Origin of the sequence: Vulcaniibacterium gelatinicum (assembly GCF_008033445.1) — a bacterium.
GTDB lineage: Bacteria > Pseudomonadota > Gammaproteobacteria > Xanthomonadales > Xanthomonadaceae > Vulcaniibacterium_B > Vulcaniibacterium_B gelatinicum.
In genome coordinates this window covers 1-111200 of the sequence record NZ_VNKO01000009.1, presented here as the reverse complement: position 1 = coordinate 111200, position 111200 = coordinate 1, and the positions used below count along the sequence as shown (strand labels likewise).

At 72.1% G+C, this 111200-nt stretch carries 102 protein-coding genes, 1 tRNA gene and 2 riboswitches (1 of these 105 running past the window's edge); of the genes, 50 read left to right on the top strand and 53 right to left on the bottom strand.

The features are described from left to right. Both thiE and hemL read left to right on the top strand, forming a co-directional pair. Positions 1-280, top strand: partial view of a thiamine phosphate synthase gene (thiE, locus tag FPV26_RS07350; protein ID WP_147653203.1) — the 3' end only. It extends 464 nt beyond the left edge of the window; only the last 280 of its 744 coding nucleotides appear in the window; its start codon lies beyond the left edge, outside the window; its stop codon occupies positions 278-280. After that, positions 277-1560 (top strand): glutamate-1-semialdehyde 2,1-aminomutase, encoded by a 1284-nt coding sequence (hemL, locus tag FPV26_RS07345; protein ID WP_147653202.1) that lies wholly within the window; start codon positions 277-279, stop codon positions 1558-1560. The genes thiE and hemL overlap by 4 nt, the downstream gene beginning before the upstream one ends. A gap of 31 nt (positions 1561-1591) precedes the next feature. Here hemL and FPV26_RS07340 read toward each other — a convergent pair whose 3' ends face one another. Genes FPV26_RS07340 through FPV26_RS07330 form a run of 3 tightly spaced genes read right to left on the bottom strand, consistent with a single transcriptional unit; the run spans position 1592 to position 3522 of the window. Further along, complete coding sequence (locus tag FPV26_RS07340; RefSeq protein ID WP_147653201.1) at positions 1592-2011, bottom strand: VOC family protein; 420 nt, start codon at positions 2009-2011, stop codon at positions 1592-1594. Next, positions 2008-2841: an SDR family oxidoreductase gene (locus tag FPV26_RS07335; protein ID WP_147653200.1), complete on the bottom strand. Its 834-nt coding sequence runs from the start codon at positions 2839-2841 to the stop codon at positions 2008-2010. The genes FPV26_RS07340 and FPV26_RS07335 overlap by 4 nt, the downstream gene beginning before the upstream one ends. A 21-nt stretch (positions 2842-2862) precedes the next feature. After that, the gene (locus tag FPV26_RS07330; RefSeq protein WP_147653199.1) at positions 2863-3522 is read right to left on the bottom strand and encodes a protein kinase family protein; all 660 of its coding nucleotides are present in this window, start codon (positions 3520-3522) and stop codon (positions 2863-2865) included. Positions 3523-3575: 53 nt separating this feature from the next. Between FPV26_RS07330 and FPV26_RS07325 the strand changes: the two genes are divergently transcribed. Continuing rightward, on the top strand, positions 3576-5573 hold the full coding sequence (locus tag FPV26_RS07325; RefSeq protein ID WP_147653198.1) for a bifunctional DedA family/phosphatase PAP2 family protein: 1998 nt from the start codon (positions 3576-3578) through the stop codon (positions 5571-5573). Here the strand turns inward: FPV26_RS07325 and FPV26_RS07320 are convergent. Genes FPV26_RS07320 through FPV26_RS07310 form a run of 3 tightly spaced genes read right to left on the bottom strand, consistent with a single transcriptional unit; the run spans position 5570 to position 8213 of the window. Then, positions 5570-6157 (bottom strand): LON peptidase substrate-binding domain-containing protein, encoded by a 588-nt coding sequence (locus FPV26_RS07320; protein ID WP_147653197.1) that lies wholly within the window; start codon positions 6155-6157, stop codon positions 5570-5572. The genes FPV26_RS07325 and FPV26_RS07320 overlap by 4 nt on opposite strands. Positions 6158-6166: 9 nt before the next feature. Then, complete coding sequence (locus FPV26_RS07315; RefSeq protein ID WP_147653213.1) at positions 6167-7591, bottom strand: Mur ligase family protein; 1425 nt, start codon at positions 7589-7591, stop codon at positions 6167-6169. A 43-nt stretch (positions 7592-7634) separates the two neighbouring features. After that, positions 7635-8213, bottom strand: coding sequence for an adenylate kinase (locus FPV26_RS07310; protein WP_147653196.1), 579 nt, complete (start codon positions 8211-8213; stop codon positions 7635-7637). A gap of 115 nt (positions 8214-8328) precedes the next feature. Between FPV26_RS07310 and FPV26_RS07305 the strand changes: the two genes are divergently transcribed. Both FPV26_RS07305 and FPV26_RS07300 read left to right on the top strand, forming a co-directional pair. Next, positions 8329-9585: a 6-phosphofructokinase gene (locus tag FPV26_RS07305; RefSeq protein ID WP_147653195.1), complete on the top strand. Its 1257-nt coding sequence runs from the start codon at positions 8329-8331 to the stop codon at positions 9583-9585. Between the two features lie 123 nt (positions 9586-9708). After that, complete coding sequence (locus tag FPV26_RS07300; protein WP_181952586.1) at positions 9709-10518, top strand: CsgG/HfaB family protein; 810 nt, start codon at positions 9709-9711, stop codon at positions 10516-10518. Positions 10519-10584: 66 nt separating this feature from the next. On the opposite strand, the gene FPV26_RS07295 is transcribed toward FPV26_RS07300, so the two are convergent. After that, entirely contained in the window at positions 10585-11109 is a 525-nt protein-coding gene (locus tag FPV26_RS07295) for a hypothetical protein (RefSeq protein ID WP_425473068.1), read from the bottom strand. 209 nt (positions 11110-11318) lie between these two features. Here FPV26_RS07295 and FPV26_RS07290 point away from each other — a divergent pair, with 209 nt between their 5' ends. Next, positions 11319-13367 carry a sodium-translocating pyrophosphatase gene (locus FPV26_RS07290; RefSeq protein ID WP_147653191.1) on the top strand — a complete coding sequence of 683 codons (2049 nt, stop codon included), beginning with the start codon at positions 11319-11321 and terminating at the stop codon, positions 13365-13367. 135 nt (positions 13368-13502) lie between these two features. Beyond that, complete coding sequence (gene ppa, locus FPV26_RS07285; protein ID WP_147653190.1) at positions 13503-14057, top strand: inorganic diphosphatase; 555 nt, start codon at positions 13503-13505, stop codon at positions 14055-14057. 54 nt (positions 14058-14111) lie between these two features. Here the strand turns inward: ppa and FPV26_RS07280 are convergent, their stop codons facing one another. The 4 genes from FPV26_RS07280 to thiC are packed head-to-tail and all read right to left on the bottom strand — an operon-like array spanning position 14112 to position 17920. Further along, positions 14112-15140 carry a CPBP family intramembrane glutamic endopeptidase gene (locus tag FPV26_RS07280; RefSeq protein WP_147653188.1) on the bottom strand — a complete coding sequence of 343 codons (1029 nt, stop codon included), beginning with the start codon at positions 15138-15140 and terminating at the stop codon, positions 14112-14114. A gap of 38 nt (positions 15141-15178) precedes the next feature. Beyond that, positions 15179-15859, bottom strand: coding sequence for an ion channel (locus FPV26_RS07275; RefSeq protein WP_147653186.1), 681 nt, complete (start codon positions 15857-15859; stop codon positions 15179-15181). Further along, on the bottom strand, positions 15859-16032 hold the full coding sequence (locus tag FPV26_RS12635) for a hypothetical protein (protein ID WP_181952585.1): 174 nt from the start codon (positions 16030-16032) through the stop codon (positions 15859-15861). Before FPV26_RS12635 ends, FPV26_RS07275 begins: the two co-directional genes overlap by 1 nt. Positions 16033-16042: 10 nt before the next feature. Continuing rightward, entirely contained in the window at positions 16043-17920 is a 1878-nt protein-coding gene (gene thiC / locus FPV26_RS07270) for a phosphomethylpyrimidine synthase ThiC (RefSeq protein ID WP_147653184.1), read from the bottom strand. 141 nt (positions 17921-18061) lie between these two features. Continuing rightward, a riboswitch (TPP riboswitch) is annotated at positions 18062-18164 on the bottom strand. 89 nt (positions 18165-18253) lie between these two features. Here thiC and FPV26_RS12915 point away from each other — a divergent pair. The 4 genes from FPV26_RS12915 to thrC all read left to right on the top strand — a co-directional run bounded on the left by FPV26_RS12915 (position 18254) and on the right by thrC (position 23200). After that, positions 18254-18379 (top strand): hypothetical protein, encoded by a 126-nt coding sequence (locus FPV26_RS12915; RefSeq protein ID WP_281282840.1) that lies wholly within the window; start codon positions 18254-18256, stop codon positions 18377-18379. Positions 18380-18459: 80 nt separating this feature from the next. Continuing rightward, on the top strand, positions 18460-20976 hold the full coding sequence (gene thrA, locus FPV26_RS07265) for a bifunctional aspartate kinase/homoserine dehydrogenase I (protein WP_147653182.1): 2517 nt from the start codon (positions 18460-18462) through the stop codon (positions 20974-20976). Continuing rightward, a complete protein-coding gene (locus FPV26_RS07260) occupies positions 20973-21920 on the top strand; it encodes a homoserine kinase (RefSeq protein ID WP_147653180.1) in 948 nt (315 codons plus the stop codon). The genes thrA and FPV26_RS07260 overlap by 4 nt, the downstream gene beginning before the upstream one ends. Further along, positions 21908-23200, top strand: a complete 1293-nt coding sequence (gene thrC, locus FPV26_RS07255; protein ID WP_147653178.1) for a threonine synthase — start codon at positions 21908-21910, stop codon at positions 23198-23200. The genes FPV26_RS07260 and thrC overlap by 13 nt, the downstream gene beginning before the upstream one ends. Before the next feature lie 69 nt (positions 23201-23269). On the opposite strand, the gene FPV26_RS07250 is transcribed toward thrC, so the two are convergent. Continuing rightward, the gene (locus FPV26_RS07250; RefSeq protein WP_147653176.1) at positions 23270-26446 is read right to left on the bottom strand and encodes an efflux RND transporter permease subunit; all 3177 of its coding nucleotides are present in this window, start codon (positions 26444-26446) and stop codon (positions 23270-23272) included. Positions 26447-26449: 3 nt separating this feature from the next. After that, positions 26450-27571 carry an efflux RND transporter periplasmic adaptor subunit gene (locus FPV26_RS07245; protein WP_147653174.1) on the bottom strand — a complete coding sequence of 374 codons (1122 nt, stop codon included), beginning with the start codon at positions 27569-27571 and terminating at the stop codon, positions 26450-26452. Positions 27572-27649: 78 nt separating this feature from the next. On the opposite strand from FPV26_RS07245, the gene FPV26_RS07240 reads away from it, so the two are divergent. The 3 genes from FPV26_RS07240 to FPV26_RS07230 all read left to right on the top strand — a co-directional run bounded on the left by FPV26_RS07240 (position 27650) and on the right by FPV26_RS07230 (position 30511). Beyond that, complete coding sequence (locus FPV26_RS07240; RefSeq protein WP_147653172.1) at positions 27650-28315, top strand: TetR/AcrR family transcriptional regulator; 666 nt, start codon at positions 27650-27652, stop codon at positions 28313-28315. A gap of 133 nt (positions 28316-28448) precedes the next feature. After that, complete coding sequence (locus FPV26_RS07235; protein WP_147653170.1) at positions 28449-29108, top strand: protein-L-isoaspartate O-methyltransferase family protein; 660 nt, start codon at positions 28449-28451, stop codon at positions 29106-29108. Between the two features lie 20 nt (positions 29109-29128). Beyond that, positions 29129-30511, top strand: coding sequence for a TolC family outer membrane protein (locus tag FPV26_RS07230; protein WP_147653168.1), 1383 nt, complete (start codon positions 29129-29131; stop codon positions 30509-30511). Positions 30512-30569: 58 nt separating this feature from the next. Here the strand turns inward: FPV26_RS07230 and waaA are convergent, their stop codons facing one another. Then, on the bottom strand, positions 30570-31877 hold the full coding sequence (waaA, locus tag FPV26_RS07225; protein WP_147653166.1) for a lipid IV(A) 3-deoxy-D-manno-octulosonic acid transferase: 1308 nt from the start codon (positions 31875-31877) through the stop codon (positions 30570-30572). Between the two features lie 67 nt (positions 31878-31944). Here waaA and lpxL point away from each other — a divergent pair, with 67 nt between their 5' ends. Further along, positions 31945-32859 carry an LpxL/LpxP family Kdo(2)-lipid IV(A) lauroyl/palmitoleoyl acyltransferase gene (gene lpxL, locus FPV26_RS07220; protein ID WP_147653164.1) on the top strand — a complete coding sequence of 305 codons (915 nt, stop codon included), beginning with the start codon at positions 31945-31947 and terminating at the stop codon, positions 32857-32859. A gap of 67 nt (positions 32860-32926) precedes the next feature. Here the strand turns inward: lpxL and FPV26_RS07215 are convergent, their stop codons facing one another. The 6 genes from FPV26_RS07215 to FPV26_RS07190 all read right to left on the bottom strand — a co-directional run bounded on the left by FPV26_RS07215 (position 32927) and on the right by FPV26_RS07190 (position 37575). Then, complete coding sequence (locus FPV26_RS07215) at positions 32927-34252, bottom strand: O-antigen ligase family protein (RefSeq protein ID WP_147653162.1); 1326 nt, start codon at positions 34250-34252, stop codon at positions 32927-32929. After that, a complete protein-coding gene (locus FPV26_RS07210) occupies positions 34227-35342 on the bottom strand; it encodes a glycosyltransferase (protein ID WP_147653159.1) in 1116 nt (371 codons plus the stop codon). Before FPV26_RS07210 ends, FPV26_RS07215 begins: the two co-directional genes overlap by 26 nt. Before the next feature lie 22 nt (positions 35343-35364). Beyond that, a complete protein-coding gene (locus tag FPV26_RS07205; RefSeq protein ID WP_147653157.1) occupies positions 35365-35568 on the bottom strand; it encodes a zinc-finger domain-containing protein in 204 nt (67 codons plus the stop codon). Between the two features lie 64 nt (positions 35569-35632). Then, on the bottom strand, positions 35633-36346 hold the full coding sequence (locus FPV26_RS07200) for a pirin family protein (RefSeq protein WP_147653155.1): 714 nt from the start codon (positions 36344-36346) through the stop codon (positions 35633-35635). Next, positions 36343-36936 (bottom strand): YceI family protein, encoded by a 594-nt coding sequence (locus tag FPV26_RS07195; protein WP_147653153.1) that lies wholly within the window; start codon positions 36934-36936, stop codon positions 36343-36345. The genes FPV26_RS07200 and FPV26_RS07195 overlap by 4 nt, the downstream gene beginning before the upstream one ends. A 48-nt stretch (positions 36937-36984) precedes the next feature. Beyond that, on the bottom strand, positions 36985-37575 hold the full coding sequence (locus FPV26_RS07190; protein WP_147653151.1) for a malonic semialdehyde reductase: 591 nt from the start codon (positions 37573-37575) through the stop codon (positions 36985-36987). A gap of 90 nt (positions 37576-37665) precedes the next feature. On the opposite strand from FPV26_RS07190, the gene FPV26_RS07185 reads away from it, so the two are divergent. Then, positions 37666-38634, top strand: coding sequence for a mitochondrial fission ELM1 family protein (locus tag FPV26_RS07185; protein ID WP_147653149.1), 969 nt, complete (start codon positions 37666-37668; stop codon positions 38632-38634). Here the strand turns inward: FPV26_RS07185 and glnE are convergent. From glnE to groES, 3 genes are all read right to left on the bottom strand, one after another. Further along, a complete protein-coding gene (gene glnE, locus FPV26_RS07180) occupies positions 38631-41402 on the bottom strand; it encodes a bifunctional [glutamate--ammonia ligase]-adenylyl-L-tyrosine phosphorylase/[glutamate--ammonia-ligase] adenylyltransferase (RefSeq protein ID WP_147653147.1) in 2772 nt (923 codons plus the stop codon). The genes FPV26_RS07185 and glnE overlap by 4 nt on opposite strands. A 356-nt stretch (positions 41403-41758) precedes the next feature. Beyond that, positions 41759-43393 (bottom strand): chaperonin GroEL, encoded by a 1635-nt coding sequence (groL, locus tag FPV26_RS07175; RefSeq protein WP_147653144.1) that lies wholly within the window; start codon positions 43391-43393, stop codon positions 41759-41761. A gap of 39 nt (positions 43394-43432) precedes the next feature. Continuing rightward, positions 43433-43720, bottom strand: coding sequence for a co-chaperone GroES (gene groES, locus FPV26_RS07170; RefSeq protein ID WP_147653142.1), 288 nt, complete (start codon positions 43718-43720; stop codon positions 43433-43435). Positions 43721-44235: 515 nt separating this feature from the next. Here groES and FPV26_RS12630 point away from each other — a divergent pair. Genes FPV26_RS12630 through FPV26_RS07150 form a run of 4 tightly spaced genes read left to right on the top strand, consistent with a single transcriptional unit; the run spans position 44236 to position 47922 of the window. Beyond that, positions 44236-44673: a helix-turn-helix transcriptional regulator gene (locus FPV26_RS12630; protein WP_181952584.1), complete on the top strand. Its 438-nt coding sequence runs from the start codon at positions 44236-44238 to the stop codon at positions 44671-44673. 2 nt (positions 44674-44675) lie between these two features. Then, on the top strand, positions 44676-44999 hold the full coding sequence (gene cutA / locus FPV26_RS07160) for a divalent-cation tolerance protein CutA (RefSeq protein WP_147653138.1): 324 nt from the start codon (positions 44676-44678) through the stop codon (positions 44997-44999). Positions 45000-45010: 11 nt separating this feature from the next. Further along, a complete protein-coding gene (locus FPV26_RS07155) occupies positions 45011-47308 on the top strand; it encodes a protein-disulfide reductase DsbD family protein (protein ID WP_147653136.1) in 2298 nt (765 codons plus the stop codon). Further along, positions 47305-47922 (top strand): TlpA family protein disulfide reductase, encoded by a 618-nt coding sequence (locus tag FPV26_RS07150; RefSeq protein WP_147653134.1) that lies wholly within the window; start codon positions 47305-47307, stop codon positions 47920-47922. Before FPV26_RS07155 ends, FPV26_RS07150 begins: the two co-directional genes overlap by 4 nt. Before the next feature lie 69 nt (positions 47923-47991). Here FPV26_RS07150 and FPV26_RS07145 read toward each other — a convergent pair whose 3' ends face one another. Both FPV26_RS07145 and FPV26_RS07140 read right to left on the bottom strand, forming a co-directional pair. After that, a complete protein-coding gene (locus FPV26_RS07145) occupies positions 47992-50022 on the bottom strand; it encodes an alpha/beta hydrolase family protein (protein WP_246109234.1) in 2031 nt (676 codons plus the stop codon). Between the two features lie 145 nt (positions 50023-50167). Then, positions 50168-52999, bottom strand: coding sequence for a TonB-dependent receptor domain-containing protein (locus tag FPV26_RS07140; RefSeq protein WP_246109233.1), 2832 nt, complete (start codon positions 52997-52999; stop codon positions 50168-50170). Between the two features lie 425 nt (positions 53000-53424). Between FPV26_RS07140 and aroQ the strand changes: the two genes are divergently transcribed. From aroQ to purH, 9 genes are all read left to right on the top strand, one after another. Then, positions 53425-53871 carry a type II 3-dehydroquinate dehydratase gene (gene aroQ, locus FPV26_RS07135; RefSeq protein ID WP_147653130.1) on the top strand — a complete coding sequence of 149 codons (447 nt, stop codon included), beginning with the start codon at positions 53425-53427 and terminating at the stop codon, positions 53869-53871. Positions 53872-53926: 55 nt separating this feature from the next. Beyond that, entirely contained in the window at positions 53927-54409 is a 483-nt protein-coding gene (accB, locus tag FPV26_RS07130) for an acetyl-CoA carboxylase biotin carboxyl carrier protein (RefSeq protein ID WP_147653128.1), read from the top strand. Between the two features lie 5 nt (positions 54410-54414). After that, on the top strand, positions 54415-55782 hold the full coding sequence (accC, locus tag FPV26_RS07125) for an acetyl-CoA carboxylase biotin carboxylase subunit (RefSeq protein WP_147653126.1): 1368 nt from the start codon (positions 54415-54417) through the stop codon (positions 55780-55782). Positions 55783-55900: 118 nt separating this feature from the next. Further along, positions 55901-57145: a hypothetical protein gene (locus FPV26_RS07120; RefSeq protein ID WP_147653124.1), complete on the top strand. Its 1245-nt coding sequence runs from the start codon at positions 55901-55903 to the stop codon at positions 57143-57145. A 22-nt stretch (positions 57146-57167) separates the two neighbouring features. Continuing rightward, positions 57168-57866 carry a hypothetical protein gene (locus tag FPV26_RS07115; protein ID WP_147653122.1) on the top strand — a complete coding sequence of 233 codons (699 nt, stop codon included), beginning with the start codon at positions 57168-57170 and terminating at the stop codon, positions 57864-57866. Between the two features lie 66 nt (positions 57867-57932). Beyond that, positions 57933-58853 (top strand): 50S ribosomal protein L11 methyltransferase, encoded by a 921-nt coding sequence (gene prmA, locus FPV26_RS07110; RefSeq protein ID WP_147653120.1) that lies wholly within the window; start codon positions 57933-57935, stop codon positions 58851-58853. A gap of 26 nt (positions 58854-58879) precedes the next feature. Next, the gene (locus FPV26_RS12835; RefSeq protein WP_147653118.1) at positions 58880-59872 is read left to right on the top strand and encodes a DUF3426 domain-containing protein; all 993 of its coding nucleotides are present in this window, start codon (positions 58880-58882) and stop codon (positions 59870-59872) included. Between the two features lie 105 nt (positions 59873-59977). Continuing rightward, entirely contained in the window at positions 59978-60250 is a 273-nt protein-coding gene (gene fis, locus FPV26_RS07100) for a DNA-binding transcriptional regulator Fis (RefSeq protein ID WP_147653116.1), read from the top strand. A 67-nt stretch (positions 60251-60317) separates the two neighbouring features. Beyond that, complete coding sequence (gene purH / locus FPV26_RS07095) at positions 60318-61931, top strand: bifunctional phosphoribosylaminoimidazolecarboxamide formyltransferase/IMP cyclohydrolase (RefSeq protein WP_147653114.1); 1614 nt, start codon at positions 60318-60320, stop codon at positions 61929-61931. An 89-nt stretch (positions 61932-62020) separates the two neighbouring features. On the opposite strand, the gene FPV26_RS07090 is transcribed toward purH, so the two are convergent. Continuing rightward, positions 62021-63469: an alanine/glycine:cation symporter family protein gene (locus FPV26_RS07090; RefSeq protein ID WP_220429077.1), complete on the bottom strand. Its 1449-nt coding sequence runs from the start codon at positions 63467-63469 to the stop codon at positions 62021-62023. Between the two features lie 119 nt (positions 63470-63588). On the opposite strand from FPV26_RS07090, the gene purD reads away from it, so the two are divergent. From purD to FPV26_RS07070, 4 genes are all read left to right on the top strand, one after another. After that, the gene (purD, locus tag FPV26_RS07085; RefSeq protein WP_147653112.1) at positions 63589-64884 is read left to right on the top strand and encodes a phosphoribosylamine--glycine ligase; all 1296 of its coding nucleotides are present in this window, start codon (positions 63589-63591) and stop codon (positions 64882-64884) included. An 83-nt stretch (positions 64885-64967) separates the two neighbouring features. Continuing rightward, the gene (locus FPV26_RS07080; protein WP_147653110.1) at positions 64968-65192 is read left to right on the top strand and encodes an AbrB/MazE/SpoVT family DNA-binding domain-containing protein; all 225 of its coding nucleotides are present in this window, start codon (positions 64968-64970) and stop codon (positions 65190-65192) included. Further along, positions 65192-65620, top strand: a complete 429-nt coding sequence (locus FPV26_RS07075; RefSeq protein ID WP_147653108.1) for a type II toxin-antitoxin system death-on-curing family toxin — start codon at positions 65192-65194, stop codon at positions 65618-65620. The genes FPV26_RS07080 and FPV26_RS07075 overlap by 1 nt, the downstream gene beginning before the upstream one ends. Before the next feature lie 51 nt (positions 65621-65671). Beyond that, a complete protein-coding gene (locus tag FPV26_RS07070) occupies positions 65672-67555 on the top strand; it encodes an MFS transporter (protein WP_147653106.1) in 1884 nt (627 codons plus the stop codon). Between the two features lie 4 nt (positions 67556-67559). Here FPV26_RS07070 and FPV26_RS07065 read toward each other — a convergent pair whose 3' ends face one another. From FPV26_RS07065 to FPV26_RS07045, 5 genes are all read right to left on the bottom strand, one after another. Beyond that, on the bottom strand, positions 67560-68465 hold the full coding sequence (locus FPV26_RS07065; RefSeq protein ID WP_147653104.1) for a cobalamin biosynthesis protein: 906 nt from the start codon (positions 68463-68465) through the stop codon (positions 67560-67562). Positions 68466-68526: 61 nt separating this feature from the next. Then, the gene (nudC, locus tag FPV26_RS07060; RefSeq protein WP_147653102.1) at positions 68527-69423 is read right to left on the bottom strand and encodes an NAD(+) diphosphatase; all 897 of its coding nucleotides are present in this window, start codon (positions 69421-69423) and stop codon (positions 68527-68529) included. A gap of 55 nt (positions 69424-69478) precedes the next feature. Next, positions 69479-69835 carry an iron-sulfur cluster insertion protein ErpA gene (gene erpA / locus FPV26_RS07055; RefSeq protein ID WP_246109232.1) on the bottom strand — a complete coding sequence of 119 codons (357 nt, stop codon included), beginning with the start codon at positions 69833-69835 and terminating at the stop codon, positions 69479-69481. Between the two features lie 32 nt (positions 69836-69867). Next, positions 69868-70296 carry a bactofilin family protein gene (locus FPV26_RS07050; protein ID WP_147653098.1) on the bottom strand — a complete coding sequence of 143 codons (429 nt, stop codon included), beginning with the start codon at positions 70294-70296 and terminating at the stop codon, positions 69868-69870. Positions 70297-70298: 2 nt separating this feature from the next. After that, a complete protein-coding gene (locus tag FPV26_RS07045; protein WP_147653096.1) occupies positions 70299-71030 on the bottom strand; it encodes a DUF6776 family protein in 732 nt (243 codons plus the stop codon). Between the two features lie 71 nt (positions 71031-71101). On the opposite strand from FPV26_RS07045, the gene FPV26_RS07040 reads away from it, so the two are divergent. The 3 genes from FPV26_RS07040 to FPV26_RS07030 all read left to right on the top strand — a co-directional run bounded on the left by FPV26_RS07040 (position 71102) and on the right by FPV26_RS07030 (position 76352). Then, the gene (locus FPV26_RS07040) at positions 71102-71683 is read left to right on the top strand and encodes a DUF4126 domain-containing protein (protein ID WP_147653094.1); all 582 of its coding nucleotides are present in this window, start codon (positions 71102-71104) and stop codon (positions 71681-71683) included. 382 nt (positions 71684-72065) lie between these two features. Next, complete coding sequence (locus FPV26_RS07035; protein WP_425473070.1) at positions 72066-73922, top strand: EAL domain-containing protein; 1857 nt, start codon at positions 72066-72068, stop codon at positions 73920-73922. 3 nt (positions 73923-73925) lie between these two features. Further along, positions 73926-76352, top strand: coding sequence for a hybrid sensor histidine kinase/response regulator (locus tag FPV26_RS07030; RefSeq protein ID WP_246109231.1), 2427 nt, complete (start codon positions 73926-73928; stop codon positions 76350-76352). Positions 76353-76354: 2 nt separating this feature from the next. On the opposite strand, the gene bfr is transcribed toward FPV26_RS07030, so the two are convergent. From bfr to FPV26_RS07015, 3 genes are all read right to left on the bottom strand, one after another. Continuing rightward, positions 76355-76825 carry a bacterioferritin gene (gene bfr, locus FPV26_RS07025; RefSeq protein ID WP_147653092.1) on the bottom strand — a complete coding sequence of 157 codons (471 nt, stop codon included), beginning with the start codon at positions 76823-76825 and terminating at the stop codon, positions 76355-76357. Positions 76826-76953: 128 nt separating this feature from the next. After that, positions 76954-77151 (bottom strand): (2Fe-2S)-binding protein, encoded by a 198-nt coding sequence (locus FPV26_RS07020; protein ID WP_147653090.1) that lies wholly within the window; start codon positions 77149-77151, stop codon positions 76954-76956. A 52-nt stretch (positions 77152-77203) separates the two neighbouring features. Further along, on the bottom strand, positions 77204-77791 hold the full coding sequence (locus tag FPV26_RS07015) for an RNA pyrophosphohydrolase (protein ID WP_147653088.1): 588 nt from the start codon (positions 77789-77791) through the stop codon (positions 77204-77206). A gap of 118 nt (positions 77792-77909) precedes the next feature. On the opposite strand from FPV26_RS07015, the gene FPV26_RS07010 reads away from it, so the two are divergent. The 3 genes from FPV26_RS07010 to FPV26_RS07000 all read left to right on the top strand — a co-directional run bounded on the left by FPV26_RS07010 (position 77910) and on the right by FPV26_RS07000 (position 79017). Further along, positions 77910-77986 (top strand) — tRNA-Met (locus tag FPV26_RS07010). 97 nt (positions 77987-78083) lie between these two features. Beyond that, positions 78084-78449, top strand: a complete 366-nt coding sequence (gene queD, locus FPV26_RS07005) for a 6-carboxytetrahydropterin synthase QueD (RefSeq protein ID WP_147653086.1) — start codon at positions 78084-78086, stop codon at positions 78447-78449. Positions 78450-78624: 175 nt separating this feature from the next. Further along, on the top strand, positions 78625-79017 hold the full coding sequence (locus FPV26_RS07000) for a phasin family protein (protein WP_147653084.1): 393 nt from the start codon (positions 78625-78627) through the stop codon (positions 79015-79017). A 94-nt stretch (positions 79018-79111) separates the two neighbouring features. Here the strand turns inward: FPV26_RS07000 and FPV26_RS06995 are convergent, their stop codons facing one another. The 4 genes from FPV26_RS06995 to FPV26_RS06980 all read right to left on the bottom strand — a co-directional run bounded on the left by FPV26_RS06995 (position 79112) and on the right by FPV26_RS06980 (position 84917). Continuing rightward, positions 79112-82210 (bottom strand): efflux RND transporter permease subunit, encoded by a 3099-nt coding sequence (locus FPV26_RS06995; protein ID WP_147653082.1) that lies wholly within the window; start codon positions 82208-82210, stop codon positions 79112-79114. A gap of 54 nt (positions 82211-82264) precedes the next feature. Further along, positions 82265-83410 (bottom strand): efflux RND transporter periplasmic adaptor subunit, encoded by a 1146-nt coding sequence (locus FPV26_RS06990; protein ID WP_147653080.1) that lies wholly within the window; start codon positions 83408-83410, stop codon positions 82265-82267. An 83-nt stretch (positions 83411-83493) separates the two neighbouring features. After that, entirely contained in the window at positions 83494-84174 is a 681-nt protein-coding gene (gene bioD, locus FPV26_RS06985) for a dethiobiotin synthase (RefSeq protein ID WP_147653078.1), read from the bottom strand. Further along, positions 84171-84917 carry a TMEM175 family protein gene (locus FPV26_RS06980; protein ID WP_181952583.1) on the bottom strand — a complete coding sequence of 249 codons (747 nt, stop codon included), beginning with the start codon at positions 84915-84917 and terminating at the stop codon, positions 84171-84173. The genes bioD and FPV26_RS06980 overlap by 4 nt, the downstream gene beginning before the upstream one ends. A 66-nt stretch (positions 84918-84983) precedes the next feature. On the opposite strand from FPV26_RS06980, the gene FPV26_RS06975 reads away from it, so the two are divergent. From FPV26_RS06975 to btuB, 3 genes are all read left to right on the top strand, one after another. Beyond that, positions 84984-85466 carry a GAF domain-containing protein gene (locus FPV26_RS06975; RefSeq protein WP_147653074.1) on the top strand — a complete coding sequence of 161 codons (483 nt, stop codon included), beginning with the start codon at positions 84984-84986 and terminating at the stop codon, positions 85464-85466. Next, positions 85463-85849 (top strand): TfoX/Sxy family protein, encoded by a 387-nt coding sequence (locus FPV26_RS06970; protein ID WP_147653072.1) that lies wholly within the window; start codon positions 85463-85465, stop codon positions 85847-85849. Before FPV26_RS06975 ends, FPV26_RS06970 begins: the two co-directional genes overlap by 4 nt. 30 nt (positions 85850-85879) lie before the next feature. Then, positions 85880-86097, top strand: a riboswitch (cobalamin riboswitch). A gap of 117 nt (positions 86098-86214) precedes the next feature. Further along, the gene (gene btuB, locus FPV26_RS06965) at positions 86215-88092 is read left to right on the top strand and encodes a TonB-dependent vitamin B12 receptor (protein WP_425473069.1); all 1878 of its coding nucleotides are present in this window, start codon (positions 86215-86217) and stop codon (positions 88090-88092) included. 22 nt (positions 88093-88114) lie between these two features. Here the strand turns inward: btuB and FPV26_RS06960 are convergent, their stop codons facing one another. From FPV26_RS06960 to glmS, 3 genes are all read right to left on the bottom strand, one after another. Then, entirely contained in the window at positions 88115-88591 is a 477-nt protein-coding gene (locus FPV26_RS06960; protein WP_147653068.1) for a hypothetical protein, read from the bottom strand. 110 nt (positions 88592-88701) lie between these two features. Next, the gene (locus tag FPV26_RS06955; protein ID WP_220429076.1) at positions 88702-89277 is read right to left on the bottom strand and encodes a YbhB/YbcL family Raf kinase inhibitor-like protein; all 576 of its coding nucleotides are present in this window, start codon (positions 89275-89277) and stop codon (positions 88702-88704) included. A gap of 67 nt (positions 89278-89344) precedes the next feature. After that, on the bottom strand, positions 89345-91174 hold the full coding sequence (gene glmS, locus FPV26_RS06950; protein ID WP_147653066.1) for a glutamine--fructose-6-phosphate transaminase (isomerizing): 1830 nt from the start codon (positions 91172-91174) through the stop codon (positions 89345-89347). A gap of 176 nt (positions 91175-91350) precedes the next feature. Here glmS and FPV26_RS06945 point away from each other — a divergent pair, with 176 nt between their 5' ends. From FPV26_RS06945 to FPV26_RS06915, 7 genes are read left to right on the top strand one after another with little or no spacing between them, the layout of a single operon-like run. Continuing rightward, on the top strand, positions 91351-92631 hold the full coding sequence (locus FPV26_RS06945; RefSeq protein ID WP_181952582.1) for an efflux RND transporter periplasmic adaptor subunit: 1281 nt from the start codon (positions 91351-91353) through the stop codon (positions 92629-92631). A 2-nt stretch (positions 92632-92633) separates the two neighbouring features. Further along, positions 92634-92852, top strand: coding sequence for a hypothetical protein (locus tag FPV26_RS06940; RefSeq protein WP_147653062.1), 219 nt, complete (start codon positions 92634-92636; stop codon positions 92850-92852). Between the two features lie 21 nt (positions 92853-92873). After that, positions 92874-93584, top strand: a complete 711-nt coding sequence (locus tag FPV26_RS06935; RefSeq protein WP_147653060.1) for an ABC transporter ATP-binding protein — start codon at positions 92874-92876, stop codon at positions 93582-93584. Between the two features lie 4 nt (positions 93585-93588). Beyond that, positions 93589-94902: an ABC transporter permease gene (locus tag FPV26_RS06930; RefSeq protein ID WP_147653058.1), complete on the top strand. Its 1314-nt coding sequence runs from the start codon at positions 93589-93591 to the stop codon at positions 94900-94902. A gap of 20 nt (positions 94903-94922) precedes the next feature. Next, complete coding sequence (locus FPV26_RS06925; protein ID WP_147653056.1) at positions 94923-96146, top strand: ABC transporter permease; 1224 nt, start codon at positions 94923-94925, stop codon at positions 96144-96146. A gap of 29 nt (positions 96147-96175) precedes the next feature. Next, positions 96176-97519: a sigma-54-dependent transcriptional regulator gene (locus tag FPV26_RS06920; protein ID WP_147653054.1), complete on the top strand. Its 1344-nt coding sequence runs from the start codon at positions 96176-96178 to the stop codon at positions 97517-97519. Between the two features lie 3 nt (positions 97520-97522). After that, complete coding sequence (locus tag FPV26_RS06915) at positions 97523-98836, top strand: ATP-binding protein (protein WP_147653052.1); 1314 nt, start codon at positions 97523-97525, stop codon at positions 98834-98836. 4 nt (positions 98837-98840) lie between these two features. On the opposite strand, the gene glmU is transcribed toward FPV26_RS06915, so the two are convergent. After that, positions 98841-100214, bottom strand: a complete 1374-nt coding sequence (gene glmU / locus FPV26_RS06910; RefSeq protein ID WP_147653050.1) for a bifunctional UDP-N-acetylglucosamine diphosphorylase/glucosamine-1-phosphate N-acetyltransferase GlmU — start codon at positions 100212-100214, stop codon at positions 98841-98843. A gap of 115 nt (positions 100215-100329) precedes the next feature. On the opposite strand from glmU, the gene FPV26_RS06905 reads away from it, so the two are divergent. Further along, a complete protein-coding gene (locus tag FPV26_RS06905; RefSeq protein WP_147653048.1) occupies positions 100330-100713 on the top strand; it encodes a GtrA family protein in 384 nt (127 codons plus the stop codon). A gap of 78 nt (positions 100714-100791) precedes the next feature. On the opposite strand, the gene FPV26_RS06900 is transcribed toward FPV26_RS06905, so the two are convergent. The 11 genes from FPV26_RS06900 to aceF all read right to left on the bottom strand — a co-directional run. After that, positions 100792-101217, bottom strand: a complete 426-nt coding sequence (locus FPV26_RS06900) for a F0F1 ATP synthase subunit epsilon (protein ID WP_147653047.1) — start codon at positions 101215-101217, stop codon at positions 100792-100794. A 54-nt stretch (positions 101218-101271) separates the two neighbouring features. Next, complete coding sequence (gene atpD, locus FPV26_RS06895; RefSeq protein WP_147653045.1) at positions 101272-102699, bottom strand: F0F1 ATP synthase subunit beta; 1428 nt, start codon at positions 102697-102699, stop codon at positions 101272-101274. Positions 102700-102798: 99 nt separating this feature from the next. Next, complete coding sequence (gene atpG / locus FPV26_RS06890; RefSeq protein ID WP_147653043.1) at positions 102799-103662, bottom strand: F0F1 ATP synthase subunit gamma; 864 nt, start codon at positions 103660-103662, stop codon at positions 102799-102801. A gap of 82 nt (positions 103663-103744) precedes the next feature. Then, entirely contained in the window at positions 103745-105295 is a 1551-nt protein-coding gene (gene atpA / locus FPV26_RS06885) for a F0F1 ATP synthase subunit alpha (RefSeq protein WP_147653042.1), read from the bottom strand. Positions 105296-105374: 79 nt separating this feature from the next. Next, complete coding sequence (locus tag FPV26_RS06880) at positions 105375-105902, bottom strand: F0F1 ATP synthase subunit delta (RefSeq protein ID WP_147653040.1); 528 nt, start codon at positions 105900-105902, stop codon at positions 105375-105377. A 10-nt stretch (positions 105903-105912) separates the two neighbouring features. Next, positions 105913-106383 (bottom strand): F0F1 ATP synthase subunit B, encoded by a 471-nt coding sequence (locus FPV26_RS06875; protein WP_147653038.1) that lies wholly within the window; start codon positions 106381-106383, stop codon positions 105913-105915. Between the two features lie 94 nt (positions 106384-106477). Beyond that, positions 106478-106744, bottom strand: coding sequence for a F0F1 ATP synthase subunit C (gene atpE, locus FPV26_RS06865; protein WP_147653036.1), 267 nt, complete (start codon positions 106742-106744; stop codon positions 106478-106480). A gap of 53 nt (positions 106745-106797) precedes the next feature. Next, positions 106798-107625, bottom strand: a complete 828-nt coding sequence (gene atpB, locus FPV26_RS06860; protein ID WP_147653034.1) for a F0F1 ATP synthase subunit A — start codon at positions 107623-107625, stop codon at positions 106798-106800. A 16-nt stretch (positions 107626-107641) separates the two neighbouring features. Continuing rightward, a complete protein-coding gene (locus FPV26_RS06855; RefSeq protein ID WP_181952581.1) occupies positions 107642-108007 on the bottom strand; it encodes an ATP synthase subunit I in 366 nt (121 codons plus the stop codon). A gap of 347 nt (positions 108008-108354) precedes the next feature. Then, positions 108355-110139 carry a dihydrolipoyl dehydrogenase gene (gene lpdA, locus FPV26_RS06850; RefSeq protein WP_147653030.1) on the bottom strand — a complete coding sequence of 595 codons (1785 nt, stop codon included), beginning with the start codon at positions 110137-110139 and terminating at the stop codon, positions 108355-108357. Between the two features lie 13 nt (positions 110140-110152). Further along, a partial coding sequence (gene aceF, locus FPV26_RS06845; protein ID WP_147653028.1) for a dihydrolipoyllysine-residue acetyltransferase occupies positions 110153-111200 on the bottom strand: 1048 nt, incomplete at its 5' end.

Sequence of the window (111200 nt, the reverse complement as noted above, 5' to 3'; positions counted from 1 at the left end):
CCGCGCCACCCCGGCGCTGCTGCACGCGGCGGCGCGGCTGGGGCTGCCGCGGGTGGCGATCGGCGGCATTACCCCGGACAATGCGCGCGCGCTGGTCGCGGCCGGCGCCGATCTGGTCGCGGTGATCAGTGGCGTGTTCGAGGCGGCCGATCCGGTCGCCGCGGCGCGCGCGTACCGGGACTGCTTCACCCCCACCCCAACCCTCCCCCGCGAGCGGGGGAGGGAAGACAGGCATGTCCTCCCCCCGCAGGCGGGGGAGGCAGACGAGCACACGCCATGAACACCGCACGCTCCCAAGCCCTGTTCGCCCGCGCCAGCGAGCTGATGCCCGGCGGAGTGAACTCGCCGGTGCGCGCGTTCAAGTCGGTCGGCGGCGAACCGTTCTTCGTCCAGCGCGCGGAAGGGCCGTACCTGTTCGACGTGGACGGCAACCGCTACATCGACTACGTGGGCTCGTGGGGGCCGATGATCGTCGGCCACAACCATCCGCACGTGCTGGAGGCAGTGATCCGCACCGCGCGCGACGGCCTGAGCTTCGGCACGCCCAACCCGCTCGAGGTGACGATGGCCGAGACCATCTCGCGCCTGGTGCCCTCGTGCGAGATGGTGCGGATGGTGAACTCGGGCACCGAGGCGACGCTGTCGGCGATCCGGCTCGCGCGCGGCGCGACCGGGCGCGCCCGGATCGTGAAGTTCGAGGGCTGCTACCACGGCCACGGCGATTCGTTCCTGGTCAAGGCCGGCAGTGGCGCGCTGACCTTCGGCGTGCCGACCTCGCCGGGCGTGCCGAAGGCGCTGGCCGACCTGACCCTCACCCTGCCTTACAACGATTTCGATGCCGCCACGGCGCTGTTCGACGAGTGCGGCGAGGACATCGCCGGGGTGATCGTCGAGCCGGTGGTCGGCAACGCCAACTGCCTGCCGCCGCGCGAGGGCTACCTGCAGCACCTGCGCACGCTGTGCACGCGGCACGGCGCGCTGCTGATCTTCGACGAGGTGATGACCGGGTTCCGGGTCGCGCTCGGCGGCGCGCAGGCGCGCTATGGCGTCACGCCCGACCTGACCACCTTCGGCAAGATCATCGGCGGCGGCATGCCGGTGGGCGCCTACGGCGGCCGCCGCGAGCTGATGCGGCAGGTGGCGCCGAGCGGGCCGATCTACCAGGCCGGCACGCTCAGCGGCAATCCGGTGGCGATGGCGGCAGGACTGGCGATGCTCGAGCTGGTGCAGGCGCCCGGCTTCCACGAGGCGCTGGAGCGCCGCACGCACGCGCTGTGCGACGGCTTCGAGGCCGCCGCGCGCGCGGCCGGCGTGGCGCTGACCACCAACCGCGTCGGCGGCATGTTCGGGCTGTTCTTCACCGCGGAGAAGGTCGAGACCTACGCCCAGGCGGTGGCCTGCGACACGGCCGCGTTCAACCGCTTCTTCCACGCGATGCGCGAGCGCGGCGTGTACCTGGCGCCGTCGGCGTTCGAGGCCGGCTTCGTCTCCAGCGCCCACGACGATGCGGTGATCGCGGCCACGCTCGAGGCCGCGCGCGCGGCCTTCGCCGCGCTGTAGCGCGACGGCCGCCGGACGGCGGCCGCGCCGGTCACCAGCTGCCGGTGCTGGGCATCGAGGCCCACGGCTCGCGCGGCGGCAGCGCCGCGCCCTTCTGCAGCAGCTCGATCGAGATCAGGTCGGGCGAGCGCACGAAGGCCATGCGCCCGTCGCGCGGCGGGCGCAGGATGGTCACGCCGTGCGCCTGCAGGCGTTCGCACACCGCGTAGATGTCGTCCACGGCGAAGGCGAGGTGGCCGAAGTTGCGCGCGCTGCCGTAGTCCTCGTCGTCGTAGTTGTAGGTCAGTTCGACCTCGACTTCGGGGTTCTCCGGCGCGGCCAGGTACACGAGGGTGAAGCGGCCCTCGGGGTAGTCGCGCCGGCGGGTCTCGACCAGGCCGAGCGCGTCGCGGTAGAAGCGCAGCGAGGCCTCCAGGTCGCGCACCCGCACCATCGCGTGCAGGTATCTCATGCGTGCATGCCGCCTTCGAGGAACAGGTCGGGCAGCAGGCGCTGGCCCGGCTGCACCGCGTACTGGTCGAAGTCGGTGACCCCGGCGGCCAGCAGCACGTCGTCGTCGATCAGGAAGTGGCCGTAGTAGTCCACCGCGCGGCGGACCAGGATCGCGTGCGCGGCGTCGGCCACGATCTCCGGCTTGCGGCACTGGGCCGGATCCACGCCGGGGATCATGTTGATCGCGTCGGTGGCGATCACGGTGCGCGGCCACAGCGCGTTCACCGCCACGCCCTGCGGGCCGAACTCCTCGGCCAGGCCGAGCGTGACCAGGCTCATGCCCATCTTGGCCAGGGTGTAGCCCAGGTGCGGGGCCCACCACTTGGGATCCAGCGACAGCGGCGGGGCCAGGGTCAGGATGTGCGGGTTGTCGGCCTTGAGCAGGTGCGGCAGGCACAGTTGCGAGCACAGGAAGGTGCCGCGGGCGTTGACCTGGTGCATCAGGTCGAAGCGCTTGATCGGCGTGTCCAGGGTGCCGCGCAGCCAGATCGCGCTGGCGTTGTTGACCAGGATGTCAATGCCGCCGAAGCGCTCGACCGTGGCCGCGACCGCGGCCTCGACCTGGGTTTCTTCGCGGATGTCGCACTGGATCGGCAGCGCGCGGCCGCCGGCGGCCTCGACCTCGGCGGCGACGGTGTGGATGGTCCCGGGCAGCTTCGGGTTCGGCACCCCCGACTTGGCGACGATGGCGACGTTGGCGCCGTCGCGCGCGGCGCGCAGGGCGATGGCGCGGCCGATGCCGCGCGAGGCGCCGGTGATGAAGAGGGTCTTGCCTTCGAGGGTGGTCATGGCGGGCTCCTTGGCGTGGCCTCAGGGTTTCGGCCCCTGGCCTTCATTGTCCTCCCATTTGAGCATGCGGCGCGTCACGAACCGATACACCGGCTTGCCGGTGCGGAACCACGCTTCGCGCAGCCACGAGCGTCGCTGCAGCAGCCGGCGCTCGACCGGGGTCAGGGCCTGCGGGCAATACGTGCGCTTGTGCTTGAGCAGGTGGCGCAGGTCCTCGCGCGCGAGCAGGCGCAGCCAGCGCGAACGCGGGTCGCCGACGCTGGCGAGCTGGAAATCCACGATCGCGGGGCTGCCGTCGGCGAGCACCAGCCAGTTGGCTTCCTTGGCCAGGTCGTTGTGGGCCAGCCCGCGCCGGTGCAGCGTGTGGAGCAGGCGGCGGGCGGCGTGGAACCAGGCGGCATCGCCGCGCGGCGGCCGCCGGTACAGCACCTCGCCGTCGAGATAGCTGCGGTCGAGCACGCGCCCATCCCAGCGCAGCAGGCGCGGGGTGGCCGGCAGGCCACCGAGACGACGCAACGCGCGCGCCTCGCGCCGCGCCAGCCACCAGGCGGGCAGGCGCAGCCACCACGGCACGTGGCGCAGGTCGCGGCGCACGAACGGACCGCCAGGGCCCTGCATCAGGGCGATGCGGCCGAAGCTGTCGGCCTTGAGGGCGGCGATCTCGCGTACGGGTTCGGTCATCACGCGAGTGTAGTGGCTGCGGTCGGCACGGTCCGGCTCCCTATAATCGCGCGATGCCCAGCGCCTGGTTCGACAGCACCCTCGCCTGGATCGGCGCGCATCCGCACGCGGCGGGGCTGCTGATCTTCCTGATCGCGTTCTGCGATGCGCTGGCGGTGGTCGGGATCGTGGTGCCGGCGCTGCCGCTGCTGTTCGCGGTCGGCGCGCTGGTCGGGCTCGGCCACGTGGACGGCGGCTACGCCCTGGCCTGCGCCGCGCTGGGGGCGTTCGCGGGCGACGCGCTGAGCTACTGGATCGGCCACCGCTGGGGGCCGCAGCTGCGCGGACACTGGCCCTTCTCCCACTATCCGCAGCTGCTCGACCGCGGCGAGGCGCTGTTCCGCCGCCACGGCAGCAAGGGCATCGTGATCGCACGCTTCGTCGGCGCGGTGCGGCCGTTCGTGCCGGCGATCGCCGGCATGCTGCGCATGCCGCTGGGGCGCTACGTGCCGGTGAGCCTGTTCGCGGCGGCGAGCTGGGCCGCGGCCTTCCTCGCCCCGGGCTGGGTGCTGGGCGCGTCCTACGACGCGGTGGCGGCGGTGGCCGACCGGCTGGCGCTGGTGCTCGGCACGCTGCTGGCCGCGCTGGCCCTGGTCTGGGCGATCGTGCTCTACACCTGGCGCTGGTTCGCCGGCCACGCCAACACCCTGCTCGCGCGCGCGCTGCGCTGGACCCATGCGCATCCGCGCCTGGGGCGCTACGCGGCAGCGCTGATCGATCCCAACCGGCCGGAGTCGGCCTCGCTCGCGATCCTGGCGGCGTGCCTGTTCGGGATCATCTGGGCCTGGTTCGCGCAGGTGGCGGCGGTGCTGGCGCAGGGCGGGCCGCTGTTGTTCGACCACAGCGTGCACGCGGCAATGCTGGCCCTGCGCAATCCGCTCGCCGACCGGCTGATGGGCGCGCTCGCGACCCTGGGCGATGTCGAGGTGCTGGGGCCGGCGGCGCTGGTGGTGCTGGGCTGGCTGTTGTGGCGGCGGCGCTGGATCGCGGCCGCGCACTGGCTGGCGGCGCTGGCCTTCGGCCTGGCCCTGACCGCCGGGCTGGAAGCGCTGGTGGACATGCCGCGGCCCTCGCTCGCCGCGGCCGGCTTCGGCTTCCCCTCGATCCAGGTGACGATGGCGACGATCACCTTCGGCTTCTTCGCGGTGCTGATCGCGCGCGAACTGCCGGGGCGGGAACGGGTCTGGCCGTACCTGGTCGCCGGCGTGGCGGTGACCCTGCTCGGTTTCGCGCGCCTGTACCTCGGCGCGCACTGGCTCAGCGACGTGGTCGGCGGCGTGCTCTCGGGCGTGGTCTGGCTGCTGGTGCTGGGCCTGGCCTACCGCCGGCACGTGGCGCGCTCGTTCTGGATGCGGCCGCTGGCGATCGCGTTCTACGGCGTGTTCCTGGCCGCGGCGGCGCTGCACCTGCCGCAGGCCTCGCAACGGATCCTGGCCCGGTTCGCGCCGCCGCCGCCGGCCCTGGTGCTGGACGCCGGACGCTGGTGGCAGGCCGACTGGGCGCGGCTGCCGGCGCACCGCACCGAGCGCGATCCGCAGCGGCGCTGGCCGCTCGACGTGCAGGTGGCCGGTCCGCTCGAACCGTTGCGGGCGCGGCTGCAGGCGCGCGGCTGGCGGGTGCAGCCGCAGGCCGACTGGGTGGCCACGCTCGGCCTGCTCGACGCCGACCGCACGCCGGCCGAACAGCCGGTGCTGCCGGCCACGCTCGATGCCCACCCGGAAGCGCTGCTGTTGCTGCGTCCCGGTCCCGACCCGCGCCAGCTGCACGCGCTGCGCCTGTGGCCGGCCCCGGCGCGGCTCGGCGACGGCACCCCGCTGTGGGCCGGCACCACCCAGACCCTGCGCTTCGACCGCCCGCTCGGCGCGTTCGGCCTGTGGCGCCCGCAGGCGCACGCCGGCGACGCGCAGGCGCAGCTGCGCGCCGACCTCGCCGGCTTCGAGCTCGCGCTCTCGCCGCATCCCGACGGCGACCATGCGGTGTTGCGGGTGCGCACGCACCCAGGCGGGCGCTAGCCGACCAGCTCCACGATCCGCTGCAGCCGCGCGTGCGGATCGTCCTCCTCCAGCAGCGCCAGGCGTTGCGCGTGCGGCAGCGGCAGCAGTTCGGCCAGGCGCCAGCCGACCCAGGCGGCGCGGTCGAAGCAGGCGTCGTCGGCCGCGGCATGTTCGCCGCCGACCTGGTCGAGGATCGCGCGCAGCACGGTGCCGAGCACGGCGTGCTCGGGCGCGAGCGTATCCTCGGGCTCGGGCGCGCACCATTCGACCTCGCCCAGCACCAGGCCGTTGTCGTGGATCCGGATCGCGTGCACCCGGAAGCGGCGCGCGCCGCGCACGCGCAGGGTGAGCAGGCCTTCGCCGGTGCTGCCGAAATCCTCGATCAGCGCCTCGCAGCCCACCGCCGCGGGCAGAGCCGGCGCGCCGGCCTCCTCGCCTTCCAGGATCAGGCACACGCCGAAGGTGCGGCCTTCGCGCAGGCAGTCGCTCACCAGGTCGAGGTAGCGCGGCTCGAACACGCGCAGGCCGAGCACCGCACCGGGCAGCAGCACGGTGTGCAGCGGGAACAGCGGCAAGGTCTCGCGCGCGCTCGGGCTCGGCATGGGCGCAGTCTACGGCGCCGCCGGTGATGCTCCGCGTGAGGCCGCCTGGAGGCTGGCCAGGAACCGGCGCGGCGCGCCGTCGAAGCCGCCGTTGGACATGAACACCACGTGGTCGCCCGGCCGCACCCGCGCCTGCAGCTCGAGGATCAGCCGCTCCACGTCCGGCACCGCCACGCCCTCGGCGCGCAGCGCGGCCACCACCTTGCCGGCGTCCCAGGCCAGTTCGGGGCGGTGCAGGAACACCACCGCGTCGGCGCCGTCGAGCGAGGGCGCGAGCGCGTCGGCATGCGCGCCCAGGCGCATCGAGTTGCTGCGCGGTTCCATCGCCACCACGATCCGCGCCCGGCCCACCTTCGCGCGCAGGCCGGCGAGGGTGGTCGCGATCGCGGTCGGATGGTGGGCGAAATCGTCGTACACGGTGACCCCGCCGACCTCGCCCAGCACCTCGAGCCGGCGCTTGACGCTGTGGAAGCGCGCCAGCGCCGGCAGCAGCGCGGCCACGTCGGCGCCGGCGGCGTGCGTCGCGGCCAGCGCCGCGAGCGCGTTCATCACGTTGTGCCGGCCGAGCAGCGGCCAGCGCACCTCGCCGAGCTCGCGCCCGGCGTGCACGACCACGAACGCGCTGCCGTCCTCGGCCAGCAGGCGCGCGGTCCAGTCGAAACTGGCGCGCGCGGCGGCGCGTTCGTCGCCGCGGTCGCCGTGCAGCGCGTGCTGCTGCGCGGCCGGCAGCAGGCTCGGATCCAGGCCGAAGGTCGTCACCGGCGTCCAGCAGCCCATCGCCAGCACCTCGCGCAGGCGCGGGTCCTCGCCGTTGACGATCAGCCGCCCGCGCCGCGGCACGGTGCGCACCAGGTGGTGGAACTGGCGCTGGATCGCGGCCACGTCGGGGAAGATGTCGGCGTGGTCGTACTCGAGGTTGTTGAGGATCGCGACCAGCGGCCGGTAGTGGACGAACTTGGAGCGCTTGTCGAAGAACGCGGTGTCGTACTCGTCGGCCTCGACCACGAACGCGCGGCCGGCGCCCAGGCGCGCGGACACGCCGAAGTCCTCGGCCACGCCGCCGACCAGGAACCCGGGCTCGCGCCCGGCGGCCTGGAGCAGGAACGCCAGCAGCGTGGTGGTGGTGGTCTTGCCGTGGGTGCCGGCGACCGCGAACACCTCGCGCCCCGGCAGCACCCGCTCGGCGAGCCACTGCGCGCCGGAGGTGTAGCGCAGCCCCGCATCGAGCACGTGCTCGACCGCCGGGTTGCCGCGCGAGAGCGCGTTGCCGACCACGATCTCGTCGCAGTCGGCGCCGATGTGGGCGGGGTCGTAGCCCTGCTTCAGGGCGATGCCCAACCGCTCGAGCTGGGTGGACATCGGCGGGTACACCGCCTGGTCGCTGCCCTCGACCTCGTGCCCGAGTTCGCGCGCGAGCGCGGCGACGCCGCCCATGAAGGTGCCGGCGATGCCCAGGATGTGCAGTTTCAACGTCGCCTCACCCGACTTCCCGCACCGGCGCGATCGCCTCCAGGATGCGGGTGAAGACCTCGTCCAGCGTGCCCACGCCGTCCACCACGGTGAGCTGGCCCTGCTGGCGGTAGTACTCGATCACCGGCGCGGTCTGTTCGGTGTACACCTGCAGCCGCTTGCGCACCGATTCGGGATTGTCGTCGGCGCGGCCTTCGGCGCGGGCGCGGCCGGCGATGCGCTCCACCAGCAGCTCGGTCGGCACTTCGAGCTGGACCGCGTAGTCCATCGGCTGGCCGATCCGCGCCAGCAGGCGGCCGAGCGCGTCGGCCTGGGCCAGGTTGCGCGGATAGCCGTCGAGGATGAAGCCGCCCGCCGTGTCCGGGCGCGAGAAACGGTCCTCGAGCATGCCGAGCAGGATCTCGTCGGACACCAGCTCGCCGCGCGCCATCACCTCCTTCGCGGCCAGGCCGAGCGGGCTGCCGGCCGCCACCTCGGCGCGCAGCAGGTCGCCGGTGGAGATGTGCGGCACCTGCAGGTGCTCCTTCAGCCGCGCCGCTTGCGTGCCCTTGCCCGACCCCGGCGCACCCAGCAGTACCAGTCGCATCCAACGTTCCTCACAAGACGATGAACTCGCGCCGGCCGCCGCGGGGCTACACTGGCCGGGCCGCCGGAAAAGGCGGCCAGCTTACCGCATTCCGCCTGTCCGCCCCCGGATTCCCATGCCCGCCGGAACCCTGTTCTACGCCCAGAGCGGCGGCGTCACCGCCGTCATCAACGCCACCGCGGCCGCGGTGATCGAGACCGCCCGCGCGCACCGGGTCAAGGTGCTCGCCGGGCGCAACGGCATCCTCGGCGCCCTGCGCGAGGAGCTGTACGACACCTCGCAGGAGTCGCCGGCCGCGATCCGCGCCCTCGCCCACACCCCCGGCGGCGCGTTCGGTTCCTGCCGGGTCAAGCTCAAGTCGCTGCAGGAGGACCGGGGCAAGTACGAACGCCTGCTCGCGGTCCTCCGCGCCCACGACGTGCGCTGGTTCCTCTACAACGGCGGCAACGACTCGGCCGACACCGCGCTCAAGGTCTCGCAGCTGGCCGCCGAGTTCGGCTATCCGCTGACCTGCGTGGGCGTGCCCAAGACGGTGGACAACGACCTGGCCGTCACCGACTGCTGTCCGGGCTTCGGCTCGGCCGCGAAGTACACCGCCGTGTCGGTGCGCGAATGCGCGCTGGACGTGGCGGCGATGGCCGAGACCTCGACCCGGGTGTTCGTGTACGAGGCGATGGGCCGCCACGCCGGCTGGCTCGCGGCCGCGAGCGGCCTGGCCGGCCGCACCGGGGACGAGGCCCCGCACCTGATCCTGTTCCCGGAGCGGCCCTACGACGAGGCCGATTTCCTGGCCCGGGTGCAGGCCACGGTGGCGCGCGTGGGCTGGTGCCTGGTGGTCGCCAGCGAGGGCATCCGCAGCCCGGACGGCAGGTTCGTCGCCGACGCCGGCGGCGGCAAGGACGCCTTCGGCCACACCCAGCTCGGCGGCGTGGCGCCCTACCTGGCCGCGCGGGTCAAGGACGCGCTCGGCCTGAAGGTGCACTGGACCCTGCCCGACTACCTGCAACGCTCGGCGCGGCACCTGGCCTCGAAAACCGACCTGGCGCACGCGCAGGCGGTCGGCCGCAAGGCGGTGGAGTACGCGCTGCAGGGCATGAACGGCGTGATGCCGGTGATCGTGCGCACCTCGGATGCACCCTACCGCTGGAAGATCGCGCCCGCGCCGCTGACGCAGATCGCCAACCACGAGAAGAAGATGCCGGCGGCCTTCATCCGACAGGACGGCTACGGCATCACCGCGGCCGCGCGGCGCTATCTCGAACCGCTGGTCCGCGGCGAGGCGTATCCGCCGTACGGCCGCGACGGATTGCCGAAGTACGTGGCGCTGCGCAACCGGCTGGTGGCGCGCAAGTTGCCGGAGTGGCACGGCTGAAGCCCGGCGCCGGGCACGATTTCAGATTTTTCCGATAGCCGGGCCCGGCCCGGCTCGCCAGACTGGCGTCCGCCCCGCCGCCCACGGCGGGTTTCCATGTCGTTCCGGAAAGGACACCAGACCATGCATGCACGCAATCCGTGGAAGTGGTACGCGATCGGCTGCCTGATGGCCGCCTGCGCATTCGCCAGCGGCCAGGCGCTGGCCTGGGGCAAGCGCAAGCCCGACGAACCCGGCGGTGCGACGGCCGGCGCCAAGGCCAAGGATCCGGCCGCCACGCTCGAACGCTGCGAGGCGCCGCTCGGCACCCTGACCGTGGTCGAGGACCAGGGCGGCGACTGGTACCGCTACCTCACCAGCGACTTGCGCCTGCCCTCCACCATCCCGCTGATGCGGATGCTGATCCAGCAGTCCAACTGCTTCGTGGTGGTCGAGCGCGGCCGCGCGATGCAGAACATGATGCAGGAGCGCGCGCTGCAGGAGATGGGCGAGATCCGCGCCGGCAGCAACTTCGGCAAGGGCAAGATGGTCGCCGCCGACTACACGCTCAACCCCAGCATCAATTTCTCCACCAGCAATGCCGGCGGCCTGGGGGCCCTCATCGGCGCGTTCGGCGGCAAGGCCGAGATCGCCGGCGCGCTGATCAGCGGCCTGCGCTTCAAGAAATCCGAAACCATCCTCGCCCTGATTGACAACCGCTCCGGGGTGCAGATCGCGATGGCCCAGGGCCAGGGGCGCAAGACCGACTTCGGACTCGGCGTGGGCGGCGGTGCCGGCGGCCTCGGCGCCTGGAGCAACACGCCGGAAGGCAAGGTGATCGCCCTCGCCTTCGCCGATGCCTACAACCACCTGGTGCGCGCCCTGCGCGAATACCAGCCGCAGCAAGTGGAGGGCGGCCTGGGCAAGGGCGGCCGGCTCAAGGTGGGTGACTGACGCCGGGGCAGGATCCCGCCGCAAGCCCGCGGTCGCGGCCGACCGGGCGAACCGGGGCGCGGGCGCTCATCCGCAGGGCTTGCCTTCCCAGCCCTGTTCGGCGGCGTACAGCGTCACGCCCACTGCCCCCTCGCGCTGCGCCCGGACCAGGGCCTCCTGCAGGTAGATCCGCGCCCGCCCCTGCGCGTCCAGGCCGGGCGGGGCGGCCGTGCCCGGCTTGCGCCAGACGCGCACCACCGCCTGCAGGCCGGGGCAAGCGGCGCTCGGCACCCGGATCACGTCGTTGAGCCGCCAGCCTTCCTCCGTGGCCAGGCGACCCTGGCCCGTCTCGCCGCCGACCTCCAGGAACCGCGCGCGCGGCTGGCACGCCGGGCTGCTGCGCGCCACGGCGAACCGGTAGGGCTGCGCCGGATCGCCGGTGAACACCCCTTCGAGGCGCACGCAGGCTTCGGGTATCCGGCGCAGGGTATGGACCTGACCGATGGTTTGCGGCGCCGCGGGCGGGCGCCGGATCTCCGGGGCCGGTGCCACCGCCGGAGGCGAAGAAACCGCCGCGCAAGGCAGGGCGCAGGCGATCAGCAGGCTCGACATCGACACGCGCATGGGATCCGGACGGGAGCGTGACCCGGGTCGCAGCCTGGCATGGCCGCCCTGAATCCCGCGTTCACCGCAGTTCCACGCGGTTCCGCGGTCCTGCCCCCTGTGCCATAGTCGGGGGGTTGCGGCCGCGGGTGTTGCGCGGCGCAGCAAAAAACAACTCGCTTCGTCTGTCGTCCGATGTCCACTCTTGGGGAGGGTTCATGCTGGAGCAGTACGGTCTGATCCTGGCGCTCGCCTGCGCCGTGGTAGCGATTCTCTATGGCCTGTGGTCCGCGGGGTGGATCAACAGGCAGCCCGCCGGCAACGAACGGATGCAGCAGATCGCCGGCGCGATCCAGGAAGGCGCGCGCGCCTACCTCAACCGCCAGTACACGACGATCGCGGTCGCCGGCGTGGCGCTGTTCCTGGCCATCGGCTTCGCCCTGACCTGGCAGACCGCGTTCGGCTTCGCGCTCGGCGCGCTGCTGTCGGGCGCGGCCGGCTACATCGGCATGAACGTGTCGGTGCGCGCCAACGTGCGCACCGCCGAGGCCGCCCGCGCCGGTCTGGGCCCGGCGATGGACGTGGCGTTCCGCGGCGGCGCGATCACCGGCATGCTGGTGGTCGGCCTGGGCCTGCTCGGCGTGGCCGGCTACTACTGGCTGCTGCTCGGGCCGATGGGGCTGGGCACCGACGAGGCCCTGCACGCACTGGTCGGCCTGGCGTTCGGTTCCTCGCTGATCTCGATCTTCGCGCGCCTGGGCGGCGGCATCTTCACCAAGGGCGCGGACGTCGGCGCCGACCTGGTGGGCAAGGTCGAGGCCGGCATTCCCGAGGACGACCCGCGCAACCCGGCGGTGATCGCCGACAACGTCGGCGACAACGTCGGCGACTGCGCCGGCATGGCCGCCGACCTGTTCGAGACCTACGCGGTCACGGTGATCGCGACCATGCTGCTCGGCGGCCTGATGGCGGCCGAGGTCGGCGGCGAGGCGGTGCTGTATCCGCTGGTGCTCGGCGGCGCCTCGATCCTGGCCTCGATCGTGGGCACGTTCTTCGTCAAGACGAAGTCGGGCGGCCGCATCATGAGCGCGCTGTACCGCGGCGTGATCGTCTCCGGCGTGCTCGCGGCGGCCGCGTTCTGGCCGATCACCACCGCGCTGATGGGCAGCTCGCCGCTCGGCGCCGGCAACCTGTTCCTGTGCGCGCTGACCGGCCTGCTGCTGACCGGCGCGATCGTCTGGATCACCGAGTACTACACCGGCACCCAGTTCAAGCCGGTGCAGCACGTGGCCGCGGCCTCGACCACCGGCCACGCCACCAACATCATCGCGGGGCTCGGCGTGTCCATGAAGGCGACCGCGCTGCCGGTGATCGCGGTGTGCCTGGCGATCTGGGTCTCGTTCTCGCTCGCCGGCCTGTACGGCATCGCCATCGCCGCGACCGCGATGCTGTCGATGGCCGGGATGATCGTCGCCCTCGACGCCTATGGCCCGATCACCGACAACGCCGGCGGCATCGCCGAGATGAGCGAGCTGCCGCCCGAGGTGCGCGCGGTGACCGACCCGCTGGATGCGGTCGGCAACACCACCAAGGCGGTGACCAAGGGCTACGCGATCGGCTCGGCGGGCCTGGCCGCGCTGGTGCTGTTCGCCGACTACACCCACAACCTGGAGGCGGTGGGCAAGGCGGCCGCGTTCCGGCTCGACGACCCGGCGGTGATCATCGGCCTGTTCATCGGCGGCCTGGTTCCGTACCTGTTCGGGGCGATGGCGATGGAGGCCGTAGGCCGCGCCGCGGGCAGCGTGGTCGAGGAGGTGCGGCGCCAGTTCCGCGAGATCCCCGGGATCATGCAGGGCACCGCCAAGCCCGACTACTCGCGCGCGGTGGACATGCTGACCCGCGCGGCGATCAAGGAGATGGTGGTTCCGTCGCTGCTGCCGGTGCTGGTGCCGGTGGCGGTCGCGTTCCTGCTCAACGTGCTGATGGGCCCCGGCGCCGGCATCCGCGCGCTCGGCGGCGTGCTGATCGGCACCATCGTCACCGGCCTGTTCGTGGCGATCTCGATGACCACCGGCGGCGGCGCCTGGGACAACGCCAAGAAGTACATCGAGGACGGCCACCACGGCGGCAAGGGCTCCGAGGCGCACAAGGCGGCGGTGACCGGCGACACCGTGGGCGACCCGTACAAGGACACCGCCGGCCCGGCGGTGAACCCGCTGATCAAGATCATCAACATCGTGGCGCTGCTGCTGGTGCCGCTGCTGTAGCCGGCACGCGGCCCGGGCACGGTCGAAGCCCCGCTCCGGCGGGGCTTCTTCTTTCCGCGTAAAATGCGCGCCCTTCCCCCCCACCCCCGCCCCTCCCCGCACACGGGAGCGGGCGCGTCACGTCGGAGCAACGCAATGGGCCTGGACCTCGTCCCCACCGGCAAGAACCCGCCGGAGGAAATCAACGTCATCATCGAAATCCCGAAGGACGCCGAGCCGGTCAAGTACGAGGTGGACAAGGCCTCGGGCGCGATCTTCGTGGACCGCATCCTGTCCACGCCGATGCGCTACCCGTGCAACTACGGCTACGTCCCGCACACCCTGTGCGGCGACGGCGACCCGGCCGACGTGCTGGTGATCCTGCCGCTGCCGCTGGTGCCGGGCTCGGTGATCCGGGTGCGCCCGGTGGGCGTGCTGAAGATGACCGACGAGGCCGGCAGCGACGAGAAGATCGTGGCCGTGCCGGTGCCGAAGATCTTCGGCGGCTACGCCCACATCGAGGACATCGGCCAGGTCTCGCAGCACTGGCTCGACCGCATCGGCCACTTCTTCGAGCACTACAAGGACCTGGAGAAGGGCAAGTGGGTGAAGGTGGACGGCTGGGGCGACGCCGCCGAGGCCAAGCGCATCCTCACCGACGCGATCGCGCGCTACAACGCCACGCCGGACGTGGACAAGCCGCACTTCTGAGTGCGGCCATGATGCGGGGAGCCGCCCTGTGGGCGGCTCCCCGAGGCAACCGCCTCAACTCCCGGCGCGTGCAACCCAGAGCATGGCCGCGATCATGACCGCATTGTTGAACAGGTGCGCGGCCATGCAGAGCAGCAACGACTGGTGCCGCCTGCGCAGCCAGGACATGGCCAGCGAAAACACGAAGACCGCGCCAAGATATGGGGCCGGATAAGGCATGGCCTGCGCCGTGCCCGCATGCGCCAGCACGAAAAGATCGGTGATGGCGAATGCCGCCAGCCACGGCGGCAGGGCGCCCTGCAGTTTCTGGTACAGCCAGCCGCGGAACAGCAGCTCTTCCCAGACCGGCGCCCATAGCAGCATCAGCACCATCCCTCCGGTGCCGAAGAACGCTGCCTGCTGTGCGGGAGTGAAGTCGGGCTGTCTCACCCATCCCAACAGCGCGCCCAGATTGGCGGCCACCACCAGCAAGACCGTTCCGGCCAGGAAGGGGACGGCGACCTGGGCGATTGCGGTCGCCGGCAAACGGGCCAGCGCGGCGAGCTCGCCACGCCAGTCGTAACGCCAGGCCAGGAACAACGCGAGCAGGAAGGTGGGAATCAGCGACAGCGCCATCACCCGCAGCTCGCCGAAGTCCCGCCACGCCGCCATCTTCATCCCGCTCGGCGGCAGCTTCCAGCCCGCCTGCTCCGGGAACAACTCCTGCAGCCAGAACGGTCCGCTGCCATCCGCATCGGCCGTTTCTACCGCCAGGCACTTCACCTGCCGCGCCATGGCACCGCTCTCGTTCCCCGCCGCGAAGGCACAATCCAGGCGGATCAAATCCGGGTAACGCGCCGGGCGCTCCAAACTGAACGGCAGTTCCGTGCGCTCGGGCATGGTGTCGAAACGGAGCCTGTACTCGGTCACGTGCCGGGCGCTGTAAAGCTGGACCACGGCCTGCAGCAGCAGGCAGCCAAGCAGCAACACGAGTGCCTGCAGCAACCCGATCGTGGCCTGCCGCCACTGGAACGATCCGGCCGCCGCCCTGGCGGCGATATCAATCGGCCTCCTTCCCTCTCCGATGCAATCGTTGCCCCGCATCGCCAAGACACGGGGCAACGAAGTGTGTCATTCGTCGATCAGCGTATCCCGCGCAACACCGTCAGGCTGATCAACCGCGACACGACCATCGCCAGGTAGCCCACGCCGGTGAACATCTCCAGCATCACCAGCACGCGCGCGGGGGCGGCGAGCGGGATCACGTCGCCGATGCCGACCCCGGACAGGACGGTGAAGCTCATGAACAGCAGCTCCATCCAGGTGCGCGGGCGATCGGGCTCGACCGCACCGCCGAAGCTGCCCGGATACCAGGCCTGGCAGACGAAATAGGCGTAGGCGAAGCCCCAGGCGAACAGGGTGAAGGTGGCGCCGGCGGCGAACAGTTCGTCGGCGGTGACACGGTGGTCGTGCAGCATGTACGAGATCAGGCTGCCGGCCGCGTAGAAGTACAGCAGCGCCTCGAGCGTGGCCGAGACCGGCAGCAGCGCCGGCTCCCCCGTCAGCACGCCGAGCACGGTCAGCGCCACCGCCGGAATCGCCAGCGCCCAGGCCACGCCGGTGACGAACGGGCTGCGGTTGACCACCCACACCGCCAGCGGCACCACCACCAGCGCGACCGCGCCGAACAGCATGCGCCCGGCCGGGGTCTCGTCCATGAGCGGGTACAGCAGCAGGCTGAGCAGCTGCGCGGCGAGCAGGAACGCCGAGGGGTGGCGGCGGGCGAGCACCGCCCAGACACGGAGCCGGGCCGGGGCCTGCATCAGTCGAGCAACCGGAAGTGGTAGCGCACGGCGTAGTAGATCACGTACAGCCACGACAGCAGGCCGTGCACGATCGCCCACAGCAGCGACTTGTTCGCGCTCCAGGAGATCGCGATCGCCAGGGCGCTGCCGAAGCTCACGCCCGCCTTCACCACCTGCCCGCCGCGCGCCATCGTCGCCGCCTCACGCCTCGCGATAGACCTGCGCCCCGGCCTGCCGGAACTCGGCCGCCTTCTCCGCCATGCCCTGCTCGAGCGCCTGCTCGGCGGCCAGGCCGTGCCCGGCGGCGTAGTCGCGCACGTCCTGGGTGATCTTCATCGAGCAGAAGTGCGGGCCGCACATCGAGCAGAAGTGGGCCAGCTTGTGCGCTTCCTTCGGCAGGGTCTCGTCGTGGTACTCGCGCGCGCGCTCGGGGTCCAGGCCGAGGTGGAACTGGTCCTGCCAGCGGAACTCGAAGCGCGCCTTGGACAGGGCGTTGTCGCGCACCTGCGCGCCGGGGTGGCCCTTGGCCAGGTCGGCCGCGTGCGCGGCGATCTTGTAGGCCATGATGCCCTCGCGCACGTCCTGCCGGTTGGGCAGGCCGAGGTGCTCCTTGGGCGTGACGTAGCACAGCATCGCGGTGCCGTACCAGCCGATCATCGCTGCGCCGATCGCGGAGGTGATGTGGTCGTAGCCGGGTGCGATGTCGGTGGTCAGCGGCCCCAGGGTGTAGAACGGCGCCTCGCCGCATTCGCGCAGCTGCTTGTCCATGTTCTCCTTGATCAGCTGCATCGGCACGTGGCCGGGGCCCTCGATCATGGTCTGGACGTCGTGCTTCCAGGCGATCTTCGTCAGCTCGCCGAGCGTCTCCAGCTCGCCGAACTGCGCGGCGTCGTTGGCGTCGGCGATCGAGCCCGGGCGCAGGCCGTCGCCGAGCGAGAAGGCCACGTCGTAGGCCTTCATGATCTCGCAGATGTCCTCGAAGTGGGTGTAGAGGAAATTCTCCTTGTGGTGCGCCAGGCACCACTTGGCCATGATCGAGCCGCCGCGCGAGACGATGCCGGTCACGCGCCTGGCGGTGAGCGGGACGTAGCGCAGCAGCACGCCGGCGTGGATGGTGAAGTAGTCCACCCCCTGCTCGGCCTGCTCGATCAGGGTGTCGCGGAAGATCTCCCAGGTCAGCTCCTCGGCGCGGCCGTCCACCTTCTCCAGCGCCTGGTAGATCGGCACCGTGCCGATCGGCACCGGCGAGTTGCGGATGATCCACTCACGGGTCTCGTGGATGTGCCTGCCGGTGGACAGGTCCATCACCGTGTCCGCGCCCCAGCGGATCGCCCACACCAGCTTCTCCACCTCCTCGGCGATGCCGGAGGAGACCGCGGAATTGCCGATGTTGGCGTTGATCTTGGTGAGGAAGTTGCGGCCGATGATCATCGGCTCGCTCTCGGGATGGTTGATGTTGCACGGCAGGATGGCGCGGCCGCGCGCGATCTCGTCGCGCACGAACTCGGCCGTGATCCGCGCCGGGATGCCGGCGCCGAAGCTCTCGCCGCGGTGCTGGGCCAGCAGGCCGGCGTCGCGCACCGCCTCCAGGCGCTGGTTCTCGCGGATCGCCACGAACTCCATCTCCGGGGTGACGATGCCGCGGCGCGCGTAGTGCAGCTGGGTGACGTTGGCCCCGGCCCGCGCCCGGCGCGGCAGGCGGCGGCCGGGGAAGCGCACTGCGGCGAGCCGCGGATCGGCCTCGCGCGCGCGGCCGAACTCGGAGCTGACCGCGTCGAGCACTTCGGTGTCGCCGCGCTCGGCGATCCACTGCGCACGCAGCGCCGGCAGCCCGGCGGCGAGGTCGATGCGCGCGTCGGGGTCGGTGTACGGGCCGGAGGTGTCGTAGACCGTGATCGGCGGGTTGTCCTCGCCGCCGAACAGGGTCGGGGTGCGCGTCTGCGCGATCTCGCGCATCGGCACGCGCAGGTCCGGGCGCGAGCCCTGGACGTAGATCCGGCGCGAGCCGGGAATGGGCCGGGTCACTTCCGCCGAGAGCTGCTCGGTCTGGCGGATCAGGTCGGAGGGCACTGCGTTCATGGACTGTCGGCTCCGCTGCTTCGGCTTCAGTAGAAAGTCCGCACAGGGATGTGCGGGCTGTTGCGGAGGGACCCGCATGCACCGCACAGGGATGTGCGGGCTGTTGCGGAGGGATCCGCACAAAGCGGCGGCGCGGGCACGCGATCGTGCCGCGAAGCTTCCCTACGCCGGTGTCAACCGGATCAGGTTCGAAGGGTCTGTCTCAACCGGTCGCCCGGGGCGGCCGGTACCCCCGCTTCGGCGTCCATTATGACCCTGCATGCCCTGCTGCGGCCAACCACACCGGACGCGGCCCGGTTGACAGGCGCGCCGACGCCATGCTCTGCTCGGGCCATGACGCATTTCCCGCCGCCGGCCGCCACTCTCCTGCCCACGCAGGCGCCGGCCCGCGCGCGCGCCCTGACCACCACCGGTACCGGCACCCGCTGGCGCGGGGTGTGGACGGGCGTGTCCATCTGATCCATCACATGCCTCCGCACCCGACACGGGTGCGGAGCGCGCACCCGTTCCGGGCGCGGGGCCCCACAGGAGCCCTCGCCATGTCCCCCGCCGATGCATCACACCCCCTGGCCGCCGTGCGCCCGTATGCGCACAAGTTCGGCGGCAGCAGCCTGGCCGATGCCGCGCTGTATCGCCACGCCGCGAGCCTGGTGCATGCCGAGCCCGCAGGCACCCGCGTGGTCGTGGTGTCCGCGATGCAGGGCGTGACCGACGCGCTGGTGGCACTGCTCGACACCGCACGCCACGGTCGCACCTGGCAGCCGCACTGGGAAGCGCTGCGGCAGCGGCACCGCGAGGCCGCGGACGCGCTCGACGCCAGCCGCCGCCACGGCACGCACGCCGCGCTGGAGCGGGAGTTCGCGGCCTTGCATCGCGCGCTGGCCGGGATCGCGGCAGGCGCCCACGACGTCGATGCGCTCGCCTCCGCGGTACCCGGCTACGGCGAGCTGTGGTCCTCGCAGCTGATGCATGCGGCGCTCGGAGGCGGGGCCGCGGGCTGGCGCCGGCTGGACGCGCGCGAGGTGCTGGTGGTGCACCCGGGCGAGATGGGCATGGCGGTGGACTGGGACGCAAGCCGCGCGCGTCTTGCCGACTGGCGGGCGCAACACGGCGACGGCGATGTGGTCGTCACCGGCTTCGTCGCGCGCGAAGCCGCCGGCGCGATCACCACTCTCGGGCGCAACGGCAGCGACTATTCCGCGGCGATCTTCGCGGTGCTGTTCGGGGCGCGCGGACTGACCATCTGGACCGACGTGGACGGCGTGCTCAGCGCCGACCCGCGGCTGGTGCCCGAGGCGGTGTGCCTGCCGTCGCTGTCCTATGCGGAGGCCTGTGAGCTGGCCTACTTCGGCGCCAAGGTGCTGCACCCGCAGACGCTGGCGCCGGTGCAGGAGCGCGGCATCCCGCTGCGGATCCGCAACACGCACCGCCCGGAACTGCCGGGCACGCTGATCGGCCCGCGCGCCGACACACGCGGCGCACCAGTGAAGGGCCTGAGCCTGGTGCGCGAGCTGGCCATCGTCGAACTGGTCGGCAACGGCCTGCTCGGGGTGCCGGGCATGGCCGAGCGCCTGTTCGGCGCGCTGCGCGGCGCCGGCGTGTCGGTGACCATGATCTCGCAGGGCTCCTCGGAACATTCGATCTGCTGCGTGGTGCGCGCCGACCAGGCCGGGCGGGCACGCGATGCGGTCGCCGCAGCCTTCGCCGGGGCGATCGCCGACGGCCAGGTGCAGGGCGTGGCGTTGACGCCCGACATCGCCGTGCTCGCCGCAGTCGGGGACGGCATGGTCGGCACGCCTGGCATCGCCGCGCGCCTGCTCGGCGGCCTGGCGCAGGCGCGGGTGAATGCGCGCGCGATCGCGCAGGGCGCGGGCGAGCGCAACCTGTCGGTGGCGATCGCCGCACGCGACGCGGCGCGCGCGCTGCGCGCCGCGCACGCGGCGTTCTGGCTGTCGCCGCATACCGTGTCCATCGGCCTGATCGGTCCCGGCCAGGTCGGGCGCGCGCTGCTGGCGCAACTCGCCGCAGCGCTGCCGCGGCTGCGTGAACGCGCCGGCCTCGATCTGCGCCTGCGCGCCATCGCCGACAGCCGCCGGATGCGGCTGGACGATCGCGGCCTCGACCCCGCCACGGCGGCCGCGTGCCTGCGCGACGCCGGCGCCGAGCCGGCCGATCTCGACCGCTTCGCCGCGCACGTGCGCAGCGAGCCGCTGCCGCATGCCCTGATCGTGGACTGCAGCGCCAGCGCCGAGATCGCCGCGCACTACCCGCGGTGGCTGGCTGCCGGCATCCACGTGGTCACGCCGAACAAGCACGCCGGCAGCGGGCCGTGGCCGCTGTACGCCGCGATCCAGGATGCGAGCCGCCGCGGCGGCGGCCGCTTCCGCTACGAGGCCACGGTGGGCGCCGGCCTGCCGGTGATGCTGACGCTGCGCAACCTGCTCGACACCGGCGACGTGCTGCATGGCATCGACGGCCTGCTGTCCGGCACCCTGGCGTGGCTGTTCAACCGCTTCGACGGCACGGTGCCGTTCTCGGCCCTGATGCGCGAAGCGATGGCGCTCGGCTACACCGAGCCCGACCCGCGCGACGACCTGTCCGGTCGCGACGTCGCGCGCAAGCTGGTCATCCTCGGCCGCGAGGCCGGCCTGCGGCTCTCGCTGGAGGACGTGGACGTGGAAAGCCTGGTCCCGCCCGCGCTGCGCGCGCTCGACCGCGAGGCATTCGTCGCGCAGCTGGAGGCGCTCGATGCGCCGATGCGCGCGCGCTACTGCGAGGCGGCCGCGCAGGGGCGTGCACTGCGCTACGTGGCGCGGCTGGACCGCGACGGGCGGGCCCGCGTCGGCCTGATGGCGCTGCCGCCCGACCATTCCTGCTGCCATACCCGGCTGACCGACAACCTAGTGCAGTTCCACACCGCGCGCTACGCCGGGAACCCGCTGGTCGTGCAGGGCCCGGGCGCCGGCCCCGAGGTGACCGCGGCCGGGGTGTTCGGCGACGTGCTGGCGATCGCGCAATCGCTCGGTGCGCGGCCTGAAGCGATGACGACGCCATGAGCCCTCCGATCCAGGCGACGGCATTCGCACCCGGCAGCGTCGGCAACATCGGGGTCGGCTTCGACCTGCTCGGGCATTCGATCGCGGGCATGCACGACCTGGCGACCGTGCGCCGCATCCGCGAGCCGGTGGTGCGGATCGAGGCGATCCGCGGCGCGGCGGCCGGTGCGGAGACGCTGCCGCTGGAGGCCGCGCGCAACACCGCGGGGCGGGCGCTGCTTGCGCTGCGCGAACGGCTCGGGCTGCGATTCGGCTTCGCGCTGGCGCTGGAGAAAGGCATCCCGCTCGGCTCCGGCCTCGGCGGTTCGGCGGCCTCGTGCGTGGCCGCGCTGGTCGCCGCCAACGCGCTGCTCGACACGCCGCTGCCGCGCGAGGCGTTGTACGACTACGCGCTCGACGGCGAATCGGTGTCGAGCGGCAGCCGGCACGGCGACAACGTGGCGCCGATGCTGCTCGGCGGCGTGGCGCTGGCGACGGCGACGCGGATGCTCGCGCTGCCGGCCCCGGCCTGGCTGCATGCGGTGGTGGTGCACCCCGACCAGGTGCTGGAGACGCGCCGCGCCCGCGCGGTGCTGGCCGCGCCGTATCCGCTGCAGGTCGTGGTCGAGCAGAGCGCACACCTGGCGCTGTTCCTGACCGGGCTGCAGCGCGGCGACGCGGAACTGATCCGCGCAGGGTTGAACGACCTGCTGGTCGAGCCGCGCCGCGCCCCGCTGATCCCCGGCTTTGCACGAGCGAAGGCGGCCGCGCTGGACCATGGCGCGCTCGGCGCGAGCATTTCCGGCGCCGGGCCGAGCACGTTCGCGTGGTTCGCGTCGAGGACCGATGCCGAAGCGGCCGCCCCCGCGATGCAGACGGCGTTCGCGGATGCAGGCTTCGGCTCGCGCGCCTACGTCACGCCGGTGTCCGGGCCGCGCGCGGAGGTGATCGCATGCACTGCGTGAGCACCCGCGGCCGGACTCCGCGCACCGCCCTCGCCCGCGCCCTCGTCGCCGGCCTCGCGCCCGACGGCGGCCTGTACGTGCCCGAACGCATCCCCACGCTGGACACCGTGCAGCCCGGCGCCACGCTCGCCGACACCGCGCGCGCCGTGCTCGCCCCCTGCCTCGACGGCCCGCCGCTGCGCGATGCGCTGCCGGCGCTGTGCGCGCAGGCGTATGCGTTCGACGCCCCGTTGCGCCCGCTCGCGCGCCGGGGCGACCACCTGCTGGAGCTGTTCCACGGCCCCACCGCCGCGTTCAAGGACTATGCCGCGCGCTTCCTGGCCGGCACGCTGGCGCGGCTGCGCCCCGCCGATGCGCCGCCGACCACGATCCTCGTCGCGACTTCCGGCGACACCGGCGCCGCGGTCGCCAGCGCGTTCCACCGCCGCCCGGGCTTCGCCGTGGTCATCCTCTACCCCGCTTGCCGCGTCTCGCCGCGGCAAGCGCACGGGCTGGAATGCTGGGGCGACAACGTGCGCACGTTCCGCGTGCAGGGCACGTTCGACGACTGTCAGCGGCTGACGAAGCAGGCGCTCGCCGACGACGCGCTGCGCGCGCGGCTGCCGCTGAGTTCGGCCAACAGCATCAGCCTCGGCCGCCTGCTGCCGCAGGTGGCCTATTACGCGCACGCCGCGCTGCGGTTCTTCGCCGCGCATGGCGAGCCGCTGAACTTCATCGTGCCCACCGGCAACCTCGGCAACGCCTGCGCCGCGTGGCTCGCCCGGCGCATGGGCCTGCCGGTGGGCGCGCTGGTGCTGGCGTGCAACGCCAACGACGCGCTGCCGCGCTTCTTCGCCGGCGAGGACTACCGGCCGCGCCCGGCCCGCGCCACGCTCGCCAACGCGATGGACGTGGGCGCGCCGAGCAACTTCGAGCGCCTGCGCCACTGGCACCGCGACGACGCCGAGCTGCGCGCCGCGTTGCGCGCGTTCGCGGTGGACGATGCGGCCATCGCCGACACCATCCGCCAGGCGCCGGCACGCCACGGCGTCGTGCCCTGCCCGCACACCGCCACCGGCCTGCACGTGCTCGAACGGCTGCGCGCCGAAGGCGACGCGCGGCCGTGGGCGGTGGTGGCCACCGCGCATCCGGCCAAGTTCGAAAGCATCGTCGAGCCGTTGGTGGGGCAGGCGCTGGCCGTGCCGCCGGCGCTGGCCGCCACGCTCGCCCGTCCGGCTCGCGGCGAACCGCTCGCCGCCGACTACGCCGCACTGCGGCGGCAGTTGCAGGCGCCAGCCTGAGGTCGCGTCGCGGGCCGCCCGTCGGAGGGAGGGGAGGGAGCCGCCGGGCGGCCCGGACGCGGACAGGGCTCAGGCCGGGGCGGGCGCGGCCGTCTCCTCGCGGCGCACGCCGAACCAGGCCGCATACAGCGCGGGCAGGAACAGCAGGGTCAGCGCGGTGGCCACGATCAGGCCGCCCATGATCGCCACCGCCATCGGGCCGTAGAACACCGAGCGCGACAGCGGCACCATCGCCAGCACCGCCGCCAGCGCGGTCAGCACGATCGGACGGAAGCGGCGCACGGTGGCGTCCACGACCGCGGTCCAGCGGTCGCTGCCGGCGGCGATGTCCTGTTCGATCTGGTCCACCAGGATCACCGAATTGCGCATGATCATGCCCGCCAGCGCGATCGTGCCGAGCATCGCCACGAACCCGAACGGCACCCGGAACACCAGCAGGAACAGGGTCACGCCGATCATGCCCAGCGGCGCGGTCAGCACCACCAGCAACGTGCGCGAGAGGCTGCGCAGCTGCAGCATCAGCAGCGTCACCACCGTGAACACGAACAGCGGCAGGCCGGCCTTGATCGAGTCCTGGCCGCGCGCGGAGTCCTCGACCGTGCCGCCGGTCTCGAGCAGGTAGCCGTCGGGCAGCGCGGCGCGGATCGGTTCGAGGGTGGGCTCGATCTGCGCCACCACCGTCGGCGGGGTCAGGCCGTTGCGGATGTCGGCGCGCACGGTCACCGTCGGCAGCCGGTCGCGGTGCCAGATGATGCCGTCCTCGAACACGTATTCCAGCCGTGCGATCTGCGCCAGCGGCACCGCCTGCCCGTGCGCGGTGGGCACCGCCAGGCTGCCGAGCAGGTCGAGCCGGCTGCGTTCGTCCTGCGGTCCGCGCAGCAGGATCTCGACCAGCTCGTTGCCCTCGCGGTAGGTGCTCACGTGCAGGCCGGACAGGGACCCGGCGAGGAAGTGCGCCACCTGCTCCGAACTCACGCCCAGCACCCGCGCCCGCTCCTGGTCCAGCACCAGCCGCACCACCTTGCTCGGTTCGTCCCAGTTGAGGTTGACGTTGGCCACGTGCGGGTTCTCGCGCACCTTGGCCTCGACCTGCCTGGCGATCGCGCGCACGCGGTCGATGTGCTCGCCGCTGACCCGGAACTGCACCGGATAGCCCACCGGCGGGCCGTTCTCGAGCCGGGTCACGCGCAACTGCAGGTGCGGGAAGCGCGGCGCCACCTCATTGATCAGCCAGCGGCGCAGCCGTTCGCGGTCCTCGGTGCTCTTCGCGCGGACCACGAACTGGGCGAAGTTGGCCGCGGGCAGCTGCTGGTCCAGCGGCAGGTAGAAGCGCGGCGAGCCGGTGCCGACGTAGGCGACGTAGTTGTCGATGCCGTCCTGCCTGGCCAGCAGCGCCTCCAGGCGCCGGGCCTGGGCCTCGGTGGCGCGCAGCGAGGCGCCTTCGGCCAGCTCCAGGTCCACCATCAGCTCCGGCCGGGTCGAATCGGGGAAGAACTGCTGCGGCACGAACCGGAACAGCGCCACCGACAGCACGAACGCCAGCGCGGTCGCGCCGATCACCAGCCAGCGCCGGTGCAGGCACCAGGCGACCAGGGCGCGGAAACGGCGGTAGAACGGCGTGGCGTACGGATCGTGGGCGTGGTCGTGGTGCGGCGCCGGCGCGAGCAGGAACGCGTACTGCGGCCAGCGGTCGGCCAGGCGTTCGCGCCAGGCGCGCCAGCGCGCCGCGGGCGACCCCGGCCTGAGCGCCGCCGGCCGGTGCAGGTCGGGCAGCATGCGGTCGCCGAGGTACGGGATGAACAGCACCGCGGCGATCCATGACACCACCAGCGCGATCGTGACCACCTGGAACAGCGAGCGGGTGTACTCGCCGGTGCTCGAGGCCGCGGTGGCGATCGGCAGGAAGCCGGCGGCGGTGACCAGGGTGCCGGTGAGCATCGGGAACGCGGTGGTCTCGTAGGCGAACGCCGCCGCCTTCAGCCGCGAGAAGCCCTGCTCCATCTTGATCGCCATCATCTCCACCGCGATGATCGCGTCGTCCACCAGCAGGCCCAGCGCCAGCACCAGCGCGCCGAGCGAGATCTTGTGCAGGCCGATGTCGAAGAAGTGCATCGCCGCGAAGGTCATCGCCAGCACCAGCGGGATGGACACCGCCACCACCAGCCCGGTGCGCAGGCCGAGCGAGAAGAAGCTCACCAGCAGCACGATCGTCACCGCCTCGGCCAGCACCTTGACGAACTCGCCGACGCCGGCGCGCACCGCCGCCGGCTGGTCGGCGACCTTGCGCAACTGCATGCCGGCCGGGAGCGTGCGCTGCAGGCGCGCGAACTCGGCTTCGAGCCGCTCGCCCAGGCGCAGCACATCGCCGCCGGGCTTCATCGCCACCGCGATCCCGATCGCGTCCTCGCCCATGAAACGCATGCGCGGCGCGGCCGGGTCGGCGAAGCCGCGATGCACCTGGGCGATGTCGCCCAGGCGCACGGTGCGGTCGCCGGCGCGGATCGGGAACGCGCGGATCGCCTCGACCGAGTCGAACGCGCCGGTGACGCGCAGCTGCACGCGGTCGGAGCCGGTCTCGAAGAAGCCCGCCGGCGTGACCGCGTTCTGCTGCGCGAGCTGCTGCTGCACCGCGGCCAGCGGCACGCCGAGGGTGGCGAGCTTGGTGTTGCTCAGCTCGATCCAGATCTTCTCGTCCTGCAGGCCGATCAGCTCGATCTTGCCGACGTCGGGCACGCGCTGCAGCTCCAGCTCCAGCCGCTCGGCGTAGTCCTCGAGCACGGCGTAGTCGAAGCCGGGGCCGGTGAGTGCGTAGATGTTGCCGAAGGTGTCGCCGAACTCGTCGTTGAAGAACGGCCCGACCACGCCCTGCGGCAGGGTGTAGCGGATGTCGCCGACCTTCTTGCGGATCTGGTACCACAGCTGCGGGATCTCGCGGCTGCGCATCGAGTCGCGCGCCATGAAGATCACCTGCGACTCGCCCGGCCGCGAGTACGAGCTGACGAACTCGTACTCGCCGGTGGTCATCACCGCCTTCTCGATCCGTTCGGTGACCTGCCTGGACACCTGTTCGGCGGTGGCGCCCGGCCACAGCGTGCGCACCACCATCGCCTTGAACGTGAACGGCGGATCCTCGGACTGGCCGAGCTGGCGGTACGACCACACGCCGACGATCGCCAGCACCAGCATCGCGTACACCACCAGCGGGCGGTTGGCGAGCGCCCATTCGGAGAGGTTGAAGCGGCGCATGGCTTACTCCGCCCGGGCACGCGGGCCGGCCGCGGCGACCGGCCGGTTGTCGCGGTCCACCGGCTGCACGCGCTGGCCCTCGCGCAGCAGGTGCCCGCCCGCGGCCACCACCCAGGCATCGGGCGCAAGGCCGCCGAGCACCGGCACGCCGTCCGCACCGAACGGGCCGACCTGCACCGGCTGCAGCCGCACGTGCCCGTCCGGCGTCACCACCCACACCGCGGTCGCGCCGCCGGCGCCGCGCTGCAGCGCCGACAGCGGCAGGCGCATGCGCGGCGCGTCGGCGGGGTCGGCGACGAACACACGCACGCTCTGGCCGAGATCCACCGCCTTCGCCGCCGCGTCCGGCAGCGCCACGCGCGCGGCGTAGGTGCGCGCGGCGGGGTCGGCGGAGGGCGCGATCTCGCGCAGCGTGCCTGGCAGCCGCAGCTGCGGCGCGCTCCACGGCACCACCGTCACCGGCCGGCCGACGCGGAAACTGCGGATGCGCGCTTCGGGCAGCGCGATCGCCACCTCGCGCCCGCCGCTGCCGGCAAGGGTGAACACCGGTTGCCCGGGGGCGACCGTCTGCCCGGCCTCGGCATGGCGCTGCGCGATCACGCCGTCGCGCGGCGCACGCAGTTGCGCGTAGGCGACCTGGTTGCGGGCGACCTCGAGCGCCGCGCGCGCGGCGCGCACTTCGCCGGCGGCCGCGGCGTGGGCGGCTTCCTGGGCATCGAGCGCGGAGCGGCTCACCAGTTGCTGCTGCGCCAGGGCCGCGAAGCGCGCGCGGTCGGCGGCGGTGCGGGCGAGCTGCGCCTCGGCCGCGGCGAGGCGGGCCTGCGCGGCCTGCGCCTGCAGGCGCAGGTCGTCCGGATCGAGCTCGGCGAGCAGCTCGCCGCGCCGCACCGCATCGCCCACGTCCACGTGCCGGCGCACGAGCTGGCCACCGACCCGGAACGCGAGCGGACTTTCCTCGCGCGCCCGCACCTCGCCCGGATAGGCGGTGACCGCGGCCTCGCCGGCCGCACCCGGTTGCACCACCAGCACCGGCCGCGGCCGTTCCGGCGGCGACTGCGAGTTCCCGCACGCGGCCAGCGCCAGCGCCAGCAGCACCATGCCCGTTCCTGCCCCGAAGTGTTTCATCCGGTTGCGTCCCGACGGTGATTATTGGACCGGGCGGTATAGTATAATCCGTGCACTTGTCGGTCTAGTATTTGCGCGATGCCCAAGCCACCCCCGCCCCGCCCCGCCCCCGTCCGCAAGCCGGCCACCCCCGGACGTCCCAAGGACCTGGCCAAGCGCGAGGCGATCTTCGAGGCGGCCAAGCGGCTGTTCATCGAGCACGGCTACGAGGGCGTGAGCATGGACCAGATCGCCGCCGAAGCCGGGGTGTCCAAGCTCACCGTGTACAGCCACTTCGGCGACAAGGAATCGCTGTTCGCGGCCGCGGTGAAGTCCTACTGCGAAACCCAGCTGCCCGACGCACTGCTCGCCGATGTCCCCGGCATGCCGCTGCGCGAACGCCTGCTGCAGATCGGGCGCGCGTTCTACGCCATGATCAGCGCCCCGGAGGCGATCGCCGGCCACCGCATGCTGTGTACGCCGCGCATGGCCGAAACGCCGCTGCCGCGCCTGTTCTGGGAGGCCGGCCCGCGCCGGGTCCAGGCCGCCTTCGCCGCCCTGCTCGAACGCCGGGTGGCCGCGCGCGAGCTGGAGATCCCCGACATCCCCCGCGCCGCGGCGCAATTCTTCACCCTGCTCAAGGGCGAGCCGCACGCCCAGCTGGTGTTCGGCTGCGGCGAGGCGCCGCTGGACGCCAAGGCCGTGGAGGCGCACGTGGCCGCCTCGGTGGACCTGTTCCTGCGGGCCTATGCGCGCCGCCGTTGAACGGCCCCGGACGGCGCCGGTCGTCCCGGTGACTTCCGGCACTCAGTTTTGGTGTCCTACCACAGCGATGCTGCACCGGCCGCAGCGGGCCGGCCGGTAAAATGGCGGGCTCGCCTGTCTTCGGAACCTCCCCATGAACACCCTCGATTTCGCCAAGGCCCGGCAACTGATGGTCCAGCAGCAGGTTCGCCCCTGGGACGTGCTGGATCCGCGCGTGCTCGAGGTGCTCTCCACCCTGCCGCGCGAGGCGTTCGTGCCGGAGCCGCATCGGGCGCTGGCCTATGCCGACCTCGAACTCCCGCTCGGCCACGGCGAGGTGATGATGAAGCCGGTGGTCGAGGGCCGGATGCTGCAGGCGCTGGCGCTGGATCCGGGCGATGCGGTACTGGAGATCGGCACCGGCAGCGGCTGGATCACCGCCTGCCTGGCGCAACTCGCACGCGAGGTGGTGAGCGTGGAGCGCCACGCCGACTTCACCGCGGCCGCGCGCGCGCGCCTGGACGCGCTGGAGTTCGGCCGCAACGTCCGCCTGGACACCGCCGACGTGTTCGCCTGGACGCCGGGGCGCCAGTTCGACGCGATCTGCGTCACCGGCGCCGTGGAGCGGATCCCGCCGCGCTTCCTGGAATGGCTGCGACCGGGCGGGCGGCTGTTCGTGATCCAGGGCCGCGAACCCGTGATGGAGGCGGTGCTGGTGCGCAACCAGGACGGCCATCCGCGCATCGAATCCCTGTTCGAAACCGCATTGCCCTACCTCGTCGGCGCCGCGCCGGCGCCCACCTTCGAGTTGTGACCGCACAAGGATCCCACTGCATGAGCCGCCATCCCCTCGTCCTCGCCCTCGCCTTCGCCCTGCTGCCCACCGCGGCGCACGCCGAAGACCTGATGCAGACCTACGAGCTGGCGCGCGCGGGGGATCCGCAGTACGCCGCCGCCGAAGCCAGCCGCAACGCCGCGCAGGAAGGCGCGGTGCAGGCGCGCGCGGCGATGCTGCCGCAGATCGACGGCAGCGCGGGCTATTCCCGCTCCGACAGTGACAGCACCGGCGTGCAAGTGTTCGGCAGTGTGCCGTTCCCGAGCGACAGCAGCCAGGAGTCCACCACGCGCAACTGGGGCGTGAACGTGGACCAGATGGTGTTCGACTACTCGCGCATCTCCACCCTGCGCAGCCAGAAGGCGCTGGGGCGCGCCAGCGACTTCACCCTCGAGGCCGCCGGCGATTCGCTGATCACCCGCACCGCCGCGGCCTACTTCAACGTGCTGATCGCGCTGGAGACGCTGGCCGCCGCCGAGGCGCAGGAAGCGGCGCTGCAGAAGCAGTTCGACTTCGCCAGCAAGCGGCTCGAGGTCGGCCTGGCGCCGATCACCGACGTGCACGAGGCGCGCGCCCAGTACGACGCCGCGCGCGCCAACACGATCCTGACCCGCAACGCGCTGGAGGACGCCTACCAGGCGCTGGCCGAGATCACCGGCCGGCCGATGCGCAGCCTCAAGGGCCTGCCGGACGACTTCCGTCCCGCGATCCCCGAAGAGCGCGACGCCGACAGCTGGGTGCGGACCGCGCTCGAGAACAATCCGACCCTGCGCTCGCTGCAGGAGCAGCTGGCGGCAGCCGAAGCCGACGTGGAAACCGCGCGCGCAGGCCACTACCCGTCGCTGTACTTCAACGGCACCTACGGCAACCGGCGCACCAACGGCGACAACACCAACAACCTCAACGACACCACGATCGCGTTCGAGAACGAAGGCAAGGGCACCACCTTGAGCCTGAACCTGCGCGTGCCGATCTTCGCCGGCGGCGCCACCCAGTCGCGGGTGCGCCAGGCCCTGGCCCAGCGCGACGCGCGCGCCGGGCAGCTCGAACAGCAGCGGCGCGCGGTGGAACGCTCGACCCGCAACGCCTACCAGTCGCTGCTGGCCGGCATCAGCGAGGTCGAGGCGCGGCGGCTGGCGCTGGTCGCGGCGAAGAGCGCCTACGAGGCCTCGCAGGTCGGACTCGAGGTCGGCACCCGCACCGTGCTCGACGTGCTCAACAACCAGCGCACCCTGTTCGAAGCCCAGCGCGAGTACGCGCGCGCCAAGTACAACTTCCTGCAGGCACGGCTGAACCTGGAGCAGGCCGCCGGCACGCTCGAGGCCGACGACCTGCAGGACGTGAACCGGCTGCTGACGGTGGACGTGGCCACGGCGCGCTGATCCGCAGCCGCCCGAGCGCATGCCGCCCGCGCCCCGGCCCCGGCCGGGGCGCAGCGTTTCAGGCCTCCGCCGGCGGGGGCGGCAGGGCCGGCAGCACCAGCGCCAGGGTGCGCGCGAGCGCGCCCCGTCCCTGTTCGACCAGGGTCTGCCCGGCCGCCGCCATCGCCGCGCGCCGCGCGGGATCCTCCAGCAGCGCGGCCACGGCACCGGCGACCGCCTCGGCGTCGGCGCCGATCCACAGCGCGCCGGCCTCCTCCATCCGCCGCGCGATGTCGGCGAAGTTGTGCAGGTGCGGGCCGGTGACCACCGCGGTGCCGACCGCGGCCGGCTCGAGCAGGTTGTGACCGCCGATGTCGGCCAGGCTGCCGCCGACGAAGGCCACGTCGGCGGCGGCGTAGAACTGCACCAGTTCGCCGAGCGTGTCCACCACGAACACCGCGTCGCGCGCGTCGGCCCAGTGCGTCAGCCGCCGCGTGGCCACGCGCCAGCCGGCATGCTGCGCGTGCTCGATCGCGGCGCGGAACCGTTCCGGATGCCGCGGCGCCCACAGCAGCAGCAGTTCCGGCCAGCGCTCGCGCAGGCGGCGGTGGATCGCCACCACCGCAGCCTCCTCGCCTTCGTGGGTGCTGGCGGCGATCCAGGTCGGGCGGTGGCCGCAACGGGCGCGGAACTCCGCCGCGAAGCGCTCCACGCCCTCGGGCACGCGCTGGTCGAACTTGAGGTTGCCCACCTCCGTCACCTGCTCCGGCCGCGCGCCCAGGCGCACGAAGCGGCGCGCGTCGTCCGGCGACTGCGCCGCAATCCGGCGCACGCCGCGCAGCGCGCGCGCCACCAGCGGCGCCAGCAGCCGATAGCCGCGCAGCGAACGCGCCGACAGCCGCGCGTTGAGCACGAACACGGGAATGCCGCGGTCGCGGCAGGCGAACAGCAGGCTCGGCCACAGCTCGGTTTCCATGATCAGCGCCGCCTGCGGGCGGAACTGGGCCAGGAACCGGTCGGTGGCGCCGGGCAGGTCGTAGGGCAGGTACACGTGCTCGACCGCCTCGCCCCACAGCGTGCGCACGCGCTCGGAACCGGTGGGGGTGATGGTGGTGACCAGCAGGCGCAGGTCCGGCCGCTGCTGGCGCAGGGCGTTGACCAATGGCGCGGCGGCGTTGACCTCGCCGACCGAGACCGCGTGCACCCACACGCAGCCCGGCAGCGGCGGCCGCTCGCCGTACAGCGCGTAGCGCTCGTCCCAGCGCTGGAAATAGGCGTGCTGGCGGAACCCGCGCCAAACCAGGTGATAGGCCGTGACCGGCAACAGCAGGTACAGCGCGGCCGAATACACGGCGCGCAACAGGCGTTCGATCGGGTCCTTCGGCATCGCGGAAGGATAGCGAAGCGCGTCCGACGCCGCGGCGCGGGCCGGGCCCGGCCGTTAGAATCCGCGCATGCCCACGCCCACCGATGCCGGTCGCCCGCCGCTCGGCCCGCGCCACTGGCCGACCTGGTGCGGGATCGGCGCGATGGCGCTGCTCGCGCGCCTGCCCTGGTCCTGGCAGCGCGCGCTCGGGCGTGCGCTGGGCGCGCTGCTGCGGCGCGCGTTGCGCGCCCGGCGCGAGGTCGCCGCGCGCAACCTCGCCCTGTGCTTCCCCGACCTCGACCCCGCCGCGCGCACACGCCTGCTGCGCGAGCACTTCGCCGCGCTCGGCATCGGCCTGTTCGAGTTCGCCCGCGCCTGGTGGGGGTCGGTGGCGCCGCTGCGGCGCGGGCTCACCCTCGAGGGCCTGGAGCACCTGCAGGCCGCACACGCCGCGGGCCGCGGCGTGATCGTGGTGTCCGGCCACTTCACCACGCTCGAGGTCTGCGGCCGGCTGCTGTGCGACCACGTGCCGCTGGCCGGCATGTACCGCCCGCACGCCGAACCGGCGATGGAATGGGCGGTCAAGCGCGGCCGGCTGCGCTACGCGGCCGCGATGTTCACCAAGCAGGAACTGCGCCCGGCGGTGAAGCACCTGAAGGCCGGCGGCCTGCTGTGGTACGCCCCGGACCAGGATCCGAGCCGCGGCGAGGCGGTGTTCGTGCCGTTCTTCGGCCGCCCCGCGCACAGCCTGACCTCGACCCACCAGCTCGCGCGCCTGTCCGGCGCGGCGGTGCTGGCCTTCGCCCACCAGCGTCGCGCCGACGGCAGCTACCACCTGCGCCTGTCGCCGGCGTTCGCCGACTTCCCCTCCGCCGACCCCGCCGCCGACACCGCGCGGGTGATGGCCGCGATCGAGGACATGGCCCGCGCCGCGCCCGCGCAGTACCTGTGGATCCACCGTCGTTTCAAGCGCCAGCCGGATGGTGTGCGGCTCTACGATTGAATGAGCGGGATCCGCTGCAGCGGATCCCGGCGTGCGCCGGGATGACAACCCCGGATAGCAGGCAGGCTCAACCTGGCATGCGCGGGAATGGTGTCGTGCGTGCGAGCAGGCTGCCGGCGTAGAGCGCGGCCAGCAGCAGGGTCAGCCCGCCCCAGAAGGTGGCGTAGAACGCCAGGTGGGTGTTGAAGGGGAACACGGTCACGGCCAGCGCGATCATCGCCGGCCGCGCCCGTTCGCGCGCCTGGTTCGGGGCGTACCGCCAGGCGCGCCAGGCCAGCGCGGCGCCGGCCAGCCACAGCAGCAGGCCGAAGCTGCCGGTCTCGCTCGCCACCTCCAGCACCAGCTGGTGCGCATGCAGGGCCGGGCCCTCGCCCCACGCCGCCGGTTCGCCCGGCTGCGGATCGCAGGCCGGGAATGCCTCGCGGAAGCCGCGCGCACCCACGCCATTGACCGGATGCTCGCGAAACATGCACCACGCCGCCGCCCAGATCCGGGTGCGGCCGGAGAGGGCGTGGTCCATGCCGGCGGCATCGCCCGCCAGCGCCGCGGCGCTGCGTTGCAGGCGCTCGGCGAACGGTGCGTGCAGCCAGCTCGCCGCGCCCAGCGCGAGCGCGCCGAACAGGAACACGCCGGCGAGCCGGCGCCAGCCGAGCGCGCGCCAGCCCGACCACAGCAGCACCAGCGTGTAGGTCAGCCACGCCGCCCGCGCGCCCGCAAGCAGCACCACCAGGCCGATCGCGGCGGCGGCGATCACCCAGCCCGCCGCGGCGAAGCGCCGGTGCGCCGCATGCAGCGCGAACGGCGACAGGCTCGCCAGCACCAGGCCGAGCTTCGGATTGCACTCACCGAGCACGCCGGTCAGACGCCCGAACGCGAACGCCGCTTCGGGCGGGCACATCGGCCGCCCGCTGACCAGCTGCTTGAGCGCGTCGAGGCCGAAGAACAACGGGCTGGTGCCGGCCAGCGCCTCGAGCAGCGCGTCCGCGGTCCACACCGCGACGATCACCGCCAGGCCGCCGAAGGTGACCCGGCGGCCGCGTTCGTCGGCGACCGCCGCCGCGGCCAGCCACAGGAACGGCAGGTAGCGCAGATCCACTGCGGCTTCCTTGAACGCGCGCGCGCGGTCCACCGCATCCAGCGCCGACAGCAGTTCGGGCAGCCAGTAGGCGGCGAACAGCACGCTGGTCAACGCCCAGGCGGGGCTGCTGAGCAGCGCCGTGCCGCCGCGGAACCGCGCCAGCAGCAGGCGCACGATCGCGACCAGCGCGCCGAGCACCAGCACGCCCTCGGCGTAGCCCGGCGCCGGCCACAAGGCGACGAAAGCCAGCACCCACGCCGGCGCCCAACGCCAGCCGGGGACATGCACTTCAGGGGTTGTCGTCGAGTTCGGCATAGACCGCGAGCGTGGCCTCCTGCATCGCGCGCAGGGTGTGGGGGATCGTAACCGGCGGCGGCGGATGCGCGAGCAGGGCGCGCGCGGTGCCCGTCAGTTGCGCGACATCGAACGGCGGCACCGCGCCGGCGGGCGCGAGTTGCGCCAGCAGTTCGCCCACGCCGCCATGCGCCCAGCCCAGCACCGGCCGGCCGACCGCCAGCGCCTCGAGCACGGTGCGGCCGAACGCTTCCGGCTTGCGCGAGAGCTGCAGCACCAGGTCGCAGGCGGCGTAGGCCTCGGCCATGGCGTCGGTCGGCGGCGTCAACGCCAGCGCGTCGGCCACGCCGCAGCGCTGCGCCTGCGCCTGGAGTTCGGCGAGATAGCGCGTGCGGCCTGCCTCGCACGCGCCGGGCATCCACAGCCGTGCATCGAATCCGTCCGCGCGCAGCGCGGCCAGCAGCGCGATCGCGTCGGCATGACCCTTCAGGCGGGTGCCGCGGCCGGGCAGCAGCAGCAGCGGGCCCTCGCCGCCGAGCACCGGGTGCCGCGCGGCCACGCGCGCCCGCGCGGCGGGATCGGGCGCGGGCGCACGCGGGAACGCGGCGGGATCGATGCCGCGCGGGATCACCCGCAGGCGCTCGCGCGGCGTGCCGGGGTAGTGCTGGAGCACGTGTGCGCGCACCGTCTCCGACACGCAGATCACGCGTTCGCCGCGGGCCATGATCGCGCTGTAGCGCGAGGGCGAATTGAGCCCGTGCACGGTGGTGACGAAACGCGGCCGCCGCGCCGCAGGCACCCCCTGCAGCGCCCACCAGCCGAGCCACGCCGGCAGGCGCGAACGCGCGTGCACGATGTCCGCCGCCTCGCGCACGAACAGGTGCCGCAGCGTGCGCACGTGGCGCAGGGTCAGCGGCGACTTGCGGCCGATGTCGAGCGTGACGTGTTCGGCGCCCAGCGCCTGCAGGCGCGGCACCAGGCGGCCGCCGGCGGACACGACGAGCGCGCGGTGGCCGGCGCGGACCAGGGCCTGCGCGATCTCGAGCGTGGAGCGCTCCACGCCGCCGGACTCGAGCGCGGGCAGGAGCTGGACGACGGTCAGGCGGCGCATGTCCCGCGCCCTGCCGCGGTACTCAGTCCACCAGCACGTACTGGGCGCCGCAGTAAGGGCACTTGGCCTGGCCGCCCTCGGCCTCGATCGGCAGGTACACGCGCGGATGCGAATTCCACAGCGCCATGGACGGCAGCGGGCAGCTCAGCGGCAGGTCGGCGCGGCGCACCTCGTAGCGCTGCTGGGCGTTGGCGGGCGCGGCGGCGGTCGGGGTCGGGTCGGCCATGGGCGCGGGCTGGGAATGCGGGGGCCGCAAGTGTAGCAGCGCCGCTCGCGCCCCCGCGGCCCGCTCAGAGCGGCGGCAGTTCGAACAGCAGCACGTCGGCCAGCCCCGCGCCCCGGCCGGCGAGGACCAGCCGGCCCTGCTCGCCGGCCAGGCCGAGCGCATCGCCGGCGTGCAGCGACCGGCCCGCGACCTCGGCCTCGCCTTGCGCCAGGTGCAGCCAGTAGGCTCGCTCGGGATCGAGCGTAAACCCGACCTGCTCGCCGGCGCCGAGCCGCACGCCGTGCAGCCAGGCCTGCTGCCGGATCGGCAGCGCGCCGTCGGCGCCGTCGGGCGCGACCAGGGTCGCCCAGCGTCCGCGCCGCGCCACCGGATCGAACGCGCGCTGCGCATAGGCCGGACGCGCGTTGAGCCGGTCGGGCTGGATCCAGATCTGCAGGAAATGCACCGGCTCGCGGTCGGAGGCGTTGTACTCGCCGTGCTCGATGCCGTGGCCGGCGCTCATCCACTGCAGCTCGCCCGCACGCAGCACGCCCTCGCCGCCCTGGCTGTCGCGGTGCGCGAGCGCGCCGGACAGCACGTAGCTCACGATCTCCATGTTGGCGTGGCGGTGCGGGGCGAAGCCGGCGCCCGGCGCGACCTGGTCCTCGTTGAGCACGCGCAGGGCCGAGAACCCCATCCACTGCGGGTCGTAGTAGTGCGCGAACGAGAACGTGTGCCGGCTGTCGAGCCAGCCCGCGCCGCCGCGGCCGCGCGCCTCCGAGCGCCGTTCGACGATCACGGCCTGGCCGGCTCCGGCTTCGGCACCGTGGCCTCGGTGCTGATCGTCAGCTTCACCTCGTCGCTGACGTTGGGCACGTACAGGCCGAGGCCGAACTCGCTGCGCTTGAGCGTGGCGGTGGCGTCGAAGCCGATCGCCGGGCGACCCTGGCGCTCGCCGACCTTGTTGAGCTTCGCGTCCAGCACCACCGGGCGGGTGATGCCCTTGATGGTCAGCTCGCCGGTGATCTTGAACCGGCCCTCGCCAAGCGCTTCGACCTTGGTGCTGCGGAAGGTGGCATTGGGATGCTTCTCGGCATCGAAGAAATCGGCGCTGAGCAGGTGCTCGTTGAAATCGGGCACGAAGGCCTGCAGGCCCGCCAGCGGCAGCGTGACCTGCACGCTCGAGGCCGGGACGTCGTCGGCGTCGTACACCAGGGTGCCGTCCACCTGGCCGAAGTTGGCCACCGGGTGGGAGAAGCCGAAATGGCTCCACTGCGCCAGGACGATGGTGTGGTTCGGATCGAGCTTGTACTGCACCGGCGCGGCATGCGCGGTGCCGAATGCGAGCAGCAGGCCGAGTACGGGCGGCAGCAGGCGGGAACGGATCATGGGGGAGGGTCTCCGGAAGGGGGGTGCAACAGATACGTGGCCGCGGGGCTATTCGATGCGGCAGGCCTCGTCGAATGGCAGCCGCGGCGAACGCGGGAAGATCGAGGACGGCTCGCCGCGGCCGAGGTTGACCAGGAAATTGGAGCGCCAGGTGGTGCCGGCGAAGAACGCCGCGTCCACCTTGGCGTTGTCGAAACCGGACATCGGCCCGCAATCCAGGCCGAGCGCGCGCGCGGCCAGGATCAGGTAGGCGCCCTGCAGGCTGCCGTTGCGCAGGCAGATGCGCTCGAGCGCGTCCTCGGGCTTGGTGTCGAACCAGGCGCGGGCGTCGGTGTGCGGGAACAGCACCGGCAGCTTGTCGTAGAACGCCATGTCGTAGGCCACGATCACCGTGCACGGCGCGGCCATGGTCTTGGCGTAGTTGCCCTCGTCGAGGGCGGGGCCGAGCCTGGCCTTGGCCTCCTTCGACTTGACGAACACGAACCGGGCCGGGCAGCTGTTGGCCGCGGTCGGCCCCCACTTCAGCAGGTCGTACAGCGCGTGCAGGGTCTCGTCGCTCACGTCGCCGGAAAAGGCGTTGTAGGTGCGCGCCTGCCGGAACAGCTGGTCGAGCGCGGGGGCGGGCAGGACATCCTTCATGCGGCGTTCCATCGGGGAGTGCGGGGACGCGCAGTGTAGAGTGTCGCGCGTCATGCGGCCGCCAACGCGCCGCAACGTTGGGTGCCACGCATGCAACGCTCCGCCGCCGAACCGGTCACGTTGTGCGTCCACGACGGGCGCGCCGGCAACGCACGCCAGGCCCTGGCGCTGGGCCGGGCACTGGATCCGGCGCCGGGCGAGCTGGTCCTGCGCCCGCGCGCGCCCTGGCGCTGGGCGGCGCCGCGGGCCCTGCCGCTGGCGGCGCGCGGCTTCGACCCGGCGCTGGCCCCGTGGCTGGCCGCACCGCCGGCGCTGGCGATCGGCTGCGGCCGCCAGGCCGCGCTCGCCACCCGCCTGCTGCGCGCGCACGGCGGCCGGGGGGTGCAGATCCTCGATCCACGCCTGGATCCGCGCGCCTGGAACCTCGTGGTCGTGCCCGAGCACGACGCGCTGCGCGGCGACAACGTGCTGACCCTGGTCGGCAGCCTGCATCCGGTGGACGAGGCCTGGCTGGCGCAGGCGCGGGCCGATTTCGATGTCCTGGCGCAACTGCCGTCGCCGCGCATCACCCTGCTGGTCGGCGGACCCTCGCGGCACGCGCCGCTGGACGCATCCGGGTTCGAGGCCGCGCTGGCCGCGCTCGAGGCCGTGCTGCGCGCCGAGGGCGGCAGCCTGCTCGCCACCACCTCGCGCCGCACCCCGGAGTCGTGGGCCACGGCGCTGCGCCACCGCCTTGCCGGCATTCCCGGCGTGCGCTGGTTCGGCGATGGCGGCACGGACAACCCCTATCCCGGGATGCTCGCCTTCGCCGACCGCATCGTCGCCACGCCCGATTCGGTCAACATGCTCAGCGAGGCCTGCGCCACGCAGGCACCGGTGTACCTGCTGGCGGCCGCATGCGTCCGCGGGCGGCGGCTGCCGCGCTTCCACGCCCAGCTCGGCGCGCTCGGACGGGTCCGGCCATTCGCGGGCTCGCTCGAGGCCTTCCCGGTGCAGCCGCTGCGCGAGACCGCGCGGATCGCGGCCGAAGTGCGGGCACGGCTGGGGCTGCCGGCCTAGTCGCCCAGCCCCATCGCCCGGAACGCCGCCGCGATCGCGGCGCGCGCGGCCTCGATCTGCGGCGTGTACGGCACCAGCCGCGGCCGCCGGTCGAGGGTGCAGCGCAGGCCGGCCTCGAGCAGCGCCGCGTGCGCGGCGAGCAGATCCGCGGCGACGCCGGGCGCGAGCACGCCGGCCGTGCGCGCCGCACGCAGCAGGCCCGGGGTGTCGTGCGGCGCGAGCAGCGTCGGGTGCCGCGCGCCCTCGCGCAGGACCAGGAACTGCAGCAGGAATTCCAGGTCCACCAGCCCGCCCGCGCCCTGCTTGAGATCGAAGCGGGCGGCGTCGGAGCGGTCGAGCTCGGCGCGCATGCGCGCGCGCATCGCGGCCACGTCCGCACGCAGCTTGTCCGGATCGCGCGGCCGCGCCAGGGTCTCGGTGCGCACCCGGGCGAAATCGGCGCACAGCGTGGCCTCGCCGGCCACGGCGCGCGCGCGCACCAGCGCCTGGTGCTCCCAGGTCCAGGCGCGCTCGCGCTGGTAGTCGGCGAAGCTGCCCAGGGTGGACACCAGCAGGCCCTTGGCCCCGTCCGGGCGCAGGCGCACGTCCACGTCGTAAAGCCGGCCGGCGCCGGTGCTGGTGCCGAGCAGGGCCACGATCTTCTGCGCCAGGCGCGCGAACCAGCGCGGCGCATCCAGCGCACGCGCGCCGTCGGACACCGCCTCGGCCGGGGCGTCGTACAGGAACACCAAGTCGAGATCGGAGCCGAAGCCCAGCTCCTCGCCGCCGAGGCTGCCGTAGCCGAGCACGGCGAAGCGCGCGCCCGGCACCTCGCCGTGCGCCTGGCGCAGCTCGCGCCAGGCCAGCGCGAGCACGCCCCCGACCACCGCGTCGGCCAGCCACGCCAGCTGGCGCGCGCTGTCCTGCGCGCTCTGCCGCGCATCCAGCGTGGCCACGGCGATGCGGAAGCTCAGCGCCTGCCGCGCCTCGTTCAGCGCCTGCAGCGCCGCCTCGGCATCGTCCTCCTGCAGCGCCTGCCGGCACTCCACCGCCAGCGCGGCACGGTCGGGCAGCGGCCCGGCCACGCGCCGGTCGAGCAGTTCGTCCAGCAGCAGCGGGTGCGCGGCGATGCGTTCGGCGAGCAGGGCGCTGCCGGCGAGCACGTCCACCAGCCGCGCCAGCGCGCCGGGCTGCTCGTCGAGCAGGGCCAGGTAGCTGGCCCGGCGCAGCAGCGTGTGCAGCAGCGGCAGCAGCCGGCGCAGCGCCGCGTCCGGCTGCGCCGAACGCGCGGCGGCGGCGAGCAGCGCCGGCAGCACGCGGTCGAGCCGGGCGCGCGTGGCATCGCTCAGCGCGCGCACGCCCGGGGCACGGGCGAAGTCGCGCAGGCTGGCATCGAGCTCCTCCACCGCATCGAAGCCGGCCTCGGCCAGGGCCTGCGCGTCGCCGGCCTCGGGCAGCGCGCGCCAGTAGCCGGCCAGGCCGCGCTCGTCGCGCGCCGCGCCGCGCCGTGCCAGCAGTTGTTCGAACTCGGCCGACACCCGCGCGCGGTGCGTGTCGAGGGCTTGCACCAGCGCTTCCCAGTCGGCATAACCCAGTCCGCGCGCGAGACGCAGCCGATCCACGGGATCGGCCGGCAGCGCGTGAGTCTGCGCATCGCGCAGCATCTGCAGCCGGTTCTCGAGCCGGCGCAGGAAGCGGTACGCCGCCGCCAGCGCCTCCCCCGCCTCCGGCGCCACGTGTCCGGCCTCGACCAGCGCCGCCAGCGCCGGCAGCAGCCGGCGTTCGCGCAGCGCGCGCTCGCGGCCGCCGCGGATCAGTTGCAGCGCCTGCACCAGGAACTCGATCTCGCGGATCCCGCCCGGGCCGCGCTTGATGTCGTCGGCCAGCTCCTTGCGCGCGACCTCGGCCGCGATCGCCGCCTTCATCGCGCGCAGCCCGTCGAGCGCGCCGTAGTCGAGGTAGCGCCGGTACACGAACGGCCGCAGCGTGTGCAGGAAGCGCTCGCCCGCCTCGAGGTCGCCGGCCACCGGCCGCGCCTTCTGCCAGGCGTAGCGTTCCCAGTCGCGGCCCTCACGCTGGAAATAGCCCTCCATCGCCGCGAACGACCACGCCAGCCGGCCGGCGTTGCCGTGCGGGCGCAGGCGCAGGTCCACGCGGTGGCAGAAGCCGTCGGCGGTGACGTCGTCGAGCAGTTTCGCCAGTTGCCGGCCGAGGCGCGCGAACCAGTCCTCGGCCGCGAGCGGGCGGGCGCCGTCGCTCTCACCGTCCTCGGCGTAGGCGTACACCAGGTCCACGTCGGAGGAGAAGTTGAGCTCGCCGCCGCCGAGCTTGCCCAGCCCGAACACCACCAGCCGCTGCACGCCGCCATCGCGCGCGCGGACCACGCCGTGGCGCTGCGCGAACTCGGCCTCGAGCGCCTCCAGCGCCAGGCGCAGGCAGGTCTCGGCCAGCGCGGTGCTGCCGGCCAGGGTCGCGTCCACGTCGTCGCGCCCGGCCACGTCGCGCCAGACCAGCCGGGTGGAGGCGGCCGCGCGGTAGCGGCGCAGCAAGGCCGGCCACGCCTCGCGCCGCTCCGGCGTCAATGCCGGCGGCGGCACCTCCGCGTCCGCTGCCAGCAGCGCGCACAGTCCCGGCTGCCGCAGCAGCGTCTCCAGCGCGAACTCGCTGGCCAGCGCCAGCCGCCGCAGCGTGACCGCGTGCGCAGGATCGTCGAACAGCGCCGCCGCCTCCGGCAGCGCGCGCAGGCGCGCGAGCGCACGTTCGACCGGATCGGGCAGCGGCAGGTCCATCGCCGCATCATCGCAGGCGGCGCGGGGCGGGCTGAAGCGGCCGCACGATGCGTCAGCGCAGCATCGTGCCGGCGAATAAAAAGCCCGCCCCGGTCGAACCGGTAGCGGGCCTGCTCCCTCCCCCACGTCGGGATGCGGAGCCATCGTGAAGGAATCGTTATCGAAAGTGCACGCTGCACTGCAAAAAAGAACCGGGTGGTACAGAAAGATCGGCCAAGATGCCGACGCCGGAAACGCAAGAGCCCCGCATCGCTGCGGGGCTCCTGAGGTGTTGCGCGGGATTGGCTCCCAGCCTGGCCCTCCCCCGCGGAGGCGGGGGAGGGAACGCAGGCGGGCAACCCCTGCGAGGGCCCGGATCAGAAGTCCATGTCGCCCATGCCGCCCATGCCCGGGGCGGCGGCCTTCTCGTCCTTCTTCGGCGCCTCGGCGACCATCGCCTCGGTGGTGATCATCAGGCCGGCGATCGAGGCGGCGTTCTGCAGCGCGGTGCGGGTCACCTTGGTGGGGTCCAGGATGCCCATCGCGATCATGTCGCCGAACTCGCCGGTGGCGGCGTTGTAGCCGAACGCGCCGGTGCCTTCCTTGACCTTGTTGACGATCACCGACGGCTCCTCGCCCGCGTTGGCGACGATCTCGCGCAGCGGGGCCTCCATCGCGCGCAGGGCGATGGCGATGCCGTGGTTCTGGTCCTCGTTGACGCCCTTGAGCTCGGCGATCGCGGCGCGCGCGCGCAGCAGGGCCACGCCGCCGCCCGGCACCACGCCTTCCTCGACCGCGGCGCGGGTCGCGTGCAGCGCGTCCTCGACGCGGGCCTTCTTCTCCTTCATCTCGACCTCGGTCGCGGCGCCGACCTTGATCACCGCCACGCCGCCGGCCAGCTTGGCCACGCGCTCCTGCAGCTTCTCGCGGTCGTAGTCGGAGGTGGTCTCCTCGATCTGGGCCTTGATCTGCTTGATCCGGGCCTCGATCGCACCGGCCTCGCCGGCGCCGTCGATGATCGTGGTGTTCTCCTTGCTGACCACCACCTTGCGGGCGCGGCCGAGGTCCTTGATCGTGGCCTTCTCGAGCTGCAGGCCGACCTCCTCGGAGATCACGGTGCCGCCGGTGAGGATCGCCATGTCCTCCAGCATCGCCTTGCGGCGGTCGCCGAAGCCCGGGGCCTTCACCGCGCACACCTTGACGATGCCGCGGATGGTGTTGACCACCAGGGTCGCCAGGGCCTCGCCCTCGACTTCCTCGGCCACGATCAGCAGCGGCTTGCCGGCCTTGGCCACCCCCTCGAGCACCGGCAGCAGGTCGCGCACCGACGAGATCTTCTTGTCGTGCAGGAGGATGAACGGATCCTCCAGCTCGCACTGCATGCTCTGCTGGTTGTTGATGAAGTACGGCGAGAGGTAGCCGCGGTCGAACTGCATGCCCTCGACCACGTCGAGCTCGTTCTCCAGGCCCGAGCCCTCCTCGACCGTGATCACGCCTTCCTTGCCGACCTTCTTCATCGCCTCGGCGATGATGTTGCCGATGGACTCGTCGGAGTTGGCGGAGATGGTGCCGACCTGGGCGATGGCCTTGTCGTCGGCGGTCGGCTTGCTGAGCTTCTTGAGCTCCTCGACCGCGGCGTGCACGGCCTTGTCAATGCCGCGCTTGAGGTCCATCGGGTTGAAGCCGGCGGCAACCGCCTTCATGCCCTCGCGGATCATCGCCTGGGCGAGCACGGTCGCGGTGGTGGTGCCGTCGCCGGCATTGTCGGAGGTCTTGGAAGCGACCTCCTTCACCATCTGCGCGCCCATGTTCTCGAACTTGTCGGCCAGCTCGATCTCCTTGGCGACGGACACGCCGTCCTTGGTGATCGTCGGGGCGCCGAAGCTCTTCTCGAGCACGACGTTGCGGCCCTTCGGGCCGAGGGTGGCCTTGACGGCATTGGCGAGGATGTTGACGCCGCGCAGCATGCGAACGCGCGCGTCCTCACCGAAACGGATTTCCTTGGCAGCCATTGCTTGTTACCTCGAAGGTTGTTCTCGAATGCGGAGCGGTCAGTTCAGGACCGCGAGGATGTCGTCTTCCTTCACCACCAGGTACTCGACGCCGTCGAGCTTGACCTCGGTGCCGCTGTACTTGCCGAACAGCACCTTGTCGCCCGTCTTGACCTTTGGCGCGCGCAGGCTGCCGTTGTCGAGCACCTTGCCCTCGCCGACGGCGATGACCTCGCCCTTGATCGGCTTCTCGGTCGCCGTGTCCGGGATCACGATGCCGCCGGCGGACACCTTTTCTTCTTCCATGCGCTTGATGACCACGCGGTCGTAGAGCGGCTTGATGTTCATTACAACCCTCGCAAGTGGTTGATTGGTTTGGAAAATTCCGGCGATTTTAGCAGTCGCCATGCGCGACTGCCAAAAGCGGCCGACGAAAAAAGCCCGGCCATTCACCGGGACCGGGCGGGAGATGGGGTGTGTTCCCCGGCTTTCAAGAGGGCGGGCGGCGCGGACCGTACGCGGGCGGGGGAAGCCCGGGGTCGCGGTCCGCCGCAGCCCGCCGCGGCCGACCGGCATCGCCAGTGGGGGCGATGCCTGCGAGGCGAAAAGATCGCCGACATCCCTGTCGGCGACGCCTCGAATACATCCGTGTGGCGAGGACGTATGGATACCGAAGCGGGCGGACGGGGGGAAGGGGGCCTCTTGGTGACTTTTGGTCAACAAACCTCCCAATTTCGGGCAAAAACCCTGAAATCATCGCCCGTCACGATACTATTTGTAGACAGACCTGGTTGAATGTTGCTCGCGAGGTGACATGGGATATCCTTCGCCCGTCCATCGCCTTGTCCGCCCGGGAAACCGCCATGAGCCCGCAAGCGCGCATCCGCCTGGCCCGCCGCCACGCCGGCCTGTCGCAGACCCAGCTGGCGCGCGAGGTCGGCGTGCAGCGCAGCGCGGTCAGCCACTGGGAGGCCCGCGACGGGCGCAACCCGAGCATGGCCCACCTGCGCCGGATCGCCGAGGTCACCGGGATCCAGTTCGAGTGGCTCGCCACCGGCCGCGGGCGGATGGCGCTGAGCGAGGACGTGGCCCTGGATTCGGTGGCCGCGGCCGAGGCGCTGCTGGTCGAGGACAGCCTGGAGATGCGGCTGGTGCGGGCGTTCCGCGACGCGCCGCCGCCGGCGCGGATCGCGCTGGTGGAGATCGTCGAACAACTGGCCGCGCTGCGCACCGGGCGGCCGCCGCGCGAACCCGGCGCGCGTGCGCATGCGCCGCGCACGGCCACCCACGAGGGGAGCTGAGCATGTCCGTGCTGATCTGTTATTGCACCTGCCCCGACGCGGCCAGCGCCGACGCCCTGGCCCTGGCCCTGGTCGAGGAGCGCCTGGCCGCCTGCGTCAACCGCCTGCCGGGACTGCGCTCGGTGTACCGCTGGCAGGGGGCGGTGGAGCAGGCCGAGGAGGTGCTGCTGCTGATCAAGACCACCACCGAGCGACTTCCGGCACTGACGGCGCGGCTGCGCGCGCTGCATCCTTATGAGCTGCCGGAACTGGTCGCGGTCGAAGCCGCCGGCGGCCTGCCGGACTACCTGGCGTGGGTCGTCGAACAGACCCGCGAGCCCCGCTGAGAGAGCCTGCGATGCCCCATGCCCTGCGCCGCGTCCTCGCGGCCTTCGCCCTGCTGCTCGCCGCCCTGCCCGTCCGCGCGGTGGACGAGCGCGACCTGCTGCCCGTGGACCAGGCCTTCGTGCTCCAGGCCCGGGCCGAGAGCCGCGAGCGCATCGTCCTGACCTGGACCATCGCCGAGGGCTACTACCTCTACCGGCACCGGATGGACGCGCTGCCGCAGGGCGGCTTCGTGCGCGAGGACTTCGCCCTGCCGCCAGGCACCCGCAAGCGCGACCCGTTCTTCGGCGACGTGGAAACCTACCGCGGCCGCGTCGCCGGCGTGCTCACCGGCCGCGCCAGCGGCGACCGCGTGACCTTGCAGGTGAAGTACCAGGGCTGCGCCGACATCGGCATCTGCTATCCGCCGCAGCGGCGGACGCTGGAGGTGCGGTTGCCGGCAGCCGATGACCCGGCAGCGGGCGAGCACGGCCTGGCGGCGCTGGGGCGCAGTCTGGGCGGCAGCAGCGCGCCCCTGCTCGGCACTGCCCCTGACGGCCAGGCGCAGGCCCTGCCGCTGCCGCCGGAACAGGCGTTCCGGGTCGAGGCGATCGCCGGCGACGGCAACACCGTGCTGCTGCGGATGACGCCGGCGCGCGGCTATTACCTGTACCGCGACAAGACCTCGGTCCGGCTCGAGGGCGCGCCGGGGCTGCACGTGGCGCTGCCGCCGCCGGCGCAACTGCCGCGCGGCACGCCGTACCGCGACGAGCACTTCGGCCAGGTCACGGTGTACTTCGACCAGGTCGAGATCGCATTGCCCGTGCACCGCGAACACCCGCGCGCGGCCGAGGCGCAACTGGTGGTCGGCTTCCAGGGCTGCCAGGACCAGGGCATCTGCTATCCACCGATGACTCGCACGCTGGCGCTGTCGCTGCCGGCGGGCACGGTCACGCCGGTGGCGCCGGCCGCGGCGCCGTCGGCGGCGGGCGCGGACACCGCCGCGCCGGCACCCGCGCCAACCGCAACCGCCCCCGACGCCGACGCAGTGGCCGCAGGCGCGCCCCCGTCGGCGTCACCGGCGCTGCCGTCCGCCGCGCCGCGCGGCGCCAACCTCTCCCTGCCGCTGGCGCTGCTGCTCGCCCTGCTCGGCGGCCTGATCCTCAACCTGATGCCCTGCGTGCTGCCGGTGCTCTCGCTCAAGGCGCTGTCACTGGTGGCCAGCGGCGAAAGCACGCAGCGCGCGCGCCGGCATGCGCTCTGGTACACCGCCGGCGTGCTGGTCAGCTTCACCGCGCTCGGCGCGCTGGCGCTGGCGCTGCGCGAGGCCGGGATCGCGCTCGGCTGGGGCTTCCAGCTGCAGCAGCCGCTGGTGGTGGCCGCGCTCGGGCTGCTGATGTTCGCGCTCGGCCTGAGCCTGTCGGGCGTGTGGCATTTCGGCGGGGCCTGGACCGGCCTCGGCCAGGGGCTGGCCCGCCGCAGCGGCCCGCTCGGCGATTTCTTCACCGGCGTGCTGGCGGTGATCGTGGCCACGCCCTGCACCGCGCCGTTCATGGGCGCGGCCCTGGCCTGGGCCTTCACCGCCCCGGCCGCCATCGCGCTGGCGGTGTTCGTCGCGCTCGGCCTGGGGCTGGCGCTGCCGTTCCTGCTGATCGGCTTCGTGCCCGCGCTGGCGCGCCTGCTGCCGCGGCCGGGGGCGTGGATGGAGACGCTCAAGCAACTGCTCGCGTTCCCGCTCTACCTCACCGCGGCCTGGCTGTTGTGGGTGCTGGCGCGGCAGCGCGGCGCGGACGCGGTCGGGCTGTGGCTGCTGGCGGCGGTGACGCTGGCGCTCGCGGCCTGGGCCTACACCCATGCGCGGATGCGCGCGGCGCGCTGGGCCGGGGTTCTGGCGGTGCTCGCGCTGCTGGCGATGCTGTGGCCGCTGCGCCTGATCCACGCCCTGCCGCGGCCAACGGCGGCGGCCGCGCCGGCCACGACCGCCGCCGGCGTGGTCGCGTTCTCCGAGCAGCGCCTGGCCGACCTGCGCGCCGCCGGGCGGGTGGTGCTGGTCAACGTCACCGCCGACTGGTGCGTGACCTGCAAGGCGAACGAGAAGGCGGTGTTCGAGAGCGCCGCGTTCCGCGAGGCGCTGGCCGCGGCCGACGCGGTGTACATGGTCGCCGACTGGACCGACGTGGACCCGGCCATCACCGCGTTCCTGCAACGGCACAAGGCGGTCGGCGTGCCGCTGTACGTGGTCTATCCGCGCGGCGGCGGCGAGGGCGTGGTGCTGCCCACCGTGCTCACCCCGCAGCGCGTGCGGCAGGCACTGGAAGCGGCGGCGCGATGAGGACGCGCACGGTCCTGCTGGTCGCGTTCGGCGCCGGGCTGCTCGGGGTGGCCACGGGGCTCCTGGTCCACGGCCCCGGACCGCTGTGGCGCACCGAGCCCGGGCAGCGCGCACTGCAGGCGGTGCTCGACGCGCAGGCGCCGGAGCCGCCGGCCGGGGTGCGCGTCGCCCGCCGCGGCGAGCCCGTGCCCGCGCTGCGCCTGCCCACGCTCGACGGGGGCAGCGTCGCCCTGCCGCAGGCCTACGCCGGCCGGCCGCTGCTGATCAACGTCTGGGCCTCCTGGTGCGGCCCCTGCATCGAGGAGATGCCCGCGCTGCAGCGCTTCGCCGCCAGCCAGGGCACGGACGGGGTGCAGGTGGTCGGGATCGCGCTCGACGAGGCCGCGGCCGTGCGCGCGTTCCTGCAGCGGGTGCCGGTCTCCTACCCGATCCTGCTCGATGCCCCCGGCCCGGCCGACGCCGGCGTGCGCCTGGGCAACCGCAAGGGCGTGCTGCCGTATTCGGTGCTAGTCTCGGCCGACGGCCGCCTGCTCAGGCAGCGGATCGGCCCCTTCGCCGAGGGCGAGATCGCGTCCTGGGCCGGGGCCGGAAAGCCTGGAGAGTCCGACGAGTGAACTCGCCATCTCGCGCGCCCGGCAGAGGGTGGCCGCACTGGCAACCACCCTCTGCCGCAGTGGCGAGGCTCAGCCCTCCTTATCGAAGCCGCAGTCTTCCATGAGGAAGCGCTCGATCAAGCCCAACATCGCCTTGTGATGCCGCGGATACCACGGCAGGCTGTGTGGCAGGTCGGGGATCAGCTCGAACTTCGCTGGCACCTTGTCCTTGACTGCGGCGTAGAAATCCCGGGCATGGAACGCCGGGGTGCGCACGTCGCGGTCACCGACGAACAGCAGGACCGGGATGCTGGCCTTGTCCGTGTGCCGCATCGGATCCATGCCCTTGATGGTGCGCCCTTGCAGGATGCGCTGCACACGGCTGTCGCTCCACGACACGCCGAGCCGGGCCAGATCGGTCACCGGGGCGCCGGAGATGGCACAACGGTACGGACCGTTCGGCCGTACGGTGGCCGCGGCCGCGGCAAAACCGCCGTAGGAGTAGCCGAAGATGGCGATGCGATTGGGATCGGCGATGCCCTCCTTCACCAGCCAGGCCGCACCATCATCCTTGTCGTCCTGCATCTTCTGGCCCCATTCGGCGTCGCCAGCCAGCCACAGCTTGCGGCCAAGCCCCGAGGATCCACGGTACTGCGGGCGCAGCACGGCATAGCCGCGCGAGGTCAGGAACGGCACCCAACCCGTCGTATCCCAGCCGCCGAAATCACGCGCCCACGGGCCGCCATGGGGATGGATGATGGCCGGCACGGGTCCGTGCTCCTTGGTCCACCCCGCGGGCAGATCGAGGATCGCGGGGATCTCCATGCCGTCGCGCGCCTTGTAGGTGACCCAGCGCTGCTCGCCGATGTCGGACGGGTCGATGCCGCTGCGCTCCTGGCCGAGCTTCACCACCCGATTGCCCTCCACGAGCAGATGGTAGGCGGTGGGATGGCGCGGGCTCTCGGTCGCGAACAGGATCCGCTTCCGGCCCTGTGCCATGCTCAGGATCGAGACCGTCTGGCCGGGGAAGGCCCGCTTCAGCCCCTCGTGGATCGCGCTCAGGCCCGGATCCACCCAGACCGTCTCCGGCACCATCGCCGCGACGGTGAATCCCAGCACCTGGTTGAAGTCCTCCGGGTGCGTGCCGAAGATCAGGCGCGAAATCGAGAATTCCGGATGTGCCAGCAGCGGCTCCTCGTCGAACTTGCGCGCGACCGGATCGTACATGTGCGCCTGGATCTTGTCCGAGAACAGATCGGTGAGCACGTAGTACTTGCCGCTGGCCTCGTCCCGGCCCACGAATTCCAAGGTGTAGCGTTCGCTCAGCCTGCGGGTCAGCGGTTCGTGCACCTCGAATTCGCCGGATTCGGGGTTGCGGATCAGGATGCGCTGCTCGAACTCGCCCCCGACCGGCTCGAGCTGGCTCTGGGTCAGTAGTTCGCCGGTGCGCGGGTTGAACAGGCCGGGCGCCTTGCGCGCGGAGGCACGGAACAGCAGCTGCATCTCGCCATTGCGCAGGTCATAGAGGTAATAACGGTCCTGGAACGACAGTTGGTCGATCTGCGCCACGACCACCTTGTGCGGCTCCAGCGGCAGGGCGTGGACCAGACGCGCCGTGCCCGCCAGCTCGAAACAGCGCTGGGTCTGCTCGCTGACACCGAGCTTGCGCGTGTTGTCGGCGAAGGCCTCGGCGAAATCCTTGTGGGCGGTGTCGGTCAGATAGGCCTTCCAGACGAAGGTCTTGGTGGCTCCGCTGGTCTTGCCCTCGCCGCATCCCGCGAGCTCACCGGTCCACTCCTGACGGGCGACCACGAAGATCCGCCCAGACTTCAGCCCGTAAGCGGTGACGAACTTCATCCGCTCGTTCGATGCGGTGATGGTCGGCCCCTTGTCGAGGTTCTGCAGGTCCCAGCTGGCCAGCAGTGTCTCGAACTCCTCCGTTCCAGGCTTGCCCAGCACCGCGACGATGTTGCGGCCGTCGGCGCTCATCGAAACCGACTGGATCGCCGGCATTTCGGACAGCGCCTGAATGGGGATGGGCTTGCGGGCTGCCGTGTCAAGCGGCGCACCAACCATCGCCAGCGCAAGCGCTGCACACGCGGCCATGTGCTTGATTGCCATGTTTCCTCCGAAGTGGATCCTTCACTTGCGGCCAACGGCCTCGGCGCCCGTCCGTGATCACGTCACGCGTCGTGGCAACGCTGCCCCCTGACTCCAAAGGGATGCGGCCGGGGTTTCCCCCGGCCGCATCCAGCGCCAGTACCGCTCAGAAGCGATAGTTGACGCGCACGAACGCGGAACGGCCGAACCAGTCGTACTGCGTGGCAAACGCCGGAACCGTCCCGTAGCGCGTGGAGCCGGCACCGACCGACATGGTCGGCGGATCCCGGTCGAACACGTTGTTGATGCCGAACAGCACGCCCCACTTGTCGGCCTGGTAGCGCACCGACAGGCTGTGGTACAGACGGGACTCGGCCTTGATGTCGTACACCGCGTTCTGGTTGCCGCGGTACGGGGCGACCGGGTTGAGGAACCAGTTCTCGCTCGAGCCCACGTAGTTCATGAACCAGGTATAGGTCCAGTCGTTGCGCCTGAGCGCCGTGCGCACGTTGCCGACCAGCTTCGGGCGGGTCACGATGCCGTTCAGGTCGTTGGACTCGTAGCCGCTCGCCTCCGAGCTGTCGAACAGCAGCTCGAGGTCCTCGATGGTGTAGGTGAACTGGCTCTCCACCTCCATCTTGCCGAAGGAGAACTCGCCGTCCCAGCGCACGTTCAGGTCGTAACCGCGATTCAGCTGCCGGTTGATGTTGATGTAGGAATCGCGAACCGTGGTGATGTTGTACGGACTGGTCGGGTGGCTGCCCGAATTGCGCTCGAACAGATTGCAGAAGGCGTTCGGGAACACCGGCAGGCCGTAGCAGCTGCCCACGATGTTGGCCGCACCAAGGCGGTCGATCTGGTCGTTGACCTCGATCTCGAAGTAGTCAACCGACGCGCTCAGATTCGCAAAGCTCGGAGTGAACACGAGGCCCGCGGTGAACGCCTTGGAGGTCTCCGGCTTCAGGACTCCGAAGCCGCCGCCCGAAACGATCGTGGCAGACGCGCCGGTGCCGTCGTAGTCCGCCGGGATGCCGGCAGCCTGGCAGTTGGCGCGGATGGTGGGGCTGCTGCTCTCGCCCCAGCGCACGCACGGGTCGATGGACAACTGGCTCAGGAAGCCGGTCTGGTCGCCGAGGAAGAGTTCGTACAGGCCCGGCGCACGGTACGACGTGCCACGCGTGGCGCGCAGGCGGACGGACGGAATGATCTGCCAGCCCATGCCCGCCTTCCACACGTAGTCGGAGTCGGCCACGGTGTCGTACTTGAACACGCGCGCGGAGCCGTTGAAGGTCAGCTGCTCGACCAGTGGCAGGTTGGCCAGCAGCGGCACCTCGATCTCGCCGAACGCCTCGTACACGTAATCCTTGCCGACCGTGCCGATCGCCGAGCTCTGGCCCCACAGGCCGCCCGTGCGCTCGAGTTCGCTCGGGGTGTCGTTGATGGAGATGCGGCGGAACTCGGCGCCGACGGCCGCAGCTGCAGTGCCTGCTGGCAGCTTGAACAGATCGCCGGTGGCGACGGCATTGACCACGAACTGGTCATACACCGTGTTGCCGGTATGCCACTGGCCGACGGCATCCACCAGGGCCCCCATGGCCTCGCCGCTCAGGATGCGCGGGTCGAAGTAGTTGATCGGCATGCTGCCGCCGTCGCGGTCCGGCGTCGTCAGCAGGTCTCCAGTGCGGTCGCGGTTGATGCTCAGGACGCTGTAGTCGCCGTCCGAGCGCGAGAAAGTGGTGTCGAAGCGCCAGGTCCAGCTGCTGTCGCTGCCGAACCCGCCATCGAAGCTGGAGGACAGGTAGAGGAAGTCGACGTCGACGTTCTGGTCCGAGCGGAACGGCATCAGCGGACGTGCCAGCCCACGGAAGCCGAAGGGACGGCCGTCCACCACCGGGAAGAACTGGCGGAAGCGACGCGACTTGGTCTCGCGACTGGTGTAGAGCAACTGGCCGCTCCAGTCCACGCTGCCGAGACTGAAATCGGCTGCGGCGAACAGGCTCAGCCGCTCCTGGGCCGAGTAGATGTGTGCCTCGTTCTGGGCCTCAAGGTAGAAGGACTGCTCGTAGAACGCCGGCGTGCCAGCGGCCGGGTTGGCATTGACGACGCGAACCAGGCGATAGCCCGGAATCGGGCCCTGAGTCACGCCGTCCGGAGACCGTCCGTAGCGCCGGTTGGCGGCCGGCAACCCGAAGTCGTCGACGGCGTTGAAGATGCCGAAGTTGCGGCAGCCCTCGTTCGGCGTGCCGCGCGTGGGCGAGCGGTCCTCGAACGGCAGCAGGTTGCCGTTGGCGTCGCGCACCAGGTCATGGTCACAGCGGAAGAAGTCGCGGTCGCCGACCTGCAGCGGCTGCATCTGGTAGTACTGGAAGGCGGCGACGATGTTGCCGCTGTCGAAGTTCCAGCCGGTAGCGCCAGACAGGTTGAAGCGCGAGCCGCCGCTTTCGAAGGGCAGGTTGGCGTCCACGGTCAGCTCGGGACGATCCACCGACTTGCGGGTGATCAGGTTGACCACGCCGGCCACCGCGTCGGAGCCGTAGATCGAGCCGCCACCGTCCTTCAGGATCTCCGCGCGCTGCAGGATGATGCTCGGGATGACGTTCAGGTCGAATGCGCCAACCTGGCCACGGGTGCCGGCCGGGCCGGGGCGCCGGCCATCGAGCAGCACCAGGGTGCGGTTGGCGCCCAAGCCGCGCAGCGCCAGGGTCTGCACACCGTTGCCGCCCTCGATCACGAAGCCGGAGAACTGGTTGCTGATCTGGGTGGAGCCCGAGGCCACATTGGTGGTCTGCAGGATGGTGGTGGTGTCCAACTGGCCGACATCGGCGCTGGTGTCGGCGGTGATCACCTGCACCGGCGAGATGGTGTCGAAGCCCAGGCGCCGCAGCATCGAGCCGGTGACCTGGACCTTGTCGAGGGTGGTGGCCTCTTCCTTCTTGGCCTCGGCTTGCTCGGTTTCGTCCTGACGCTGCTCCTCTTGCGCCGGCTCCTGGGCCAGCACGAGCGGGGCATAGAGGCAACCCAGAACCGCTGCGACGAGCGGCAACCGATTCAACTTCAACGACTTGCGTGCAACCTGCATGTGCTTGCGCCCCCCACTGTTATGCACTGGTTAAAAGGAACCGCGAGTTTTAGCAGGGCAGGAAAGTAAATGCAAACCGAACGGCGCCCCGGCAAGATGAATGCGGCCAGAATGCCGCCCCTGTCCTTGGCGGCCACCGGCAAGGCAGCCCCCCGAGCCGCGCCCCGCTTGCGGATCGGCGTCTTCCACCCCGGAAACCGTTCAAACACCCCTGCTCCGACAAGGCGTTAGAGCAGCTACTCCAACCTTGGCCGAAGTCCGGCGAACGTCGGCGATCTGGACACCATCCCTGCGATCGCGCAGACTGCCCGTCCCTCGGCCGGTGCCGGGGTGAGAGTTCCGCGATGGCGAAGCTGCTGGTCCTGCACGGTCCGAACCTCAACCTGCTCGGCACCCGCGAGCCGGAGATCTACGGCCGCGCCACGCTGGCCGAACTCGACGCCGGGCTCGCCCGCCGCGCCGCCGCGGCCGGCCATGCGCTGGAGAGCTTCCAGTCCAACGCCGAACATGAACTGGTCGCCCGGGTGCAGGCGGCGCGCCACGACGGCACCGCCTTCATCCTGATCAACCCGGCCGCATTCACCCACACCTCGGTGGCACTGCGCGACGCCCTGGCGGCGGTCGCGATCCCCTTCATCGAGGTGCACCTGTCCAATCCGCACGCGCGCGAGTCGTTCCGCCGCACCAGCTACTTCAGCGACCTCGCCGTGGGCGTGGTCGCCGGCTTCGGCCCGCTCAGCTACGACCTGGCCCTGGCCGCGGCGATCGGCCGCCTCGAAGCCGGCGCCTGACCCGAGTTCCCCTTCCATGCTCCCGTCCGCGGGAGCACCACCGAGAGAGGCCCACATGGACCTGCGCAAGATCAAGAAACTGATCGACCTCCTGGAAGAATCCAACCTCGCCGAAATCGAGATCAAGGAAGGCGAGGAGTCGGTGCGCCTGGCGCGCGTACCCAAGGGCGGCGTGGCGGTCAGCGGCCCGGCGGTCGCCGCGCCGATGGTGGTCGAGCAGCGCGCGCCGGCGGCGATGCCGATGCACGGCCCGACCGAGGCCGCCACCGGCGGCCACGCCAAGCCGCACGCCGACCTGCCCGAGGGCCACATCGTGCGCGCGCCGATGGTGGGCACGTTCTACGCCTCGCCGGCGCCGGACAAGCCGGCGTTCGTCAGCGTCGGCCAGCAGGTCAAGGCCGGCGAGACGCTCGGCATCATCGAGGCGATGAAGATGTTCAACCCGATCGAGGCCGACGTCTCCGGCACCGTGCTCAAGATCCTGGTCGAGAGCGGCCAGCCGGTGGAGTTCGACCAGCCCCTGTTCGTGATCGGGTGACGTCCATGTTCGACAAAGTCGTCATCGCCAACCGCGGCGAGATCGCGCTGCGCATCCTGCGCGCCTGCCACGCGCTCGGCATCCGCACGGTCGCGGTGCACTCGACCGTGGACCGCAACCTCAAGCACGTGGCCATGGCCGACGAGTCGGTGTGCATCGGCCCGGCGCCCTCGTCCGAGAGCTACCTCAACATGCCGGCGATCATCGCCGCCGCCGAGGTCACCGACGCGCAGGCGATCCACCCCGGCTACGGCTTCCTGTCCGAGAACGCCGACTTCGCCGAGCGGGTGGAGAAGTCCGGCTTCATCTTCATCGGCCCGCGCCCGGAGACGATCCGGCTGATGGGCGACAAGGTCGAGGCGATCCGGGCGATGAAGGCCGCCGGCGTGCCCTGCGTGCCCGGCAGCGGCGGCCCCCTCGGCGACGACCCGGTCGCCAACGCCAAGCTCGCGCGCGAGATCGGCTACCCGGTGATCATCAAGGCCGCGGGCGGCGGCGGCGGCCGCGGCATGCGCGTGGTCCACACCGAGGCGCACCTGAACAACGCCATCCAGACCACCAAGTCGGAAGCCAAGGCGGCGTTCGGCAACGACCAGGTGTACATGGAGAAGTTCCTGGAGAACCCGCGCCACGTCGAGATCCAGGTGCTCGCCGACGGCCAGGGCAACGCCATCCACCTCGGCGAGCGCGACTGCTCGATGCAGCGCCGCCACCAGAAGGTGGTCGAGGAGGCGCCCGCGCCCGGCCTGACCCCGGAGCAGCGCGCCGAGATCGGCCGGGTGTGCGTGGAGGCCTGCATCCGCATCGGCTACCGCGGCGCCGGCACGTTCGAGTTCCTGTACGAGAACGGCCGCTTCTACTTCATCGAGATGAACACCCGCATCCAGGTCGAGCATCCGGTGACCGAGATGGTGACCGGCATCGACCTGGTGACCGAGCAGCTGCGCATCGCCGCCGGCGAGAAGCTGCGCATCCGGCAAGAGGACGTGGTGCTGCGCGGCCATGCGATCGAGTGCCGGATCAACGCCGAGGACCCGGACACGTTCCTGCCCAGCCCCGGCCTGATCCAGCACTTCCACGCCCCGGGCGGCCCCGGCGTGCGCGTGGACAGCCACATCTACGAGGGCTACCGCGTGCCGCCGAACTACGACTCGATGATCGGCAAGCTGATCGTGCACGGCCCCACGCGCGAGATCGCGATCGCGCGCATGCGCGTGGCGCTCTCCGAGATGGTGGTGGACGGGATCAAGACCAACATCCCGCTGCAGCAGCGGATCATGGCCGATGGCGGCTTCCAGCAGGGCGGCCAGAACATCCACTACCTCGAGAAGCGGCTGAAGGAGCAGAAGGAGAAGGCGCTGGCGATCGCGTGACGCGCGGCGCCTGTCGCGCGGCGCGGGAAGCGGCGGTGCGCCGGTGACCGCAGGGCGGCCGGGTTCGCGTTCCCTGCCGAGTGCGTCCTGCGCATTCCGTCACCGCCGCGAGGTTTCCATGCCGTCACGCCGTCGCTTCCGCCCGCTCCTTCTCGCTGTCGCCATCGGCCTGGCGGCGGCCCTGCCCGCCGCCAGCCAGCAGGGCCAGACCCCGCCGACCCAGCTGTGGCTGGACGTGGCCACCCACAGCATGCCCGGCATGCCGGAACTCGGCGGCCTCGGCCGCGCCGCGATGGGCGTGTTCGGCGGCGGCGCGATGCAGAACCACTACGGCGCCGCGCGCGTGTCCGCGCTGCCCGGGCGCTACGTGGACATCGCCCTGCTGAACCGGCTCAACCCCGGCGTCGAGGCCGAGGACCTGATCCCCGCCAGCCTGAAGCTGGGCAAGAGCCTGCCGCTGCTGCCGCCGAAGGCGGAGCCGAAGGGCGAGCCCGGCCCCTCCCCGCGCCCGCAGCTGCAGGATGGCGCGGTGCGGATCCTGATCTATTGGGGTTGCAGCCCGACCGTGCGCCCCGGCCAGCCACGCGAGATCCGGATCGACGTCAAGGACGGCCAGGTGCGCATGAGCGGCGCGATGCAAGGCCGCTACGTGCCGGACGGCGGCGTGGACGTCGGGCCCTCGTACGCGCTGTGGCCGAACGAACGCCATCGCAAGATGGTGCCGCAGGGCGCCTCGCTGGCCGGCGAGCACCGCATCGTCGGTGCGAAGGTGCCCGAGTCGCTGCAGTTCACCCTCACCCCGCAGCACGACTTCATGCCGGCGATCGCGCTGCGCGGCAGCGGCAGCCTCGACGGCGGACAGACCTGGTCGTGGCAGCCGGTGGACCGCGCGCGCGGCTATTTCCTGCACGCGATGGGCATGCAGGGCGACGCGATGGTGTTCTGGAGCAGCGCGGAGACCGCCGACGCCGGCATGGGTATCTTCGGCTACCTGCCGCCGGCGACCGTGGAGCGCTGGATCCGGGAGAAGGTGCTGCTCGCGCCGTCGGTGACGTCCTGCGCGATGCCCAAGGGCATCTTCGCCGCGCCGGGCGCGCGCGGCGCCGGCGGCGGCATGCTGCAGATGATCGCCTTCGGCCCCGAGGATCACATCGTCTGGCCGCCGCGGCCGTCCGACCCGAAGGCCGCGGCGGCGTGGAAACCGGAATGGAGCGTGCGCGTGCGCAACAAGTCCACCGCCACCGCGATGCTCGGCATGGACGTCGCCGCGGCGGAACGGCCCGGCGAGGACCAGGACGCGCCCGCGCAACCGGAAGAGAAACCGGTGAAGCGGCTGCTGCGCGGCCTGCTCGGCGGCGGCTGAGCCCGCGGCCCGGACCTCGCCCATGGCCGCCGACCGCCGCGACCACCGCCGCGCCGCCAAGACCCAGCTCGACCAGACCGTCATCGGCATCGAACTGACCCTGATCAGCATCATCCAGGGTCTGGCGCTGGGCGTGCTGGCGACCAACGCGGTGCAGCCGCTGGTGCAGTTGCAGTGGCAGAGCTGGCCGTACGTGTTCACCGGCCTGCTGGTGATCCTGATCTTCTGGTCGCGCTCGCTGATCCACACCCTGTCGTTCATCGGCTGGCCGCTCGAGTTCGGCCACACCTTCCTGTACTTCGCCGCGACCCTGATCGAGGCCGCCGCGCTCAGCCAGGTCGGCGATCCCGCGCACTGGTTCGCGCTCAACGCGCTGTACGCGGCGGCGGTGTGGGGCCTGTATGCCTGGGATCTGCGGATCCTGCGCCGGCACGCCGACGATTTCCGCACGCCCGGCGAGCGCGCCCTGCTGGCCGACATCGTGCGCGACCAGCGGCTCAACATCCGCTGGCTGATGCCGGCCACGGTCGCGCTGCAGGGCGGCACCTGGTGGCTGATCCACGCGCGCCCGGACTGGATGCTGGCGCGGGGCTGGCACCTGCTGCCGATCGGCCTGTCGCTGCTGTTCGCGCTCGGCTACCTCCACGACGGCGTGCGCATCCTGCGCCGGCGCCAGGACTGGATCCTGGAACGGCACGCACAGGAGCGCGCCGAGGCCTGACGCTGCGCTTGCCTCGCCCCGGCGCGGACGGGGACGATAGCGCCCCGTCCCCGCCGTGCGCCCGCCATGCCCTTCCTCGAACTGACCCTGCGCTGCCGTGCCGACGCGCAGCCGCGTTACGAGCGCGCGCTGGAGGACGTGGGCGCGCTGGCGGTGACGCTGCTCGACGCCGACGCGCAGACGCCGAACGAACGCGCGATCCTGGAGCCGGGCGTGGGCGAGACGCCGCTGTGGGGCGAAGTCGCGCTCAGCGCGCTGTTCCCGCACGACACCGACGCGCTGTTGCTGCTGGCGGCGCTGGACGCCTTCGATCCCGGCCTCGACTGGACGCAGGCCGGCTTCCGCAAGGTCGAGGACCAGGACTGGGAGCGGGCCTGGATGGATCGCTACGAACCGCTGCGCTTCGGCACGCGCACCTGGATCGTGCCGTGGAACCGCGAATTGCCGACGCAGGCGCAGGCCGCGGACGCGGCGGTGGTGCGCCTGGATCCGGGCCTGGCATTCGGCTCGGGCACGCACCCGACCACCGCGCTGTGCCTGGAATGGCTCGACGCGCTGGCGGCGGAAGGCGCGCTCGAGGGCGCCACCGTGCTCGACTTCGGCTGCGGCAGCGGGATCCTGGCCCTGGCCGCGCTCAAGCTCGGCGCGGCCCGGGCGGTGGGCGTGGACAACGACCCGCAGGCGCTGCTGGCCACCCGCGACAACGCGCAGCGCAACGGCGTCGCCGACCGGCTCGCGGTGTACGCGCCGGAAGCCGAGCCCGCCGCCACCTATCCGGTGGTGGTGGCCAACATCCTCGCCTCCGCCCTCGACGCGCTGGCGCCGCAACTGGCGGCGCGGGTGGCGCCGGGCGGGCGGATCGCGCTGTCCGGGATCCTTGCCGGGCAGGAGGAGGCACTGCTGGAGCGCTACGGCGAGTGGTTCGACGCGCTCGCGGTCGAGCGGCGCGAGGACTGGATCCGCATCGACGGGGTGCGCGGTGCCTGAGCCGCGCGCGTGATTGAATAGGACGCATGTTCGTCCTGTGCCCGCACTGCCAGTTCCTGGTCGGCACCGATCCGCGCACCGGCGCGCCGCCGCCGCAGTGCCCGAAGTGCGGCGGCCCGGTGCAGGCGCCCTTGCCGGAGACGCCAGCGCCCGCCGCAGCCATGCCGCTGGATCCGTTCGCGACCGCGACCCTGCCCTCGGTCGCGCCCCCGCCGGCGGACACACCGCCCGAATCCGACAGCGACGCCGTCCCGGCCGCCGTCGAGCCGGTCGCGCCGGCCGCAAAGCCGCGCAAGCCGCGCACGCGCCGCAACGGCGCCGCGGCCCGCGCCGCGGAACAGGCGGCCGGCACGGCGCAGCCATCGGCGAGCGTCGCGGAAGCGGCGGACGCGGGGGTGGTCCAGGCCGAAGCCGTCGGCTCCGCACCCGTGCAGGACGAGGCCGTTGCGCACACGACCATTCCCGAAGCCGCGCCGGCACCTGCGGCGATGCCGGCTGCCGATGCCGCGCCCGCCCCGAGCTTCCTCCACCGCACCGACCGGGCCGCCACGCCCGTCCGGCGCTGGCCGGAACTGGCCGCGCTGGTCGCGCTCGCCCTGCTGCTCGCGCTGCAGTTGCTGCTCGCCCAGCGCGATGCGCTCGCCGCGCACGCGCGCTGGCGGCCGCTGGTCGCCGCGCTCTGCCAGGCGCTGCGCTGCACCCTGCCGCCGTGGCGCGAACCGGCCGCGTTCACCATGCTGCATCGCGAAGTGCGTCCGCATCCGCGCCATCCCGGCACGCTGCTGGTCAACGCCAGCTTCCGCAACGATGCGCGCTGGCCGCAGCCGTGGCCGCAGCTGCTGCTGACCCTGTCCGATCTCGACGGCCGCGCGGTCGGCGCGCGCGCCTTCACCGCGCCCGAATACCTCGGCGCGCCGCCGGCCCAGCGCGAGATCGCCCCCGGCCAGAGCGCGGCGGTGACCCTGGTGGTGGTCGAGCCGGCACCGGACGTGGTCGCCTTCAGCTTCGACTTCCGATGAGCGGCATGCGCGCGGTCACGTACCGGACATGACGCCCCCGCCCCGCCGCGCTAGACTGCCGCTCCCGCCGCAACAGCGGGGGGAAGGGATGCACCAGGGGATCGCGTGAACGCAGCCGCCGACCGCCACGATGCCGCATCGCGCGCCGCCGCGCGCCCGTTGCGCGAACACGTCGCCAACTCGGTCCGTCGCTACCTGCGCGACCTCGATGGCAGCGACGCCAGCAACCTCTACGAGATCGCCCTGCGCGAGCTCGAGATCCCGCTGTTCGCCGAGGTGCTCAACCACTGCGAGGGCAACCAGAGCCGCGCCGCCGCGATGCTCGGGATCCACCGCGCCACGCTGCGCAAGAAGCTGCGCGACTACGGCATGGCCTGAGCGCCGGGGCCGGGACGGCGCCGCCGCGCCGCTATAATTTGCGGCCCCTTCCGCAGCACCTCCCCGCATGACCGCCGACCGCCTGCCCGTGCGCCGGGCCCTGTTGTCCGTGTCCGACAAGACCGGCCTGATCGAGCTCGCCCACGCCCTCGCCCGCCACGGCGTCGAACTGCTCTCCACCGGCGGCAGCGCCAGGGCGCTGCGCGAGGCCGGGCTGGCCGTGCGCGACGTCAGCGAGGTCACCGGCTTCCCCGAGATCATGGACGGCCGGGTCAAGACCCTGCACCCGAAGATCCACGGCGGCCTGCTCGGCCGCCACGGCGTGGACGAGGCGGTGATGGCCGAGCACGGCATCGCACCGATCGACCTGCTGGTGCTCAACCTGTATCCGTTCGAGCAGGTGTCCGCCGACCCGCACGCACCGCTCGGGACGCTGATCGAGAACATCGACATCGGCGGCCCGGCGATGCTGCGCGCGGCGGCGAAGAACTTCGCCCGCGTGGCGGTGGCCACCGACCCTGCGCAGTACGCCGCGCTGGTGGCCGAGCTGGACGCCAACGGCGGCACGCTCTCGGCGCAGACCCGATTCGCGCTCGCGGTCGCCGCGTTCAACCGCGTCGCCCGGTACGACGCCTGTATCAGCGACGTGCTGTCCGCATACGCGGATCCCTCCGCAAAAGCCCGCACATCCTTGTGCGGACTTTCCAATGCGAGCGACGCACCTTTGTTCCCGTCGCAGTTGACCAGCACCTTCGTCAAGCTGATGGACCTGCGCTACGGCGAGAACCCGCACCAGCAGGCGGCGTTCTACCGCGACCTGTGGCCGGTGCCGGGCACGCTGGCGACGTTCACCCAGTTGCAGGGCAAGGAGCTCAGCTACAACAACCTCGCCGACGCCGACGCGGCGTGGGAGTGCGTGCGCCAGTTCGAGCGCGCCGCGTGCGTGATCGTCAAGCACGCCAACCCGTGCGGCGTGGCCGAGGCCGCCGACTGCGGCAGCGCCTATGAACTCGCCTACGCCACCGATCCGACCTCCGCATTCGGCGGCATCATCGCGTTCAACCGCACGCTCGATGCGGCGACCGCGCGCACGATCCTCGAACGCCAGTTCGTCGAGGTGCTGATCGCGCCCGATTACGAGCCCGGCGCGCTCGAGGCGGCGAGGAAGAAGGCCAACGTGCGCGTGCTGCGCATTCCGCACGGCCAGGGCCGCAACGCCATCGACATCAAGCGCGTGGGCTCCGGCCTGCTGGTGCAGACCGCCGACATCCGCGAGGTCACCCGCGAGGAGCTGAAGGTCGTCACCCGGCGCGCGCCCACCGAGGCCGAACTCGCCGACCTGCTGTTCGCCTGGCGCGTGGCCAAGTTCGTCAAGTCCAACGCCATCGTCTATGCGAAGGACGGCCGCACCGTCGGCGTCGGCGCCGGACAGATGAGCCGCGTGGTGAGCGCCAAGATCGCCGCGCTCAAGGCCGAGGAAGCCGGCCTGGCCGTGCCCGGCTCGGTGATGGCGAGCGATGCGTTCTTCCCGTTCCGCGACGGCATCGACGCCGCCGCCGCCGCAGGCATCCGCGCGGTGATCCAGCCCGGCGGCTCGATGCGCGACGCCGAGGTGATCGCCGCCGCCGACGAGCACGGCATCGCGATGGCGTTCACCGGGATCCGGCATTTCCGGCATTGAAAAGCGTTTTTTGCCACGGATTCACGCGGATCGACACGGATAAAGCTTGATCCTTGAAAAAGCCTTATCCGTGGCAAAAAGCCTTTACCTCAGCCCCCGCGCTCGCGCCAGATCTCGTGGTCCACGCCGTCGCCCAGCTCGGGGTAACGGGTGATGTGGAACTCCGGCGCCAGGCCCTGGCGCAGCTGTGACTCGTAGTCGCGGGTCAGCTTGACCACCACGCCCGACAGCAGCGCCAGCGCGGCCAGATTGATCGTGGCCATCACCGCCACCGCGGCGTCGGCCGCGTCCCACACCAGCTGCACCTTCGAGTACACGCCCCACACGATCACCAGCAGCGCCGCGACACGCAGCGCCAGCAGCGAGCGCCGGCCGCCGCCCAGGTAGATCAGGCCGCTCTCGGCATAGGAGTAGTTGCCGATGATGGTGGTGAAGGCGAAGAAGAACAGCGCCACCGCCACGAATACGCTGCCCCACTCGCCGAAGAACACGGTCATCGCGCGCTGGGTGATGGCCACGCCGTCGTTGCCCTCCACCGCCACGCCGGAGAGCAGGATGATCAGCGCGGTCGCACTGCACACCAGCAGCGTGTCCACGAACACGCCGAAGGCCTGCACCAGGCCCTGGCTGGCCGGATGGTGCGGCACCGGCACCGCCGCGGCGGCCACGTTGGGCGCGCTGCCCAGGCCGGCCTCGTTCGAATACAGCCCGCGCTTGACCCCGTTGAGCATCGCCGCGGCCAGGCCGCCGAGCACGCCGCCGGCCGCGGGCTCCAGGCCGAACGCGCTGCGCAGCACCAGCGCCAGTGCCTCCGGCACCCGGTCGAGGTGGGTCACGACCACCCAGCCCGCCAGCGCCAGGTAGCCCAGCGCCATGAACGGCACCACCACCTCGGCGAAACGCGCGATCGAGCGCAGGCCGCCGAAGATGATCGCGCCGGTGAGCAGCACCAGCCCGATCGCGATCGTGGCCTGGTCGAGCCCGAACGCGGTGTCGAGCGCGGTGGCCATCGTGTTCGCCTGCACGCTGCTGAACACCAGGCCGTAGGAGAACAGCAGACAGGCCGCGAACAGCGTGCCCATCCAGCGCCGACGCAGGCCGCGCGCCATGTAGTGCGCGGGGCCGCCGCGGTAGTTGCCGTCTTCGTCGCGCACCTTGTACAGCTGCGCCAGGCTGCTCTCGGCGTAGGCGGTGGCCATGCCCAGCACCGCGGTGCACCACATCCAGAACATCGCCCCCGGCCCGCCGAGGCTGAGCGCGATCGCCACGCCGGCGAGGTTGCCGGTGCCCACCCGCGCCGCCAGGCTGGTGCACAGCGCCTGGAACGGCGAGATGCCGCTGGCGTCGCCCGCGGTGCCGCGGCCGAGCACGTGCAGCATGTGCGGGAAGCGCCGCACCTGCAGGAACCGCAGGCGCACGGTGAAATACAGCCCCACCGCGAGCAGGGCGTAGGTCAGGAAGCCGTCCCACAGCACGCGGTTGACCAGGCCGACCACCGGCGCCAGCAGGGTTTCGATCAGGACGAGCAGGCTGTCCAAAGGCGCGGCCGCAGGACACGGAGAAAGGGGCCCCATGCTAGCGCCGGCGCCCGGCGCCCGCAGTGCCCGCGCTAGAATTTGCATATGCCGCGTGCGCGGTATCGGCCCTGGGAGTGCGCATGAAAGTGCTGGTGATCGGTTCGGGCGGGCGCGAGCACGCGCTGGCGTGGAAGCTGGCGCAGTCGCCGCGGGTGACCGAGGTGATCGTCGCCCCCGGCAACGCCGGCACCGAGGCCGAACCCAAGTGCCGCAACGCCGCGGTCGCCGCCACCGACCTCGACGGCCTGCTGGCGCTGGCCCGGCGCGAGGCCGTGGCGCTGACCGTGGTCGGCCCCGAACAGCCGCTGGTGGCCGGCGTGGTGGACCGCTTCCGCGCCGCGGGTCTGGCGATCTTCGGCCCCACCGCCGCCGCCGCGCGGCTGGAGGGCAGCAAGGCCTTCGCCAAGGACTTCCTCGCCCGCCACGGCATTCCCACCGCGCACTACGCGGTGCACACGCACGTGGAGGAGGCGCTCGAGTACGTGCGCGAGAAGGGCGCCCCGATCGTGATCAAGGCCGACGGCCTGGCCGCCGGCAAGGGCGTGATCGTGGCCATGACCCTGGCCGAGGCCGAGGCCGCGATCACCGACATGCTCGGCGGCTACGCCTTCGGCGCCGCCGGCAGCCGGGTGGTGATCGAGGAGTTCCTCGAGGGCGAGGAAGCCAGCTTCATCTCGATGGTGGACGGCGCGCACGCGCTGCCGATGGCCACCAGCCAGGACCACAAGCGCGTCGGCGACCGCGACACCGGCCCCAACACCGGCGGCATGGGCGCGTACTCGCCCGCGCCGGTGGTCACCCCCGAGGTGCACGCGCGGATCATGCGCGAGGTCGTCGAACCCACCGTGCGCGGCATGGCCGCCGACGGCACCCCGTTCACCGGCTTCCTCTACGCCGGGCTGATGATCGACCGCAGCGGCGCGCCCAAGGTGATCGAGTTCAACGTCCGCTTCGGCGACCCGGAGACGCAGCCGATCATGCTGCGGCTGCAGAGCGACCTGGTGGATCTGGTCGAAGCCGCGCTCGAGGGCCGCCTGGACCGCGCGCAGGCGCAGTGGGACCCGCGCCCGAGCCTGGGCGTGGTGATGGCGGCCGAGGGCTACCCCGGCACCCCGCGCACCGGCGATGTGATCAGCAGCTGGGACGCGCCCGAGGTCGAAGGCGTCAAGGTGTTCCACGCCGGCACCCGCCGCGAGGGCGAGCACGTGGTCACCGCCGGCGGCCGCGTGCTCACCGTGTGCGCGCTCGGCGACAGCGTCGCCGACGCCCAGCGCCGCGCCTACGCGGCCGTGGCCGGCATCTCCTGGCACGGCGAGTTCCACCGCCACGACATCGGCTGGCGCGCGATCGAGCGCGAGCGCGCCGCGGGCGGCTGAACCGCGCGCCCCACCCCGCCCGCGCCCGCCGCTTGCGCCCCCGCCCCCGGCGTCATACCATCCGTTATAACGACGGAGGCGCCATGAAGCTCAAGATCACCACCATCGGCAACTCGGCCGGCGTGATCCTGCCCAAGGAACTGCTCGCCCGCCTGCGCCTGGACAAGGGCGACACGCTGTACGCGGTGGAAACCCCGGACGGCCTGCGCCTGACCGCCTACGACCCGGAGCTGGCGGCGCAGATGGAGGTGGCCGAGCGTGTGATGCGTGAGGATCGCACCCTGCTGCGCAAGCTGGCCGGCAGCTGATGATCGTCTGGCTCGACAAGCGCCTGGTGCTTGCGATCCACGACCGCCAGCTCGCCGAGCACGGCGGCAGCGCCGGCGTGCGCGACCCGGCCCTGCTCGAATTCGCGCTGGCGCGCCCCCAGCAGCTGTACGCCCACGGCGACCCGCCCCCCGACCTCGCGGCCCTGGCCGCCAGCCTCGCCTACGGCCTGGCCCGCAACCACCCGTTCGTGGACGGCAACAAGCGCACCGCGCATGTCTGCTATCGCGTCTTCCTCGTGCTCAACGGCACGGACCTGGCCGCCAGCGAGGAAGAGAAGTACGTGCAGATGATCGCCCTCGCCGAAGGCGCCCTGTCCGAAGCGGAATTCGCCGCCTGGCTGCGGCCGCGGCTGCGCACCGGGCAGGGCGATGCGGTGCACGAGGCGCGGGCGGGGTATCGGCGCTGAACGGGGACCGGGGCCTCTGCTAGGCTCCCGCCGTTTCCGCCCGGGGGCCCCATGGCGCACAACCAGTTCGAGCTGCTGCGGCAGCGGCGGTTCCTGCCGTACTTCATCGTCCAGTCGCTGGGGGCGTTCAACGACAATGTGTTCCGGCAGGCGATCATCGCGCTGCTGTTCTGGCTGGCGGTGCCGGCGGAGCAGCGCACGCTGTACGCGTCGCTGGCGCCGGCGATCTTCATCCTGCCGTACTTCCTGTTCTCGGCGATCGCCGGGCAGATCGCGGAGAAGCTGGAGAAGTCGCGGCTGATCCGGATCGTGACGATGATGGAGATCGGGATCATGTCGCTGGCGGCGGTGGGCTTCGTGGGCCAGTGGCTGCCGCTGCTGCTGGTGGCGCTGTTCCTGACCGGGGTGCAGAGCACGCTGTTCGGGCCGGTGAAGTACTCGATCCTGCCGGCGGTGCTGAAGCCGGAGGAGCTCACCGGCGGCAACGGCCTGGTGGAGATGGGCACGACGATCTCGATCCTGCTCGGGATGGTGGCGGGCGGGCTGATCTTCGTGACCGCGGGCGAGCACGGGCCGGCGGCGGCGGGTGTGGCGGTGGTGGGGCTGGCGGTGGCCGGCAACCTCGCCAGCCGCTTCATCCCGCCGGTGGCCGCCGGGGCGCCCGACCTGAAGATCCGCTGGAACCCGATCCCGGAGTCGCTGACGCTGTGGCGGCTCACGCGCCGGCAGGTCGCGGTGCGCAACTCGGTGCTGGGGGTGTCCTGGTTCTGGTTCGTCGGCACCGTGTTCGCGACCCAGCTGCCGGACTACGCGGCGCTGCACCTGGGCGGATCCAACACGCTGTACGTGTTCGCGCTGGCGCTGTTCTCGGTCGGCACCGGCGTGGGCTCGCTGCTGTGCGAGAAGCTGTCGGCGCGCACGGTCGAGATCGGCCTGGTGCCGCTGGGCGCGTTCGGCATGAGCGCGTTCATCCTCGACCTGTACTTCGCGCAGCCGGGGCTGGCGGCCACGGCCGGGCTGGACGTGGCGGGGTTCCTGCGCCAGCCGGGCAGCTGGCGGATCGTGCTGGACCTGACCGGGATCGGCCTGTGCTCCGGCTTCTTCGTGGTGCCGCTGTTCGCGCTGATCCAGAGCCGCACGCCGCACGACGAGCTCTCGCGCGTGATCGCGGGGGTCAACATCCAGAACTCGCTGTTCGTGGTCGGCGCGGCGGCGGTGTGCATGGGGCTGCGCGCGCTCGGCTGGAGCATCCCGCAGATCCTGCTCGCGCTGGCGATCGCCAACACGCTGGTGGCGCTGTGGATCTTCAGCCTCGTGCCCGAGTTCTTCATGCGCTTCCTGAGCTGGCTGCTGGTGCGCACGCTGTACCGGCTGCGGGTGCGCGGCATCGAGGAGCACGTGCCGGACGAGGGGCCGGCGCTGATCGTGTGCAACCACGTCAGCTACATGGACGCGCTGATCCTGGGCGGGGTGATCCCGCGGCCGGTGCGGTTCGTGATGGATTACCGGATCTTCGGGATCCCGGGGCTGAACTGGCTGTTCCGCACCGCCAGGGCGATCCCGATCGCGGGGGCGAAGGAGGATCCGGCGCTGCTGGCGCGCGCGTTCGAGGAGATCGACGCGGCGCTGGCCGACGGCCAGATCGTGGGCATCTTCCCCGAAGGCGCGCTGACCAAGGACGGGGAGATCGCGCCGTTCAAGCCGGGCGTGGAGAGGATCCTGGCGCGGCGGCCGGTGCCGGTGGTGCCGATGGCGCTGCGCAACATGTGGGGCAGCATGTGGAGTCGACGCGACTCGCGCCTGGGCCGGATGCGGCTGCCGCGGCGGCTGCGCGCGCATGTCGAGGTGGTGGCCGGGCCGCCGCTGGACGGGCGCGAGGCGACCGCGGCCTTGCTGGAGGCGAAGGTGCGCGCGTTGCGCGGCGACGCGGCGTAGACCGTCAGCCCACCCAGCCGGCGATCACGAACAGGGCCAGCACCACCAGCCACAGCAGCAGGATGCGCCAGACCAGGCTCATCGCATCGCGCAGCTCCGGCAGCTCGGGCAGGGCAGCGCCGGCGCCGCCGGGTTCGAGGCCGCCCTCGCCGTAGTCGGCCGCCTCCTCGGCGAGCTCGACCCGCACGCTGGCACGCGCGGCGGCGGCGAGGAAGCCGGTGCCGCCGGCGAACGAGGCGCCGCCGGCCTCCTTCCACGCGCCCAGCACGGCGTCGAAGTTGCCCACCAGCGCCATCGCCAGGGTCATCAGCTGCGCCACCGGCCAGTCCATCCAGCCGCGCAGCGTGCGCGCGGCCTGCATGGCCGCCGGCGGCAGGCGGCGCCCGGCCTCGCCCTGCGCGGCCAGCGCCAGCAGCCGGTACAGCAGCGCGCCGACGGGGCCGAGCAGCAGGAACCAGAACAGCACCGAGAACCAGCGCCACAGCGCGCAGTGGAACACGGCCTCGACCAGCGCGCCGCCGTCGAGCACGGGCATGTCGCGATCCGGGAACAGGCGCGCGGCGGCGGCACGGCGGGCGGCGGCGTCCTGGGCCTCGGCCACCGCCTCGACGTCGCGGTCGAGGTCGCGCGGGCCCCAGGCGTAGAACAGCACCAGCACCGAGAACAGGAACTCGGGCAGGCCGTACAGGTCGTCGCGCAGCGCCAGTTGCAGCAGCAGCACCAGCAGCAGCGGCGGGACCACGGCGAACGCCAGGCCCCAGCGGCCGTGCCAGAGATCGTTCGCGGCGAACTGCCCGTCGAGCCATTCCAGCCAGCGCACGAACCAGCCGAAGCGGCGCAGCTCGGCCAGCTGCGGCATCGTGTGGCCGATGACGAGGGCGACGACGACGGCGATCAGGGTGACGGACATCGGCGGGCGCGTCGGGAGGTCGGGCGATTGTAGCCCCCAGTCCGCCCCGTCCGGGGCGGGGCTAACCGCCTTGTTCCTCCAGCCAGCGCACGACCAGCCAGCGCGCGATCGAGATCGGCGTCGCCAGCGTGATCGCGCCCTCCGGCGGCGGTGTGCTCCAGTCGCGGGCCAGGCCTTCGCGCACGCTGGCCGCGTCGAACCAGCGCACGTCCTCGAGTTCGTCGCCGGCCACCGGCGGATCCGGTTCGGCCTCGGCCAGGAAGCCGAGCATCAGGGCGCCGGGGAACGGCCACGGCTGGGAAGCCAGGTAGCGGGCGCTGCGCACGCGCACGCCGGTCTCCTCGCGCACCTCGCGCGCCACGGTCTGCTCCAGGGTCTCGCCCGGCTCGACGAAGCCGGCGATCAGCGACCAGCGCCCCGGCGGCCATGCCTTCTGCCGCCCGAGCAGCAGGCGCTCGCCGTCGCTGACCGCGGCGATCACCGCCTGGTCGGTGCGCGGGTAATGCTCGTGCTCGCACACGGTGCAGCGGCCGAGCCAGCCGGCGCGCACGAACGCGAGCGGGCCGCCGCAGTCGCCGCAGTGGCGATGGCGCGCGTGCCAGTGCAGCACCGCACGCGCCTGTGCGAACACGGTGCTCTCGAACGCCGGCCAGCGCGCGGCGGCGCTGCGCAGGTCCACGCGCTGCGGCGCGTCCACGCCGGCGATGGCCGCACGCTGCGCGAACCAGGCCTCCTCGCCACGCAGGCCCAGGAACACCGCCGTGCCCGGCCCGCCGCCGAGCGCGGCGCCGTGCGGCGCGAACAGCGCGCCGGCATGGTCGGCGAGCGCGCGGCCGTCGTCCTCGAGCAGCACCACCCGCGCCCGCGGCCAGTGCGCGGCGAGCGCCTCGGGCGCGTCGCGCAGGTGGTCGGCGCGGTCGAGCGCCTCGTCCACGAAAGCGAAGGGCGTGGCGGCCATCGCGGCGTCCGTCGGGAAGGTCGCCCGATTATCGCCTGCCGCCGGGCGGCGCAGTTCAGACGGTGAAGCTGCTGCCGCAGCCGCAGGTGGTCCTGGCGTTCGGGTTGCGGATCACGAACTGGGCACCGTGCAGGCTCTCGCTGTAATCCACCTCGGCGCCCATCAGGTACTGCAGGCTGAGCGGATCCACCAGCAGGGTCACGCCGTCGGTGACCACGGCCAGGTCGTCCTCGCCCTGCTGTTCGTCGAACTCGAAGCCGTACTGGAAGCCCGAGCAGCCGCCGCCCTGGATGTACACGCGCAGCTTGAGCGCCGCGTTGCCCTCCTCCGCGATCAGCTCGCGGACCTTGGCCGCGGCCGCGTGGGTGAACTGCAGGGGGGCGTCGAGGTGCTGGTAGCTGGGCGCGCTCATGCCGGACATGGTGGGGGCGCCGGCGGCCGGCTTCAACTTCCGCCGGCCACCACCAGGCGCGGCTCGGGCCGGGCGCGGGCCTCGGCGGCGGCCTCGGCCGCGGCGTCCACGTGCACCAGGCGGCCGGTGAGCTGGGCGCCGGCGCTCATCTCCACCACCTTGTAATGGACGTTGCCGTGCACGCGCGCGTGGCGGGCCAGCTCGACCTTCTCGCTGGCGTGCACGTCGCCCTCCAGGCGGCCGTTGATCGCCACCACCGGCGCGTGCACCTCGCCCTCGATGCTGCCCTGCTCGGCCAGCACCAGCATCGCCGCGGCGCCGTCCTCCGCCTGCACCTTGCCGACGATGCGGCCTTCGACGTAGAGCCCGCCGCGGAAGTGGATGTCGCCGTGGATGGTGACGTGCGGGCCGATCAGGGTCTCGACCGCCTGGCCGTCGCGGGCCGGTCTGTGCTTCAGCATGATCATGGTTCCCCAGGAGTGTCCTTCAGTGTCCACGCGAACGTCTGCGCGAGGTTCGCGCCGCCTCCCCGCAGCGTGACCGTCACCCGCTGCGGGGTGAACCCCGCGGGCAGGATCACGCTCCCCCCGAGCCGCTGGAAATAGCGGAACGCATAGTCTTGCCCGGGAGCGTCCGGGTTTTGGTGCAGCTCGTCCCAGTTCACGGTCGTCAGCCGGCCGTCGCGCACGCCTTCCACCGAGAACCGCATCTGGCCGCGGCTGATCGCGCCGCGGTTCAGGCTCTGGGTCAGCACCACCTCGTAGCGCCAGCTGCCGCCGGCCTCGGGCGCGAACTCGACCGAATGCACGCCGAGCGGACGGCGCTCGCCCTCGCTGCCGACGAAGCGCTCGTAGAAGGCCAGGTCCGCGCGCAGGCTGGCGATCTCGTCCTCCTTCTGCGCCAGGGTCTCCTGCATGTCCTGGTTGGCCTCGCGGCTGATCTGGTCGGAGCGGGTGAGCGTGGTCACCCGCTGCTCCAGTTCGTCCACCTGCGCGCGGGCGGCGGCCAGCGCGCGCTCGGCCTCGGCCAGGCGCGCCTCGGGGCTGCCGGCGGGCGGGGCGCGCCACCACCAGGCGACGCCGCCGCCGAGCAGCAGGCCGGCGGCGAACAGGGCCAGCGCCAGCCACCAGGCCAGCCGGCGCGTGCCGCGCGGCACGATCTCGAAACGGGGCGGGGGTGGGGCGGGGGTGCTCATCGGGGACGCATGCGACGGGTCCGAACAGGATGCCTATACTCGCGGCGGTCCCGAAGTGTACGGGGTGGGCGATGAGCGAGGCCCATGTGTTCGCCCTCGGCGTGCTGCTGGCCTGGCTGGCGGGGATCCGGGTCTATCTGACCGTGTTCGGGATCGGCCTGGCCGGGGCGCTGGGCTGGCTCGAGCTGCCGCCGGCGCTGGAGGTGGCGCGATCGCCGTGGGTGCTCGGCGTGTCCGGCACGCTGGCGATGGTGGAGTTCGCCGCCGACAAGATCCCCGGCGTGGATTCGGGCTGGGACCTGCTGCACACCCTGCTGCGGATCCCGGCCGGCGCGTTCCTGGCTGCGGCCATGCTCTCGCCCGACGGCTCGCTCGGCACGGGCGCGCTCGCCGCCGGTGCCGGCATCGCGCTGACCAGCCACGCGCTCAAGGCCGGTTCGCGCGTGCTGCTCAATACCTCGCCCGAGCCGGTCAGCAACTGGGCCGCATCGTTCACCGAGGATGCGGCGGTGCTGGGCACGCTTGCGCTCGCCCTCGCCCATCCCTGGCTGGCACTGGCCCTGGTCGTCGCCGTCAGCGTGCTGTTCGCGCTCGCGGTATGGTGGCTGTGGCGGCGGATCCGGCGCGCGCTAGCCCGGCCCGCGGCCGGCTGAGACCCGGTGCGATCCTGGCCGGCACGCGGCGCGCAGTACGTGTCTGAACATGATGGTGTCCGCGCGAATCGGGGCACCGGGGGGAGCAATGTCGGCCACCGAATCGACTCCGCGCGAAGACGGCGATTTCCTGCAGAAACTGCGCAGCCGGATCGACACCCTGGCCGGGCAGTTGCGGCAGCGCCGCACCCGCGGCTGGGATGCCGGCGGGCTGGAACAGCTGGCACACGAAGTCGAACGCCTGCACACCGCCGCCAGCCGGGTGGATGTGCAATGGGCCAATGCGCTCGCGCAGCTGCGCGGCCCCTTGAGCGCGGCGCGCCTGGGCCAGCGCCTGCCCGATGCCACCGCCACCGCCGGCCTGCTCGCCACCGCCGAGCAACTGCTGGCCCGGTTGCCGGCGACCGGGACGACGACGCCCCACGTGCAGGCGCCAATGCCCGCCTCGGCCGCCCAGCGTGCCGAGACGCCGCCCCCGCGCTACTGGCAGCGCTGGGCCGGCGATGCCCCGCCTCCCCGCATGCCGGACACACCCCACGCCCCCCCCATGTCGCTGTCGCAGGAAGCCAGCCTCGACCTGGACGAGCCCCCGTTCCGCGTCCTGATCGTCGAGGACGACCGCGCCCAGGCCCTGTTCGCCGAAGGCGTGCTCAACGGCGCCGGGATCGAGGCCCTGATCGCCTCCGATCCCGCCGACGTGCTCGACATCATGAAGCGCGTGCATCCGGACCTGGTGCTGATGGACCTGCACATGCCGGGCCTGAGCGGCACCGAGCTGACCGCGATGATCCGCCAGCACGAGGAGTTCCTGCACACGCCGATCGTGTTCCTGACCGGCGACCCGGACCCGGAAACGCAGTTCGCCGTGCTCGAGTGCGGCGCCGACGACTTCCTGCAGAAGCCGATCCGGCCGCGGCACCTGATCGCGGCGGTCGAGAGCCGGATCAAGCGCGCGCGCGCGGTCGGTCGCCGGCGCCAGGGCGGCGGCGAACGCCACCCCAGCACCGGGCTGCTGGCGCGCCCGCACCTGCTGCAGCGGCTGAGCGCGGCGCTGCCGGCCGCCGATGGGCGTGGCGGCGTGCTGTTCGTGGAGATCGAGGGCGCGGCCAGCCTGCGCGAGCGCTACGGCTATGCCGCACTGGAGACGGCGATGACCGAGGCCGGCCGGCGCCTGGCCCGGCTCGCCGGCGAGCATCCCGCGGCGCGGCTCAACGACAACAGCTTCCTGGTCCTGGTCCCCGACCTGGCGCCGGAACGGCTCGAGGACTACGCCCGCAGCCTGCGCGACGGCCTGGCCCATGAACCGGTCGACCTCGGCGCCGACACCATCCGCCTGCGCGCCGCGGTCGGCCACGTCGCGTTGCATCACGGCTTCCGCGATGCCGGCGAGGTGCTGGAGGCCGCCGAGCAGACCGCCCGCGCCGCGCGCAACACGCCGATCGGCCTGGCCGCCTACACCCCGCCCGAACGCGCCGCGCCCACGCCCGAACTCGCCGAACGCCTGCAACGCGCACTCGCCGAGCAGCGCTTCGAACTCGCCTACCAGCCAATCGTCGCCGTGGCCGGCGGCGACGAAGCCCAGTACCAGACCCTGCTGCGCCTGCGCGACGAGGACGGCAGCCTGCGCAGCGCCGCCGATTTCGTGCCCGCCGCCGAGGCCGCCGGCCTGATCCCGGACATTGACCGCTGGGTGCTGGAACGCGCGCTGACGGTGCTGGAGCAGCGCACCCGCGAGCACCGCCCGGTCCGCCTGTTCGTGCCGCAGGCGCCACGCACGCTCGCGCGCGACGGCTATGCCGACTGGCTCGCGGGCGAGATCGGCGCACGCGGGTTGGAGGCCCCTCGCCTGGTGCTCGACCTGCGCCTGGCCGATGCCCTGATCCACTCGCTCACCCTGCGCCAGTTCTGCGAACGGCTGGTGCCGGTGGGCGTGCAGTTCTGCCTCAGCACCTACGAACACTCCGCCGAGGCCGACGCCCTGCTCGCGCAGTTGCCGCTCGGCTACCTGCGCCTGTCCGCGCGCTATGCCGCCAGCAACGGCGACGGCGCGCTGCGCGACGAGATGCGGCTGGTGATCGAGCGCGCACACCGGCTCGGCCTGCAGGTGATCGGCCACCACGTCGAGGATCCGCAGGCCGCGGCCACGCTGTGGATGAGCGGCATTGATTACATCCAGGGCAACCTGGTGCAGCAGGCCGCCGGCGAACTCGACTTCGACTTCCAGCACGCGGTGCTCTGACCCATGACCCTCGCCGCCACCACCCGTTGGCTGATGGCGCGCTGGCTCGCGCTCGGCGCGGCGTTCGGCGCAGCCCTGACCCTCGCGCTGGAACTGTTCGGCTTCGACGGGCCGTGGGAGGGCATGGCCCTGGTGATGGTGCTGCTGGCCCTGCTCGCGCTGATCACCCTGGTGGTGGCGATGCAGCACCGCGACGCGCAACTGCGCAAGGAGGCCGAACGCGCCCGCGAGCGCCGCGCCGAGGTGGACGCGCTGCAACGCGAACTGCAGAAGCAGCACGAACTCGAGGCGCAGCTGCGCGAGGCCAAGCAGGCGGCGGAGGCAGCGGTGCTGGCCAAGGGCGAGTTCCTGGCCACGATGAGCCACGAGATCCGCACCCCGCTCAACGGCATCGTGCCGATGCTCGACCTGCTGCTGCATACGCGCCTGCCGCCGGACCAGCACGAGCTGCTGCGCACCGCCTACACCTCGTCGCAGCAGCTGCTGCGGATCGTGGACGACATCCTCGACTACTCCAAGCTCGAGGCCAACAAGCTCGAGCTGGAGACCACCAACTACAACCTGCGCGACCTGCTCGAGAGCGTGCTGCAGTTGATGGAGCGCCCGGCCGAAGCCAAGGGCCTGCGCCTGCACCTGCACGTCGATCCCAGCGTGCGCCTGCCGGTGCGCGGCGACCCGGTGCGGCTGCGCCAGGTGCTCACCAACCTGATCGGCAACGCGGTCAAGTTCACCGAACGCGGCTCGGTTTCGCTGACCGTGCGCCGGATCGGCGAGACCGCGACCCAGCACCTGCTGCGCTTCGAGGTCCGCGACACCGGCATCGGCATCGCGCCGGAGGCGCAGGCACGGCTGTTCCGTGCGTTCTCGCAGGCCGATGCCTCCACCACCCGCCTGTACGGCGGCACCGGCCTGGGGCTGGCGATCTGCAAGCGGATCGTGGACCTGATGGGCGGGCGGATCGGCGTGGAGTCCGAGCCGGGCCACGGCGCCACCTTCCACTTCGAGATCCCGCTGCTGAAGGTGCAGGGCGACCTGCCCGCGCGCGAAGCCGACGTCAGCGGCGGCCGCCTGCTGCTGCTGACCTCCGACGCGAAGCTGCGCAGCCGCCTGACCATGCTGCTGCCGAACTGGGGACTGCGCGTGACCGCGGTGGAGAACACCCAGGAGGCGCTGGACCGCCTGCGCGCCGCCGCGACCCAGGGCCCGCCCTGGGCCTACGACGTGGTGCTGGCCGACCTGGCCTCGATGCGCACCACCGCGGTGGCCCTGCACCGCAACGTCGGCCGCCATTCCATGTACGGCAATGCACGCCTGGTCTATCTGCCGGGCGAGGACGAGGTGCCCGCCGAGCTGCGCCAGGGCGCGCTGGTGCTCATGCGCGGATGGGACGACGCCGAGCTGCGGGCAGCGCTGACCCGCACCGCGCCCGTCACCGCCGCAGCGGCGACCGACGCGCAGGGCGATGCCGCACGCGCAGCTGGCCGCTGGAGTGCGCGCGTGCTGCTGGTGGAGGACAACCCGGTCAACCTGCTGGTCGCCCAACGCCTGCTCAACGTGCTCGGCCTGGACTGCGACACCGCGGTCAACGGCGAGGCCGCGCTGATGCGCATGCGCGACGGCCATTACGACCTGGTGCTGATGGACTGCCAGATGCCGGTGCTCGACGGTTACACCGCCACCCGCCGCTGGCGCGAATACGAAGCCGCCGACGGCACCGGCGCGCACCTGCCGATCGTGGCGATGACGGCGAATGCGATGGCCGGCGACCGCCAGCGCTGCCTCGACGCCGGCATGGACGACTACCTCTCCAAGCCCGTCACCCGCGGCCAGCTCGAGAGCTGCCTGCATCGCTGGCTCAACGGCCGCGCCCGCACCGCACGGCCGGCGGCGGCGGCCGAGCCGCTGTCGCCTGCGGCGGCGGAACCGCTCGTGCCGTGGTCTGCCGGCCTCGCCCCGTCGCCCCCTTCCCCCCTGCCGCCGGAGCCCCCGATGTCCCGTCCGCCGCCCACCCCGGTCGCTCCTCCTGCCTCCCTGGCGCCGGATCCGCTGCCAGCCGCCTCGGCCAGCGGCGAACCGGTGCTCGACCCCGAAGTGCTGGGCGAACTCTACGCCGTGGTCGGCGACGAGGCCGCCCGCATCGTGCGCGTGTTCCTGGAGGACGCGCCGCGGCTGCTGGCCGCGCTCGAGCGCGCCGCGGCCGGACCCGACTTCGAGGCGCTGCGCGAGGCCGCGCATTCACTCAAGTCGTCCTCGGCCAATCTCGGCGCGATGGCGCTCTCGGCCGCGGCCAAGCGGGTCGAACTCGGCGCGCGCATGCAGACCCTCGATCGCCCGGCCGTGGCGGTGGCGCTGGTCGCCGATGAGTTCGAGCGTGCGCGGACTGCGTTGGAGCTCCGCGTCGGCGTGGACCGCCGCGCAGCCGAGGCCTGAGCTCAGTCCTCGACCTTGGTCAGCAGGTAGTTCTGCTCACCGAGCCGCTCGATCAGCGACAGCTGGGTCTCGATCCAGTCAATGTGCTCTTCCTCGGACTCGAGGATGGCGGCGAACAGCTCGCGGCTGACGTAGTCGCCCACCTGCTCGCAGTACGCGATCGCCTCGCGCAGCACCGGCAGCGCCTCGTGCTCCAGGGCGAGGTCGCACTGCAGCACCTCGCGCGGGTTCTCGCCGATCTTCAGCTTGCCCAGCGCCTGGAAGTTCGGCAGGCCGTCCAGGAACAGGATCCGCTCGGCCAGCCGGTCGGCGTGCTTCATCTCGTCAATGGATTCCTTGTACTCGTATTCGGCCAGTTCCTTCAGGCCCCAGTTCTTCAGCATCTTGGCGTGCAGGAAGTACTGGTTGATCGCGGTCAGCTCGTTGTAGAGCGCCTTGTTCAGATGCTCGATGACCTTGGGATCGCCTTTCATCGCCCTGCTCCGTGCCGGGAACCGTCCCGCACTCTAGCGCCGGCGCGCGCGCGGCGTCGGAACGCGAATCGTGTGCATTTGCAGCTCGGCCGCGGCGGAGGGCGGCCCGCGTCGCGCAGCGGGCGGGGTCAGGCGGCCTGGAGCACCGGCAGCGGCATCGCCGGCGCGCGCATCTCGTCGAGGATGCGCTCGGCGTGGTCGAGGCAGCTGCCGCAATTGGCGCCGCAACCGGTGCGCATGGTGAGCTCGGCCAGGCTGTCGCAACCCGCGGCCGCGGCATCGCGGATCTCGCGGTCGGTCACGCCATTGCAGATGCACACGTACACGGCTGGAGCCTCGTCCGGAACGGGGCCATTTCGCCATGAATGAGAATGATTGTCAATTCTGCCCGGACTCGCCCGCCCCGGCCCGCCCCCGGCCCGGGCGCTGGCGCGGGCGGCGGCGCCACGACCCACGCTCCACCGCCGCCGGCGGGATCGCCTGCGGCCCGGCCACCTGCCGGGCGTAGGGCGCCAGGTGGCACAGGGCGCGGGCATAGACCTCGCGCTTGAAGGTCACCACGTGCTCCACCGGGTACCAGTAGTCCACCCAGCGCCACAGGTCGAATTCGGGCCGCTCGCTCAGGTCCAGGCGCAGGTCGGACTCGCACCCGAGCAGGCGCAGCAGGAACCAGACCTGCTTCTGGCCGATGCACACCAGCCGCTCCTGGCGCCGGATCGCCCGCTGCGGCAGGCGGTAGCGCAGCCAGCCGGGCGTCGCGCCCAGCACCTCGACGTGCCCCGGCAGCAGCCCGGTCTCCTCGCGCAGCTCGCGGTACATCGCCTCGAGCGGCGTCTCGTCGCTGTTCATCCCGCCCTGGGGGAACTGCCAGCCGTCGCGGTGCACGCGCCGGGCCCAGAACACCCGGCCGTCGGACTGCATCAGCACGATGCCGACATTGGGGCGGTAGCCGTCCGGATCGATCACGATGCGGACTCCCGTAAGGTCTGCCCCGACTCTGCCACGCACGCCCCCCGGGCTCAAGCGCACCCGCCCCGGATTGACGCGGCCGGCGGCGGCCGGAATAATTTGCGGTTCCCCGCGTGGCTATGTAGCTCAGCCGGTTAGAGCACGGCACTCATAATGCCGGGGTCGGTGGTTCGAGCCCACCCATAGCCACCAATCCGCTCCGCGCAGCGGGGCAGCACGCGCGCCCCACCCACCATGGCGGGTTTTTTCCTGTCCGCCGCGCCCGCCCCGCCGCGCGATAATCCCCCCGATGGACATTTTCAAGGTCTTCACCCTCGAGGCCGCGCACCGGCTGCCGAACGTGCCGCCGGGACACAAGTGCGCGCGGCTGCACGGGCATTCGTTCCGGGTCGAGATCCACGTCGCCGGCGAACCCGGCGCCGACACCGGCTGGGTGATGGACTTCGCCGACATCAAGGCCGCGTTCCGGCCGCTGTACGAGCAGCTCGACCACCACTACCTCAACGAGGTCGAGGGGCTGGAGAACCCGACCAGCGAGTGCCTGGCGGTGTGGATCTGGGAGCGGCTCAAGCCGGCCCTGCCGCAGCTGGCGGAGGTGGTGGTGCACGAAACCTGCACCTCGGGCTGCCGCTACCGGGGCCCGGACGCGGCCTGAGCACGGTGGCGCGCCGGATCGGGGCCGCCGACCCGGCCTGGCAACCAGTTGATCCGCAACGGTTTCTGAACCGGCCGACGAACGGTCACGGACTTTTGTTGCATTGCAGCATCGGTGCGGTTATGTTGCACCGCACAAACCCGGCACCCCGCCGGGCACCGTGGGAGTCCCTGCCATGTACGCGCAGTTCAACGAGCAGTTCACCGCCGCCTCGCGCCAGTTCGCCGACGCCGCGGCGCAGATCAACCGCCTCGCGCTCGACAACGCCAGCCAGGTGTTCGGCCTGCAGCTCGCCGCGCTCGAGCAGGGCGCCAACGCCACCTTCGCCTTCCTCGGCGAGCTGGCCGGCGCGCGCGACGCCGAGGCGCTCAAGGCCGTGTGGCCGAAGGGTGTCGAGCTGGCCCGCGAGCAGGTCGAGCGCGGGATCCGCACCAGCCAGGACGTGCTGGCGCGCACCCTGAAGACCCAGGAAGCCATCGGCCAGATCGCCAAGGCGCAGTTCGAGGCCGCCGCGCAGCAGGCGCAGGCCGGCGTCGAGACCGCCGCCAAGGCCGGCAAGGCCAAGTAAGTCCGTTCTCTCCAACGAGGCCGGCCATCCGGCCGCGCGGTCCTCTCTCCCCGCGCAAGACCCGGCAGCGCCCGCTGCCGGGTTTTTTTCTTGCTCAGCCTTCCGCCGCCGCCGGCCGTGCGGCCAGCGCGGCCTTGCGCGCCAGCGCCTTGTGGTGGTCGCGGCCGATCAGCAGGTAGATCACCGGCACCACGAACAGGGTGAAGAAGGTGCCGATCGCCATGCCACCCACGATCACCAGGCCGATCTGGTTGCGCGCCTCGGCGCCGGCGCCGCTCGCGATCGCCAGCGGCAGCGCGCCGAACACCATCGCGCCGGTGGTCATCAGGATCGGGCGCAGGCGCAGCGCGGCCGCCTCGACCACCGCCTCGCGCTTGCTCCGCCCCTGCTCCTGCAGCTGGTTGGAGAACTCCACGATCAGGATGCCGTGCTTGGCGATCAGGCCGACCAGGGTGACGATGCCGATCTGGGTGTAGATGTTCCAGCTGCCGTGGCCGCTGAGCTTGAGCGCCAGGAACGCGCCAAACGCGGCCAGCGGCACCGCGAGCAGGATCACCAGCGGGTCCACCCAGCTCTCGAATTGCGCCGCCAGCACCAGGAAGATGAAGGCCAGCGCCAGGGCGAAGATCAGGGCGAAGTCGCTCGCCGACTCGCGGAACTCGCGGCTCTGTCCGGACAGGTCGTACAGCGCCTCCGGCGCGACCTCGCGCAGCGCGTCCTCCATCCACGCCAGCGCCTCGCCCATCGAGTAGCCGGGCGCCAGGCCGGCGCTGATCGTGGCCGCGCGCAGCTTGTTGAAGTGGTTGAGTTCCTTGGCCGCGATCGTCTCCTGCACGTCCACCAGGTTCGACAGCTGCACCATCTGCCCGTCGCCGGCGCGGACGAAGATGTTGGACAGGTCGCCCGGCACGCGCCGGTTCGCGTCCTCCACCTGCACGATCACGTCGTACTGCTCCGAGCCCTTCTTGAAGCGGGTGACGTTGCGCCCGCCAAGCAGGGTCTCGAGGGTGCGTCCGACGGTGGCCACGTCGCTGCCCACCGCCGCGACCTTGTCGCGGTTGACCGAGATCCGCAACTGCGGCTTGTTGAGCTTGAGGTCGGTGTCGGGGTTGGTGAGCCGGGGGTTTTCCTGCATCTTCGCCAGCAGCTTGCCGACCACGGCGTTCAGCTCCTCCCAGGTGCCGGTGCTCTGCACCACGAAGTTCACCGGCTGGCCGAAGCCCTCCTGGCCGAGCGGCGGCGGGGTCACGGTGAAGGCCATCAGGCCCGGCACGGCGAAGAACATCTGCGCCGCCAGCCCCGAGGGCGGGAACGGGCTGCCGGCGATCTGCTGCGCCGACTGCTCGCGCTGCTCCCAGTCGGTGAGCATGGTGAAGCCGATGGTCTGGGTGACGTCGGGGAAGCCGACGATCTGGAACACGCGCTGCTGCTGCGGCAGGCCGAGCAGCATGCCCTCGATCTGGCGCGCGTAGCGGTCGGTGTACTCCACCGTCGAGCCTTCCGGCGCGATGCCGATGGCGATGATGAAGCCCTGGTCCTCCTGCGGCGCCAGCTCGCGCGGCAGGCTCATGAACAGCCACAGCGCCAGGCCGGCGATCACCGCGCCCCCCGCCATCACCGCCCAGCGCAGCGACAGCGCCCGGGTCAGCAGCCGGCGGTAGGTCTCGTCGAGCCAGCGCAGCACGCGCTCGCCGGTCTCGTACAAGCGGCCGTGCTTCTGCTCGTGGCGCAGCAGCCGCGAGCACATCATCGGCGACAGGGTCAGGGCGGTGAAGCCGGACACCAGCACCGCGCCGGCCAGGGTCAGCGCGAACTCGACGAACAGCTTGCCGGTGCGGCCGGTGGAGAACGCCAGCGGCACGTACACCGCCGCCAGGGTCAGGGTCATGGCCACGATTGCGAAGCCAATCTCCTTGCTGCCCTTGAGCGCCGCCTCCATCGGCGGCATGCCCTCCTCGATGTGGCGGTAGATGTTCTCCAGCATCACGATCGCGTCGTCCACCACCAGGCCGATCGCGAGCACCATCGCCAGCAGGGTGAGCGTGTTGATGGTGAAGCCGAACAGGTACATCAGCGCGAACGCGCCGACCAGCGACAGCGGGATCGTCACCAGCGGAATGAGGGTGGCGCGCCAGCTGCGCAGGAACAGGAAGATCACCACGATCACCAGCAGCACCGCCTCGGCGACGGTCTTGTAGACCTCCTCGATCGAGTTGCGGATGAACATGGTCGAGTCGTAGGCGATCTCGACCTTCATGCCCTCCGGCAGCGAGGCGGTGATCTGCGGCAGCATCACCTGCAGCGCGTCGGAGATCTCCAGCGGGTTGGCGACCGCCTGCTTGACGATGCCCAGCGGCACCGCGTTCGTGCCGTTGTAGCGGGCGCGGAAGCGGTCCTCCTCCTGGCCGAGCTCGACCTTGGCCACGTCGCGCAGGCGCACCAGGGTGCCGTTCGACTCGGCCAGGACGATGGCGCCGAACTCCTCCGGGGTCTTGAGGTCGGTTTCCGACAGCACCGTGAACTCGCGGTCGCTGCCCTCGACGCGGCCGGCCGGGATCTCGACGTTCTGCCGGCGCAGCGCGGTCTCCACGTCGGCCGGGGTGAGGCCGAAGCCGGCCAGCCGCTGCGGCTGCAGCCAGACCCGCATCGCGTAGGTGGTCGAGTACACCTGCGCCTGGGCCACGCCCGGGATCGTCTGCACGCGGTCCTTGACGATGCGCTCGGCGTAGTCGGCGATCTCGACCTGGGAATGGCGGTCGGAGGAGAAGGCCAGGTAGATGATCGGCTGCTGGTCGGCCTCCTGCTTCTGCACGATCGGCGCCTCCACCTCCTCGGGCAGGAACGCGCGCGCCTGGGCCACGCGGTCGCGCACGTCGGAGGCGGCGGCGTCCGGGTCGCGGTCGATGCGGAAGCGGATCGTCACCTGCGAGGACTGCTCGCGCGACACCGACTGCATGTATTCCACGCCCTCGATGCCGGAGAGCGCGTCCTCGATCGGCTGGGTGACCTGCGATTCGATCACCTGCGCGCTGGCGCCGGGATAGCTGGTGTTGACCGTCACCACCGGCACGTCCACGTTCGGGATCAGCCGCACCGCGAGGCGGTCGAAGGCGATGATGCCGACCAGCAGCACCACCAGGTTGATCACGGTGGCGAACACCGGTCGGCGGATGGAGACGTCGGACAGGACCATGGGGGCCTCGCTGTGGCAGGGCCCGCTCCGGCGGGAGCGGGCGTGCGCAGGGCGTCAGTGCGCTTGCGGCTCGTCCGCCTGCGGCTTCGCCTTGGCCGCGGGCGGCTTGCCTGCGGCCGCCGGCGCGGCGCCCGGGGCGGGCATCGGCTGCACCGGCAGGCCGTCGCCCATCATCGGCTTGGTCTGGCCGGCGGTGATCACGGTGTCGCCGGGCTTGAGCCCTTCGACCACCTGCACCTTGCCCGGCACGCGCACCCCGGTCTTGATCGCCGTGCGCTTGGCCTTGCCGTCCACGATGGTGAAGACGTAGCGCTCCTCGCCCTGCTGCAGCAACGCCTGCTCGGGGATCAGCAGGCCGCGCTGCGCGCCGCCCGACTGCAATTGCAGCTGCGCGAACTGGCCCGGATGCAGGCGGCCGTCGGGGTTGGCGATCCGCGCGCGCAGGCGCACGCTGCGGGTGTTCGGATCCACCACCGGGTCGATCGCGACCACCTCGCCGCCGAAGCGGTCGCCGGGGAAGGCGTCCACGGTCACGGTGATCGCCTGCCCGGCGCGCAGTTGCGCGAGCGCGCTCTCCGGCACGCTGAAATCCACCTCGATCGGATCCAGCCGCACCAGGGTCACCAGCGCGTCGCCGACGTTGACGAACTCGCCGACGCTGACCTCGCGCAGGCCCACCTGGCCGGAGAACGGCGCGCGCAGGGTCATCTTCGCCAGCGCGGTGCGGGCCGAGGCGGCGCGCGCCTGGTCCACCTCGAGCTGGGCGCGGGCGCGATCGTAGTCGGCCTGCGCCACCAGCTTCTGCCGCGCCAGTTCGCCGGCGCGGGCGGCGTTGCGGCGGCTGTTCTCGAGGTTGGCCAGGGCCTCGTTGTAGGCGGCCTGGGCGGTGCTGGGGTCGAGCGTGAACAGCGCCTGCCCGGCGGCCACGCGCCCGCCTTCCTGGAAATGGATGCGGACGATGCGGCCGGCGACCTCCGGACGCACCACCACCTGCTCGTCGGCGCGCAGGCTGCCGACCGTCTGCAGGCCGGCCGCGAGCGGTTCGAGCTGCACCGTCACCGCCTCGACCGGCAGCGGCGGCATGCCGCCGCCGGGTGGACCGCCGGCCTCGCCGCCGGCAGGGCCGGCAGCCTGGTTGTTGGAACAGGCGAGCGTCGCCAGCGCGACGGACAACGTCAGGAACAGGAGGGCACGGCGCATGGCGGCCTCGCGCGCGGAGAAGAGGGTCTTATTCTTGTACCGGCGAGTCTAGCATTGAGGCCCGGATCCGCCCGTGCCGGAAGTCAGGCGGGCGGCGGAACCCGCAACTCGCGGGCCAGTGTCGCCGCGTCCGCCCCCGGTGCATGGGGCAGCACGCCCCAGCACGGCGCCGGCAAGCGACTACGCAGCAACGCCAGGTTGTCGTCCGCGGCGTCCATGGCCGGGTCGATGCGGCTGGCGATCCAGCCGACCAGCCGGCAGCCGTCGGCGGCGATCGCGCGCGCGCTGAGGTAGGCGTGGTTGAGGCAGCCCAGGCGCAGACCAATCACCAGCACCACCGGCAGCTGCAGCGCGCGCACCAGGTCGGCCTGGTCGAGCGTGCCGGACAGCGGCGCGGCCCAGCCGCCCACGCCTTCGACCACCACCACCTCGGCCTGCGCGGCCAGCCGCGCATGCGCCGCCAGGATCGGGGCCAACTCCACTTCCACGCCGTCCGCGCGCGCGGCGAGCTCGGGCGCCAGCGGCAGCCGCAGCGCGTAGGGATTGCAGTCGGCGTAGTCCGGGCGCGGGTCGCTGGCGGCCTGCAGGGCCAGCGCATCGGCATTGCGCCAGCCGTGCGCCGTGGGCTCGCAGCCGCTGGCGACCGGCTTCATCCCGATCGCACGCCGCCCCTGCGCCCGCAGCGCATGCAGCAGCGCGGCGCTGGCGACGGTCTTGCCGACGCCGGTGTCGGTCCCGGTGACGTACAGGCCGGCCGCGTTCATGCCGCCGCCCCCAGCACCGCGGCGCGGCGCGCGGCGCGGCGGGCGCCGTACATGCCGAGCACCGCGCCCATCACCGCATAGACCCACATCGGTAGCCCCACCAGCCAGCTCCAGGCGCGCGTCGGCGGCCATGCCAGCAGAACCAGGCTGAGCAGCAGGCTGAGCGCGGCCGCGCCGGTCATGATCCGGTGCACGCCGATCTCGGTCGCGGTCTCGTAGCGCTCGCAGGCGTCCAGCGCGAGCGCGTCGGCGTGCGCGAGCGCGTGCGCGTTCAGGCGCCAGATCAGCCAGGCCAGCAGCCCGAAGCCGGCCGCGTACACCATGAAGGCGGTCTGCACCCCCAGCAGCCAGTCCGCGCCGCCCAGGCCGCCGAGCTCGCTCGGCACCCAGCCGCCGGTCAGCAGCGACAGCCCCGCCGAGATCATCATCCGCAGCGGGTACACGTACACCAGCACCAGCGCCAGGCTCAGCACCGTGGACCTGGCGTCCTCCAGGCCGAAACGCCGGCTCCAGCGGTTGTGCGCGGCCCAGAACAACATCAGCAGCACGAAGCAGACGGCGAAGGTCGGCACCCGCCGCAGCGCCTCGCGCAGCTCGGCCACGGTGTCGGGCAGTTCGTTGAAGAAGATCACCAGCAGCGTCAGCGAAAAGGCGAACGCGGCGTCCACGAAGGTCTCCAGGCGCGTGACCTCGCGCCCGCGCAGGCGGAACCCGCCTTCGGTCGGCATTTCCGTCGGTTGCATGCGGCCTCCCTCGCCCATGACCAGGGACATGGTAAGCCGGCCCGGCGGCGCTGCTACACTGGCGCCATGTTCACCGCGACCGCCCTGTCCGGCACCAAGCCGGCGCAGTACGCGCAGCTGCTCGCGCAGGCCCGTGCCCTGCTCCACGGCGAGCACGACCGCATCGCCAACGCCGCCAACCTCGCCGCCCTGGTCTACAACGCGCTGCCCGACCTGAACTGGGTCGGCTTCTACTTCTTCGACGGCCGCGAGCTGGTGGTCGGGCCGTTCCAGGGCCTGCCCGCCTGCGTGCGCATCCCGCTCGACCGCGGCGTGTGCGGCGCCGCCGCGCGCATGCGCGCCACGCAGCGGGTGGACGACGTGCACGCCTTCCCCGGCCACATCGCCTGCGATGCGGCCTCGGCCTCGGAGCTGGTGGTGCCGCTGCTGCGCGGCGAGGAGCTGATCGGCGTGTTCGACCTCGACAGTCCGGTGCCGGCGCGCTTCGACGCCGAGGACCAGCGCGGCCTGGAAGCGATCGCCCGGGCGTACGTGGAGTCCCTCCGGTGAACGCCCCCAAGCTGCGCAACATCGGCCCCAAGAGCGCCGCCTGGCTGCGCCAGGTGGGCCTGCGCACCTACGAGGACCTGGCCGCGGTGGGCGCGGTGGAAGCGTTCATGCGCGTCCGGCGCGCCGGCTTCAAGCCGAGCCTGAACCTGCTCTACGCGCTCGAGGGCGCGTTGCTCGGCTGCCACTGGCAGGAGGTGCCGGAGGCCCGGCGCCAGGAACTGGTGCTGGCCGCCGACGCGGCCACGGCGCTGCTGCCGCCGCCGCGCTACAAGCCGGCCGCCGCGCCGGTCACCACCACCCACCACATCGCCGAACCGTCCGCACCGGGCCTGGGCCTGTTCGATGACGAACGCGCCGACGCCCCCGCGGCCGGCGAGGATTGACGCGCCGGCACCCCGCCCCGCGCGCTGCTACACTGCGCGCCGCTTCGAGGTGACCCGACGGCATCCGCCCGAGGGTTGAAACGGGAAGCCGGTGACGTCCCCGCACCACGCGGGACCAGTCCGGCGCTGCCCCCGCAACGGTAAGCGTGCCAAGTCCGGCATCGGCCACTGTGCTACGGCATGGGAAGGCGCCGGATCGGGAACACCCACACGCGAGCCCGGAGACCGGCCCCGAAGTCCGTCCGGTTGCGATGCGGCGGGCATCGCGCGGCACCGCCGCGTCCGTGCGCGGCCGTCCGCCCGTCCTCCGCCGCACGCCACCGCTCCTGCCCACCATGGCGCGCGGGCGTGCGCGCCGGAGACGACTGCACATGCAACACCGCACCCTCTGCCTGGCGATCGCGCTGGGCCTGCCTTCCCTCGCCGCCGCGCAGTCCGCGCCGACCGATCTCGACGAGGTCGTGGTCACCGGCACGCGCACCGCGGTCACCGTGGACGAGTCGCTCGCGCCGGTCGAAGTGATCGGCCGCGAGGAGATCGAGCGCAGCCAGGCGCACTCGCTGCCCGACCTGCTGCGCGGCCGCGCCGGCATCTCGCTCTCGAACCAGGGCGGCGCCGGCAAACTGACCACGCTGTTCCTGCGCGGCGCCGAATCCGACCACGTGCTGGTGCTGGTGGACGGCGTGCGCGTGGGCTCGGCCACGTCCGGCCTGACCGCATTCCAGGATCTGCCGCTGGCGCTGATCGAGCGGATCGAGATCGTGCGCGGGCCGCGCTCGAGCCTGTACGGTTCGGAAGCGATCGGCGGGGTGATCCAGATCTTCACCCGCCGCGACCGCGAAGGCCTGCGCGCGCGCGCCAGCGCCACGCTCGGCAGCCACGGTCGCGCCGAGGGCAGCGCCGGATTCGGCGGCGGCCTCGGGCGCGGCTGGTTCGGCGTGGACGCGGCGTACCAGAACGTGGAGGGCTTCGACGCCTGCGAAGTGGCCACGCCGAGCCCGTTCTCGGGCGGCTGCTTCATCTTCCTGCCCGAACCCGACGCCGACGGCTACCGCAACCGCTCGCTGTCGCTGCGCGGCGGCGTGGATGCCGGCGAGACGCTGCAAGTGGACCTGCACGCGCTGCGCGCCGAGGGCCGCAACGTGTTCGACGGCGACTTCACCAACCTGTCCAAGACCGTGCAGCAGGTGCTCGGCGGACGCGCGACCTGGACGCCGTCGGAGAGGCTGCGCCTGCAGCTCGTCGCCGGCCGCAACACCGACAGTTCCGACCAGTACCTGACCAAGCCCTCGCCGTGGGTGGTGCCGCTGCCCGACGGCACCGGCCGGATCGGCTGGTTCCAGACCGACCGCGACAGCGCCACGCTGCAGGGCGATCTCACCCTCGCCCGTGGCCAGCTGCTCACCCTCGGCGTGGACTGGCTGCGCGACCACGTCGCGGCCAGCACGACCTACGCGCGCGCCGCGCGCGCCAACCGCGCCGGCTTCGTGCAATACCAGGGCCGGTTCGGCCGCCACGACCTGCTGGCCAGCCTGCGCCGCGACGACAACGACCAGTTCGGCGGCCACACCACCGGCAGCGCGGCCTGGGGCCTGGACCTTGCCGACGGCTGGCGCGTGATCGCCGGCTACGGCACCGCGTTCAAGGCGCCCACCTTCAACGAGCTGTACTACCCGTTCTTCGGCAATCCGGCCTTGCGCCCGGAAGAGGCCGACAGCGCCGAACTCGGCCTGGCCTGGCGCGGCGCGCGCGGCAACGCGCGCCTGTCCGCGTTCCGCACCGAGGCCGACGACCTGATCACCTACGACGCCGCGCTGGGCCGCGCGGTCAACCTGGAGCGCGCACGCATCCGCGGCGCCGAACTCACCTTCGACGCGCGCGTGTCGGAATGGACCGTCGCCGGCAGCCTGAGCGTGGCCGACAGCGAGAACCGCGCCACCGGCCTGGCGCTGCCGCGGCGTGCCAGGCACGGCGCGCGGCTCGAGCTCGACCGCGCCTTCGGCGCGCTGCGGATCGGCCTGACCGCAGTGGGCGAAGGCGCGCGCTGGGACGATGTGGCCAACACCCGCCGTCTGGGCGGCTACGCCACCTTCGACCTGCGCGCCGAATACGCCTTCAGCGAGGCGCTGACGCTGCAGGCCCGGGTGGCCAACGCATTCGACCGCGACTACGCAACCGTCGCGTTCTACCGCCAGCCCGGACGCGAATGGCTGCTGACGCTGCGGTATTCGCCGCAGCGCTGAGGCCGGGGCCGCGGCCGCGCCGTCAGTGGCGCGGCCCGGCCGTCGCCGGCAACAGCTCCGCCGCCGCCGGGCGCAGCGCGCGCAGCGTGCCGACCAGCTCGCGGTAGCTCTCGGCGAGCTGGCCGAACAACGCGGCATAGGCCGCGCGGCTGGCCTCGGCCACGCCGAGGTAGGCGCCGCGCCCGAGCTCGATGAAATAGTCCGCGCTGACCCGGCGCCGCTCCGCCAGCCCCGGGTACAGCCCGGCGATCAGCAGGCAGCGGTCGCCGACGTCACGCAACGCATCGGCGCGCGCGCCGCCGACCCGCTGCTGCGCCTCCAGCCAGTCCAGCGCCTGGGTCCGCGCCAGCAGCAGGGAATCGTTCTGGTAACGCAGCAGCACGAACACGAGGTAGCTCTCGCGCGCCTCGTCCAGCCGCTGCCCCGCGCGGGACTCCGCCTCGCGCACCAGCGCCTGCCACAGTTCCGCAGGCGCGCCACGTCGGATCGCTTCGGCCATGTCCTCCTCCCGGTGGAACACGGCTTCAAGCTAGGACAATCCGCGGCGCCGGTGTTGGCAGCCGGTCACGGTGAGTGCCAAAGCGTTCAGCCGGCCGCGGGCGTGCGCATTCAGCGCCCGCGCTGGTAGGTGCCGACCAGCACCGCCTCGGCCAGCACGTGCCCCTGCATCGCCTGCAGCAGTTGCGCCTTGTCCGGCGCGCCGAGGTCGGGCAGCACGGTGTCGAGCGCGTACAGCTTGTGGAAGTAGCGGTGCCGGCCGACCGGCGGGCAGGGGCCGCCGTAGCCGGTGCGCTTCCAGTCGTTGCGGCCTTCGCGGGTGCCGGCGGGCAGGCGCGCCGCGGTCACGCCTTCCGGCAGGCCGTCCGCGCTCGGCGGCAGGTTGTACAGCACCCAGTGCACCCAGGTCATGCGCGGCGCGGCCGGGTCGGGCGCGTCGGGGTCGTCCACGATCAGGACCAGGCTGCGCGTGCCGGCGGGCAGGCCGGACCAGCGCAACGGCGGCGAGAGGTCCTCGCCGTCGCAGGTATGGCGCGCCGGGATCGCGCCGTCGTGGGCGAAGGCCGGGGAACTCAGGACCAAGGACATCGCGCCCTCCCTGTCCGCGCTGCAGGCCGTCCCGCCGCCGGCGAGCAGGAGCAGCGCGGCGAGCAGCAGGCGGCCGGAATGCAGGAGACGGATCGTCATGGCACGTGCGGCGATGCTGGGGTGGGCGGGATCAAGGCGATGCGAAAGTGTCGCAGCGGCGGGCCGCTCACTCCACCGTCACCGACTTGGCCAGGTTGCGCGGCTTGTCCACGTCGGTGCCGCGCGCGAGCGCGGCGTGGTAGGCCAGCAGCTGCACCGGGATCGCGTGCACCACCGGCGAGAGCACGCCGACGTGGCGCGGGGTGCGGATCACGTGCACGCCCTCGGATTCGCCGAAGTGGCTGTCGGCATCGGCGAACACGAACATCTCGCCGCCGCGCGCGCGCACTTCCTGGATGTTGGACTTCACCTTCTCCAGCAGGCTGTCGTTGGGCGCGATCACCACCACCGGCATCTCGCTGTCCACCAGCGCCAGCGGGCCGTGCTTGAGTTCGCCGGCCGGGTAGGCCTCGGCGTGGATGTAGGAGATCTCCTTGAGCTTGAGCGCGCCTTCCAGCGCGATCGGGTAATGCACGCCGCGGCCGAGGAACAGCGCATGCTCCTTCGTCGCGAAACGCTCCGCCCAGGCCACGATCTGCGGCTCCAGGTTGAGCGCGTGCTGCACGCTGCCGGGCAGGTGGCGCAGGGCCTCCAGGTACTCGGCTTGCTGCGCCTCCGTCAGCGCACCGCGCAGCCTGGCCAGGGTGCCGGCGAGCGCGAACAGCGCCACCAGCTGGGTGGTGAAGGCCTTGGTCGAGGCCACGCCGATCTCGGCCCCGGCGCGGGTGTAGAACACCAGCGCGCTGGCGCGCGGGATCGCGCTCTCGGGCACGTTGCAGATCGCCAGCGTCTTCGCGTGGCCGAGCGACTTGGCGTACTTGAGCGCCTCCATCGTGTCGAGCGTCTCGCCCGACTGGGAAATGGTGACCACCAGCTGGCGCGGGTCGGCCACCACCTTGCGGTAGCGGTACTCGCTGGCGATGTCCACCGCGCACGGGATCCCGGCGATCGCCTCGATCCAGTAGCGCGCCACCAGGCCGGCGTAGTGGCTGGTGCCGCAGGCCAGGATCTGCACCCGGTCCACGTCGCGCAGCAGCGCCTGCGCGTCGGCGCCGAACAGCGCCGGCGAGAAGCCGCCGGCGTCCACCACCGCCTCGATCGTGTCGGCGATCGCGCGCGGCTGCTCGTGGATCTCCTTCTGCATGAAGTGGCGGTACGGGCCGAGCTCGAGCGAGGCCAGCGAGACGTCGGAGACGTGCACCTCGCGCTGCGCCGGGCGTCCCTCGGCGTCGAAGATGCGCACGCCCTGGCGGGTGACCTCGGCGGTGTCGCCTTCCTCCAGGTAGATCACCCGGCGCGTGACCGAGACGATCGCCGAGACATCGGAGGCGACGAAGTTCTCGCCCTCGCCCAGGCCGACCAGCAGCGGGCAGCCCATGCGCGCGGCCACCAGCCGCCCCGGCTCGCGCTTGTCCACCACCGCCAGCGCGTAGGCGCCGTCGAGCTCGCGCACCGCGCGCTGCAGCGCGGCCAGCAGGTCGTCGCCCTGGCTGCGGTAGTGGTGGATCAGGTGCGCGATCACCTCGGTGTCGGTCTGCGACTCGAACGCATAGCCGAGCGCACGCAGGCGTTCGCGCTGCTGCTCGTGGTTCTCGATGATGCCGTTGTGGACCAGCGCGATCTCGCCGTGGCTGATGTGCGGATGGGCGTTGGACTCGGTGACGCCGCCGTGGGTGGCCCAGCGGGTGTGGCCGATGCCGAGCGCGGCGCGGAAGCCCTCGGCCTGCGCCGCCGCCTCCATTTCCGCCACGCGCCCGGTGCGGCGCACGCGGCGCACCTCGCCGTCCACCACCGCCAGGCCCGCGGAGTCGTAGCCGCGGTATTCCAGGCGCTTGAGGCCGTCGATCAGGAGGGGAACCACATCGCGATCCGCGATCGCGCCAACGATGCCGCACATGGGACGCCAGGCTCGGGGAGGGAGCCGCCAGTGTATCCGCGGGCGCTGTCCGGCGGACGGTCCGGACACGGGGCGGACACCCCCTTCGTTCAGAAAAATCTCTTTTCGCTCAATGCGTTGTCGATTGGCACGCAATCTGCTTTGGAGAGCGGCAAATCGTTTTCATGCCGCCTCCCATGAGCATCCGCGACACCTCCGCCCAGGACCGCCCCCTCGCCGCCACCGCGGCACAGTCCCGCCGGCGCCGGCATTGGCTGGCCGCCGGCGCCGGCGGCGCCGCGCTGCTGCTGGCGGCGGCCTGGCTGCTGTCCGGCTGGAGTGCGGGCAGCCGCTCGGTGGACGGTGCGCGCGTGCGCATCGCCGAGGTGCGCCGCGGCGACCTGGTGCGCGACATCAGCGCCGACGGCCGGATCATCGCCGCCAACAGCCCGGTGCTGTACGCGGTCGCCGCCGGCACGGTCACCCTGCAGGTAGTGGCCGGCGATGCGGTCAAGCGCGGCCAGGCGCTGGCCACGATCCACAGCCCCGAGCTGCGCAGCGCGCTGGCCCAGGAACAGGCCACCCTGGCCGGGCTGGAGGCGGAGGCCGACCGCGCCGCGCTCGACGCGCAGCTGGCCCGCGCCGATGCACGCCGGATCCTGGACCAGGCGCAGATCGACCGCCAGGCGGCGGTGCGCGACCTCGAGCGCAACCGGCGCGCCTACGCAGGCGGCGCGGTGGCGCAGATTGACGTGGCACGGGCGCAGGACGCGCTGCAGAAGGCCGAACTGGCGCTGGCGCAGGCGCGCGGCGACCACGACCTGCGCAGCCGGGGCGCCGACCTCGACCTGCGCAACAGGCGCCTGCTCGCCGAGCGCCAGCGCGCGGTGGTGGCCGAACTGCAGCGCCAGGTGGACGCGCTCACGCTGCGCGCCCCGTTCGACGGCCAGGTCGGCCAGGTGCAGGTCGCGCAGCGCGCCAACGTCGCCGCCAACGCGCCGGTGCTGAGCGTGGTGGACCTGTCCGAATTCGAGGTCGAGATCCGCGTGCCGGAAAGCTTCGCCCGCGATCTCGCCATCGGCATGCCGGCGCAGATCACCGCCGCCGGCGGCACCTTCCCGGCGCAGGTGGCGGCGGTCTCGCCAGAAGTGGTCAGCGGCGAGGTGGTCAGCCGCCTGCGCTTCACCGGCCGCCAGCCGCCCGGCCTGCGCCAGAACCAGCGCCTGTCGGTGCGCATCGTGCTCGACACCCGCCGCGACGTGCTGATGGTCGAGCGCGGCCCGTTCGTCGAGGAAGGCGGCGGCCGCAGCGCCTGGGTCATGGACGGCGGCAGCGCGGTCAGGCGCCCGGTCCGGCTCGGCGCCAGCAGCCTCGACGCAGTGGAGATCCTCTCCGGCCTCAAGGAAGGCGACCGTGTGGTCGTGTCCGGCAGCGAAACCTTCGGCGACGCCGAGCGCGTCCGCATCACGGGAGAATGACCATGAACACCGAATCGCGATTCCCGCCGTCGTTCTCCTGGAGCGCGCGCGAACTGGCTGCGGCCGTGCCGTTGCGCCTGCTGCACCTGCGCGTGTCGCAGCTGGCGGATTTCGCCGCCCTCCCTGCCGTGCCGGCCGACCGCGCACAGCCGCCGCGACGCCGGTTGCGCGCGGGCTACCTGACCCTGCCGGCGCTGCCCGCGCCGTTCCGCATCCACTGATCCCTCGCCCCGGAGCCCGCCATGCTGCACATGCAAGCCGTCACCAAGGTCTATCGCACCGAGCTGGTCGAGACGCACGCGCTGCGCTCGCTCGACCTGCACGTGAAGGAAGGCGAGTTCGTCGCCGTCACCGGCCCCTCGGGCTCGGGCAAGACCACCTTCCTCAACATCGCCGGGCTGCTGGAGACCTACACCGGCGGCACCTACCTGCTCGACGGCGAGGACGTCAGCGGCCTGTCCGATGACGCCCGCTCGCGGCTGCGCAACCGCAAGATCGGCTTCATCTTCCAGAGCTTCAACCTGATCCCGGACCTGAACCTGTTCGACAACGTGGACGTGCCGCTGCGCTACCGCGGCATGTCCGCGGCCGAGCGCCGGCAGCGGATCGAGGAGGCGCTGACGCGGGTGGGACTGGGCTCGCGCATGAAGCATTACCCGGCCGAGCTCTCCGGTGGCCAGCAGCAGCGCGCGGCGATCGCGCGCGCGCTCGCCGGCAGCCCGCGCCTGCTGCTCGCCGACGAGCCCACCGGCAACCTCGATTCGCAGATGGCGCGCAGCGTGATGGAGCTGCTGGAGGAGATCAACGCCCAGGGCACCACGATCGTGATGGTCACCCACGACCCCGAGCTCGCCGCGCGCGCGCAGCGCAACGTGCACATCGTGGACGGCATGGTCACCGACCTCAGCGTCGAACCGAGCCTGGTGCGCACGTTCGCGGAGGCGGGGGCCTGACGCCATGTTCGCCTACTACCTCGACCTCGCCCTGCGCAGCTTCCGGCGCAACAAGGTGCTCACCGCGCTGATGGTGCTGGCGATCGCGCTCGGCATCGGCGCGAGCATGACCACCCTGACCGTGTTCCACGTGCTCTCCGGCGATCCGCTGCCGGACCGCAGCCATACCCTGTTCTACCCGCAGCTCGACCCGCAGCCGCGCGACGGCTACCGCGAGGGCGAGGAGCCGCCGAACCAGCTCACCCGCTACGACGCCGAGACGCTGCTCGCGGCGCGGCGCGGCACCCGCCAGGCGCTGATGACCGGCGGTGGCGTGGCGGTGCAACCGCAGGCCGGCACGTTGCGCCCCTTCATCGCCGACGCGCGCTACACCTCGGCCGACTTTTTCGCCATGTTCGACACGCCGTTCCTGCACGGCGGCGGCTGGGACAAGGCGGCCGACGATGCGCGCGCACGCGTGGCGGTCATCGCCAAACCGCTCAACGACCGCCTGTTCGGCGGCGGCAACAGCGTCGGCAGGACCCTGCGCCTGGACGACACCGACTTCCGCATCGTCGGCGTGCTCGACGACTGGCGCCCGGTGCCGAAGTTCTACGACCTCAACGTGGGCCGCAACGGCTACGGCGAGGCCGAACAGGTGTTCCTGCCGTTCTCGACCTCGCGCGAACTCGGTCTCGGCCGCAACGGCAACATGAACTGCCACGCCGAGCGGCCCGACGACATGCGCGATACCGACCTCGCCGCGCCCTGCACCTGGGTCCAGTTCTGGGTCCAGCTCGACACGCCGCAGCAGGTCGCCGACTACCGGGCGTTCCTCGCCAACCATTCGGCGCGGCAGCGCGCCGCCGGCCGCTTCCAGCGCCCCGACAACATCCGCCTGCGCAACCTGATGGAGCTGATGGAGTTCTACAAGGTCGTGCCGAGCGACGTGCGCCTGCAGCTGTGGCTGGCGCTCGGCTTCCTGCTGGTGTGCCTGATCAACACGGTCGGCCTGCTGCTGGCCAAGTTCCTGCGCCGTTCGGCCGAGATCGGCGTGCGCCGCGCGCTGGGCGCCTCGCGTCGCGCGATCTTCGCCCAGTGCCTGGTCGAGGCCGGCACGGTCGGCCTGGCGGGCGGACTGGCCGGGCTCGGCCTGGCCCAGCTCGGACTGTGGGCGGTGCGCCAGCAGCCGATCGAATACGCCGCACTCGCCCGGCTCGACGCCACGATGCTCCTGACCACCTTCGTCCTGGCGCTCGTGGCCAGCCTGCTGGCCGGGCTGGTGCCCGCCTGGCGCGCCTGCCAGGTCGCGCCCGCCATCCAGCTCAAGAGCCAGTGATTCCGCGTCCGGAGACCACCATGGACATTCGCCCCATCCTTTCGACCCTGCGCCGGCACCGGACCGCGGCCACGCTCATCGTGCTCGAGATCGCGCTCAGCTGCGCGATCATCTGCAACGCGGTGTTCCTGATCAGCGGGCGCCTGGCGCGCATGAACATGCCGAGCGGCCTCGCCGAGCAGGAACTGGTGGACATCCAGGTCAGCGGCATCGGCACCGACCAGAACGCGATGGCGCTCACCCGGGAGGACCTGGCGGCACTGCGGGCCGTCCCCGGCGTGGTGTCGGCGGCGCACACGAACCAGGTGCCGTTCGGCAACGGCTCCTGGAACAGCTCGGTCAACCTGCAACCGGACCAGGTCGGGGAGTCCCTCAACGCGACCCTGTTCCTGGGCGATGCCGCGCTGCGCGAGACTTTCGGCGTGCGGCTGATCGCCGGCCGTGATTTCCAGGACGGGGATTACGTGGACATGGACCCCGAGATGGGCTTTGGCGGGATCGAGGTCAATACCGCGATCATCAGCCGGGCCATGGCCGAGAAGCTGTATCCGGGCGAGAACGCCGTGGGCAAGGTGTTCTATTTCGGCGACCGGGAACCGATCACGGTCGTCGGCGTGGTGGACCGCCTGCAGCGTCCGTTCCTGTTCGCCTCGGATCCGACCGGCGGGTATTCGATGCTGCTGCCGATCCGGGTGCCGTACACGGTTGGCGGCCACTACATCCTGCGCACCACCCCGGACCAGCGCGAACGGGTGATCAAGGATGCGGTCGCGGCACTGGAGAAGAACAGCAATCGCCGCATCTTCCTGGAGCAACGCACCTTCGAGACCATGCGCGAGGCGTTCTACCGCCAGGACCGATCCATGGCCTGGCTGCTGGGCGCGGTGTGCATCGCGCTGCTGGTGGTCACCGCGCTCGGCATCGTCGGCCTGGCCAGCTTCTGGGTGCAGCAGCGGACCAAGCAGATCGGCGTGCGCCGCGCGCTCGGCGCGACCCGCGGCCAGGTCCTGCGCTACTTCCAGACCGAGAACTTCCTGCTGGCCACGCTCGGCATCGCCATCGGCATGCTGCTCGCCTACGGCATCAACCAGCTGCTGATGCAGCAGTACGAGCTGCCGCGGCTGCCGGCGTACTACCTGCCGGCGGGTGCGGTCGTGCTGTGGCTGCTCGGCCAGCTGGCGGTGCTGGGGCCGGCGCGGCGCGCGGCCGCGGTGCCGCCGGCGGTGGCCACGCGCAGCGTATGATCGCGGCGGCCCTGCGGTAGTCTTGGCCGATGCCCACCGTCCTCGTCATCGACGACAACCCCGCGGTCGCCACGGCGCTGGAGACGCTGTTCGCCCTCCACGAGCTGGACACGCGGGTCGCCGCCTCGCCCGAGGAAGGCCTGGCGCTGCTGGCCCGGGAGCCGGTGGACCTGGTGGTGCAGGACATGAACTTCCACGCCGACACCACCTCCGGCGAGGAAGGCGAGGCGCTGTTCCACGCGATCCGCGCCCGCCATCCGGACCTGCCGGTGATCCTGCTCACCGCCTGGACCCACCTGGAGTCGGCGGTGGACCTGGTCAAGGCGGGCGCGGCCGACTATCTGGCCAAGCCCTGGGACGACCGCAAGCTGCTGGCCACGGTCAACAACCTGCTCGAGCTGTCGCAGGCGCGGCGCGAACTGGAACGCCGGCGCAGTGGCGAACGCCGCCGGCGCGAGGCCCTCGCACGCCACTACGACCTGCGCGGGCTCGTGTTCGCCGATGCCGCGAGCGAGGCCGCGCTGACCCTGGCCTGCCAGGTCGCGCGCTCGGAACTGCCGGTGCTGATCACCGGCCCCAACGGCACCGGCAAGGAACGCTACGCCGAGATCATCCACGCCAACTCGCAGGTGAAGGACGGCCCGTTCGTCGCGGTCAACTGCGGCGCGCTGCCGGGCGAGCTGATCGAGGCCGAGCTGTTCGGCGCCGAGGCCGGGGCCTATACCGGCGCGAACAAGGCGCGCGAGGGCAAGTTCGAGGCCGCCGACGGCGGCACCCTGTTCCTGGACGAGATCGGCACGTTGCCGCTCGCCGGCCAGGTCAAGCTGCTGCGCGTGCTCGAGACCGGCCGCTTCCAGCGCCTGGGCAGCAACCGCGAGCGCACGGTGAAGGTGCGCGTGGTCAGCGCCACCAACGCCGACCTGCCGGCGCTGATCGCCGCCGGCCAGTTCCGCGAGGACCTGTACTACCGGCTCAACGCGATCGAACTGAAATTGCCGGCGCTGGCGCAACGCCCCGACGACATCCTGCCGCTGGCGCGGCACTTCCTGCCGCCGGGCAAGCGCCTGGGCGAGGGCGCCGAACGCGCCCTGCTCGCCCACCCCTGGCCCGGCAACGTGCGCGAACTGCGCAACACCCTGCAGCGCGCGGCGCTGCTGGCCCGCGGCGAGACGATCGGCACCGCCGATCTCGGCCTGTCTGCGCCGTCGCCCGCGCCCGTGCACGCCGTCACCGCCGACGAACCCGACCGCGCCACGATCGAGGCCGCGCTCGAGCGCGCCGGCGGCGTGGTCGCGCAGGCGGCGAGCGAACTCGGCCTGTCGCGCCAGGCCCTGTACCGCCGGCTCGACCGGCTCGGCCTGCGGCGCGGTTGAGCGATGCGCGCGTGGCGGCGGCTGCCGTTGAGCGTGCGCTTCGCGGCCCTGGCTGCGCTGTACCTGCTCGCCGGCGCCGCGCTCGCGGCCTGGCTCGCCACGCAGGTGCCGCAACCCTGGCTGGCTCCGCCGCTGGCCGCGGCGCTGCTGCTGCCGCCGCTGCTGCTGCACGTGCGGCGCGCATTCGCGCCGATGCGCGCCCTGTTCCGCGCCCTGGCCGGCACCGTCACCAGCTACCGCGACGGCGACTTCGGCTTCGGCCTGTCGTGGGAGACCCGCGACGAACTCGGCGAACTGGTCGCCGCGCACAACGCGCTCGGCGACGCCCTGCGCGAGCAGCGCCTGGCGCTGGTGCAGCGCGAACTGCTGCTCGACACCATGGTGCAGCACACCCCGGTGGCGATGCTGCTGCTCGATCCGCACCGCCGCATCGTGTACGCCAACCTCGCCGCGCGCAAACTGCTGGGCGAGGGCCGGCGCCTGGAAGGGCGCGCGTTCGACGACCTGCTCGCGCACGCGCCCGAGGCGCTGCGCGAGGCGATGGCGCGCGGCGGCGACGGCATGTTCAGCGTCGGCGACGAGGACAACGAGGACATCTACCACCTCGCCCGGCGCGGCTTCCGCCTCAACGGCCGCCCGCACGAGCTGGTCCTGCTGCGCCAGCTCACCGCCGAGCTGCGCCGGCAGGAAGTGCAGACCTGGAAGAAGGTGATCCGGGTGATCAGCCACGAGCTCAACAACTCGCTGGCGCCGATCGCCTCGCTCGCCCATTCCGGCGCCGAGCTGCTGCGCCGCGGCCAGCACGAGCGGCTGCCGAACGCGCTGGCGACGATCGAGGAACGCGCGCGCCATCTCGAGGGCTTCATCCGCGACTACGCGCGTTTCGCCAAGCTGCCGGCGCCGCGGCTGGAGCCGGTGGACTGGTCGCGCTTCCTGGCCCAGCTGCGCACCCAGGTGCCGTTCGCCTACGACGGCCCGGCCGAGCCCGGCGTGGCCCGCTTCGACGCCGCCCAGGTCGAGCAGTGCCTGCTCAACCTGCTCAAGAACGCGCACGAATCCGGTTCGTCGCCGGAGCAGGTGACGCTGGCGCTGCGGCGCCTGCCGGAGGCCTGGCGGGTGGACGTGCTCGACCGCGGCAGCGGCATGAACGAGGCCGTGCTCGCCAACGCGCTGCTGCCGTTCTACTCGACCAAGCGCCACGGCACCGGCCTCGGCCTGGCCCTGGCGCGCGAGATCACCGAGGCCCACGGCGGCCGCATCGCCCTGCTCAACCGCGACGGCGGCGGGCTGTGCGTGAGCCTGACCCTGCCCGCCTGAGGCGTCAGCCCTTCGGCTTCTTCTCCGGCCGCCGCCAGCCCTCGATCACCGTCTGCCGCGCACGCGCCACGCTGAGCTTGCCGGCCGGCGCTTCGCGGGTGATCACCGAGCCCGCGGCCACGGTCGCGCCCGCGCCGATCGTCACCGGCGCCACCAGCGCGCTGTTGGAACCGATGAAGGCGCCGTCGCCGATCGTCGTCGTCCACTTGTTGGCGCCGTCGTAGTTGCAGGTGATGGTGCCGGCGCCGATGTTGACCGTGGCGCCGATCTCGGCATCGCCCAGGTAGCTCAGGTGGTTGGCCTTGCTGCCCACCCCGAGCCGCGCGTTCTTGGTCTCGACGAAGTTGCCGATGTGCACACCGTCGGCCAGCACCGTACCCGGGCGCAGGCGCGCGAACGGGCCGATCGTGGCCGCGCCCTCGACCCGGACGCCGTCGAGGTCGCAGTGCGCGCGCACCTCGGTGCCGGGGCCGAGGACGACGTCGCGCAGGCGGCAGAACGGGCCGATGCGCACGCCGTCGGCGAGCTCGACCCGCCCTTCCAGGATCACGTCCACGTCGATCTCGACGTCGCGCCCCGCGCTCACCTCGCCGCGCACGTCCAGCCGCGCCGGATCGGCCAGGCGCACGCCCTGCGCGCACAGCGCCTGCGCCTGCCGCCGCTGGTAGGCGCGTTCGAGCCGCGCCAGCTGCCAGGGGTCGTTCGCGCCCTCGGTCTCCAGCGGATCGGCCACCGCCACGATCTCGGCGGCGCTGAATTCGGCCGCGGCCAGCGCGAACACGTCGGTGAGGTAGTACTCGCCCTGCGCATTGTCGTTCGACACGCCCGCAAGCCAGCGCTTGAGCGCGGTGGCCTCGGCCGCGATCACGCCGGTGTTGACCTCGCGGATGCGGCGCTGCATCGCGTCGGCGTCCTTGTGCTCGACGATCGCGGCCACGCGCCCTTCGTCGTCGCGCACGATCCGGCCATAGCCGGTCGGGTCGTCGAGCTCGGCCGCCAGCACCGCCAGCCGGCCCGGCGCGTCGAGCAGCCGGCGCAGCGTCGCCGCGGTGAGCAGCGGCACGTCGCCGTACAGCACCAGCACCACCGCGCCGTCGGGCACGTCCGGCAGCGCCTGCTGCACCGCATGCCCGGTGCCGAGCTGCTGCGCCTGCTCGACCCAGCGCAGATCGTCCTGGCCGGCGAACGCCGCGCGCACCTGCGCGCCGCCATGCCCGTACACCACGTGGATCGCCGCCGGCTGCAGCGCGCGCGCGGTCGCGATCACGTGCGCGAGCATCGGCCGCCCGGCGAGCGGCTGCAGCACCTTCGGCAGCGCCGACTTCATGCGTTTGCCCTCGCCGGCGGCGAGGATCACGACGTGCAGGGGGGCGGGCATGGCGCACTCCGGAATCGCGGCAACCGGCGCATTCTAGCCAGCGCGGTTGCTAGCATGCGCCGTGTCCGCCAGCGGCGGGCGCCGTCCATGCAGCACAGCCAGGGAACCGGAATCCATGAGCCTCATCCGGCAAGGCCGCCACTACCTCGCCATCGGCCTGGTGCAGTGGCTGGTGGACTGGGCGGTGATGGTCGGCCTGAGCCATGCCGGGATGCCGGTGGAGCCGGCCAACGTCGCCGGCCGGATCAGCGGCGCGGCGCTGGGCTACTGGCTCAACGGCGCGATCACCTTCGCCGGCGAGCACACCACGCTCGGCCGGGTGCAGTTCGCGCGCTTCGCGCTGATGTGGCTGACGGCGACCACGATCAGCACCTGGGCGATGGCCGGCATCGACGACTGGTTCGGGCTGAAGTGGGCCTGGCTGGCCAAGCCCGGCGTGGAGCTGCTGCTCGGCCTGTGCGGCTTCCTGCTCTCGCGGCACTGGGTGTACCGCCGCTGACGCCGCGCGCACGCCCGCAGGAAACGGAAACGCCGGCACGGGGCCGGCGTCTCCAAGGTGCGGCGCGGGCGCCGGCGCTCAGTGCTTGAGGGTCTTGCGCAGGCGCTCGAGCGCCTGCAGCTGCGCGGTGACCTCGGCCAGCTTGGCCTGGGCCTCGGCGATCTCCATCGGCTCGCCACGGCGGGCCAGGATGCGCTCGGCCTCCTCCTTGGCGGCGCGCACCGCGGCCTCGTCAATGTCCTCGGCGCGGACCGCGGTGTCGGCGAGCACGGTCACCACCGTCGGCTGCACCTCGAGGATGCCGCCGGAGATGGCGAAGTCGAGCTTCTCGCCGCCCGGCAGGGTGACCACGACCTTGCCCGGCTTGAGCCGGGTGATCAGCGGCGCGTGCTTGGGCGCGATGCCGAGCTCGCCCAGCTCGCCGGTGGCGACCACCAGCTCGGCCTCGCCGTGGAAGATCTCGGCCTCGGCGCTGACGATGTCGCAACGGATGGTGCTGCTCATGGGTCGCTTCTCTTCCGTTTCCCCCTCTCCCACTGGCGGGAGAGGGAAGCTTCATCAGGCCGCCGCCAGCAGCTTCTTGCCCTTCTCGATCGCCTCGTCGATGCCGCCGACCATGTAGAACGCCTGCTCCGGCAGGTGGTCGAGCTCGCCGTCCACGATCATCTTGAAGCCGCGGATGGTTTCCTTCAGCGGCACGTACTTGCCCGGCGAGCCGGTGAACACCTCGGCGACGTGGAACGGCTGGCTGAAGAAGCGCTCGATCTTGCGCGCGCGGGCCACGGCCAGCTTGTCCTCCTCGGACAGCTCGTCCATGCCCAGGATCGCGATGATGTCCTTGAGCTCCTTGTACTTCTGCAGCGTGGCCTGGACGCGGCGCGCGGTCTCGTAGTGCTCGTTGCCGATCACGTTCGGGTCGAGCTGGCGCGAGGTCGAGTCGAGCGGGTCCACCGCCGGGTAGATGCCCAGCGCGGCGATCTGGCGCGAGAGCACCACGGTCGCGTCGAGGTGGGCGAAGGTGGTGGCCGGCGACGGGTCGGTGAGGTCGTCGGCGGGCACGTACACGGCCTGGATCGAGGTGATCGAGCCGGTCTTGGTCGAGGTGATGCGCTCCTGCAGCACGCCCATTTCCTCGGCCAGGGTCGGCTGGTAGCCCACCGCCGACGGCATGCGGCCGAGCAGCGCCGAGACCTCGGTGCCGGCCAGGGTGTAGCGGTAGATGTTGTCCACGAAGAACAGCACGTCGCGGCCCTTGCCCGAGGCGTCCTTCTCGTCGCGGAAGTACTCGGCCATGGTCAGGCCGGTGAGCGCCACGCGCAGGCGGTTGCCCGGCGGCTCGTTCATCTGGCCGTACACCATCGCCACCTTCGACTCCTTGAGGTTGTCGAGCTTGACGACGCCGGCCTCGATCATCTCGTGGTAGAAGTCGTTGCCCTCGCGGGTGCGCTCGCCGACGCCGGCGAACACCGACAGGCCCGAGTGCTGGGTGGCGATGTTGTTGATCAGCTCCAGCATGTTCACGGTCTTGCCCACGCCGGCGCCGCCGAACAGGCCGACCTTGCCGCCCTTGGCGAACGGGCACATCAGGTCGATCACCTTGATGCCGGTCTCGAGCAGCTCGTTGGCCGCGGCCTGGTCGGCGTAGCTCGGCGCCGGGCGGTGGATCTCCCAGTGGTCGGAGGCATCGATCGGGCCGACCTCGTCGATCGGGTTGCCGAGCACGTCCATGATCCGGCCCAGGGTGCCGGCGCCGACCGGCACCGCGATCGCCTTGCCGGTGTTGACCGCCACCAGGTTGCGCTTCAGGCCCTCGGTGGAGCCGAGCGCGATCGTGCGCACCACGCCGTCGCCGAGCTGCTGCTGCACCTCGAGCGTGATCTCGGTGCCCTGCACCTTCAGCGCGTCATAGACCTTCGGCACGCTCTCGCGCGGGAACTCGACGTCGACGACGGCGCCGATGATCTGAACGATCTTGCCCTGACTCATGGTTTGGACCTCTGGACTCTGAATTCTGTAGCGACCGGGTCGCCGGTGGTTGTTCCTGGGATGTCCGCGCACCGGGCGCGGACCTTGCGATGGTGTCGGTTACACCGCGGCGGCGCCGCCGACGATCTCGGAGATCTCCTGGGTGATCGCCGCCTGCCGCGCCTTGTTGTAGATCAGGTTGAGCGTGTCGATCAGCTTGGTGGCGTTGTCGCTGGCCGCCTTCATCGCCACCATGCGCGCGGCGTGCTCGGAGGCCACGTTCTCCAGCACCGCCTGGTACACCAGCGACTCGACGTAGCGCCTGAGCACGTGGTCGAGCACGGTCTGCGCGTCCGGCTCGTACAGGTAGTCCCAGTCGTGGCGCGCGACCTGGGCCTCGGCCGGCGGCAGCGGCAGCAGCTGGTCGAAGGTGGCGCGCTGGGTCATGGTGTTGACGAAGTCGTTGTACACCAGGAACACCTTGTCCACCTTGCCGGCGCTGTAGGCGTCGAGCATGACCTTGATCACGCCCACCAGCTGCTCCAGGTGCGGCACGTCGCCGAGGTGGGTGACCGAGGCCAGCATGTTGACCTTGACCCGGCGGAAGAACACCGAGGCCTTCTGGCCGATGGTGACCACCTCGGCCTCCACGCCCTGCTCCTGCCACTGGCGCAGCTCGACCAGCAGCTTGCGGAACAGGTTGTTGTTCAGGCCGCCGGCCAGGCCGCGGTCGGAGGAGACGATGATGTAGCCGACGCGCCGGACCTCGGCGCGCTGCACCAGGTAGGGGTGCCGGTACTCGGGATTGGCCTGGGCGAGGTGGCCGATCACCTGCTTCATCGCGCGCGCGTAGGGGCGCGAGGCCTTCATCCGGTCCTGCGCCTTGCGGATCTTGGAGGCCGAGACCATCTCGAGCGCGCGCGTCACCTTGCGGGTGTTCTGCACGCTCTTGATCTTCGTCTTGATTTCGCGTCCGCCTGCCATGGGTCGCTCGCTTTCGGTTCGTCGTGGGGCGGGCCGCGGCCCGCCGTCGCGCGCGGGGTGGGCCGGAGCCCACCCTGCGGCCTTACCAGGTGCCGGTGGCCTTGAACTCCTCGATGCCCTTCCTGAACGCGGCCTCGATCTCGTCGTTCCAGTCGCCGCTGGCGTTGACCTTCTCGATCAGCGCGCCGGCGGTGTTCTCGAAGTGCGCGTGCAGGGCCTGCTCGAAGGCTCCGATCCGGTTCACCGGCACGTCGTCCATGTAGCCCTTGTCCACCGCGTAGATGGACAGCGCCTGGTGGAACACCGACATCGGCGCGTACTGCTTCTGCTTCATCAGCTCGGTCACGCGCTGGCCGCGCTCGAGCTGCTTGCGGGTGGCGTCGTCGAGGTCGGAGGCGAACTGGGCGAACGCGGCCAGCTCGCGGTACTGCGCCAGGGCGATGCGGATCCCGCCCGAGAGCTTCTTCATGATCTTGGTCTGGGCCGCGCCGCCCACGCGCGAGACCGAGATGCCGGCGTTCACCGCCGGGCGGATGCCGGCGTTGAACAGGTCGGTCTCGAGGAAGATCTGGCCGTCGGTGATCGAGATCACGTTGGTCGGCACGAACGCCGACACGTCGCCGGCCTGGGTCTCGATGATCGGCAGCGCGGTCAGCGAGCCGGTCCTGCCCTTCACCGCGCCGTTGGTGAACCGCTCGACGTACTCCTCGTTGACGCGCGCGGCGCGCTCGAGCAGGCGCGAGTGCAGGTAGAACACGTCGCCCGGGTACGCCTCGCGGCCCGGCGGACGGCGCAGCAGCAGCGAGATCTGGCGGTAGGCCACGGCCTGCTTGGACAGGTCGTCGTAGATGATCAGCGCGTCCTCGCCGCGGTCGCGGAAGTACTCGCCCATCGCGCAGCCGGAGTAGGCGGAGATGTACTGCATCGCGGCCGACTCGGAGGCCGAGGCGGCGACCACCGTGGTGTAGGCCATCGCGCCGTGCTCCTCGAGCTTGCGCACGATGTTGGCGATGGTCGAGTTCTTCTGGCCGATCGCGACGTAGATGCACTTCACGCCGCTGTGCTTCTGGTTGATGATCGTGTCCACCGCCAGCGCGGTCTTGCCGGTCTGGCGGTCGCCGATGATCAGCTCGCGCTGGCCGCGGCCGATCGGGATCATCGAGTCCACCGCCTTGTAGCCGGTCTGCACCGGCTGCGACACCGACTTGCGCCAGATCACGCCCGGGGCCACCTTCTCCACCGGCGAGGTGGCGGCGGCGGTGATCGGGCCCTTGCCGTCGATCGGCTCGCCGAGCGCGTTGACCACGCGGCCGAGCAGCTCGGGTCCGACCGGCACCTCGAGGATGCGGCCGGTGGTCTTGGCCACGTCGCCCTCGCGCAGGTGCTCGTAGTCGCCGAGCACCACCGCGCCGACCGAATCGCGCTCCAGGTTCAGCGCCAGCGCGTAGGTGTTGCCGGGCAGCTCGATCATCTCGCCCTGCATCGCGTCGGCCAGGCCGTGGATGCGCACGATGCCGTCGGACACCGAGGTCACGGTGCCTTCGTTGCGCGCTTCGGCAGCGAGCTTGACCTTCTCGATGCGGGCCTTGATCAGTTCGCTGATTTCGGACGGGTTGAGCTGGGAGGTAGCCATCTTCGTTTCCTGTAGGGCGGGTCTCGACCCGCCGTCGGTTCACGTTCGGCGGGCCGCGGGCCCGCCCCACGAATTCACATCAACTGGCGAGCACCGTCTGCAGGCGCTCGAGCTTGCTGCGCAGCGAGCCGTCGATCACCACGTCGCCGGCGTCGATCACCGCGCCGCCGATCAGGCTCGGATCCTGCGCGGTCTCGACCTCGATCTCGCGACCGAAGCGGCGGCGCAGCGCGGCCTTGATCTTCTCGATCTCGGCCGGGCCGAGCGGGGCGGCGGCGGTGACCCGGGCCTTGACCACGCGCTCGGCCTCCAGGCGCAGCGCCTCGAACAGGTCCGCGATCTCCGGCAGCAGCGCCAGGCGCTTGTTCTCGGCGAGCAGGGCGAGGAAGCGGCGCACGCGCTCGTCGGCGCCTTCCGGCGCGAGCAGCTCGACCGCATCCTCCACGCGCAGGGCCGGGTGGCCGAGCAGCGCGGCGACCTGCGGCTCGGCGGCCACGCGCGCGGCGAAGGTCAGCGCCTGCGACCACGCCGGCAGGGCGCCGGCCTCGCGCGCGAGCGCGAACGCGGCGCGGGCGTAGGGACGGGCGAGGGTCAGGGCCTGGCTCATCGCGCGGTCCTCAGAGCTGTTCCGCCAGCTCGTCGATCAACGCCTTGTGGGCGTTGGCGTCGATCTCGCGCCGCAGCAGCTTCTCCGCGCCGGTGACCGCGAGCAGCGCGACCTGGCGGCGCAGCTCCTCCTTGGCGCGGTTGGCCGCGGCCTGGATCTCGGCCTCGGCCAGCGCGCGCTGGCGCGCGGCCTCGGCGATGGCGTCGTTGCGGGCCTGGTCGATGATCTGGTTGGCGCGCTGGTGGGCCTGCTCGATGATCTCGTTGGCCTTCATCCGCGCCTCGCGCAGCGCCTCGTTGACCTTCTCCTGCGCCTGCGCCAGGTCCTTCTGGCTGCGGTCGGCGGCGGCGAGGCCCTCGGCGATCTTCTGCTGCCGTTCCTCGATCGCGCGCATCAGCGGCGGCCAGATGAACTTGACGGTGAACCAGATGAGGATCGCGAACGAGATCATCTGGCCCAGCAAGGTGATATTCGGATTCATGTCGTGCCCTGCGAATCGAGCGGCGCCGCGGCGGCGGCCGCGGCGCCCGGTTCCGGCGCGGACCCGGCGGCCCGCGCACCGGCTGGTGCCGCGATCAGCCCTGCAGCGCGGCCAGCAGCGGGTTGGCGAAGGCGAACATCATCGCCACGCCGACGCCGATCAGGAACGCCGCGTCGATCAGGCCGGCGAGCAGGAACATGCGGCCCTGCAGCATCGGCACGAGCTCCGGCTGGCGCGCGGCGGACTCGAGGAACTTCGAGCCCATGATGCCGATGCCGATGGCGGCGCCGATCGCGCCGAGGCCGACGATGATGCCGATGCCGAGGGCGGTGTAGGCCTGGACGAGAGCGGTGAATTCCATGGTGGATCTCCGAACGGTGGTTTCTGAAGGGTGTGGGACGGTGAAGCGGGAACTCAGTGGTGCTCGTGCGCCATCGCCAGGTAGACGACGGTCAGCACCATGAAGATGAAGGCCTGCAGCAGGATGATCAGGATGTGGAAGATCGCCCACACCGAGTTGAAGATCACGCCCGGCAGGAAGGTGATCCAGGAGGCGAACAGGCCGGCGATCAGCATGAACAGGAGTTCGCCGGCGTACATGTTGCCGAACAACCGCATGCCCAGGCTGACCGGCTTGGACAGGTACTCGACCACGTTGAGGAACAGGTTGGCCGGCGCCAGCACCAGCCTGGCGATCGGGTTGTGGGCGTGGAACGGCGCGGTGAACAGCTCCTTGGTGAAGCCCCAGCCGCCCTTGGCCTTGATCGAATAGAAGATGATCAACAGGAAGACCGTGATCGACATGCCGAACGTGGTGTTGATGTCGGCGGTCGGCACCACGCGCAGATAGGTGTGGTGGGCCACCTCCTCGCCGGCGACCCAGGCGACCAGGCGCCCGGGCAGGTCGAGCGGCAGCAGGTCCATCGCGTTCATGAAGGCGACCCAGACGAAGATCGTCAGCGCCAGCGGGGCGATGAAGCGGCGATCGCCGTGAAAGGTGTCCTTCACCTGGCTGTCCACGAACTCGACCACCATCTCGACGAACGCCTGCGGCTTGGACGGCACCCCGGCGGTGGCCTTGCGCGCCTGGGTCCAGAGCAGGAAGCAGGCCAGAAGCCCCAGCGCCAGCGCGATCACCCACGAGTCCACATGGAACGTGTACCCCGCCACTTCGGCGGTGTTGTGGGTGAGGTGATGGACGATGTATTCGGTCAGCCCGCCACTGCTCTGTTCAGCACTCACGCCGTCGTCCTCGTTCTCAACGCTGTCTTGCTGCGATCAACAGGGCCGCCGCGGCCAGCGCCGCACCGGCCAGCACCGGCAGGGGCGGCAAGCGCCACACGGCGATCGCCAGGTACAGCACGACGATCACCACGCCCCACTTCGCCGCCAGCCCCAGCAGCAGGCGCCCGAGCGCCGCACCGGCACCGGCGGGCCCGCCGCCGAACGCGCCCCAGGCCGCCAGCAGGCTGCCGAGGGCCATCGCGCTCCCGCCCGCCAGTGCGCCCAGCGCGGCGCTGGGTCCGAGCGGCAGGCAGGCCAGCGCCGTCGCCAGCGTCGCGGCGGCCTGCAGGGCCGCCACGCGCCGCGCCAGTCGCCGGCCCGCGGCGGCGGAGTTCAGCACGCGCGTATCCGGAAGGGTTGGCAGAGGGTTTGGAGCGACCCGACCCGACCCGACGATCAAAACCGCCCCGCGAAGCCGGAAAAGTATAGCAGTCGCGCTTTTTCGCCGGCAACCGCGGAAGGTCCCGGCGGAAGCCGCCGCTCATAGTCGCGGGCTATCGGAGCCGGACGAACAACCGGCTGCGGTGAATGAGCAGGCCTCGCGGCCGCGGCGGACTCCCCGCCCGGCCCGGAACTTCCGCGCGCGGCGCGGGTCTGTGGCGGAGCCTGCAGTCGTTCCGTCGTCCTCGTCGCTGCAGGTCGCAAGCCCCGGCGCGCGCGCCGGGGCTTCGTCTTCGTGGCGGGCCGTCAGGCCTTCTTCGGCAGGTACAAGTCGGTGATGGTGCCTTCGAAGGCCTCGGCGGCCATGCCGACCGACTCGCTCAGGGTCGGGTGCGGATGGATGGTGTGGCCGATGTCGGCGGCTTCCGCCCCCATCTCGATCGCCAGCGCGATCTCGGCGATCAGGTCGCCGGCGTGCGGGCCGACGATGCCGCCGCCGATCACGCGGTGGCTGGCCTCGTCGAAGACCAGCTTGGTGAAGCCCTCGGTGCGGTCCAGGCCGATCGCGCGCCCGCTCGCCGCCCACGGGAACCTGCCGACGCCGATCTTCAGGCCCTTCGCCTTCGCCTCGGTTTCGGTCACGCCGACCCAGGCGATCTCCGGATCGGTGTAGGCCACCGACGGGATCACCCGCGCGATCCACTCGCGCTTCTCGCCGGCCGCGACTTCCGCCGCGAGCTTGCCCTCGTGGGTGGCCTTGTGCGCCAGCATCGGATTCCCGACCAGGTCGCCGATGGCGAAGATGTGCGGCACGCTGGTGCGCATCTGCCGGTCCACCGGGATGAAGCCGCGCTCGGTGACGGTGACGCCGGCCCTGTGCGCGTCGAGCCTGTTGCCGTTGGGCGCGCGACCGACCGACACCAGCACGCGGTCGAACAGCTTCGCCTCGGGAACGCTGGCGCCCTCGAACGCGCAGGCGATGCCGGCCTTCTGCGCCTTCGCTTCGACCACCTTCGTCTTCAGGTGCACCGCCACGCCCTGCTTCTTCAGGCGGTCGGCGAGCGGCTTGACCAGGTCCGGATCGGCGCCGGGCATGAGCTGGTCCATCAGCTCGACCACGGTCACCTCGCTGCCGAGCGCGCGGTACACGGTGGCCATCTCCAGGCCGATGATGCCGCCGCCCACCACCAGCAGCCGCTTCGGCACCTCGGCCAGTTCCAGCGCGTCGGTGGAATCCATCACCCGCGGGTCGTCCCACGGGAAGCCGGGCAGCTTCACCGGCTGCGAGCCGGCGGCGATGATGCACTGCGCGAAGCGGATCAGCTGCGTGCCGCCCTCGCCCTGCACTTCCAGCTCGTGCGGCGAGACGAAGCGGCCGACGCCCTGCACCACCCGCACCTTGCGCTGCCGGGCCATCCCGGCCAGGCCCTTGGTGAGCTGGCCGACCACCTTCTCCTTGTAGGCGCGCAATGCGTCGAGCGCGACCTTGGGCTTGCCGAACTCGATGCCGTAGGCCTTGGCGTGCGCCGCCTCGTCGATCACCGCGGCCGCATGCAGCAAGGCCTTGGACGGAATGCAGCCGACGTTGAGGCAGACCCCGCCGAGGGTCGGATACCGCTCGACCAGCACCGTGTCCAGGCCGAGGTCGGCGGCGCGGAACGCGGCGGTGTAACCGCCGGGACCGGCGCCGAGCACGAGCATGCGGCACTCGAGGTCGGGCTTGCGGCCGGAGGCCGCCGCCGGCTGCGGCGCCGGCGTGCCCACCTCCGCCCGGGACGGGGGCGCGGGGGTGGCCTCGACGGGTGCGGCCGCGGCGGCCGGGGCGGACGCGGGCGCCGGGGCCGGGGCCGCGGCTTCGGTTTCCAGCTCCGCGATCACGCTGCCCTCGCTCACCGTGTCGCCGACCTTGACCCGCAGCGCCTTGACCACGCCGGCGGCAGGGGACGGCACCTCCATCGTGGCCTTGTCCGACTCGAGCGTGACCAGGCCCTGGTCCTGGCGCACGCGGTCGCCGACGTTCACCAGCAGCTCGATCACCGGCACCTGCGCGTAGCCGCCGATGTCGGGCACCTTCACTTCGATCGTCGCCATCCCGGCCTCCGGTTCAGAGCAGCACGCGGCGCATGTCCGCGAGCAGCTGCGCCAGGGTGGTGGTGAAGCGCGCGGCGGCGGCACCGTCGATCACGCGGTGGTCGTAGGACAGCGACAGCGGCAGCACCAGCCGCGGCACGAACTGCTTGCCGTCCCACACCGGCTTCATCGCCGACTTCGACACGCCCAGGATCGCCACCTCCGGCGCATTGACGATCGGGGTGAAGGCGGTGCCGCCGATGCCGCCGAGCGAGCTGATCGAGAAGCAGCCGCCCTGCATGTCGGCCGGGCCGAGCTTGCCCTCGCGCGCCCGGGCCGCCAGTTCCGCGGTCTCCTGCGCGAGCTGCAGCACGCCCTTGCGGTCCACGTCGCGCACCACCGGCACCACCAGGCCGTTGGGGGTGTCGGCGGCGAAGCCGATGTGGAAGTACTTCTTCAGCACCAGCTTCTCGCCGCTCTCGTCGAGCGAGGCGTTGAACTCGGGGTACTTCTTCAGCGCCGCGACGCAGGCCTTCATCAGGAACGCGAGCATGGTCAGCTTGATGCCGGCCTTCTCGTGCTCCTTGTTGAGCTGCACGCGCAGCGCCTCGAGGTCGGTGATGTCGGCCTCGTCGTGCTGGGTGACGTGCGGGATCATCGCCCAGTTGCGGGCGAGGTTGGCGCCGGAGAGCTTCTTGATGCGCGAGAGCTCGCGCACCTCGATCTCGCCGAACCGGGCGAAGTCCACCTTCGGCCAGGGCAGCAGATTCAGGCCGCCGCCGGCCGCGGCCGGCGCGCCCGCGGCGGCGCCCTGCATCACCGCCTTGACGTGGCGCTGCACGTCCTCCCTGGTGATGCGGCCGCCGCGGGCGCTGCCCTGCACCTGGTGCAGGTCCACGCCGAGTTCGCGCGCGAACAGGCGCACCGCGGGGCTGGCATAGGGCACGCGGTCGGGGAGCAGCTCCTCGGCGCCGAAGACGATCGGGGGCGTGCGCGGGGCGGCCTCGGGCGCGGCCGGAGGCGTCGGCGCCGGCGCCGCCACCGGTGCCGGCGCGGCGGGTGCCGCGGGAGCCGCCGGAGCC

Excerpts from the sequence above, each read along its gene's own strand:
- FPV26_RS07275 (WP_147653186.1), bottom strand. The coding sequence starts at position 15,859 with ATGCAGGCCCCGGCCCGGCTCCGTGTCTGGGCGGTGCTCGCCCGCCGC.
- FPV26_RS07185 (WP_147653149.1), top strand. The coding sequence starts at position 37,666 with ATGCAACGCTCCGCCGCCGAACCGGTCACGTTGTGCGTCCACGACGGG.
- waaA (WP_147653166.1), bottom strand. The coding sequence starts at position 31,877 with ATGCCGAAGGACCCGATCGAACGCCTGTTGCGCGCCGTGTATTCGGCC.
- FPV26_RS12915 (WP_281282840.1), top strand. The coding sequence starts at position 18,254 with ATGACGCATTTCCCGCCGCCGGCCGCCACTCTCCTGCCCACGCAGGCG.
- FPV26_RS07235 (WP_147653170.1), top strand. The coding sequence starts at position 28,449 with ATGAACACCCTCGATTTCGCCAAGGCCCGGCAACTGATGGTCCAGCAG.
- atpA (WP_147653042.1), bottom strand. The coding sequence starts at position 105,295 with ATGGCTACCTCCCAGCTCAACCCGTCCGAAATCAGCGAACTGATCAAG.
- aroQ (WP_147653130.1), top strand. The coding sequence starts at position 53,425 with ATGGCGAAGCTGCTGGTCCTGCACGGTCCGAACCTCAACCTGCTCGGC.
- FPV26_RS07065 (WP_147653104.1), bottom strand. The coding sequence starts at position 68,465 with ATGTCCGTCACCCTGATCGCCGTCGTCGTCGCCCTCGTCATCGGCCAC.
- FPV26_RS12635 (WP_181952585.1), bottom strand. The coding sequence starts at position 16,032 with ATGGCGCGCGGCGGGCAGGTGGTGAAGGCGGGCGTGAGCTTCGGCAGC.
- groL (WP_147653144.1), bottom strand. The coding sequence starts at position 43,393 with ATGGCTGCCAAGGAAATCCGTTTCGGTGAGGACGCGCGCGTTCGCATG.
- FPV26_RS07075 (WP_147653108.1), top strand. The coding sequence starts at position 65,192 with ATGATCGTCTGGCTCGACAAGCGCCTGGTGCTTGCGATCCACGACCGC.
- lpxL (WP_147653164.1), top strand. The coding sequence starts at position 31,945 with ATGCCCACGCCCACCGATGCCGGTCGCCCGCCGCTCGGCCCGCGCCAC.
- FPV26_RS07045 (WP_147653096.1), bottom strand. The coding sequence starts at position 71,030 with ATGAGCACCCCCGCCCCACCCCCGCCCCGTTTCGAGATCGTGCCGCGC.
- FPV26_RS07315 (WP_147653213.1), bottom strand. The coding sequence starts at position 7,591 with ATGGGCGGCGTCGCCGCGCTCGCGCGCGAACTCGGGCACGAGGTCGAG.
- bfr (WP_147653092.1), bottom strand. The coding sequence starts at position 76,825 with ATGAAAGGCGATCCCAAGGTCATCGAGCATCTGAACAAGGCGCTCTAC.
- FPV26_RS07030 (WP_246109231.1), top strand. The coding sequence starts at position 73,926 with ATGACCCTCGCCGCCACCACCCGTTGGCTGATGGCGCGCTGGCTCGCG.
- FPV26_RS07040 (WP_147653094.1), top strand. The coding sequence starts at position 71,102 with ATGAGCGAGGCCCATGTGTTCGCCCTCGGCGTGCTGCTGGCCTGGCTG.
- ppa (WP_147653190.1), top strand. The coding sequence starts at position 13,503 with ATGGGCCTGGACCTCGTCCCCACCGGCAAGAACCCGCCGGAGGAAATC.
- thiC (WP_147653184.1), bottom strand. The coding sequence starts at position 17,920 with ATGAACGCAGTGCCCTCCGACCTGATCCGCCAGACCGAGCAGCTCTCG.
- accC (WP_147653126.1), top strand. The coding sequence starts at position 54,415 with ATGTTCGACAAAGTCGTCATCGCCAACCGCGGCGAGATCGCGCTGCGC.
- FPV26_RS07070 (WP_147653106.1), top strand. The coding sequence starts at position 65,672 with ATGGCGCACAACCAGTTCGAGCTGCTGCGGCAGCGGCGGTTCCTGCCG.
- FPV26_RS07325 (WP_147653198.1), top strand. The coding sequence starts at position 3,576 with ATGCCCAGCGCCTGGTTCGACAGCACCCTCGCCTGGATCGGCGCGCAT.
- FPV26_RS07120 (WP_147653124.1), top strand. The coding sequence starts at position 55,901 with ATGCCGTCACGCCGTCGCTTCCGCCCGCTCCTTCTCGCTGTCGCCATC.
- FPV26_RS07080 (WP_147653110.1), top strand. The coding sequence starts at position 64,968 with ATGAAGCTCAAGATCACCACCATCGGCAACTCGGCCGGCGTGATCCTG.
- FPV26_RS06900 (WP_147653047.1), bottom strand. The coding sequence starts at position 101,217 with ATGAGCAGCACCATCCGTTGCGACATCGTCAGCGCCGAGGCCGAGATC.
- FPV26_RS07150 (WP_147653134.1), top strand. The coding sequence starts at position 47,305 with ATGAGGACGCGCACGGTCCTGCTGGTCGCGTTCGGCGCCGGGCTGCTC.
- thrA (WP_147653182.1), top strand. The coding sequence starts at position 18,460 with ATGTCCCCCGCCGATGCATCACACCCCCTGGCCGCCGTGCGCCCGTAT.
- FPV26_RS06915 (WP_147653052.1), top strand. The coding sequence starts at position 97,523 with ATGCGCGCGTGGCGGCGGCTGCCGTTGAGCGTGCGCTTCGCGGCCCTG.
- FPV26_RS07215 (WP_147653162.1), bottom strand. The coding sequence starts at position 34,252 with ATGCCGAACTCGACGACAACCCCTGAAGTGCATGTCCCCGGCTGGCGT.
- FPV26_RS07155 (WP_147653136.1), top strand. The coding sequence starts at position 45,011 with ATGCCCCATGCCCTGCGCCGCGTCCTCGCGGCCTTCGCCCTGCTGCTC.
- FPV26_RS06945 (WP_181952582.1), top strand. The coding sequence starts at position 91,351 with ATGAGCATCCGCGACACCTCCGCCCAGGACCGCCCCCTCGCCGCCACC.
- FPV26_RS07145 (WP_246109234.1), bottom strand. The coding sequence starts at position 50,022 with ATGGCAATCAAGCACATGGCCGCGTGTGCAGCGCTTGCGCTGGCGATG.
- groES (WP_147653142.1), bottom strand. The coding sequence starts at position 43,720 with ATGAACATCAAGCCGCTCTACGACCGCGTGGTCATCAAGCGCATGGAA.
- FPV26_RS06990 (WP_147653080.1), bottom strand. The coding sequence starts at position 83,410 with ATGCGCCGTGCCCTCCTGTTCCTGACGTTGTCCGTCGCGCTGGCGACG.
- FPV26_RS07195 (WP_147653153.1), bottom strand. The coding sequence starts at position 36,936 with ATGATCCGTTCCCGCCTGCTGCCGCCCGTACTCGGCCTGCTGCTCGCA.
- FPV26_RS07250 (WP_147653176.1), bottom strand. The coding sequence starts at position 26,446 with ATGCGCCGCTTCAACCTCTCCGAATGGGCGCTCGCCAACCGCCCGCTG.
- FPV26_RS06935 (WP_147653060.1), top strand. The coding sequence starts at position 92,874 with ATGCTGCACATGCAAGCCGTCACCAAGGTCTATCGCACCGAGCTGGTC.
- FPV26_RS12630 (WP_181952584.1), top strand. The coding sequence starts at position 44,236 with ATGAGCCCGCAAGCGCGCATCCGCCTGGCCCGCCGCCACGCCGGCCTG.
- purD (WP_147653112.1), top strand. The coding sequence starts at position 63,589 with ATGAAAGTGCTGGTGATCGGTTCGGGCGGGCGCGAGCACGCGCTGGCG.
- atpE (WP_147653036.1), bottom strand. The coding sequence starts at position 106,744 with ATGGAATTCACCGCTCTCGTCCAGGCCTACACCGCCCTCGGCATCGGC.
- FPV26_RS06930 (WP_147653058.1), top strand. The coding sequence starts at position 93,589 with ATGTTCGCCTACTACCTCGACCTCGCCCTGCGCAGCTTCCGGCGCAAC.
- FPV26_RS06920 (WP_147653054.1), top strand. The coding sequence starts at position 96,176 with ATGCCCACCGTCCTCGTCATCGACGACAACCCCGCGGTCGCCACGGCG.
- FPV26_RS06975 (WP_147653074.1), top strand. The coding sequence starts at position 84,984 with ATGTTCACCGCGACCGCCCTGTCCGGCACCAAGCCGGCGCAGTACGCG.
- FPV26_RS07310 (WP_147653196.1), bottom strand. The coding sequence starts at position 8,213 with ATGCGACTGGTACTGCTGGGTGCGCCGGGGTCGGGCAAGGGCACGCAA.
- FPV26_RS07230 (WP_147653168.1), top strand. The coding sequence starts at position 29,129 with ATGAGCCGCCATCCCCTCGTCCTCGCCCTCGCCTTCGCCCTGCTGCCC.
- hemL (WP_147653202.1), top strand. The coding sequence starts at position 277 with ATGAACACCGCACGCTCCCAAGCCCTGTTCGCCCGCGCCAGCGAGCTG.
- FPV26_RS07280 (WP_147653188.1), bottom strand. The coding sequence starts at position 15,140 with ATGCGGGGCAACGATTGCATCGGAGAGGGAAGGAGGCCGATTGATATC.
- FPV26_RS07245 (WP_147653174.1), bottom strand. The coding sequence starts at position 27,571 with ATGAAACACTTCGGGGCAGGAACGGGCATGGTGCTGCTGGCGCTGGCG.
- FPV26_RS07115 (WP_147653122.1), top strand. The coding sequence starts at position 57,168 with ATGGCCGCCGACCGCCGCGACCACCGCCGCGCCGCCAAGACCCAGCTC.
- FPV26_RS12835 (WP_147653118.1), top strand. The coding sequence starts at position 58,880 with ATGTTCGTCCTGTGCCCGCACTGCCAGTTCCTGGTCGGCACCGATCCG.
- FPV26_RS06960 (WP_147653068.1), bottom strand. The coding sequence starts at position 88,591 with ATGGCCGAAGCGATCCGACGTGGCGCGCCTGCGGAACTGTGGCAGGCG.
- purH (WP_147653114.1), top strand. The coding sequence starts at position 60,318 with ATGACCGCCGACCGCCTGCCCGTGCGCCGGGCCCTGTTGTCCGTGTCC.
- erpA (WP_246109232.1), bottom strand. The coding sequence starts at position 69,835 with ATGAGCGCGCCCAGCTACCAGCACCTCGACGCCCCCCTGCAGTTCACC.
- FPV26_RS06955 (WP_220429076.1), bottom strand. The coding sequence starts at position 89,277 with ATGACGATCCGTCTCCTGCATTCCGGCCGCCTGCTGCTCGCCGCGCTG.
- FPV26_RS07260 (WP_147653180.1), top strand. The coding sequence starts at position 20,973 with ATGAGCCCTCCGATCCAGGCGACGGCATTCGCACCCGGCAGCGTCGGC.
- cutA (WP_147653138.1), top strand. The coding sequence starts at position 44,676 with ATGTCCGTGCTGATCTGTTATTGCACCTGCCCCGACGCGGCCAGCGCC.
- FPV26_RS07290 (WP_147653191.1), top strand. The coding sequence starts at position 11,319 with ATGCTGGAGCAGTACGGTCTGATCCTGGCGCTCGCCTGCGCCGTGGTA.
- FPV26_RS06980 (WP_181952583.1), bottom strand. The coding sequence starts at position 84,917 with ATGCAACCGACGGAAATGCCGACCGAAGGCGGGTTCCGCCTGCGCGGG.
- FPV26_RS07050 (WP_147653098.1), bottom strand. The coding sequence starts at position 70,296 with ATGCTGAAGCACAGACCGGCCCGCGACGGCCAGGCGGTCGAGACCCTG.
- FPV26_RS07240 (WP_147653172.1), top strand. The coding sequence starts at position 27,650 with ATGCCCAAGCCACCCCCGCCCCGCCCCGCCCCCGTCCGCAAGCCGGCC.
- atpG (WP_147653043.1), bottom strand. The coding sequence starts at position 103,662 with ATGGCAGGCGGACGCGAAATCAAGACGAAGATCAAGAGCGTGCAGAAC.
- FPV26_RS06875 (WP_147653038.1), bottom strand. The coding sequence starts at position 106,383 with ATGAATCCGAATATCACCTTGCTGGGCCAGATGATCTCGTTCGCGATC.
- FPV26_RS06880 (WP_147653040.1), bottom strand. The coding sequence starts at position 105,902 with ATGAGCCAGGCCCTGACCCTCGCCCGTCCCTACGCCCGCGCCGCGTTC.
- FPV26_RS07340 (WP_147653201.1), bottom strand. The coding sequence starts at position 2,011 with ATGAGATACCTGCACGCGATGGTGCGGGTGCGCGACCTGGAGGCCTCG.
- FPV26_RS06905 (WP_147653048.1), top strand. The coding sequence starts at position 100,330 with ATGAGCCTCATCCGGCAAGGCCGCCACTACCTCGCCATCGGCCTGGTG.
- accB (WP_147653128.1), top strand. The coding sequence starts at position 53,927 with ATGGACCTGCGCAAGATCAAGAAACTGATCGACCTCCTGGAAGAATCC.
- FPV26_RS07190 (WP_147653151.1), bottom strand. The coding sequence starts at position 37,575 with ATGAAGGATGTCCTGCCCGCCCCCGCGCTCGACCAGCTGTTCCGGCAG.
- glmS (WP_147653066.1), bottom strand. The coding sequence starts at position 91,174 with ATGTGCGGCATCGTTGGCGCGATCGCGGATCGCGATGTGGTTCCCCTC.
- FPV26_RS07320 (WP_147653197.1), bottom strand. The coding sequence starts at position 6,157 with ATGCCGAGCCCGAGCGCGCGCGAGACCTTGCCGCTGTTCCCGCTGCAC.
- FPV26_RS07330 (WP_147653199.1), bottom strand. The coding sequence starts at position 3,522 with ATGACCGAACCCGTACGCGAGATCGCCGCCCTCAAGGCCGACAGCTTC.
- thrC (WP_147653178.1), top strand. The coding sequence starts at position 21,908 with ATGCACTGCGTGAGCACCCGCGGCCGGACTCCGCGCACCGCCCTCGCC.
- nudC (WP_147653102.1), bottom strand. The coding sequence starts at position 69,423 with ATGGCCGCCACGCCCTTCGCTTTCGTGGACGAGGCGCTCGACCGCGCC.
- FPV26_RS07335 (WP_147653200.1), bottom strand. The coding sequence starts at position 2,841 with ATGACCACCCTCGAAGGCAAGACCCTCTTCATCACCGGCGCCTCGCGC.
- FPV26_RS06995 (WP_147653082.1), bottom strand. The coding sequence starts at position 82,210 with ATGGTCCTGTCCGACGTCTCCATCCGCCGACCGGTGTTCGCCACCGTG.
- FPV26_RS07205 (WP_147653157.1), bottom strand. The coding sequence starts at position 35,568 with ATGGCCGACCCGACCCCGACCGCCGCCGCGCCCGCCAACGCCCAGCAG.
- FPV26_RS06925 (WP_147653056.1), top strand. The coding sequence starts at position 94,923 with ATGGACATTCGCCCCATCCTTTCGACCCTGCGCCGGCACCGGACCGCG.
- FPV26_RS07000 (WP_147653084.1), top strand. The coding sequence starts at position 78,625 with ATGTACGCGCAGTTCAACGAGCAGTTCACCGCCGCCTCGCGCCAGTTC.
- FPV26_RS06940 (WP_147653062.1), top strand. The coding sequence starts at position 92,634 with ATGAACACCGAATCGCGATTCCCGCCGTCGTTCTCCTGGAGCGCGCGC.
- atpD (WP_147653045.1), bottom strand. The coding sequence starts at position 102,699 with ATGAGTCAGGGCAAGATCGTTCAGATCATCGGCGCCGTCGTCGACGTC.
- FPV26_RS07210 (WP_147653159.1), bottom strand. The coding sequence starts at position 35,342 with ATGCGCCGCCTGACCGTCGTCCAGCTCCTGCCCGCGCTCGAGTCCGGC.
- FPV26_RS07305 (WP_147653195.1), top strand. The coding sequence starts at position 8,329 with ATGCCCGCCGGAACCCTGTTCTACGCCCAGAGCGGCGGCGTCACCGCC.
- lpdA (WP_147653030.1), bottom strand. The coding sequence starts at position 110,139 with ATGGCGACGATCGAAGTGAAGGTGCCCGACATCGGCGGCTACGCGCAG.
- FPV26_RS07295 (WP_425473068.1), bottom strand. The coding sequence starts at position 11,109 with ATGTCGAGCCTGCTGATCGCCTGCGCCCTGCCTTGCGCGGCGGTTTCT.
- queD (WP_147653086.1), top strand. The coding sequence starts at position 78,084 with ATGGACATTTTCAAGGTCTTCACCCTCGAGGCCGCGCACCGGCTGCCG.
- glnE (WP_147653147.1), bottom strand. The coding sequence starts at position 41,402 with ATGGACCTGCCGCTGCCCGATCCGGTCGAACGTGCGCTCGCGCGCCTG.
- FPV26_RS07300 (WP_181952586.1), top strand. The coding sequence starts at position 9,709 with ATGCATGCACGCAATCCGTGGAAGTGGTACGCGATCGGCTGCCTGATG.
- bioD (WP_147653078.1), bottom strand. The coding sequence starts at position 84,174 with ATGAACGCGGCCGGCCTGTACGTCACCGGGACCGACACCGGCGTCGGC.
- prmA (WP_147653120.1), top strand. The coding sequence starts at position 57,933 with ATGCCCTTCCTCGAACTGACCCTGCGCTGCCGTGCCGACGCGCAGCCG.
- glmU (WP_147653050.1), bottom strand. The coding sequence starts at position 100,214 with ATGCCCGCCCCCCTGCACGTCGTGATCCTCGCCGCCGGCGAGGGCAAA.